Origin of the sequence: Mycolicibacterium llatzerense (assembly GCF_025331195.1) — a bacterium.
Taxonomy (GTDB): domain Bacteria; phylum Actinomycetota; class Actinomycetes; order Mycobacteriales; family Mycobacteriaceae; genus Mycobacterium; species Mycobacterium llatzerense.
Genome location: NZ_LXOV01000012.1, coordinates 911775 through 1025142, shown reverse-complemented (window position 1 = coordinate 1025142; position 113368 = coordinate 911775). Strand labels below are relative to the sequence as shown.

The following is a 113368-nucleotide window of genomic DNA, read 5'->3' as shown; positions in this document are numbered from 1 at the left end:
GGGCCAGCGCTTTCAGCAGGCCAGGCCCGGCTTGGAACGATGAGCTGGCCGCCGACAGAAGCAGCAGCGCGGTGACGAGCTGGAATGCCGCAAACACCGTACCCGGCGAGCAGTGGCGGGCAAGTTCAGCGATCTGGGTGCTGTCCTCGGGTGGGATGCCGATGTTGAGCAGACGCGCTTCGACGGTCAATCCCATGGTGAGCGTGCCAACGATGCCCAGGGTCAGCCACAGGGTGACCTTGCCGAATTGGTGGCGCCCGCGATCGTCAAGCTGGCCCAGCTGCGCGATCGCCGACGACGGAGCCTCGACGCCGGTCGCGAGCGCCATCGCTACAGGAAAGGCAAGCAGCACCGCGAGAACCGCACCGTGGCCGGCATTACCCGACACGGACAGAGATGTCCCCGCCTGCGGCTCGGCGGCTGTTCCGTACAGCAGAACGACTGTCGTGACGGCGATGAAGGCCATGGTCATGGCCGCGAACGCGATGCGACCGAGGTGACCGAACCACGTCGCCCCGCCGACAAGGATCGTCAACCCGGCTGCCAGAATGATCCGGTCCGGCGCCAACGCCGGCACGTAGGCGATGATCGCTGATGCGCCGGCCGCGACACTGATCGCGATAGTCAGGACAAAATCAACGATGAGGGCGCCAATCGGCAGGAACGCCCATCCCTCACCGAAGGCCTCGCCAGTGGCAGCTGACGCACCGCCGCCTCGCGGATATCGAGCAATCAGCTGCTGATAGTTCACCACCACCAGCGCAATGATCAGAACCACCGCAGACATCGCCGGAATCAACAAGGTCAGATCACCATCGAGCGCACGCAACGCGGCCTCGATCGCGTACGCAACCGATGACACGGGATCGGCCATAACCGCAAAGGCAAACGCGAGCAGCAGAATCGGACGCGAATGAAGAAATTTCAGCATCGGCATCCTCAATCTGGGCTCAGCAAAAGACACTGCCGACCAGACTTCCCGGCGCACCAAGATGGTGAGCTTAGCGCACCTTGGCCATCTCGGGGTGCCTCTAATCGCTGGTCACACTCCGCAATTTGCCATCAAACACCTGGTTGGCCAGGCTCCGCCTGGGCACCTTCGATTGCGGCGGCCGAGTCGAGCACGTAACACCGTATCGCTCAGCGTGGCTCGATGTCGCGACACCGCCAGACAGACAGATCGTTCAGCGCCTCAGCGTGATACGCGAGGCTGCTTTCGTCAGGCTTGACCGCTGTCCGACCCCACGAAACCGCGTATCGCAGGTCAATCGGACGCCACCGGGGAATGGGGGACAAACCGGACAAAGGGCATGTGTCGCCCGGCTTCGCGGAAGTCGGCTTCGGAGCCGTTGACTGCGAACCCCATCACGCGCGGAAGAACCAGCTTCGCCAACACGCGATGTCGCATCGCATAGCGGGCGAAGATGTCCGCCCCTTCGTCGGCATCCAGCGCTACCGCCGTCACTGGCAAGGTGCGGCGCCCCACATCAATGGTGACATTCGGTGTGTGAAGCACGTTTTGGTACCAGGCGGCGGTCGGCCCCCATCCTGAGGCGACAACGAAGCTGTCATTCGCGCGATCGTGGTCGGCGACCTCAAGGACCGCTTGGCGGGGCTGGCCGGACACTCGACCTATGTGATGGAGCAGCAATATTCGCTCCCCGAACACCCACCCGAGGTGAGCTCGATACGCGTAAATGGGCAGCCGATACAAGAACCGGTTCAATCCCGCCGGAGGTCTCACGCTCTTCACGATCTTCACAACTATTGTCCTCTCCGCACTTTGGATATGCCTCACGTACAAGCGCCGCATCGTGCGCGATGACAACCGGCCGATACGGGCCCCCGTCCACATAACCCTACTGCAACTATTGCATAGCGCAATAGTCTGTGAGGATACCTGGTGCGTCGTTGTTGCGATGCGCTCGACAATGCGGCGGCCACGGACCCAAAGCGGACGGTGTAGGTCGGCGGGTTGCTTTTGCGAGTTTGTCTAGCGCTGGTATTGCGCAGATGGTCGCATTCGCGTCAGGAGTGCTAATCCGAGCCGTCCTTCAGTTGTGGCTCGTCAGTTGCCAGATCAAGGCGGTTAGTCTGGGCAGACGTACCATTGCGCATGTCCCAGTGCAACAATTTAGACTAGCGATAGAACCTATGGCATCGACGGAGCGGCGCACCGCGCCGCACTGGCGTCGGACGGCGTCACCGTGGCGGTGTTGGCCGGTGGTGTCGATGTGCCGTACCCCTCCGGGCATTCCGCGCTGTTGCACCGGGTCGCCACGTCCGGGCTGCTGCTCAGTGAGTATCCGCCGGGGGAGCGACCGACGCGGTACCGGTTCCTGACCCGTAACCGGTTGGTGGCGGCCTTGTCCGGCGCGACAGTGGTCGTGGAGGCGGGTCTGCGCAGCGGCGCGGCCAACACGGCAGCCTGGGCGCGCGCGATGGGCCGCGAGGTGTGTGCGGTGCCGGGCCCGGTGACCTCGGCTGCCTCGGCGGGGTGTCACGTCCTGCTGCGTAGCGGTGCGACCTTGGTCGACCGGGCGGAGCAGATCGTCGAATTGATCGGCCGGATGGGCGAACTCGCCGACGAACCCGAGCATCCAGAGACGCCGCTGGACGATCTGACGCCTGACCAGCTTCAGGTTTACGAGGCGCTGCCGGCGCGCGGATTCCGCAGCCTGGAACAGATTTCGATTGGCGCGGCGCTGGCTCCCGAACGCGTGCTCGGGCCACTGGCACTGCTGGAGATCAGTGGTCTGGTCGAGAAGCAGGACGGGCGGTGGCGGATCAGGAGGGACACCGGTGGCAACGCCAAGACAGTCCGCTGACCCGGCTACGTGCGGCTAAGCGGCGATCAGCTTGAGAGGCAAGCGTTCGTGGCGGCGGATGATGTTGTTCACCGCCCACTCGGGCGTACCGGTCAGCTCTATCCGGTCCACGCGCTCGAGCAGCGCCTGCAACATCGCGGTTGTTTCCAAGCGCGCCAGGCCCTGTCCGGCGCAAGCGTGGGCACCGTGTCCGAAACCGATGTGACGGCCCGCGTCGCGTCGGATGTCGAAGACCGCTGGGTTCTCCCATTCGCGTTCGTCGCGGTTGGCCGAGGCATAGATCACCAAGACTCGTGCGCCCGAGGGGATTCGCACGCCAGCGATTTCGGTCTGCTGCGCCGCGCACCGCGCGAAGGCGCGCAGCGGTGGCTCATAGCGGACGATTTCATTGACGGCGTTTGCGATGAGGGCGGGTTCGTCCTTGAGCAGTTGCCACTGGTCGGGGTGGCCGGCGAAGAGACTCAACGCGTTGGAGATGGCACTCATGGTGGTATCGATCGACGGGGCGAGGTAATCGACGAGCAACGGCGGGCATTCGTGGTGCGCCAGTTTGCCTTCGTCTGCGGCCGCAAGTAGCTCATGAGCCATGCTGCCGTCGATGACGTTGCGCTCGCGAACCACACGCCGCGCGAAGCGCAGCATGAGCATGGTGTTGGGTACTGCTTTGATCGCCTGCCAGTTGAGCGGGCCGAGTACATCGAATGTTGCTCCGGCCCAAGCAATCAGGTGATCGCGTTGATCGCGCGGCCAACCGATGAGGTCGGGGACGACGGCCAACGGGAGCGCGGCCGCGAGGTCGTGGACACCATCGATCTCCCCCTTGTCGAGCGCAGTATCGACGACGCTGCGGGCCGCGTCATCGACGGTGTCACTGATGGCGCGCAGCGCACGCGGCAGCATGCGGTGGGCGACGCTCTTGCGGCGTCGTTCGTGCTCGACACCGTCGCTGTTGAGCGTGGTGCCGTGCGACATTCGGTTGGTGATCGGATTGAGTGCCACACCGTGACCCGACAGAAAGTTCTTGTCGTCGCGTAGCACCGCTTTGCACTCGGCGTACCGCGGCAGCGCATACGCCCGTTGCTTCGCCAGCCATACCACCGGACCGAGGTCACGCATCCTCTGGTAGTGGGGATAGGGGTCGGTGATGGCGTCGACAGAGTAGATGTCGGGCTCGTAGCTGGGTAGACCAGCGGGTCGGCGTTGCATTGATGGTCCTCTCATGCCTCAGGCGGTGGACGAAAGAGTGCGGGCGCGCTTCAGCTGGGCATTCCGGGATCGGCACCGCGAACCTGCAGTTCGGTGTCCGTGCGGGACGCGGGCGGGTGAGTGGTGCGCGCCCAAGCACGCTGACCGGACGCCGCCGAAAACCCCGGGATGGCCGCACACAGGTTCCAGACATCTCGCCCTGCACACATCACCGTGCGATCAGGACGGATGATGGCGACGGTCGCACGGCCGCGGCGTAGCCACCGCTCCAGTTCACCTCCGGGTTCGGCGACGTGTACGACAATGCCGTGCTCGTCGAGCGCCGCGAGCTGAAATGCCAGTGGACGCGTGGTGGTGACCAGACCGAAGCCATTGCCCAGCAAGGTGTCGAGGCGCCTGCCGTCGACGGCAACGGGGTTGGGGCACAGGGTCCCGGCGAGGTGCTGCGGCATCCGGCGTTTGATCACCAAGGCAGACTGATGCAACCGCGGGGTGGTGCCGTTGGCGATCTTGTCGCGAAGCCCCGGAATCCACCGCAGGCGAGGTGCGACGGCGCGCCGCACCAGGTTTCCGACCTGGCCGCCGGCCGTCATCGCCCATCCCATGCCCAACGCCAGGCCGATCATGGTGCGTGCGTGCGGCTTTCGTTCTTGTTCGTAGGTATCCAGCAGGGCGGCGGGCATGTCCGTATTGATGACGGCGGCGATTTTCCACGCGAGGTTCATCGCGTCGCGTAGGCCCGCTCCCATGCCTTGTCCGATGAAAGGCGGCGTGAGGTGCGCGGCGTCACCGAGAAGGAAGACGTGGCCGTCCCGCCATTTGTCGGCGAGCTGGGCGCGAAAGGTGTACTCGGTGACGCGTACCAGCTCGAGTCCGTCGTCAGCGACGTCGCCGATCCACGGAACGATCAGGGGCCGAAGGGTTTTCAACGTGCTGAAGTCGGCGGCGACTTCCGATGGCAGCAGACGGAATTCCCAGCGGTAGCGGTTGTGCCCGATCCGCATGTACGTCGCGGCCCGAATGGGATCGCACACCTGGTGCACGCCATCCCATTGATCGAGCTCGGCGTCGGTGACCACATCGGCCACCAGCCAACGCTGCTCGAACCGCAGGTCGTCCATCTCTGCGCCGATCGAGGCTCGCACGATGCTGTTGGCCCCGTCGCAGCCCAAGACATAGCTGGTTTCGATGGCGTGCTGTGTTCCGGCATCGCGGTCGGTGTAGGTGACCCGGACGCGGCCGGGCTCAAGCTGAGTGACGGCGGTGACGTCCACATTGCCGCGCAACTGCACATTCGGGCGCTTGGTCAGGTTCGCGCGCAGCAGCAATTCCAGCTCGGGTTGGTCGAACATGTTGGCCTGCGGGTACCCGTGCCTGCTGCGGGTGGGGTCGCGGTCGAACTGCGCCAGCGTGTGGTGGTTCTGGTCGAGCAGCCGCAAGCCGAGCGCCGGCCGCGAGATTGCGCGGAACTGCTCGGCCACGCCGATGCGGGCGAGGATGCGATGAATCTCGTCGTCGAGGTGGACTGCCCGTGGCTGGGGATAGACCGATTTCCATCGGTCGAGAACCAGCGTCGGCACGCCGTAGTCGGCCAGCAGGGTCGCCGCGGCGACGCCGGTCGGCCCCGCTCCGACGACGACAACGGGGACGGATGTTGTTACAGGGTAAGGAATTTGCGCCGACGACGTCGAGACGGGAGCAGTCACGATCGTTCCTCGATGCCCCAGGCGAGCGCATACCGTCCGAGGATCGCAGTGATCGTGTCGGTCTCGGTGTCGGTGCCGACAGTCACGACGATGGAGCCGTCGTCGACTGTGGCTTCGACATCCACGACGCCGGGCACGCCTGCCAGCGCGTCCATGATCGCGCGGCGGGCGGCGTCAGCGCGCAGCGCGGGCTTGTACGGTTTCCCGACGGCGGTGAGCGGGATCGCATCGATCACGGTCACCGATTTCGGCGCGGCGGCCGCCTCGGCTACCCGCTCAACAGCCCACTGGCGCAACGACTCCGGAGTGACTGCCGCCTCGGGACGCACCGTCACGTAGGCGACCGGCACCTCACCGGCATGGACATCGGGTCGGCCCACCGCGGCGACGCCGGTCACGTCGGGATGCGCCAGCAGGACGTCCTCGATCAGCACCGGGTCGATGTTGTGCCCGCCGCGGATGATCAAATCCTTGGCACGTCCGGACAGGTGCACGAAATCGTCGTCGCCGATCCAGGCGAGGTCCCCGGTGTCGAGCCAGCCGTCGACGAGTTTGCCGTTGCCGTCGAGCACGAAACCATCCGCGCTGCGGCCGGTGACGTAGCCCGGGAACACGGTGGGCCCGCCGATCGCCAAGGTTCCGATCTGCCCGGGCGGCAGGTCGTGCCAGGTCCCGTCGCCATCGATCCGGACAGCTTTGACCTGCTGATAGGGCAACCGCTGACCTACCGAGCCCGGGCGGGGGTGCTCGGGGAAGCAGCGGGCACTCGCGCACGTCGCCTCGGTCAACCCGTAGCCCTCCACGAGCGTGACGCCGGTGTGCGACTGGAAATCGCCGCGCACCGCGTCGGGGAGCGCGGAGGCGCCGACGATCGCCAACCGCATGCAGGAGATGTCGGCATCGATCGGGAGCTGGCTGAGCACGGAGTACACCGTGGGGACGGCGCTCATTGTGGAGACCTGGTAGCGCTCAACGATCTTCCAGAAGTTCCCGTACAGCCCCATGTCCCGGTAGCCGAGCGGCCCGGCCCACAACACCTGCTGCCCACGCAGCAGCGGGGCCAACGTGGTCACCACGAGAGCGTTCACATGGAACAGCGGCAAGGCCGCGAACAACACCGCAGTCTCATCGAGCACCGTGTTGGCGGCGATCATCCAGGCGTCGGTTACTTCATTGGCGTGGGTGTGCGCGGCCAGTTTGGGTGCGCCGGTGGTGCCGCCAGTGTGAAACAGTGCTGCCAGATCGCTGGATTGCGGTGCGTCGCCACTGAATTGCGCGCTGTCGTAGTCTGCGGCCAGCCGAGCCAGAGAGCCCACGTTCGCACCCGCGAGAGCGGGGACGGCGATCGAGCCAGCACCGGTGGGCCCGATCAGCAGGACGGTGTCGATGAGGCCGTCGGCAACGAGTCGTTCGGCAATCGCCCACGCGGATGCGTCGAGTTCGGGATTCGAGGAGATCAATACTCGGGCACCGGACCGCCGTACCAGTTCGCTGATGTGCCCGGGCGAGAGTGCGCCATTGACCGGCGCGGCGATACCGGCCAGCTGGGCCGCCAGCGTCGCGGTGATGAGCTCGTCGCAATTCGGTGCGATCAGCGCGACCGCGTCGCCGCGCCGAACACCCAAGTCGTACAACAGGTTGGCGGCTTGGTGCACGTCGTGCAACAGCTGTCCGAAGGTACGCTGAACCGGCTGCTCCCACCGCTGGCCATCGGGCAGGACACTGACCGCGACCCGGCCCGGCCACAACTGGGCGGCCCGGACCAGCATCGCGTACGTCGAGTCGGGCAGGCCGCGGTCGGACAGCGGCACCGACTCGATGTCGGCCAGGTCCGTTGGTTCAGAGTAACTGGGCCACAACAGGTTCGAGCTCACGCATACCTCACGGTGTTGTGTTGGGCGCCGAGGTCGATCGCGCCGTCGTCGGTGGCGACGGTCGCCTCGACGACGTCGCCGTCGTGCAGATACTTGGGGTTCTTCGCCTGGCTCTTGAAGAAGGCCTTCCACTTCACGGCCGGCGGCAGCAGTGACCCGATGAGTTGGATCGGTTTCGGCGGTGCGCTCAACGCGGTGCCGACGGGTGTTCCGGTCAGAATCAGGTCGCCGGCGCTGAGATCCTGGAAGCGGGTCAGTGACCGCAGGGCCTGCAGTGGCGGATAGATCATGTCGCCGGCGACGAGCATGTCTTGCCGCAGTTGGCCATTGACGCGCAGTTGCAGACGCAGGTCGCCGAAGCGCTTGAGTTCGGCGGCGGTCAGCAGCACCAGCGCCGGCCCGACGGGGGTGAAGGTGGGGTAGGACTTGGCTTCGTAGAACTGAGTCTGCGGCAGCTGGATATCGCGGGCGGACACGTCGTTGGTCACCACCAACCCGGCCACGTAGTCGGACAGGTTGGACTCGTCGATGGTGCTGCCCACCGGGATGTCGGTGCCGATGACCAGACCGATCTCCACTTCATAGTCCAGAAACCGCACGTGGCTGGGTTTGACGATCGCGTCCGCTGGGCCGGTGATCGACGCCGACGATTTGCGGAAGAAGGTCAACGGGATCGAGGCCGGTTCCATCCCGGCGTCCCTGACGTGCGAGGCGAAATTGGTCATCTGGGCCACGACGCGGCACGGTGCGGTCACCGGGGAGAGCAGATCGAGGCTGTCGACCGGCACCGTGCTGGGGTCGGAAGCGGCGGCCTCGATAGCGGCGCGGTCGGCCAGCAGCGCACCGGTGGTGGTCGCGTCGGTGGCGATCTTGGTTGCGCCGGTGGCGGTGTACACCCACCAGGCGTCGGCGGTGCGAAGAACGGAGATGGTCATGACTTGGCAGCTTTCAGTAGGCCGATGAGGCGGTTGACGTCGAATTCGTTGTTGCCGCGTAGCGCGGTGAGCAGTTCGCGCGCCTCGCTGCGCGCGTGCCTGGGACTGGTGCCGAGGAAGTCGGCGGTGGCGGGCGGTCCCCATTGCGCCAGGCCGGAGGCGGTGAACTCTGCCCATCCGGGTTCGAGCGTGCTGTCGAACATGTCGCCGTCGGTGAAGTGCTCGACCATGAACCCGTCGGGGTCGCGCCAGTAGTCGAAGATCTGGCTGCCCTGGATATGTCGCCCGATGCCCCAGGAGCGTTGGTAGCCATGGTCTTTGAGGTATTCACCGCCCGCGGCGAGGGCGTCGAGATCACTGACCTGGTAGGCCGAATGCACGTAGCGGTTTGCTGGCCCCAGCGCCAACGCCAGGGTGTGATGGTCGGTCGGGATCGACCCGCGGTCGCACCGGATGAAGCTCATGGCGGGCCCGCGTTCGCGCTGTCCCGGGAAGTACAGGAAGTCGCTGACGATCAAGCCGAGCGTGTCGAGGTACCAGTCCAATGCCGCACGGTATTTGGTGGTCTGTAGGACGACGTGGCCGAGTCGCTGCACCGTCGTCGGCACCCGTGGCGGCCGCTGCATCGCGTTGATCCGGGCGACGTCGTCGCCGAAGTTGAGGGTGTGAGGTACCTGCGATGGCAGCGGACTCAGCGGATGGGCGCCGGACACCACGCGTACCGGGATGCCGCTGGGGTCGGTCAATTGCACACCCAGTCCGCCGATCGATTCCGGTAGCGCGGTGGCCCGGGAGCCGGTCTTGTCGGCCAGTCGCACCAGGTCGGCGTCGTCCGCGGCGACGAAAGCCAGCCCGCGGAACCGGGTCTGCGGGCCACGCCGGATGAGGACGCACGGGGCGTCGGGCTCGCTACCGCGCAAGTGCAATTCGGTGTCGGTGCGGAGCGCGGTACCGAAGCCGAACGCATGGGCAAAGGCCTCGGCGCGCGCCAGATCGGGTTTGTCGAACTCCAGCCACGCGACGTCGACGACCTTGGTCAGCGGGTTGTGGGAGCGGCCCGGATGCTCGCCGCTGAGGGCTCCGTCTGCGCTGTGCAGACCGTTGTGGGCACCGATCGTGTTGTTGCTCATCGTGAGTACTCCTTTCGCGGAGTCAGAATCGAGGCGCCGACCGCGCCGCGGAGCCGGTCGATCACGGCCACCGCGTCGGTGGGGCCGCTGTTTCCGCGCCATGCCACGTGCTGATCGGGACGGATCAGCACCAGGTCACGCTCGTAGAGCTTCCGGGTATGCGTGTCGCGGACATCGACGACAGTCAGCGGGACGCCACGATCCTCTGCCGCAGCGACCAACTCCATGACGTCGACGTCGGTGAAGCGCAGCAGCGTGAATCCGGACCCGAACAGGTCGAACAGAGCCGTACCGTCCGGCAGGAAGACACTCGGTGGCCGGGCACCCGGCACGGTGCTCGGGAGGTATCGGTGCGAGGGATTGGCCGGGGGATTGCCGGGTTCTGCACAGACGACCGGCGAGTTGTCGTAGCGGTATCCGTGCTCGATTCCGTCGGCCTCATTTTCCAGGTTGCCGAGATCGAGAATCTCGCGGCCCAGGCGCGCGCGATCACGTTCACCCGCCCAGCCCTCCCTGGAAAGCGATGCGCGGTGTGCCATTTGGATGGCCAGGCGCACCAAAGTGTGCCGGGCGGAGGCATCCCGATTGGCGACCCCGACCGCGCGGCGTTCGGCCGCGTACGCACTGAGTAGGCGGGGACCGCCCCAGCCGTTGACGACAGCGGCCAGCGCCCAGCCCAACCCGACCGCGTCGCCGACGCCGGTGTTCATGCCGTAGCCGCCGTTGGGCACCACCTGGTGGGCCGAGTCGCCGGCCAGCCACACCCGCCCGTGCCCATACGAGTCGGCGAGTGAGAGCCGGGGGCGCCATTCGTTGGCAACGATGATGTCGCAATCGAATTCGACGCCCAGCCGAGCGAACAGGAACTGCTTCGGATCGATTTCCTCGGTCTTGACGCCCATGCCGATCGGGGTGTGCAGCGTCCAGGTGTCGCGATCGTTCTGCGAGATCAAGGTCCAGCCCTCGGGGGACTGGGTATGCCAGGTCGTGCCGAATCGTTCCAACACCTCGCGCGCGGGGGACGTGAAATGCACCATGTACACGCGGCCGTCCATCGGGGTCTGGTGCCGTTCCACGAATGCCCGCACCGTCCCCGCGAGCACCGTGCGCAACCCGATCTCACGTGCAGCCAGCCGCCGGATATCGATGTCGTGCAACGCAATTCCCAATTCGCGGCGCACGATGCTGCCGGCCCCGTCGCACCCGGCCAGGTAGTCCGCCCGCACTGTGCGGGTCTCGCCCGTCGCGCTGCAGTTGATCACCGCGTCGACGCCGTCGGCGTGCTGGCGGAAGGACCGCAGGGCCCACCCGTATCGGACGTCGATGCCCGTCCGCGTCTCCAGAATCGCCTTGAGTGCCGGTTCGAGAATCGCCTGGGAAACCCGCATCGGCGGTTCCAACGTCGTGGTGCCGTCGGTACACGCACGGATGGTTTGGCGGCGTTCGGCGACGCCGGGGTAGCGGAACCGAGCCAATTCCCAGCCGCTGACCTTGGTGACCCAGGCAACGTCGAACGGATGATCTTCCGGCACAGCCACTTTGCGCAATTCGTCAGCGATACCGAGCTGCCGGTACAGCTCCATGCTGCGGCCGTTGGTGATGTCCATCTTGGGGTGCGTGGTGGTCGACGGATTGCGTTCGACGAGCAGCGCCTGCACACCGTGTCGCGCCAAGGTGAGCGCCAGCGTAAGGCCGACCGGCCCACCGCCGGCGATCAGTACCGGGACCCGGTCAACCGGTGCATTCTCGATCATCGCTGATCCCTTCTGATGTCAACAACTATGTACTGAATTGAACAGATATGTTCAACACAAGTCAAGGGTGTTTCTTGAACAGGTTTGTTCAGAATTATCAGAGGCTGTACAAACGGGGCTGCTACTGTTGTGGATTGAACAGGTGATGCAGGATGGTTCGGAGGGGCGGCGCCATGACCACGACTGACGATCGGATTGTGGCCGCGGCGGTACGGCTCTTCGTCGAGAAGGGCACCACGCAGGTCAGCATCAGTGAGCTGGCTCAAGAGGCCAACGTGGCCCGCGGCACGCTGTACCGAAACGTCGGTTCGATGGACGATCTGTTCGATCGCGTAGTCGGTGAGATCACCGCGGATCTGCACCGGCGGGTGTCGGCATCTTTCGTGGCGATCGATGATTCGGCCGCCCGGTTGGCCACGGGAATTCGGATGTGGGTGCGCTACGCGCACGAAAACCCCATGCTGGGCCGGTTCGCTGTCAAGTTCGGCCTGAGCGAGGAGGCCTTGCGGACGTGGATGGCCGGCCCGCCGAGCAGTGACGTCGACGCCGGCCTGGCCGCGGGTCGGTACCAACTGGGGGATATCGGCGCCGACAGCGTGGCATCGCTGGTTTTGGGCGCCACGGTCAGTGCGATGTGGATGGTGCTGGAAGGGCATCAGACGTGGCGCGAGGCCGGCACGTCCACTGCAGAACTTGTCTTGCGCGCCTTGGGTATCGACGCCACCGAGGCGCACCGGATCGCGAACGAGCCGCTGCCCGCGCTACCGCCTTCGGCGTGACCTCCGCGGACTGACGGTCTGCCGGGATATCCGACGGCTAGGATTCACATAGTCAACTTTCCAAGGGAGTGCATGTCGTGCCGGGTTCCTCTCCACCCACCCGCCGGGTCGTCGAAATCGTCGAACTACTCGTCGAACGCGGTGACGTGCCTGCTCGGCTGAGCGACATCGTGAATGCACTGGGCCTCAATCAGGCGACCGCACACATGATCATGAAAGAGCTCGTCGCCGCCGGCTGGGTTACCCGGGACCCGGTGGACAAGACATTTTCGGTTGGTGGGGCACTCGCCCGGCTGGCCGAGCAGATCGATCATTCGCAGTCCGTCGTGCACGCTGCGCATGCCGTTGCTCAAGCCCTGGCGGATGAGTACGGATACGCCGTCTCAGTGTCTGAGCGAATGGGACATCAGCTTGCCATTACGGCCTTCATCGCTGCACCGACCGGGCATGACGACCAGTGGCACGCCGCGGTTGGCGATCGGCTGCCGTTTGCGGCGCCATTCGGGCCGGCCTACGCCGCCTGGGAACCTCGCGAGGAGCGGCTCGCCTGGATTGAGCGCAGTGGCGTGGCCAGTCGGGCGTTTCGCGTCCACCTCGAACAGTTCCTCGACGACACCGTGCGCCAGGGCTTCAGCGTAGAAAGCATGAGTCCCGAAATGGTCTCGGCAGTCCCGGTGATGACGAAGCTTCAGACCGAAGCGCTGTCGGATTCGATGCGCGACAATATTGACAGTGTGCTGCTCGAAATGACCGGTGCAGCAGCGAATCCGGCGAGACTGCGTGGTCAGCGCAATTATGTTGGTGCCATCTCCGTGCCGGTGTTCGACCACTCGGATCGGGTCACGCACAGCATCTCCGTGCACCCGTTCACCAATCTCACGTCGCGAAAGATTGAACAAGTAGGTCGCAGGATTTGCCGGGCTGCTGCGACTATCGGTGCACACACTGCATAAGTCCGAAATGAGTGGGCCCCACCCATGGCAGAAGCGCCAACGATCAGGCCGGGCCCACTCACCGAAGCAGTTGCTCGAAGCTATTGCCCCAGAGCCGATTTGACCAACGTCGCGACCTGGTCGAGTGGAGCATTTGCCTGGATCACGGTGCCGTCGGGCTTGATCAGATCGATGCGGGTGCGGGTCAGCTTGGAGTATGTTTCGACCCACTGGCCGTTGACCTTCTGGTACTTGTCGTTGTAGTGGCCGTATCCATGCACGCCCACTGTGTCGCTGAAGATCAACACATCCTGCAAAGTCCACAGGCCCTCGGCGGTCGTCGGGGAGGTCAGGTGGATGCTCGGTTCGGAACCTTGGTGGTGAGTCTTCGCGCCTCCCAGTGTGAGCTTCAGGAAAGAGATGAACGAGTCTCGGTCGATGAAGACCGGCCCGGCGCTGCACAGTGTGTCCACGGTGACGTTGGAAGCGAGCAGGTTACGCAAGGTATCCCAGTTCTTGGCGTCGATATTGGCGAAATAGTTTGTCTTGAGTTGCTTGATCGCATCGATCTCGGGGCCTGAGTCCGACTGGGGGGTCGAGTAGGTGCACAGACTCGGAAGCGGCAAGGGGTCGGCGTTGGCGTTCGTCATGTCGACACAGCACAACATCGTTGTCGCGGTTCCCAAACCCAGCGCTGCGCGCAAGACTCGGTGCCGCGCGGAACCGGGCGGGCTCCAACGGCAGGAAGCTACATACATGTTTTTCTCCTTTGTGGGTGGGATCGAACGCGCTTGACGGAAAATTGGACGGGCGTCGCCGGATTGGTTCGGCTGCTCAGCGTGCGCCGCGAAAGAAGCGGGCCGCCGCGGCAATGGACTCTTCGACTGGCCGTGGCGTCCAGCCGAGTTCACGCTCGGCCTTTTCGTGGTCCAGCGGCGACATGAATTCGGCCATCCGTATTCCGGCCACGGCGAAGGGAAGATCGCGTCGCAGCAGGTTCGCGGCGAGGTCGTTGGCGTGGGCGGCGGCGTACAGCAGGGGCAACGAGAGTTTGATGCGCGGGACCCTGGCGTTGACGGCCTCTGCGGCGATTCGATGGATATCGCGAGTGTGCAGGTAACGGTCGGAAACGATGTAGCGCTGGCCGACACGGCCATGGTCCGCGGCGAGCAGCATGGCGCGTGCCGCGTCCTCGATCCCGACCACCTCCGAGGCGAAGTCGAAGTAGAAAGGGAAAGCGCCCGCGGCAACCCGGGCGATCAATGAGCCATGTGGCGTGGGCTGCCAATCACCAGGTCCGTAGGTTGTGGAGATGCACATCGCTACGGCCGGCAGTCCTCTGTTTTTTGCGTAGTCGAAGACGAGTTGCTCGGCGGCCAGCCGTGATTCGAGATAGGCGCCGCCTGCGGTCCAGTTGTGCGGATCGTCCTCGGTAACCAGCGTATTCGAGCTGACCGCCAATGTTCCTGTGGTACTGGTGAATACGAACTTCCGCAACTCGGCTTCCGCGGCAGTGTCAAGGACGTGGCGGAGTCCGTCGACGTTGGTGCGATACAACGGCGCTGGATCGCGTAACCACATCCTGGCATCGACAACGCAGTAGTAGACGACGTCGCGGTCGGACATGGCGGCGCGTAGCGCGACATCGTCGAAGATGTCGCCATAACGACGTTCGACGTCGATGTCATCGATGCCACGGGTCAGGCTTGAAGGGCGCAGCATGACCCGCACGTCAGCTCCGCTGGCCGCCGCGGCCCTGGTGACGTGTGATCCGAGAAAACCACTGGCGCCGATAACCAGAACTTTCTGCGACGAGCCGCTGTTCACTTTTTATCGCTCGTCATCTGTCCGTAGGTGTTGGTGACGACGCCGGTGCGTGCTGGAATCGACGTCTCGCTCTTGGATTGCGCTGCGTGGCAACAAAATAGAGATGAGGCAATGTTGTTCATGCGCGCTCCCTGCGTTCGCCCAACTTATTGACCAGGCTCAAGATCATCGAATAGTCGGTGTCTTGAGGCCCGTATAATCAACACACTAAAGAGCGGGTGGTTCGCGGTCAAGCAACCTCCTTGACCGGTCGTGTCCCCGTGAGGGGCGGTTCGGCGGCCGTTGACGTCCACTGTCGATTCGCCTATATTTCGTATAATCAAACTCATTGGTCGAATAGTCGAATTGGTTTGGCATCTGGGATCGACCTGTCCTCGGCCGCAACTGCGCTGGGAAAGAACGAGTTTGGTTCAGCTGCGCAGACTTGAGTTGGTCCGGTCTCGGTTCGGTCGGTGAGTTTCTACCCACAAAGGAGAGCGAACGATGCGCGAAGACGAACAGGCCGGACGCTGCCGCACCATGGTGGGGGAACGGCGGATGTTGCGCGCCGCTATCGCGCTCGGAGCTGCCGTTGCACTCAGTGCTGCGGGCGCCCCGATTGCCCACGCCGCGTCAGCGGGTCCGGCGCCGTCATCCGCGTCGTCCGTATCGCCGCTCGCAGCCGTTACCGATCCGGCCGCTGAGACGGCAGCAGTGGAGTTGCTCAAGGCGACGTACTTCAATGATGTCGACACAAAGAACTGGGCTGCGCTGCGTCAACTCTTCGCCCCCGATGCGGTGGTGGACACCACTGGCTCGCTCGGGCCCTTGTTCCCCAATCGGGATTCGTTCATCGTCTTCACCGCACTCACGCTCAGTGCGATCAACACCCGCCACCAAGGTTATGACCCGCAGATCGACCTGACGTCCGATACAACTGCCAGTGCCGTCTGGACGATGCAGGACAGGCTGTCCATCGCCGGCCTTGTCACGATCCACGGTTACGGTCACTACGCCGACAACTATGAAAAAGTGAACGACCAGTGGCTGGTCACCCACTCCGTACTCACTCGCACAGGTTTCACACTGGAATTTCCTTTGATCCAACGCTTCGTGACGGGGCTATCCAACGCGTACCGGTCCGGAGGTCCGGTGGCCGCGCTTCGTTATGTCGTTCCAGGCCTGATCAACATCCCGGTCGGCGCCGTCAACAACCTGGTCGGTGCCATTGCAAGCAACTTCGGAGGACCGCCCGCAAAAGCCGATCCGATCAGCGTGCCGCCCGGGTCCAGTGGCGTGACCACCGAACCCCCGGGCATCACCTCCACGGCTGCTGTCGGCACAGCGCCGGTGAAGGCGGCTGCGCGTCTCGCACCGACGGCACCCAAGAAAGTATCGGCGTCCCGCGCAACACCTTTGGGTACAGTCACGGCCGGCGCCGCCAAAACACCCGCGCACCCGATCGAGCCGGACGCGGGGAAAGTCGCGGTCGACGGTTCTTCTCAAGTTGCCGCGGCCGGCCCGACGGCAGAATCGCCAAAGACCCTCGCCAACAACGCTTCACGGCCCGATGCCACGGTAAACGCCAAGTCGGCGACGTCCACTCATCGCGAGAACAGGATCAAGCCGACGACGGCTTCGGCTGACAAGACCGCCAAGGCCGATTCGACAAAGGTTGCTCACGGCCAGAGCTGATGACCGGCAGGGCGTGGTCGGGTGCCGCACATCGGCGGCATGAGGAATTTCGCCAGGTACGTTTGCTGTCATGGCCCGCCGTGTGACCAGCCGATTTCGTCGGCTCGCAGTTGTCTTCGGGCTGGCTGGTGCGCTGACGGCGGGCGGCTGTCTCTGGGTGCGTCCATCGCCGCAAGTGACGCCGGTGGCGCCGGAGGGCGGTTACGGTTTCAGCGTCGGCGCTCCTCAGTCCTGGATGAGCGACGCAGACGCCGACCGCGAACTCGACGCCGTGGCCCGCACCCGAGCGGAGTGGATGCGGGTGCTGATCGACTGGCACATCGTCGAGCCCGTCAAGGGTCAATACAACTGGCACTACGTCGATCACTGGGTGAACGGCTCCACGAAGCGGGGGCTGAAGGTACTCGGGCTGATCGCCTACAGTCCCACCTGGGCGCGGGCTCCGGGTTCGTATTTCAGTGCGCCACCGGTGAATCCGGCGGACTACGCCGCCTTCGTCACCGCCGTCGTGCAGCGCTACGGCGACCGGGTCGCCAACTGGGAGATCTGGAACGAGCCGAACCTGCCGCTGTTCTTCGGGTTCACCACCAACCGGGCCGCCGTCTACACCGAGTTGCTCAAGGCGGCCTATCCCGCCATCAAAGCTGCTCAACCTGACGCCACCGTCATCGCCGCCGGGCTGAGTCGCGCCACCGGCCCGGACGCACCGACGAAATTCCTCGCCGACATGTACGCCAGCGGCGCACGGAAGTTCTTCGATGCCACCGCGATGCATCCGTACGTCTTCCCGGGCGGCATCGCCGAGGACGGCGACAACGGTTGGTCGGATCTGGTGCGCGTGCACGACTTGATGACCGTCAACGGCGACGGCGACAAGAAGGTGTGGATGACCGAACTCGGCGCCTCCACGTGCGCACCGCAGGCCCGCGGCGTCAGCCAGGACGAACAGGCGCGTCAGATTCTGCAGGTGCTGGCCGGCGTGGCGGGCGCCGGTTGGAGCGGACCGGCGTTCATCTTCGCGGTGCGCGACACCGACACCACCAAGCGCGACGACCTCGAATCCAACTTCGGTGCGTTGCTGACCTCGGACTGGAAGCCCAAGTTCACCGCGGCGGTGCTGGCTCGGTAGCCCACCACTGCGGGCGCGCCGCTCGTATAGTCGAGGCGTGGCAGGCCGTCCGATTCATACGTTCGAAGTTCTCCGCACCCAGCGCCTGACCCCGCACATGATTCGTGTTGTGTTCGGCGGCAACGGGTTCGACACTTTCAGTCCGAAGGAATTCACCGATTCCTACGTCAAGTTCGCCATCGTGCCCGCGGGTGTACAGGTGGCTGGCCTGGCGCAGCCGCTGACCCTGGACAGCTTCGAGGAGCTGCCGGCGGACCAGCGCCCGACCGTGCGGACCTACACCGTGCGGCGCGTCGATGTGGAGCAGCGCGAACTCACCGTCGACTTCGTCGTGCACGGCGATACCGGAGTTGCCGGACCGTGGGCGGCGTCGTTGGCGCCCGGCGACCCGGCGTATCTCATGGGGCCCAACGGGGCCTACTCGCCGAACCCGGCCGCCGACTGGCACCTGCTGGCCGGCGACGAAGCCGGATTGCCGGCGCTGACCACCGCGTTGGAAGCGTTGCCGCCGAGCGCGATCGGCCAGGCCTTCATCGAGGTCGACGGACCCGACGACGAGCTCGATCTGACCGCGCCCGCGGGCGTAAAGATCCAGTGGATCCATCGCGGCGGCCGCGCCGATCTGGTGTCCGACGACCGGGCCGGCGACAACGCGCCACTCGTCGCAGCGGTGCGGGCGGCTGACTGGCTGCCCGGCCAGGTTCAGGTGTTCGTCCACGGCGAGGCGCAGGCCGTCATGCACAACCTGCGGCCGTACCTGCGCAAGGAGCGCGGCGTCGGCGCCGAATGGGCATCCATCTCCGGTTACTGGCGCCGGGGTCGCACCGAAGAGACGTTCCGGCAGTGGAAGGCTGAACTGGCCAAGGCCGAAGCCGAGGCATAGCCGAAAGCCGAGGCGCGGGCCGACGCTAATGTGCGATTCTCAGCCGAAGTTGCAACAGAAGGGCGGGCCCGATGGCGTTCGGTGACTACCAACTCGAGATCTACCTGCAAGGTCTGGGCGGTGTCGTCCCAACGCTGCCGATCTCGTTCGCGGAACTCGAGGAGCGCGCCAAGGCCGCGATGCCGCCGTCGATCTGGTCGTACGTGGCGGGCGGCGCCGGTGACGAGCGGACGCAGCGCGTCAACGTCAGCGCCTTCGACCGCTGGGGCCTCATGCCGCGCATGCTGGTCGGGGCCACCGAGCGCGACCTGACGGTCGATCTGTTCGGCCTGAAGCTGCCCTCGCCGCTGTTCCTCGCGCCGATCGGCGTCATGGGCATCTGTGCCCGCGACGGCCACGGTGACCTGCACGCCGCGCGTGCCGCCGCACAGACCGGAGTCCCGATGATGGTCTCGACGCTCACCAGCGATCCGTTGGAGGCCGTCGCCGCCGAATTCGGTGACACCCCAGGCTTTTTCCAGCTGTACACCCCGAAAGACCGGGACCTGGCGGCCAGCCTCATCAGCCGGGCCGAAGCAGCCGGCTACCAGGGCATCGTAGTGACCCTCGACACCTGGGTGCCCGGGTGGCGCCCCCGCGACCTGTCGACGGCCAACTTCCCGCAGCTGCGTGGCCACTGCCTGTCCAACTACACCAGCGACCCGGTCTTCCGGGCCAAGTTGCCCGCGCCGCCCGAGCAGAATCCGCAGGGCGTGGTGATGCAGTGGGTGCAGGATTTCGGCAACTCCCTGACCTGGGACGACCTGGCCTGGCTGCGGTCGCTGACGAAGCTTCCGCTGTTGGTCAAGGGCATCTGTCATCCCGACGATGCGCGGCGCGTGCGTGACGCCGGGGTCGACGGCATCTACTGCTCCAATCACGGCGGCCGGCAGGCCAACGGTGGGATTCCGGCCATCGACTGCCTGCCAGGCGTGGTCGCGGCCGCCGACGGCTTGCCCGTGTTGTTCGACTCCGGCGTCCGCAGCGGCGCCGACGTGGTCAAGGCGCTGGCGCTGGGGGCGACCGCCGTCGGCATCGGCCGGCCATACGCGTACGGCATGGCACTGGCCGGCACGGCCGGAGTCGTGCACGTGCTGCGGTCCTTGCTGGCCGAGACTGACCTGACCATGGCCATCGACGGCTACCGCTCACTGGCGGACTTGACCCCGGACGCGCTGCGCCGCGTCGACGTCTGAGGTCACAGCTCGGCCACTGAGGGGTGGCGCGACAGGCGCTGGGGTAGCGGTTCTGGGACCGTAGGGGAGTGCACCAGGCGGTCCTCTCGGAGTTCGATCAGTACCTCGAACTCGAATGCGGCCGTTCCGAGCACACCCGCCGCGCCTACCTCGGCGACCTGCGGTCACTGGGGGAATTCCTCGGCGACGACGCGGCCATCGGCGACCTGGACCTGATGACACTGCGGTCCTGGCTCGCCGAACAGGCCGGCAACGGCGCGGCCCGGACCACGCTGTCCCGTCGGACATCGGCGGTGAAGACCTTCACCGCCTGGGCGGTGCGACGCGGCCTGCTCGAGACCGACCCGGCGGTGCGGCTGCAAACCCCCAAGGCCCGTCGTTCCCTGCCCGCCGTCCTCCGTCAAGACCAGGCCGTCGACGCCATGTCCGCGGCGAGTTCCGGTGCGGAGCAAGGTGATCCGATGGCCCTGCGGGACCGGCTGATCGTCGAGATGCTGTACGCCACCGGTATCCGCGTCAGCGAGCTGTGCGGCCTGGACATCGACGACGTCGACCAGAGCCGCCGCGTGCTGCGCGTCCTGGGTAAAGGCGACAAGCAGCGCACCGTGCCTTTCGGTGAGCCGGCCTTTCATGCGCTGCGGGCCTGGCTGTCCGACGGTCGCCCGGCGCTGGCGGTCGCGACCTCCGGCCCGGCGCTGCTGCTCGGGGCGCGGGGGCGACGCCTCGACCCGCGCCAGGCGCGGACCGTCGTGCACCAGACGATCTCGGCAGTGGACGGTGCCCCCGACATCGGGCCGCACGGCCTCCGCCACAGCGCGGCCACCCATCTGCTCGAGGGCGGCGCCGACCTGCGCGTGGTCCAGGAGCTGCTGGGGCATTCTTCGCTCGCGACCACCCAGCTCTATACGCACGTGACAGTGGCCCGGCTGCGTGCCGTGCACGACCAGGCCCACCCCCGGGCGTAACTCCCCGCCGAAGCTGAGCTTGTATGCGAAATATTCGCGATTTTTGGCACACACGCTCACGTTCGCGGCGAGGTGAGGGGCTTCAGGCGGATCGGGGTGGTGGCGAGCAGGCCGAGGGGATCGACGTAGTCGGCATCGGACGACGCACCCCACATCGCGCCCCAGTGCAGGCAGCTGGCGCAGCCGGGATGCCCGGCCACCAGCGTGCCGAGGGCACTACCAGCGGCGACGACGGCGCCGGGACGTACCGCGGCACGCACCGGCTCATAGCTGGTGCGCAGCCCGCCGGGATGCGCGACCGACACCACCGGCCGGCCCGCGAGCTCCCCGGCGAACGCCACCGTGCCCGGAGCCGCCGCGTACACCGTCTGACCCGCCGAACCAGCCAGGTCGACGCCACGATGCCCGCGCTGCCAATTGGGTTGCGGTGCGTCGAACGTGCGCACGACGGCCGGCCGCGGCCGCAACGGCCAGTCCAATCGGCCGTCGGTGGCGCGCGCCACGCCGGTCGAGCAGACCGTGGCGATCCCGATCAGCAGGACGATGCGCATCACCCCAGTTCAGCGCCTCGGCGTCGGCTTCGGTAGCCCGAGAACCCGGATCTGTGGATAACCAGCGCTCTGTGGACAAGAGCACCCTGCAAAGCGTGTAAACTTCCCCCTGCAATCCGCATTCGTGGGTTGACTTCGCGCGCCTGCACAGCGGCTCGATCTCGGGTCGCAATCGCATGTCGGGCGGTCCCACCTCGGACAACCGAGTTGGGTCCGGCACGCAGCAGGCGTCAGGGTCCGGCATCACCCGATACCGGACGACAACCGAAACAAGTGAGGCACAACCATGGCCGTAGTGACCATGCGGCAGCTGCTGGATAGCGGCGCGCACTTCGGGCACCAGACCCGACGCTGGAACCCCAAGATGAAGCGGTTCATCTTCACCGACCGCAACGGCATCTACATCATCGACCTGCAGCAGACGCTGACCTACATCGACAAGGCGTACGAGTTCGTCAAGGAGACCGTTGCCCACGGCGGCACCGTGCTCTTCGTCGGTACCAAGAAGCAGGCCCAGGAGTCCATCGCTGACGAGGCCACCCGCGTCGGCATGCCCTACGTGAACCAGCGCTGGCTGGGCGGCATGCTCACCAACTTCTCGACCGTCCACAAGCGCCTGCAGCGCCTGAAGGAACTCGAGTCGATGGAGCAGACCGGTGGCTTCGAGGGTCGCACCAAGAAGGAAATCCTCATGCTGACGCGTGAGAAGAACAAGCTCGAGCGCAGCCTCGGCGGTATCCGGGACATGCAGAAGGTTCCGTCGGCCATCTGGGTCGTCGACACCAACAAGGAGCACCTGGCCGTTTCTGAGGCCATCAAGCTCGGTATCCCGGTCCTCGCGATCCTGGACACCAACTGCGACCCCGACCAGGTCAACTACCCGATCCCGGGTAACGACGATGCCATCCGCAGCGCCGCGCTGCTGACCAAGGTGATCGCTTCCGCGGTTGCCGAGGGTCTGCAGGCCCGCTCGGGTGCCAAGACCGAGGCCGAAGGCGCCGAGCCGCTCGCCGAGTGGGAGCAGGAACTGCTCGCCGGTGCGACCACCAGCACCGAGGCCGAAGCCGCCACCGAAACCACCACCACAGAAAGCTGAGATGGCTAACTACACCGCTGCTGACGTAAAGCGACTGCGGGAGCTCACCGGCTCCGGCATGCTCGACTGCAAGAACGCACTGGTTGAGACCGAGGGTGACTTCGACAAGGCCGTCGAGGTGCTGCGCATCAAGGGTGCCAAGGACGTCGGCAAGCGCGCTGAGCGCGCCACCGCCGAGGGCCTGGTCGCCGCCAAGGACGGCGCCCTGATCGAGCTGAACTCCGAGACTGACTTCGTCGCCAAGAACGCCGAATTCCAGGCTCTCGCGGACCAGATCCTCACCGCTGCTGTCGCGGCCAAGGCCAACGACGTGGAGACCCTCAAGGCCGCCACCGTCGACGGCACCACCGTCGAGCAGCTGGTCGCGGACCTGTCGGCGAAGATCGGCGAGAAGCTCGAACTGCGTCGTGCCGCCTACTTCGACGGCACCGTCGAGACCTACCTGCACAAGCGTGCCGCGGACCTGCCGCCGGCCGTGGGTGTGCTGGTCGAGTACAACGGTGCTTCGGAAGAGGCCGCTCACGCGGTCGCGCTGCAGATCGCCGCGCTGAAGGCCAAGTACCTCACTCGTGAGGACGTGCCCGCCGACCTGGTCGCCAACGAGCGTCGCATCGCCGAGGAGACCGCCAAGGAAGAGGGCAAGCCCGAGGCCGCGCTGTCGAAGATCGTCGAAGGCCGCGTCACCGGCTTCTACAAGGACGTCGTGCTGCTCGACCAGCCGTCGGTGTCCGACAACAAGAAGACCGTGAAGGCCCTGCTGGACGAGGCCGGCGTCACCGTGACCCGCTTCGTGCGGTTCGAGGTCGGCCAGCAGTAAAAACTTGAGCAGCCCACCCGCTGCTCACTGACAAAACCCCGCGCACAACCCCGGCGATCCCGGAGTGCGCGGGGTTTTGCTTTGTCCGGGTCAGGGCCGGGGGAGTTTGCGATGCAACGGATTCGCGGTCACCGGCGCGCGGCGGCGGCTCGCAGGCAGGCTCCCGACGACATCGGGGCGGTCGGCCGTGGCGCGGGTGGCGTCCTGGATCCGCATCCCCGGCGAGCTGCCGGCGCCTAGCGCCGGGGCTCCGATTCGGCGTTTGGCCTGGCTGCGGCAGCTCGGGCAGGGGACGTCATCGGGCACGACGGTCATCGAATGCTGTTCGGTGAAGTCCGGGCAACCCTGTCCACACCGGAATGAGTAGGTAGGCACAACGACACCATAAGCCCTCTGCGTCAACGTCATCCGGATGTAACTTGCCCGAACCGCAGACGAGACACCTTCACTATTGAATACTTCCATTCGGAAGCAAGTGTTCGTGTCGCTAGGAGGGTCACCGTGCCGGAACTGCTGTTCCCCTTGGATTCAACGAAGAAGTTCACCGACCAACAGCTCGTCGGCCACAACCGATGGCACCCGGACATCCCGCCGGCGGTCACCGTCAAGCCGGGAGACAGCTTCCGGGCGCATTGCCGGGAGTGGTTCGACGGCGCCATCCGCAATGACGACTCCGCCGAGGACATCCTCAACGCCCCGCTCAAGGGCGTGCACTGCCTGTCCGGACCGTTCGCGATCGAGGGGGCCGAACCGGGCGACCTGCTGATCGTCGACATCCTCGACGTCGGCCCGATTCCGCAGGAAGACTCGGGGCCGCTGGCGGGACAGGGCTGGGGATACACCGGCATCTTCGCCAAGCAGAACGGCGGCGGATTCCTCACCGACCAGTTCCCCGATGCCTACAAGGCGATTTGGGACTTCTCCGGCCAGACGGCGACCTCACGGCACGTGCCCCGGGTGAAGTACACCGGCATCGTGCATCCCGGCCTGATGGGCACCGCACCGTCGGCGGCCCTGCTGGCCAAGTGGAATGCCCGCGAGGGTGCGTTGATCGCCACCGATCCCAACCGCGTGCCGCCGCTGGCATTGCCACCCGAACCGCAGGACGCGATCCTCGGTTCGTTGCAGGGCGGCGCCTTCGCCAAAGCGGCCGCCGAGGCGGCCCGTACCGCGCCGCCGCGCGAGAACGGCGGCAACCAGGACATCAAGAACCTCACCAAGGGCAGCCGGGTGTTCTATCCGGTGTTCGTCCCCGGTGCGAACCTGTCGTTCGGCGATCTGCACTTCTCGCAAGGCGACGGCGAGATCACGTTCTGCGGGGCCATCGAGATGGGTGGATTCATGGACCTGCACGTGGATCTGATCAAGGGCGGCATGGACACCTACGGCGTGCATGAGAACGCCATATTCATGCCGGGCAACACCGACCCGCAGTACTCGGAATGGCTCGCCTTCTCGGGCACCTCGGTGACACTCGATGGTGAGCAGAAGTACCTCGACTCGGATCTGGCCTACCAGCGCGCATGTCTGCACGCGATCGACTACCTCACGAAATTCGGGTACAGCCCGGAGCAGGCCTACCTGCTGCTCGGGTCCGCACCCATCGAGGGGCGGCTCTCCGGAGTGGTGGACATCCCGAATTCCTGTGCGACGGTGTACATCCCGACGGCCATCTTCGACTTCCCGGTGGCGCCTTCGGCGTCCGGGCCGTACCAGATCGATCCCGGTATGGGCGCGCCGCACGCCAGTTTCTGATCCCGCAGCCAACAGCCAGTTCCTCGATTTCCTTGGGGGACTGGCTGTTTGGCGGGTTCAGTCAGCCGCGGAGATCCGCCGGGGTGGCCGGCACCTGTAGGGCGCTCAGTAGTTCGGTCAGCGTGTCTGCCGGTAGTGAGCTTGAACTGCACAGCGCGGTCAGCTGCTCGGACTTGCCCAGCCGCTCGCGGATCTGGCGGTACAACGAACCGCCCCGGCGGGTCTGGTAGACCAGCACCCGTCGGCGATCCACCACATCGGCCTTGCGCAGCACCAGATTGTCGTCGACCATCCCGTCGACGAGCCGCGTCAGACTGGGCCCGGGCAACAATGTCGCCTCGGCCAGCGCGGTCATCGGCTTTCCGACACCGCCCTCGAGCGCGGCCAGCACGTGCCACTGACGCACCGTCAAACCGGCCAGCTGCTCGGTCACGACGCGGTCGAGTTCGAAGGCGACCGACTTCACCAATCGAGCGAGTTCCTCGATGGTGTCGGCACGGCCGCCGGGCTTGATGTCCATGGTGGCGCCCAGCCTACCGTGATCGGAGCTGTCGTCTCGCCGTGAAACAGCGCTGATCGGCAGGTATGTTCAAGTGAATTCTGGTCACCCGGGCGATGGACGTAGTGGTCGTCGCGATCGGTGTGGCGTGGCTGGGTCGGTGCCCCGAGGTGAGGTGATGGTGGATCCGAGTTTTGCGACGATTCCCGTGCGCGCCGACCGGGATGTGGTCGATATCGCGCTCGTGGTGCCGTTGAGCGGACCCGCCGGGATGTTCGGGCCTTCGTGCGAGGCCAGCGCCGAGCTGGCCGCTGAGGACATCAACGCGGCCGGCGGCATCCTGGACCGGCCGGTCCGGATTCATCCGGTCGATGCCGGGGCGCCATTGAGTGATCTGGCCGACGAGCTGGGCCGCCTGGTTGCCCAGGACCGGATCGACGCCGTGGTGGGTTGGCACCTGTCGAATGCGCGGCGGGTCATCACTCCGCAGACGGCCGGACGGGTGCCCTATGTGTACACCACCTTCTACGAGGGCGGGGAGAGCACCGACGGCGTGTACATGGTGGGGGAAACCCCAGAGCAGCAACTGTTTCCGGCGTTGACGTGGTTGCGCGAGCACCTCGGGCTGAAACGCTGGTGCATCGTCGGAAACGACTACATCTGGCCGCGGCAGACAGCCCGAGTGACCAAGGAGTACATGTGGCGATCGGGCTTCGAATTCGTCGGTGAAGCCTTCGTTCCCTTGGGCGGGCGGGATTTTCGGCCGATGCTCGACGTCATCCGCCGCTCGGAGGCCGACGGTGTGTTGGTGTTGATGGTGGGTGCGGACAACGCGGCATTCAATCGCGCGTTCGCCAGAGCTGGTCTGGATCAGAGTGTCGTGCGCCTGTCGCTGATGATCGGTGAGGATGTGTTGTGCGCCAGCGGACGTGGGGCGACCACCGGCCTGTACACGGCATGCGGCTATTTCGAGAGCCTGCCCACCGAGGTGAACATGGGGTTCGGCTCGCACTATCAGCAGCGGTTCGGCGGCGCGGCCCCGGCGTTGAACAACATCGGTGAATCCTGTTATGAGGGACTGTTGTTGCTGACGGCGTTGGCGCAGACGGCCCGCAGCCTTGAGGTGGCCGCGATCGACCGGGCGCGCTCCAATGTCGCGTACCAGGGGCCGCGCGGTGAGGTGGTCATGCGTGGTGCTCATACCCGTCAACCGGTGTACCTCGCCAGCGCCGACGAACTCGAATTCAATGTGATCGTCGAGCTGACTCCATGACCGACGGTCATGACCCCGTCCGGCCAAGCGGGCGGGGTCATGACGGTTCATCAGCTCGACTGTGGTGTCGTCGCGGTTTTCAGTAGATCCACGCTCACCGAATCGTCGTATTCCTCCTTCTTGCACATGTCATGGCAGTCCTTGGTCAGGGTGCAGGTCAGCGAGGACACGGTGCCGTGATGAAAAGGGCAGTCGTGCACCATATCCGGCAGCTCGTACCGCTTCTGGTCGACCACGTCCAGCAGCGTCTGACCCGCCCACAGCGGCTCCTTCTCGATCTCCTCGCGCAGCGGATTGCGCCGCGCCAGGTAGTACTTGCCCTTGGTTGCGATGCAGATCAGCGGGGAGAGCACGAACGCCAACGTCAGCGCCAGGTACGGCGACCAGGCCGCGAGGAAATCGCCGAAAGCGTGATAGAAGGCCATGATCGAGAACGCCGAACCCACCAGCATGGAGACGAATCCGACCGGATTGATGCTGTAGAGATAGGCACGCTTGAATTCGACGTAGGACGGGCTGAGCTTGAGCAGCGGCTTGTTGATCACCAGGTCGGCGACGATCGCGCCGACCCAGGCGATCGCGACGTTGGAGTAGAACCCCAGGATGGTGTTGAGCACGGTGAACATGTCGCTGAGCATGAGCGCCAACGCGATGGCGATGTGCAGACCGAGGTACACCACCCGACCCGGGTGCACGTGCAGAACCCGGCTGAAGAAGTTCGACCACGACAACGAGCCCGAGTATGCGTTGGTGACATTGATCTTCACCTGGGACAGCAACACCATCAGCGTCGCCAGTGCGAGGGCGGCGACATCGCTGTGGATGACCGAACCGAACCCGCCGAGGAACTGCTCGATGGGTTCTGTCGCGGCGGCGAAACCGACCTTGCCCGCGACGTAGAAAGCCAGGAAGGCGCCGCAAATCTGTTTGGCCGCACCGAGGATCACCCAGCCGGGTCCGGCCGCGAGGACCGCGCCCCACCATCGCAGTGGCGGTGTTTCCGACTTCTCGGGCATGAAGCGCAGATAGTCGACCTGCTCGCCGATCTGGGCGATGAGCGACAGTGCCACGCCGGCACCTGCACCGACTCCGATAGCGGTCACCTGCTCACTACCGCCACTGCCTGCCCAGCTCAGGAACCCGTGGAAGCCCGCCGTATCCGCGGTCGCGATGAAGGCGATCGGAGCGACGAACAGGATCAGCCACAACGGCTGGGTCCAGACTTGAAACTTGGCCAGCGCTGTCATGCCGTAGAGCACGAGCGGAATGATGATCAGCGAGCCGATGATGTAGCCGGCCGCCAGTGGAAGGCCGAACGCCAATTTCATCGCCTGTGCCATGATCGCGCCCTCGAGCGCAAAGAAGATGAAGCAGAAGCTGGCGTAGATGAGGCTGGTCAGGGTCGAACCGAAGTACCCGAAACCGGCTCCGCGAGTGAGCAAATCCATGTCGATGTTGTATTTGGCGGCGTAGTAGGCGATCGGGATGCCGGTGAGAAAGATGGTGACGGCGGCGACCAGGATCGCGACGACTGCGTTGGCCGCACCGTGGGTGACGGCGATCGAGGCTCCGATGGAGTAGTCGGCGAGATAGGCGATGCCGCCCAAGGCGGCCACCGCACACGCCATCGGCGACCATTTGCGAAAAGACTTGGGCGCGTAGCGAAGTGAGAAGTCCTCGATGTTGTCTTGGCTTGCCCAGGCGGCGAAGCGGGACCACGGGCCGACGCGCGCCCCGGTGGTCGGATGGTCCTTAACCTCGTCTATGGATTGCTCGGTAGTCATGAAGCATGTCCTGTCGAATCCGTCGTAATCGCCAGTGCTGCAAGGCATCAGGCAAGCAGGTCGAATGCGGGCGCCGATGACCGGACCGGTCCGCGACCTGCAGCAGCCGGGTCGGACGAAAGCTAGCACCAATTACTTCCATATGGCACTAGTCCAAATGGAAAGTTACGCCGGGGAAACTAGGCGTTTACGCAGCGCGTTCAATGGTGCGCGAAGTCGGTGTCCGGACTCACAACGTGAAATCTGGGGGTAAGGCAGGCTGGTGGTACTGCTTGGTACCGTGGGTGCCATGACACGCATCAGCACATTCGGTGACGACGCCCTTGGTGACCTCGACGCGGTCGGTGTCGCCGACGCAATCCGCGGCGGTGCGGTGTCCGCGGTCGAGGTGGTGCAGGCAGCGATCGCCCGTACCGAGAAGGCGCAGCCCGAGCTGAATGGCATGTCGTACGAAGCATTCGAGCAGGCAGTCGAAAAGGCAAGCGCACCACGACCGTTCGGAGGCTTCTTCGACGGTGTGCCGACGTTCATCAAGGACAACGTCGCGGTCGCCGGCTGGCCGACCATGCAGGGCGCCGACGCGTGGGCGCCCAGGCCGATGCCGGCGGACGGAGAATGGGCGCGCCTGTACCTGTCGACAGGGCTGGTGGCGCTCGGTAAGTCGCAGTTGTCAGAGTTCGGCTTCAGCGCCTCGGCTGAGCATCCCCGTCTCGGCCCGGTGCGCAATCCGTGGGACACCACGGTGACCGCGGGCGCGTCGTCGTCCGGGTCGGGCGCCTTCGTCGCAGCCGGGGTGGTGCCCATCGCGCATGCGAACGACGGTGGCGGTTCCATCCGAATCCCGGCTTCCTGCAACGGGTTGGTCGGCCTCAAGCCCACGCGTGGCCGGCTGCCGTTGGACCGGGAGACCCGAATGCCGCTGCAGATCGTCGCCAATGGTGTCCTGACCCGCAGCGTCCGGGACACCGCGGCGTTCTACCGGGAGGCCGAGCGGGTCTACCGGAACCCGAAACTGCCGGCGATCGGCGACGTCACCGTGCCCGGGCAGCGCCGGCTGCGCATCGCGGTGTGCACCAGCTCGATCGGCCGCGACGCCAGCCCCGAGATTCGGGAGCTCACCATGCAGACGGCGGCCCGGTTGGAACAGCTCGGCCACCGGGTCACCGAGATCGGCAACCCGGCGCCGGAGCGGTTCCGCGACGACTTCCTGCTGTATTGGGCCTTCCTGGCCTTCGCTTTGGTCCGCGGCGGAAAACACACCTTCGGGCCCACTTTCGACCGCGCCAAGTTGGACAACCTGACCCTGGGGCTGGAACGACAGGCGGCCCGCAACCTGCATCGGGTGCCGGCCGCCATCGCTCGGCTGGCCGCGTCGCGGCGCATCCCGGCGCGTCTGGCTCGCGACTACGACGTGGTGCTGACCCCGACCCTCAGCGAGGTCACGCCGCCGATCGGACACCTGGAGCCGACCGCCGACTACGACCAGATCATCTCGCGGCTGATCGACTGGGTCGGCTTCACGCCATTGCAGAATGCCAGCGGGGCACCGGCGGTTTCGCTGCCACTGGCCCAGTCCGCCTCCGGCTTGCCGGTCGGCATGATGTTCGGTGCGGCAGCCGGGCAGGAGGCCACGCTGCTGGCCTTGGCTTTCGAGCTTGAGCGGGAAATCGGATGGCCCTCGCTCGCGGTGCGCTGACCTTGCGCGGCGGAGGGCGACTACTTTTGCACTACGGAAGCAGCGTCAACGGCCGCCTCGCCGGGCAGCCAGCCTTATGCTGTCTCACAGGTTGCGTCAATTGGGGGTGTGCATGACTGTCGGGCCCGAGGATGGGGCGCAGAGGCAGCCGTGGAAAGCGTCGGCGTCAGGTACTGGGCCCGACCCCGTCCCGGGGGCCGGACCGAGCGTGCCGCCGGTGCCCCCGGTGCCGCCGGTCAATCCCACTCCGAATCCGATTCCGGCATTTCAGCCGGGTCCGCCACCGGAAGATCCCCAGGGTTCGGTGCGCTGGCAGGACCCGGCCACCGCCAAGCCGCGTCAGCCGTCCGTCGGCGAGGCACGGGCCCGGGACAAGGCGCAGAAGGCGCGCGAAGCAGAAGAAGAGATCGAGCGGGTGAAGGCCGAGAAGGCCCGCAAGCGCGCGGCCACCGGCAAGAAAGTCTTGATCGGTTCGGCGGTCGGCGTCGGTGTGGTGGCGGTCGTCGCCGCCGGTTACGCGATCTTCCACCGTGACGAGCGGGTCAGCGCCTCGTGCGTCAAGGACGGCTCCAACGAAGTGGTGCCGGACAGTTACTGCAGCAGCGGCACCAGCCATGGCGGCAGCACGTTCTTGTATATGGGGTCGCCGTACCGCTATTACTACGGCGGTTCCAATGCCGGCGTCGGCAGCATCGCGCGCGGCGGCACCCTGACTTTGCCGAAAGGCACCACGGCGACAACGAAATCCGGGACCTCCATTTCCAAGTCGGGGTCGTCGGTGTCGCGCGGCGGCTTCGGCTCGTCGAGTAGCGGAAGCTCCGGTAGCTGATGCGCCGCGAACATCACGCCCCGCGGCCGGGGTGGCAGCAGATCATTGCCAGCCAGGGCATGTGCTTCGACACCCCTGCCGCCGATGCGCAGGGCAATGCCCGCCCGTATTGGGACGAGTCGGTGCACTATGTGTTCGAGATGGACGAGGTGCTCTCGATCGAGGCCTCGGTCGAGGTGCTGCACTCGATGTGCCTGGAAGCGGTCGAGAACGTGGTGCTGATGGAGCGCTACCGCGACTTCGGGCTGCCGGAGTGGAGCTGGCCGCATATCGAGAAGTCTTGGCGGCGTAGCGATCCGCACCTGTACGGCCGCTTCGATCTGCGCTACGACGGCAGCCGGCCGCCGGTGCTGCTGGAGTACAACGCCGACACCCCGACGTCGCTGCTCGAAGCCGCGATCCTGCAGTGGTACTGGAAGACCGACGTCTTTCCCGCCGACGACCAGTGGAACTCGCTGCACGAGAAACTGGTCGAACGATGGAAGGAAATCCAGGATCAGTTGCCCGGCAACGAAACCCACTTCACCTGGTCGTCGGCCGACACCAGCGGCGAGGACAATGTGACGCTGGCATACCTGCAGGAGTGCGCCGCCGAGGCCGGACTGCACACCGTGGGCCTGGCCATCGAGCAGCTGGGCTGGGACCGGGATCTGAATCGGTTCGTCGACCTGGAAGAGGCGCCGATCTCGACGCTGTTCAAGCTCTATCCCTGGGAATGGGTCCTCGATGACGAATTCGGCAAGTACGCAGCCGAATCCCTGCCCGAGACCATGTGGATCGAGCCGCTGTGGAAGTCGCTGCTGAGCAACAAGGCCATCCTGGCGGTGTTGTGGGAGATGTACCCGGGGCACCCGAATCTGTTGCCCGCGTACATCGATGACCCGCACGAGCTGACCGAATACGTCCGCAAGCCCAAGCTGGGGCGTGAGGGCGCGAACGTCACGATCGTCGGCGCCGGATACGAAACGCAGACCGGCGGCGTGTACGGCGAAGAGGGCTACGTCTACCAGTTGCTCGACCCACTACCGCAATTCGACGACATGCGCCCCGCGTTGGGCGCGTGGATCGTCGGCGACGAATCGGCTGGACTCGGTATCCGAGAGACCTCGGGTCTGGTCACCGACAACGGCGCAGCCTTTGTGCCCCATCGCATCCCGCAGTGACCGGAAGGAAACGAACTTCATGACCCTCACCGCACTTGGCAACGACTACTGGTCGATCGTCGGACATGGCGCATCGGCGATCGCGCTGTACGCGATCGTCGGCGGTGCGCTGATGATCCTCGGCTTCTTCGTGATCGACTGGACCACGCCGGGGCCGCTGCGTGAACTGGTGCGCACCGGCCGGCCCAACGCCGCGGCGGTGGCCGCCTCCGGCGTGGTGTCGATGGCCTTCATCGTGGTGCTCGCCATCTACAGCTCGTCGGGTGACCTGGCGAGCGGCCTGATCAAGACCGTGGTCTTCGGCCTCGTCGGCATTGCCGCGCAGGCACTTTCGGTGCGCCTGATCGGCGCCGTCAAGGGCCTCGACATCGGCGAGATGCTCGAGCAGGAGAAGTTCTCACCAATCGTGCTCGATGTGGCGGCCTCGTACCTGGCGTTCGGCCTGATCGTGGCTGCCGCGATTCTCTAGTCGCCTCTAATCGGGCGGCAGCAGGCTGGTCAGCGTTTCGCGGAACTCCCGGCGCTGGGCGGCGGTCAGGCCGGCCAGCAGAGCGTCGTCGGCGGCGCGGATGCCGGCGACGGTCTTGCTCAGGAGGGTGCGACCGGCCCGGGTCAGTTCGGTGGGCCGGGACCGTCCGGCGGCGACGGTCGACGGCCGGGTGATCAGTTCGCGGTCCTGAAGTGCGCGCACCACGATGTTCATCGCCTGTGGCGATACCCCGATGAATCGCGCCATCTCGGCATTCGACATGCCGGGCCGGTTGTCGACGATGCGCAGACAGACGAACTGTGGGAACGTCAGGTCCAGTGGCTCAAGGACATCGGCCGTGATGTTGGCGCGCAGCGCGGTGGCGATGCGGTTGAGCAGATAGCCCAGGGGAGCGTCTTCACCTTCGAACATGTCAACTATATTGACATATATCAACAGCGTTGATAGACCGGAGGTATGACCAGACCGACTGATGCCATGTTCGAAAGCGCGTACCGCGGCGAGGCTCCCGAGATGGGCGCCCGGCCACCATGGAGCATCGGAACGCCCCAACCCGAGATCGCCGCGCTGATCGAAGCGGGCAAGGTGCACGGCGAAGTGCTCGACGCCGGCTGCGGCGAGGCCGCCACCGCGATCTACCTGGCCGAGCGCGGCTTCACCACGGTCGGCCTGGACCAGTCGGCCACCGCCATCGAACTGGCCCGCGACGAAGCCGCCCGGCGCGGCGCGCACAGCGCCAGCTTCGAGGTCGCCGACATCAGTGACTTCACCGGATACGACGGCCGCTTCGGCACCATCATCGACAGCACGCTGTTCCACTCCATGCCCGTCGAGCTCCGCGACGGCTACCAGCGCTCGATCGTGCGGGCGGCCGCGCCTGGCGCCACCTACATCGTCCTCGTCTTCGACCGCGGCGGCATGCCCGCCGGCCCGGCCAACCCGGTGACCGAGGACGAGCTGCGCGATGTCGTCGGCAAGTACTGGGTGATCGACGACATCTCCCCGGCCCGTATTCACGGCAACATGCCGGCGGGCTTCACGGCGCCCGGCGCCGACTCGGCACCCGGCGCAGGCTTCGCCGCTCTCGACGTGAGGGACGAGCCGAGCGGACTCAAATCGGTTCGCGCGTGGTTGTTGCAGGCGCACCTGGGTTAGGCCGCACGCCGTCGGGTTCCACCCTCCTTGCCGCCGGACCGATCGTCATGAGGCAGGATGGAGCCGCTGCCGATCGCCGGGGCAGCTGTGACATGTGGGGACCGAAGGAGTCTGATGGCCGAGGCAGACAACGGTGGCCAGGGTTTGATCCGGCCGGCTTATAAGCGGGTGCTGCTCAAGCTCGGTGGCGAGATGTTCGGTGGCGGCGCGGTGGGTCTGGACCCCGATGTCGTCGCTCTGGTCGCCCGGCAGATCGCCGAGGTGGTGCGGGCCGGCGCCCAGGTTGCGGTCGTCATCGGTGGCGGCAACTTCTTCCGCGGTGCGCAGTTGCAGCAGCGCGGTATGGAGCGCACCCGCAGCGACTACATGGGCATGCTCGGCACCGTGATGAACAGCCTTGCGCTGCAAGACTTCCTGCAGAAGGAAGGCATCGACACCCGCGTGCAGACCGCCATCACCATGGGGCAGGTCGCCGAGCCGTACCTCCCGCTGCGCGCACGCCGGCACCTGGAGAAGGGCCGCGTGGTCATCTTCGGCGCCGGCATGGGCCTGCCGTACTTCTCCACCGACACCACCGCCGCGCAGCGCGCGCTGGAGATCGGTGCCGAGGTCGTCCTGATGGCCAAGGCCGTCGACGGTGTGTTCACCGCGGACCCGCGCCAGGTGCCCGACGCCCAGATGATCACCAGCATCACCCATCGCGAGGTGTTGGAACGCGACCTCAAGGTCGCCGATGCCACCGCGTTCAGCCTGTGCATGGACAATGGCATGCCGATGCTGGTCTTCAATCTGCTGACCGAAGGCAACATCGCGCGCGCGGTCGCGGGTGAGAAGATCGGAACGCTGGTCTCCAGCTAGAGCTGGGTGGCCGGGCGAGCGACGGGAGAATATGAAGTGATCGAGGAAACCCTCTTCGATGCCGAAGAGAAGATGGACAAGGCCGTCGCGGTGGCCCGTGATGACCTGGGGTCGATCCGCACCGGCCGGGCCAACCCCGGCATGTTCAACCGGATCAACATCGAGTACTACGGCTCGATGACGCCCATCACCCAGCTGGCGAGCATCAACGTCCCCGAGGCGCGCTTGGTGGTCATCAAGCCCTACGAGGCCAACCAGCTCAGGGCCATCGAGGACTCCATCCGGAACTCGGACCTCGGCGTCAACCCGAGCAACGACGGCACCGTCATCCGCATCTCCATCCCGCAGCTGACCGAGGAACGCCGCAAGGAACTCGTCAAGCAGGCCAAGGGCAAGGGCGAGGACGCCAAGGTGTCGGTGCGCAACATCCGTCGTAAGGCGATGGACGAGCTGTCCCGGATCAAGAAGGACGGCGAGGCCGGCGAGGACGAAGTCGCCCGCGCCGAAAAGGATCTGGACAAGACCACCGCCACCTACACGACTCAGATCGACGAGCTGGTCAAGCACAAGGAAGGCGAGCTGCTGGAGGTCTGACGACCTTCCAGCTGTCCGCATCCACACAGTCGTGGCCACCGAAACCGCCCCCACCGGGGAGCCCAAGAAGTCCTCGCGCGCCGGGCGCAACCTGCCCGCCGCCATCTCCGTCGGCGCCCTCCTGGGCGGCACCGTCATCGCCACCCTGCTGTTCGTCCCGCAGCTGTGGGTGGCACTGGTGGCGCTCGCCGTCGCCCTGGCCACCCACGAGGTGGTGCGCCGGCTGCGCGAAGGCGGTTACGCCGTCCCGGTGATTCCGCTGCTGATCGGTGGCCAGGCGATGATCTGGCTGACCGTGCCCTTCCGGGAAGCCGGAGCGCTGGGTGCGTTCGGCGCCACGGTCGCGCTGTGCCTGATCTGGCGGCTGCTGTCGGGCGGTCTGAAAGCCGCGCCGGTCAACTACACGCGCGACGTCTCGGTGACGATCTTCCTGGCCGCCTGGGTGCCGCTGTTCGGCGCCTTCACGGCTCTGCTCATCTACCCGCACCAGGGCGGCTACCACGAAGGTGCCATGCAGGTGTTCTGCATGATGCTGGGCGTCGTGGCCTCCGACATCGGCGGCTACACCGCGGGCGTGCTGTTCGGCAAGCATCCGATGGTGCCGGCGATCAGCCCGAAGAAGTCCTGGGAGGGCTTCAGCGGATCACTGCTGTTCAGCATCGTCGTCTCGGTGCTGTCGGTGCACTATCTGGCCGACCGGCCGCTGTGGGTCGGCGTGCCGCTCGGCATCATGCTCGTCATCACCGGCACCCTCGGCGACCTGGTCGAATCGCAGGTCAAACGGGACCTCGGGATCAAGGACATGGGCACTCTGCTGCCTGGTCACGGCGGTCTGATGGACCGGATCGACTCGATTCTGCCGTCTGCAGTGGCGGCGTGGCTGGTGCTGGAGTTGCTGGCCTGACAGTCCGCGCCACGGCGCGCGAATTGAGCCAGCAGGCCAGCGCGCCGAGCACCAGGCCGACCACCACACCGAGGTCGGGCCGTTGGCCCAGCAGCAGCCAGGACAGCACGCCGGCGATCGCCGGGATGACGGCGAACAGCATGGCCACCGCGGCGGCACCGTAGCGATCGATCGCCCGCACGTACAGCGTCATGCACAACGTGGCGTTGAACAGCACCACCGCGCCGACCGCGAGGACGGCGGTGTGCAGGTTGGTCACGGTCCACGGCATGACGGCGGCCAGGACCGCCACGGGAAGCAACGACGCCGCGTTCTGCAGCGCCGCGGTGGCGCGGAAATCCACGCCCCGGCAGAACCGCTGCTGATAGACGCCGCCCGCGGCCAGGGCCAGCAGCGAGACGACCAGCAGCACGATCACCGCGTCGACCCCGCCGACCATCAGCAGCCGCTGGGCACACGCGGCGAGCACCGCCAGCGCACCCAGGACCAGCGCGACGACGCGCATCGGCGTCAGCCGTTCGCCCAGGAACACGGCAGCGAGCAGGGCCGTGGCGACGGGGTTCATCGAGATGACCACGGCGCCCAGCACCGCGGGAGCGCCGTGCATCAGCGCCAGGTACAGGCAGATGAATTGCACGGCCTGGGTGAGCAGACCACTGATCACCACGTGCACCAGTCGGGTACCAGTGGGCCATTTCACACGCGCCGCCAGTGCCCACGTGGTCAGGATCGCGGCCGCCAGGCCGAACCGGAAGACCAGCGTCGCCATGGGCGTCAGGGCCGAAACAGCAAGGGCACCAATGGGATAACCCAATGCGTAGACGAAGGCCAGAAGCGACGCGGGGCGGGGTGGCATGGGGCCATGGTGAGTGGTCGGCGGCGCCAGGTCCAATGATTTTCGTCTGCAGGGGCGAGTCGGTGCGATACTGAAGCCCGTTATGGCCGTTTCCCTTCCTCTGGTTTTCGAAGCACCGCGCCGCGGCATGCCGCCGCGGCACCTTGCCGACCTCGACGCCGACGGCCGCGCCTCGGCCGTCGCCGAGCTGGGATTGCCGAAATTCCGGGCCAAGCAGCTGGCCAATCAGTACTACGGCCGGCTGATCGCCGACCCGCACGAGATGACCGATCTGCCCGCCTCGGTGCGCGATCAGGTGGCCTCGGCGCTGTTCCCCGACCTCATCTCGCCGGTGAAACAGATCCAGTGCGACGCAGGGGAGACGCGCAAGACCCTGTGGCGCGCCGTCGACGGCACGACGTTCGAGTCGGTCCTGATGCGCTACCCACAGCGCAACACCGTCTGCATCTCGTCGCAGGCCGGCTGTGGCATGGCCTGCCCGTTCTGCGCCACCGGACAGGGCGGTCTGCAGCGCAACCTGTCGACCGCCGAAATCCTGGAGCAGGTGCGCGCGGCGTCGGCCGCGATGCGTAACGAGCACGACGGCCGGCTGTCCAACATCGTCTTCATGGGCATGGGCGAGCCGCTGGCCAACTACAACCGGGTGGTGGCCGCCGTCCGCCGGATCACCGCGACACCGCCGGAGGGTTTCGGTATCAGTGCCCGCTCAGTGACGGTCTCGACCGTCGGGCTGGCGCCGGCGATCCGCAAACTGGCCGACGAGAAGCTCGGTGTGACGCTGGCGCTGTCACTACACACCCCCGACGACGAGTTGCGTGACACCCTCGTGCCGGTCAACAACCGGTGGAAGGTCTCCGAAGTCCTCGACGCCGCACGGTATTACGCCGACGTGACCGGTCGCCGGGTGTCGGTGGAGTACGCACTGATCCGCGATGTCAACGATCAGCCTTGGCGGGCAGACCTTTTGGGCAAGAAGCTGCGTAACAAGCTGGGCCCGTTGGTGCACGTGAACCTGATTCCCTTGAACCCGACCCCGGGCAGCGAGTGGGACGCGAGTCCGAAGCCCGTCGAGCGGGAGTTCGTGCGCCGGGTGCAGGCCGCCGGTGTGTCATGCACGGTGCGCGACACCCGCGGTCGTGAAATCGCCGCTGCGTGTGGGCAATTGGCGGCTGAAGGCTAGCTGCTCGGCTCGCGCAGGCCGACGGCATGGCGCAGTTGCGCCAGCAGCTGGTCGGTGTCGTCACTGCGGACCAGGTAATGCGATATCGCGATCCGGATGGCGGTGGCCGCCTTCAATTCGGCGTTCGGTCCGGAGAGCAGTTTCTGCAGGCGGTTCCGCATGATCGGGAGGACGTTCGGCAGCTGGGCGAGCACGACTTCGGGTTCGATGTCGATGACTCGCACACCGGAATAGGTCTTCTGGTACCGCACGATGAACTGCAGTGCGGCATCGAGCTTTTCGTTGCCCCGCAGCCCTTCGGTGGCCGCGCTCATGCCGTCGACGAACAATTCGCGTTCGTACCGCCCGAATGATTCGAGCAGCGCCTCTTTGGAAGCGAACCAGCGGTACAGCGTGGGGCGGGATACCCCCGCCTGCATCGCGACCTCGGACAGGCTGAGTTTGGCTTGTCCCTGACGGGCAAGCACTTCCGCGGTCGCCACCAGGATTCGGCTCGGAGTCGAGGCGTCCTCGACGGAGCTGCCCTCGGGGCTCGCGGTACTGTCCACGATACCGATGGTACTACCCGGTAACTTAGTCGACGGTTCCGGTGAGCCCGAGTTCGGCCAGCGCCTTGCGGGTGGAATCTGCCAGTGCCGCTTTGGTGTTCGTCTCGCCCGGTTCCCACGCGGTGACCGTCACGATCATCGACGTCGGGGTCTGGCACAACACCAGGAACAGGTGACCGTTGAGCCGTTCGAGATCCACCGGCGTCAGTCCCGGTTCGACCAGGCGGGCGTGGAAATTGTCGGCGTCGGTGCCGTCGGGCCGGTTGAACGCGGGGGGGAACAGGCCCAGGTTCGAGCAGCCGATGGGCTTGCCGACCTTGAGCACCATCTTCTCCAGCCGTCGCACCGCGAACTTCGGCACCAGGGGAGTGAGCGGAAGGGGCGTGAGCATCATCCGGGTCCACTCGTCGACACCGGCGAGTTCGTGCTTGATCTCGCCCCGGAGTTCGCTCAGGTCGGTGCTGACCTTCTCGGGGTCCGCCATCACGGTGATGGTGCTGAGCGCGTTGCCCCGGGTGTCGCCCTCGGTGCGGATGTTGACGGGGAACGAGAGCATGGCCCGGCCGTCGTCGCCCAGTCGTCCCACCACCTGCCCGACCCGGGCGCCGAGGGCGGCGAACAGCACATTGCTCGTCCCGCCAAGGGCTTTCGCGCGCTGGTGCCACTCGTCGATGTCGATGTGGATGGTGACGAACGGCGGCGTCACCGGCGTGGTGATCCCGCTGGACACCGCCGCCGTCGCCGATTTGGCCGACGCCGCCAGGTCGCCCTTCTGATCGCGGGCGATCTTGGCGGCCCCGACCATGGCCTTGAACCAACTGGGTACCGAGCGCATTGTCTGGCGGAGGTCTTCGCGCAGGGCCTCGCGCCGGGTCCGGGATGCGGGTATCGGGTAGCCGAGGTCGCGGGGTTCGCCGTTGACCGCGTCGGCGACCGCTTCGGCGATGGCCAGGCCATCTCCGACGGTGTGCGACACCACGAGTGACACGGCCGCGCCGCCGCCTTCGAACTGCTGCACGCCCAGGTGCCACGGCGGGCCATGCTCCGGGTCCACCGGAATGTAGCCGCGTTCGTTGACCCAGTCGTTCAACTCGGCGACGGGCCGCGTCCCGGTGCCGATGTCGAGGCCGAGCGGTCCGGTCGAGCGGACCCACCGGTGCCGGCCGAAGGGCAGTGGCGACCGTTCGATCCGGCGGCCCAGCAGGCCGCCGCTACCCAGATTGCGGTGCAGGCGGCGCAGGCCATCCAGGTCGACCGGATGTTCGTAGATCCAGGTGTACTGGATGAGCGGGCCACGGCCCAGCGCACGTAAGCCGGTGAAGGAGGCTTGGTCTCCCAGATCGATTGTGTTGTCGGCTACGGCCATGGCGCGAATGTTACCGAGCCCACAAACTTTCGCTTCGCGAGCCTGTGTGTTGTCTGGCAGAAGCGGATCTGGTGAATCTGTCGGGCGGGCCTCGCACGGTATGATGGATTGAGAATTTCCTCAATCCATCAATTAGGGGTGCGGCAGATGGTCGACAGCGTGCTCGATGGTCCCGAACGGCCGCTGTACGAGATCAAGGCGAACCTCTTCAAAGCGCTCGCGCATCCGGCCCGCATCAGGGTGTTGGAGATCCTGTCGACTTCAGCTGGCCCGACGCCGGTGAGCGACATCCTCGCGGCCAGCGATATCGAACCGACGCTGCTCTCGCAGCATCTGGCCGTGCTCAAACGGCATCACGTGGTCAGTGGGTATCGGGCCGGCAACGCGGTGTACTACACGTTGGCGCATCCGAAGATCGCCGAACTTCTGCTCATCGCACGGACGTTCCTCGCCGATACCCTTGCCGCGCAGCGCGATCAGCTCGATGCCGTCGGCTCACTGCCGCCGATCGGCACCAGCCGATGACCACGGTCGCCGGCGACCGCATCACCCGGTTGCTGCCGTCGCGCAAGGACTATGCCGGTCTGAGGCTCTCGTGGCGGCGTGACGTCCTCGCCGGGGTGACGGTCGGGGTGGTCGCGTTGCCGCTCGCGCTGGCGTTCGGAATCAGTTCGGGTGTCGGCGCGGCGGCCGGTCTGGTCACCGCAGTCGTGGCTGGGCTGGTGGCCGCGGTGTTCGGCGGATCGCATGTTCAGGTATCGGGGCCGACCGGGGCGATGACGGTGGTACTGGCGCCGATCGTGGCCCAGTACGGACTGGGCAGCGTCGCCGCGGTGACCATCCTGGCCGGGGTCATCGTCGTGGTGGCCGGCATCACCGGTGTGGGGCGCGCGGTGACCTTCATTCCGTGGCCGGTCATCGAAGGATTCACCCTCGGCATCGCCGTCATCATTTTTCTGCAGCAGGTGCCGGCCGCGCTCGGCCAGGCGGCACCCGCCGGGCGGCCCCCGCTGGTGGCCGCAGGCCTGGTCGTCTCGCACCTCGACTTGGGGGCGGCACGGCCGGCCCTGGTCGTCACGGCACTGGTGGCGGTGTTGATGATCGTGCTGCCCAGGCTGCACCCCGCGGTGCCGGCGTCGTTGGTGGCGGTTGTAGCGGCTACGGCCATGGTCGTGGGCACTGGATTGCCGGCGGCCCGGATCGGCGCGCTGCCTTCGCGATTGCCCACACCGGTATGGCCACACGCTGATCTGGCGGTGTTGCACTCTCTGTTCGGTGCGGCACTGGCGATCGCCGCACTGGCTGCGATCGAGTCACTGCTGTCGGCGCGGGTCGCGGCGACGATGTCCCCGACCGGGCCCTACGACCCGAACCGGGAACTGGTTGGGCAGGGACTGGCTTCGGTCGCCTCCGGGATGTTCGGCGGCATGCCGGCCACCGGGGCCATTGCCCGCACCGCGGTCAACGTACGCTCCGGTGCGCGGACCCGCGTCGCGGCGATCGTCCACTCGGTGGTGCTGCTGGCCGTGGTGTACCTGGTCAGCGGACTGGTCGGGACCATCCCGCTGGCGGCGCTCTCGGCGGTGCTGATGGTGACGGCGTTCCGGATGATTTCACCGCACACGGTCACGCGGATTCTGCGGTCCACGCGTTCGGACGCGGTGACTTTTCTGCTGACCGCAATTGTCACTGTCTGTTTCGACCTGATCCAGGCCGTCGAGATCGGTATCGCGGCAACGGCGTTGTTTGCGCTGCGCGCGCTGGCCCGGCGCAGCAGCGTCACACGCGAGGATCTGCCGGGGCCCTATGTGCCCGGCGACGAACGTATCGCCCTGCTGCGGCTCGACGGGGCGATGTTTTTCGGTGCGGCCGAACGGATTTCGACCGCGATCACCGATGGCCAACATCCCGAGACTGCGGTCGTCATCATCAGGCTGTCGCAGCTCGGCATGCTCGACGCCACGGGCGCGCACACGCTGACGCAAATCGTCGAAGACCTGGAGGAGCGGGGCATCACCGTGATCATCAAAGGTGTCCGGCCCGAGCACCGAGACCTACTCGCAGGTGTCGGCATCATCGAATCCCTGCGTCATGAGAACCATCTCATCGAGACGCTGGACGATGCCATCGCCCATGCCCGCAGCCACACCATCAAGTAGCGCTTCGAAAACCCAGACAGGCAAAGGAAACCCGATATGAATCTGGCCGATCACGCGCGCCTCGGCGACGACGTCACCGTCCACACCACCGCGATCCACCGCGTAATCGGCGAAGGTGCCACAGGGCATGCCGGGCACCAGAGGGTGTCCGAGGTACACCCGGGCTCGGGGGTCCTGGCGATCACCGGCGGCCCCGGTCCTGGCGGCCAGTTCCTGCTGGTCGACGATGTTGTCGCCGCCGGTCGGCACCCCGACAGTGCCGTGTTTCTCGACGACATCACCGTCAGTCGTCACCATGCTGAAATCCGTTGGCTCGATGGCGAATACTGGATCGTCGACGTCGGCAGCCTGAACGGCACGTCTGTGAACGGAGTCCAGGTCCCGTCGCTCCCACTCACCAGCGGTGACGAAATCCAGATCGGCAAGTTCCGGCTCAGCTTCATCTGCCGGCCGCAAGGCCGGTGACCGCGCCGGGACTGATCTGAGCCGTCCGTCGATCCGCGCCGTACATAATGTGCCGGTGGATCAGCAGTCACCCGACAGGGTTGTGAGCAAGGAAGACGCCATCGGACCGGAGGCGCGGTTGTCGTGGCTGCTGTCGTGGTTGGCCGGCATGATCGGTGCGGTCGCGTTCCTGCACAGTGCCGGATACTTCGTCACCTTCATGACGGGCAACACCGAACGGGCCGTGCTCGGGTGGTTCGATGTCGCGGAACGTCAGAAGGTGTCCGGGGCGGGGCCGCTGGCGGCGTTGTCGTTGATGGCCTGCTTCCTGGCGGGCGTCTTCGTGGCGTCGTTCCTGCGGCGCCGGTACTGGCAGAACCATCCGCACGGTGCCACCGCGCTGGTCACCATCGGCTTGTTGGTGGCGTCCGTGGTCGAGCTGTACGAGGACGGCTGGTACTACGAGGACGTCAACTTCACGGGCATCCTGATCATCTGTTTCTCGGTGGGCGCGCTGAACACCAGCTTCGTCAAGCGCGGCGAAGTGGCGGTGCCGCTCAGCTACGTCACCGGAACGGTCGTCAAGCTGGGACAGGGGCTGGAGCGCCACATCTGTGGCAGCGGCACTGTCTACGACTGGCTGGGTTACCTGGCCTTGTTGTCGTCGTTCATGATCGGCGCGGCCGTGGGTGGTGGGCTGGTCGACCGGATCACGGGTCCGCAGCTCATCGGCACGGTCGGCTTGATCTGCGGCGCAACGACACTCGTCACGTTCTTCCATTCGGACCGGCGGCACCGGGAGCCCACCGCCTGAAACCCGGCAACGACGAAGGCCACGAACTCGAAAGAGTTCGTGGCCTTCGTCGTAAGGACTGAGGTCAGCGGATCCAGCCGCGACGGCGCAGCCACCAGCCGCGGATCACGATGACGAACAGCAGGATGGAGAACCCGATCAGCCAGGCGTCCTCGACGTGGCCGACGTGGTTGCCGCGCAGCATCACCAGCAGGAAGAGGGCGGACAGGATGCCGCCGACCTGAATAACGCCGCGGTTCATCTTGGACCAGCCCCACTCGGCCGAGGGGACGTCCTCGACATCGACGCCGGTGCTTCGTTCGACCTCGGTGGTGGCCACGGCTACTCCTTAACGATCCGATGGATTGCGGTCATTCTTGCATACGACGCTCGGTCGTAGTCGCGCGACGGGCGGTAGGTGGCGCGTGGGCGACATGACGTGGCGTCATCTTGACGCTTGCAGTGACACCAAAGTGATGTCATAGTGGTGTCATGGACCTGCAACCCTACGTCGACGGAGTTCGGATCGAGCTGGAGATCGCCGCCGCGGCCGGTGGTGCCGAGGCGGCTGAACTCGCCGAACGGCTCAGCGCACCGCTCGATTCGGCGCTTCGCCTGGCGTTGCTCGAGTCGCTCTCCGAAGCGGCCGAACACATCACGCGTGAGTTGGCACCGGCGTCGGTCGACGTGCGATTGCGCGGTCGAGACCCGGAATTCGTCGTGACCGGGACCCCGGCCGACGCGGATCCCGAACCGCCGGTCGCCGCCGATGCGGACCTGGCCGACGGCGCCGTCAGCGCTCCGACCGGCGACGACGGCGGTACCTGGCGCGTGACCCTGCGGTTGCCCGAGGCGCTGCGCGGCGGTGTGGACGCCGCGGCGCGGCGCGACGGGCTGTCGGTCAACGCCTGGTTGGTTCGCGCCGTCGGTGCCGCGCTCGGCGGGCCGGCGCCACGCGATCGAAAACACGGCAACACCATCAGCGGCTGGGTCCGCTGACGAAGGCAGAAGACAAGAAACCCACCCACCGACAGGAGAGCACCATGCGAACGTTTCCGACGTCAGACCCCATCACCGCCACGATCGAACTCGCGGCCGGCGCTGTACGCATCGCCGCCGCCGACCGGACCGACACCGAGGTGCGTGTCACGCCACGTGACCCGTTGCGGGCCGCTGACGTCCGGGCGGCCGAGCAGGCAAACATCGATTTCTCGAACGGCGCGCTGACGGTGATCGTCGGCAGAAAGCTGCTGTCGCTGTCCCGCGGCGCCGTCAACGTCGACATCGCGTTGCCGGCACTGTCCAGGCTCTCGGTCTCGGTGGCGTCAGCTGATCTGCAGGTCGACGGCCCGGTCGCGGACTGCCGGTTCAACGCCGCCAGCGGCAGCGCTGTCCTCGACTCTGTACAGGGAAACATCAAGGCCGCCACGGCATCCGGCGACATCGCGGCCCGCCGGGTGCTAGGGCACGCCACGGTATCCACGGCCTCGGGGGATCTGTCGATCGACGATCTGGACGGCAACCTGAAGTTTCAGGCAGCCAGCGGCTCGGCCACCGTCGGGACATTGCGCGGAGCCGTGCACAGCCGGACCGCGTCCGGATCACTGACAGTGGCAGGCGCCGAGTCGGGATCGGTGTCGGTGGCCACTGCCAGTGGCTACGTCGAGGTCGGCGTCGCCGAGGGGACCGCGGCGAACCTCGATCTGGACAGCCGGTCCGGGAAGGTGCACAGCGATCTGACCCCCGCCGCCGGCCCCGAAGGCGACGACCGTCGGTTGGCCGTGCATGCCCGGACCGCCTCGGGCGACATCGCCATCCGGCGCGCCACAGCAGTGCCCGCCTGACGCGGATCGCCGGCTGGTTCCGTCGCCGCTGATCCCGATGTGCCACCACCGACGCCGAAGGCCGGGTGGGGCGGCACAATAGAGAGGTGAGTGAGCGGCTACGAGTCCTGGTGCTCGGCAGTACCGGGTCGATCGGTACCCAGGCCCTGGAGGTGATCGCCGCCAACCCCGACCGGTTCGAGATCGTCGGCCTGGCGGCCGGCGGCGGCAATGCCGAACTGCTGGCTCGGCAGCGCGCCGAGACGGGCGTCACCAATATCGCCGTGGCCGACGTCGCCGCAGCCGAGCGCATCGGCGACGTCACCTACGCGGGCGCCGACGCGGCCACCCGGCTCGTCGAGGACACCGAGGCCGACGTCGTCCTGAACTCGCTGGTCGGGGCGCTGGGTTTGAAGCCGACGCTGGCCGCGCTGCATTCGGGTGCCCGGCTCGCACTGGCGAACAAGGAGTCGCTGGTCGCCGGTGGACCGTTGGTGCTCAAGGCCGCACAGCCCGGGCAGATCGTGCCCGTCGACTCCGAGCATTCGGCGCTGGCCCAGTGCCTGCGGGGCGGCACGGGTGACGAAGTGGCCCGGCTGGTGCTCACCGCGTCCGGCGGCCCGTTCCGCGGTTGGGCGGCCAAGGACCTGGAGGACGTCACCCCCGAGCAGGCCGGGGCCCACCCGACCTGGTCGATGGGGCCGATGAACACCCTGAACTCGGCGTCGCTGGTCAACAAGGGGCTGGAACTCATCGAGACCCACCTGCTGTTCGGCATCGACTACGACCGCATCGACGTCGTGGTGCACCCGCAGTCCATCGTGCACTCGATGGTCACGTTCACCGACGGTTCGACGCTGGCGCAGGCCAGCCCGCCCGACATGAAACTGCCCATCGCGCTGGCCCTGGGGTGGCCGGCCCGCGTCCCGGGCGCCGCCCTGGCCTGCGACTGGACCAAGGCCTCGAACTGGGAGTTCGAGCCACTGGACGACGACGTCTTCCCGGCGGTCCGGCTGGCCCGCGAGGCCGGAACCCGCGGCGGTTGCCTGACCGCGGTGTACAACGCGGCCAACGAAGAGGCAGCGGCAGCGTTCCTCGACGGGCGCATCGGGTTCCCGGCAATCGTGCGGACCGTGTCCGACGTGCTGGGCGCTGCGGATCAATGGGCCGCCGAACCCGCTACCGTGGAAGACGTACTTGATGCGCAGGATTGGGCCCGGGACCGGGCGCGGCGCACCATCGCACAGGAGGTTGTGCCCGCCCGATGATGTTCGTGATCGGTATTGCGCTCTTCGCGCTGGCCATTCTGGTGTCGGTGGCCCTGCACGAGTGCGGCCACATGTGGGTGGCCCGGGCCACCGGGATGAAGGTGCGGCGGTACTTCGTCGGCTTCGGCCCGACGCTGTGGTCCACGCACCGGCCCAACCGGCTCGGCACCACCGAATACGGCCTCAAGGCCGTGCCGCTCGGCGGCTTCTGCGATATCGCGGGCATGACGTCGGTCGACGAGATCGCGCCCGCGGATGAGCCGTACGCGATGTACAAGCAGAAGGTGTGGAAGCGCGTCGCCGTGCTGTTCGCCGGACCTGCGATGAACTTCATCATCGGACTGGTGCTGATCTACGGCATCGCGGTGACGTGGGGCCTGCCGAATCTGCACCAGACGACGACCGCGGTGATCGGTGAGACCGCTTGTGTGGCACCGCAAATCGCCAAGACGGGCGACAACCCGTTCGGTCCGTGCCCGCATCCGGGAGCCGGTCCCGCCGCCGCGGCCGGCTTGAAGGCCGGGGACACCGTCGTCAAGGTCGGCGACAAATCGGTGAGCACGTTCGAGGAGATGGCGAAGGCCATCCGCGGTTTCAGCGGCACTGTGCCGGTCGTCTACCAACGCGGCGGCCAGACGTTCACCACCACCGTCAACGTCGAGCAGACCCAGCGATTCACGGTCAAGGACTCCGACACCGCGGCGACCATCGGCGCCATCGGCGTCACCGCGGCAGCGCAGCCCGGACCGACGCAGTACAACGCACTGACTGCCGTGCCCGCGACCTTCACCTTCACCGGTGACCTGGCCGTCGAACTGGGCAAGTCGCTGGCGAAGATCCCGACCAAGGTGGGGGCGCTGATCCACTCGATCGGCGGCGGCGAGCGCGACAAGGAAACCCCGATCAGCGTGGTCGGCGCGAGCATCATCGGCGGCGACACCGTCGACCACGGGTTGTGGGTGATGTTCTGGTTCTTCCTGGCGCAGCTGAACTTCGTCCTGGGCGCGGTGAACCTGCTGCCGCTGCTGCCGTTCGACGGCGGACACATCGCGGTCGCAGTCTTCGAGAAGCTGCGCAATATGATTCGCGCGTCCCGCGGCAAAGTCGCCGCGGCTCCGGTGAACTACCTCAAGCTGATGCCGGCCACCTATGTGGTCCTGGTGGTGATCGGCGGCTACATGCTGCTGACCGTCACGGCTGATCTTGTGAACCCCATTCGAATCTTCCAGTAGGAGACCGTGATGACCTCCATCGGTTTGGGCATGCCGGGCATCGGAGATGGCGCCAGCGAGGCGCCACCAGTCCCGACCCTGGCGCCGCGCCGTCAGACCCGACAGCTGATGGTGCGTGACGTAGGCGTCGGCAGCGATTTCCCCATCTCCGTGCAGTCGATGTGCACGACCAAGACGCACGACGTGAACTCCACGCTGCAGCAGATCGCCGAGCTGACGGCGTCGGGCTGCAACATCGTCCGCGTGGCCTGTCCGCGGCAGGAAGACGCCGACGCGCTGGCCGAGATCGCCCGGCACAGCCAGATCCCGGTGATCGCCGACATCCACTTCCAGCCCAAGTACATCTTCGCGGCCATCGACGCCGGCTGCGCCGCGGTACGCGTGAATCCGGGCAACATCAAGGAGTTCGACGGCCGGGTCAAGGAAGTCGCCAAGGCCGCCGGCGCCGCGGGCATCCCGATCCGCATCGGCGTCAACGCCGGTTCGCTCGACCCGCGACTGCTGGAGAAGTACGGCAAGGCCACCCCGGAGGCGCTCGTCGAGTCGGCGCTGTGGGAGGCCTCGCTGTTCGAGGAGCACGGCTTCGGCGACATCAAGATCAGCGTCAAGCACAACGACCCGGTGATCATGGTGGAGGCCTACCGCCAGCTCGCCGCCAAGTGCGACTACCCGCTGCACCTCGGCGTGACCGAGGCCGGTCCGGCGTTCCAGGGCACCATCAAGAGCGCCGTCGCGTTCGGCGCGCTGCTGAGCGAGGGCATCGGCGACACCATCCGGGTATCGCTGTCCGCACCGCCGGTCGAAGAGGTCAAGGTCGGCAACCAGATCCTGGAGTCGCTGAATCTGCGGCCCCGCGGCCTGGAGATCGTGTCGTGCCCGTCCTGCGGCCGCGCCCAGGTGGACGTCTACAAGCTGGCGAACGCGGTGTCGGCCGGGCTCGACGGGCTCGACGTGCCGCTGCGCGTCGCCGTCATGGGCTGTGTGGTGAACGGACCGGGTGAGGCGCGTGAGGCCGACCTCGGGGTGGCGTCGGGTAACGGCAAGGGCCAGATTTTCGTCCGCGGCCAGGTGATCAAGACGGTCCCCGAATCTCAGATCGTCGAGACCCTGATCGAAGAGGCGATGCGAATCGCGGCCGAGTCCGGCACCGATGCGAGCGGTTCGCCCGTCGTAACCGTAAGCTGAGCACAGCCTTGTGATAGCGGTCACGGGCAAGCCTCAACAGTAGATCAGGTCACACGCGCAAGAAGGTCGGTGAATGTCGGCACCTCCACTTTTCCGGATCGCAGATGCGCGCCGGATATCAGTGGTGCGCGAAGTCGCCCAGGTGCAGCAGGTCTTCGACGAGGATCCGGTGGGCACCTGCATGGTGGCCGCCCGGGTGGCTGACCACGGCCTCGATCCGGTGGCCATCGGCGGCGAGCTGTGGACCCGCAGCCAGGCCACCGAGTCGCTGTGCTTCGCCGGGGTGAATCTGATCCCGATGCGGGGGACCGCGGCCGACATGATGGTGTTCGCCGACAAGGTGATGAGTGCCCCGCGCCGGTGTTCGTCGTTGGTGGGCCGCGCGGAGTTGGTGCTGCCGATGTGGCAGCAACTGGCGCAGGTGTGGGGCCCGGCCCGCGAGGTCAGGGACTGCCAGCCGCTGCTGACGCTGTCCGATGCCCCGCAGTGCACGCTCGATCCCGCGGTGCGTCCGGTCCGGATGGACGAGTTGGACGCGTATGTCGTTGCGGCAGTGGACATGTTCATCGGCGAGGTCGGTGTGGACCCGCGTCTTGGCGACGGTGGCCGCGGCTATCGTCGCCGGCTGGCGGGGTTGATCGCCGCCGGCCGGGCGTGGGCGCGGATCGAGGACGGCCAGGTGGTGTTCAAGGCCGAGATCGGGGCGCAGACGTCGCGGGTCGGTCAGATCCAGGGCGTGTGGGTGCATCCGGAATGGCGTGGCCGTGGTCTGGGTGCTGCGGGCACCGCGACCTTGGCGTCTGCGGTGCTGCGCAGCGGCCGGACGGCCAGCCTCTACGTCAACGATTTCAACGGCCCGGCCCGCGCGATCTACCGGCGCATCGGGTTCACCCAGTTGGGTACCTACGCCACGGTCTTGCTCGACTGACCTCAGCCGGGTGGATAGCCCCACACGAGTGTTCGCGCATCCGCCTTCTCACAAAAACGTCACGGTTGCGTCTCGGTGTGCCTCCCCGAGACCGGCTTGTCACACTTCTAACATCAGTCCCAATGGCAACGCACACATCATCCGTTTCACGCTCGGCCGCGTTGTTGTCGGTCGTGGCGGTCGCAGGAGCGATGACGGCCTGCACCCCGAAGCCCAACGGCCCCGAGCCGACCGCGCAGGCGTTCTTCGCTGCCCTCGGCCGCGGGGACACCGGTGCCGCCGCCGACCTGTCCGACAAACCCAACGACGCACGGACCGCGATCAACCAGGCCTGGTCCGGTCTGCAGGCGACCAAGCTCGACGCGCAGGTGCTCGGCTCCAAGTACACCCAGGACACCGGCAAGATCACCTATCGGTACACCTGGCACCTGCCCAAGGACCGCACCTGGGCCTACACCGGGCAGCTCAACATGATTCGGCAGGACGGCCGTTGGCAAGTCCGCTGGGGCAGCACGGATTTGCATCCGAACCTGGGGGAGCACCAGAGCTTCCAGCTGCGCGCCGACCAGCCTGTCCGGGCCTCGGTCAACGAGCTCGGCGGCACGAACGTTCTGGTACCCGGGTACCACTACAACTACGCGCTCAATGCCCGTTCCGCCGCCGGTGACCTCATGCGGACCTCCCGCGTGGTCGCCGACGTGCTGCGGCAGTTCGACAACACCATGGACGCCCAGCGGCTCGCCGAACAGGCCAGCTCGTCCACCGGACCGCTGAACCTGATCACCCTGCGCCGCGAGGACAACGACAAGGTGTCGGGGGCCCTCGGCCATCTGCCCGGTGTGGTGATCACCCCGCAGCCGGAGATGGTGCCCACCGATCCCCGGTTCGCGCCGGCCATCGTCACCGAGGTCAAGAAGCAGGTGGCCGACCAGCTGATCGGCCAATCCGGCTGGCGCGTGGTCAGCGTCAACCAGAACGGCGCGGACATCGACATCCTCAACGAGGTTCAGGGCAAGCCGGCCCCGTCGATCACCATCAGCCTGGACCGCAACGTGCAGAACGCCGCCCAGGATGCGGTGAACATGGTGGGCCGCAAGGCGATGATCGTCGCGATCAAGCCGTCCACCGGGGAAATCCTGGCCGTGGCGCAGAACGCGGCCGCCGATACCGACGGCCCGACCGCCACCATGGGCCTGTACCCGCCGGGGTCGACCTTCAAGATGGTCACGGCAGGCGCCGCCATCGAATCGGACATGGCCGGACCCAACACGCTGCTGGGCTGCCCCGGCACCATCGACATCGGGCAGCGGACCATCCCGAACTACGACCGGTTCGATCTCGGCGTGGTCCCGATGTCCAGGGCCTTTGCGAACTCGTGCAACACCACCTTCGCCGAGCTCGCCAGCCGGATGGCGCCGCGCGCCCTCACCAACGCCGCGGCGCAGTACGGCATCGGCGCCGACTATCAGGTCGCCGGGATCGATACCGTCACCGGAAAGGTGCCGCCCACGGTGAACCTCGCCGAGCGCACCGAGGACGGCTTCGGCCAGGGCAAGGTCCTGGTCAGCCCGTTCGGGATGGCGCTGGCGGCGGCGACCGTCGCGGCCGGGAAGACCCCACTGCCGCAGCTGATCGAGGGCCGCCCGACCACGGTGTCGGGCAACAGCGGGGCGATCAGCCCGAAGATGCTCGACGGCCTGCGACCGATGATGCAGCTGGTGGTGACCAACGGCACCGCCAAGGATCTGCGGGGCAGCGGCGATGTGCGCGGGAAGACCGGCGAGGCCGAATTCTCCGGTGGCTCGCATGCCTGGTTCGCCGGCTACCGCGGTGACATGGCCTTCGCCGCCCTGATCGTCGGCGGCGGCGGGTCCGAGACCGCGGTCCGCATGTGCCGCGACATGTTCAAGGGCTTGCCGCCCGACTATCTGGCCTGACCCGGGTCGCTCCGCTCCTGCCCACCGAACCCGGCCTGAGTAGCCTGTTTGGATGACCAACGGCGACGAGATCGCGGTCCTGCGCGTCTCTGACGCGGACCGCAACGGCACGCTCCGGCGGCTGCACAACGCGGTGGCGCTCGGGCTCATCGACATGAACGAGTTCTCTGAGCGTTCCGCGCTGGTTGCGATGGCCCGGCAACAGGGCGAGCTGGCGGTGCTGGTCGGTGACCTGCCCGCGCCCAACGCCATCGTCACGGGCTCGGCGGATCGCGTCGAGCTGCGCGGGGTCATGGGGTCGCTGAAGCGGCAAGGCGAATGGGTCGTGCCGACCCGGCTGGCGCTGGTCCGCCGCGTCGGCTCGATCGACTTGGACCTGACCCGCGCCCGGTTCGGTGGGCCCATCGTGGTCATCGAGCTCGATCTCAAGTTCAGCTCCCTTGACCTCCGGCTGCCGGAGGGTGCCAGCGCGTCCATCGACGACGTCGAGGTGGCTGTGGGCAGCGCGACCGACCACCGCAAGGATGCGCCCGCCGACGGGACCCCGCACGTCATCCTGACCGGGCGAGTGGTCTTCGGGTCGGTCGATATCCGGGGGCCGCGCCGGACGTGGTTCGGGCGCGGCGACCGCTAGCTGCGACGATCAAGCAGCGAGGCACGAGCTGCGTTGAGGAGTGCGCCAAACGTGTGAGCTGGCCGCGCCCGCTACCCTGGGACGATGTCTGTTCGTACCGCGCTTCGCCCCGGCGAGGTGTCTCCGACCCTGCCGGTGCCCAAGTCGATCCCGCGTCCGGAGTACGCGTGGAAGCCGACGGTGCGCGAAGGCAGCGAGCCATGGGTGCAGACCCCTGAGGTGATCGAGAAGATGCGCGTCGCCGGCCGGATCGCGGCCCAGGCACTCGCCGAGGCCGGTAAGGCCGTCGCACCCGGGGTCACCACCGACCACCTCGACCGGGTGGCGCACGAGTACATGCTCGACCATGGCGCCTACCCGTCGACGCTGGGCTACAAGGGATTTCCCAAGTCCTGCTGCACCTCGCTGAACGAGATCATCTGCCACGGCATCCCCGACTCGACGGTGATCCAGGACGGTGACATCGTCAACATCGACGTCACCGCGTACATCGACGGCGTGCACGGCGACACCAACGCGACCTTCCTGGCCGGCGACGTGTCGGAGGAGCACCGGCTGCTGGTCGAGCGCACCCACGAAGCCACCATGCGGGCCATCAAGGCCGTCAAGCCGGGGCGGCAGCTGTCGGTGGTCGGCCGGGTCATCGAGTCGTACGCAAACCGGTTCGGCTACAACGTGGTTCGCGACTTCACCGGCCACGGCATCGGTGAGACGTTCCACAACGGGCTGATCGTGTTGCACTACGACAAGCCCGAGGTCGACACCGTGCTGGAGCCGGGCATGACCTTCACCATCGAGCCGATGATCAATCTCGGTTCGCTGGACTACGAGATCTGGGACGACGACTGGACCGTCGCGACCGTGGACAAGAAGTGGACGGCGCAGTTCGAGCACACCCTCGTGGTGACCGACGATGGCGCCGACATCCTGACCCTGCCGTAACGTGACCGGCGCACTGCTGGTTGCGGGCACCACGTCGGACGCCGGTAAGTCGATGGTGGCGGCCGGATTGTGCCGGCTGCTGGCGCGCAAGGGCGTGCGGGTAGCGCCGTTCAAGGCGCAGAACATGTCCAACAACTCGGCCGTCACCGTCGAAGGCGGTGAGATCGGCCGGGCCCAGGCGATGCAGGCGCGGGCGGCCGGGTTGGCGCCGAGTGTGCGGTTCAACCCCATTCTGCTCAAACCCGGTGGGGACCGGACCTCGCAGCTCGTGGTGCGCGGCGTCGTCGCCGGCACGGTGGCGGCGGGGGACTACTTCACCCGGCGGACCCAGCTGGCAGGCGTCGTGGCCGACGAATTGGCCTCATTGAGAAGCGAATTCGACGTGGTGATCTGTGAGGGCGCGGGCTCGCCCGCCGAGATCAACCTCCGCGCCACCGACGTGGCCAACATGGGCCTGGCACGGGCCGCGGAACTGCCGGTGGTCGTGGTCGGCGACATCGACCGGGGCGGGCTGCTGGCGCACCTGTACGGCACGGTGGCGGTGCTCGAGCCCGAGGATCAGAAACTGATCGCCGGATTCCTGGTCAACAAGTTCCGGGGCGACCCGGCACTGCTGGAACCCGGTCTGCGGCAACTGGAATCGCTGACCGGACGCCCGACCTACGGCGTGATTCCGTACTGCGACGGGCTGTGGCTCGATGCCGAGGACTCGCTGTCGGTGACGCCGCGCGGACAACTGGGCCGGCCCCTGGCGCCGCGGGGTGCTGAAGCACTGACCGTCGCCGCGATACGGCTGCCACGGATCTCGAACTCCACCGACGTCGAGGCCCTGGCGTGCGAGCCCGGCGTGCACGTGCGCTGGGTCGACACCGCCGCGGAGTTGGCCGGCGCCGACGTGGTTGTGCTGCCCGGCAGCAAGGCAACGGTCTCCGACCTGAACTGGCTACGCGACCGCGGCCTGGCGGAGGCCGTCGCGGCACATGCCCGGTCCGGCCGGGCTGTACTCGGCGTGTGTGGCGGATTCCAGATGCTGTGCACGGCGATCCACGACACCGTCGAATCAGGGGCGGGCCGGGTACCGGGGCTGGGCCTGCTCGACGCGGACATCGAGTTCGACGCCGACAAGACCCTGAAGCACTGGGATTCCCCGTTGTACGGCTACGAGATTCACCACGGTCGCGTCGCGCGTTGCGCGGAACCGGACTGGCTGGGCGTGGGCATCCGGCGGGGGCAGGTGTACGGCACCCATTGGCACGGGCTGCTGGACAACGACGCCGTGCGCCGGACCTGGCTCGCCGAGGTGGCGGCGGGCTGCGGCAGGGGTGGCTTCGTGGTGGCCGACGACGTGAACGTCGCTGCGCTGCGCGATGCTCAGCTCGACGTGATGGCCGATCTGCTTGCCGCACATGTGGATATCGACGCGGTGCTGAAGCTCGTCGAATCCGGTGCGCCGCGGCGGCCGATCATCGTCAACAGTCTGCTGCCGTGATCAGCCGGGTTCGGCCACGGGCTCTACTGACGCCACCGGCTCCTCAACCTGCTTGATGGGGCCGGTGAACCAGTTCTTCACCGACACGTGCCAGTAGATGTACAACAGCAGCAGGACGCCACCGACCAGCAACGGTGTGTAGTTGACGAACTTCCATTCGAAACTCGGGTCCCACGGCACCCCGCCCAGCGACGTCGGGAACATCGCGATGATCGAGGTGATCGTGATCTCGGCCAGTGCGACAGGTGCCATCCACCGGTGGTGGCCACGCAGATTCCAACTGCCCGTTTCGAATTCGTCGCCGGCACGCCAGCGGTAGTAGATCGGCACTGCAAAGCACAGGTACACCCCGACGACCCCGATGGAGACCACGGCGTAGAACGCCACCGGGGTGGGTGTGCCGTTGATGTCGACCTTGACCAGCGCCGGCAGGGTCAGTGCGGCGGCAACGACGGCGGTGATGGTGACGCTGTGCGTCGGCACCCGGTGCTTGTTGACCTCAGACCACCACCGATGGCCGGGTACCGCGCGGTCCCGGCTGAACGCGAACAACATCCGGGACGCGCTGGTCTGGCAGGCGACGGCGCAGAAGAACTGACCGGCCGTCGAGATGAACAGCACCACCACCGCCCACTTGGAACTCATCGCCTGGTTGAAGATGGCGGCCACGGCGCCGCCGCCCTTGGATACCGCGTCGGCATCCTGGACCGCAAACAGGAAGGCCAACAAGAGAATCCAGCCGCCGACGGCCGAGTAGAAGATGGACCGCCAGATACCCTTGGCGGCTGCGCCGGCCGCGCTCTTGGTCTCCTCTGACAGGTGTGCCGACGCGTCGTAGCCGGTGATGGTGTACTGCGTGAGGATCACCGAGATCGGCAGCACGACGAACAGCCAGCCGGCGCCCGAGGTGGCGCCGCCGAACATGCCGCTGTTGTTGATGGTCTTGGCGAAGACGTCCGAGAAACTCGCGTGGTGGCTCGGCACGAAGATCAGGATGCCGATGACGGCGGCCGCGCCGAAGACATGCCACCACACCGAGACGTTGTTGATGATCGCCAGCAGGTGGCTGGAGAAGATGTTGATCAGCGCCGAGATGCCCAGGATGCCCACGAAGATGACGAACGTCCGCGTGAGGCTGTACCCGGCCAACCAGTCGGCGCTGAGGGTGCCCAAGGTGAGGTCGATGAATGTCGCGCAGCCGTAGGCCACGGATGCCAGGATGGCCACCAGGCCGATCAGGTTGAGCCAGCCCGCATAGAAGCCGGCCTTCGCTCCGCCGAGTTTTGCTGCCCACCAATAGATTCCGCCGGAGGTCGGGAAGGCCGACACCAGTTCGGACATACAGAGGCCGATGACGAGGATGAAAGTCGCAACGATCGGCCAGCCCCAGGCGATGGCGGCGGGTCCGCCGTTGTTCCAGCCCAGGCCGAACGAGGTGAAGCATCCAGACAGGATGGAGATGATGGAGAACGAGATGGCGAAATTGCTGAAACCGGACCAGGAGCGCTGCAGCTCCTGGCTGTAGCCGAGCTTGGCCAGTAGCAGCTCGTCTTCGGTAAGTGCTTCGTGTCCTTCTGGCACTGCGGCCTCCTTAGGCGCCCCGGATGCTGAAGAACAATAGGTTGCCTCCGGGGTTCGCGCTGGCCAACTGGTGCGGTCGATTCGACGACGCAGCGGTGCGCGCTCAGCCGTGCAGGACGCGATATTCCTCGATGGCGCCGGGGTGCAGCGGGATTCGGCCGGTCTGGACCATCGACGGCGGTTGCAGGTACTGCAGGCCACGCACTTCGGGTGGCATGAGCTGCGTTGCATCCGTTGCCAATACGTCGACTGCGGCGGCCGCCAACGAGTTCGGCAGGTCGGGTCGGCACAGCAGCAGGTCGGGCGTGCCGATGGTGTTGACATCGGCCGGCACATACGCGCCGGCGGGCGCGCGCTGCAGCAGATACGGGTAGGACGCCATTTCCGACATCGCGGTGACCCACGGCGTCAGGTCGATGATGCGCAATGGCAGCGCGGCATTGAGTTCGGCGAGGGCCGGCGTGGGTATCCCACCCGACCAGACCATGGCGTCGATGCTGTGGTTGCGCAGTGCGGCGATGGCGTCGCCCAGTCGTAGATCGACCCGGAGGATCCGGTCGGTCAACTTCGCCGCGTCGAACAGCACCTTGGTCACGACCGCGACACCGGAACCTGACGGTCCTGTTGAAACCCGCAGTCCCGCAAGGTCGTTCAGCTGGCGAACGTGGCTGTCTGCGGGCACGACCAGCTGCACGTAGTTCTCGTAGACTCTGGCCACCGCGAGCGGCGCGCCGGCGGGGGGTTCGGCTCGCAGATATTGCTCGACGACGTCGGCCTGGGCCAGTCCCATGTCGGCCTCGCCCGACCTCAGTCGATTGATGTTGTCGACGCTGCCCGCGGTGGACTGCACCGTGACCGTGATGCCGGGATAGCGGACCCGCAGGCGCTGGGCGAACAACTCGCTGACCGCCAGATACAGCCCGCCCCGGTCGCCCGCGGCCAGCCGGATGGTGCCCTGCGTGCTGTTCGGCAGGCAGCCCGCCGCGACGGTCGCGGCCGCGGAGGCGAGGAATGCGCGTCGGGTCAGCATCATGATGCGCTCGCCGGCAGGTGGTAGTGGACCGCGAGGCCGCCGTCGGGGGACCGGGTGACCGACGCCAGTCCGCCGTGTGCGGCGGCGATCTCGGTGGCGATGGCCAGTCCCAATCCGGTGCCCTGACTGTCGGTGTGCCCGCGCCAGAACCGGGTGGCGGCGTTGGCGATGGTGTCGGCGGGCAGGCCCGGGCCGTCGTCGCTGACGGTGAGATCGATGCCGCTGTCGGTGGGGACCGTCGACACCGTGACGGTGGTGCCGGTACCGGAGTAGCGCAGCGCGTTGTCCAGCGCGATGTCCAGCAGTTGTTCGACATCGTGGCGCGGCATCTGCACCGCCAGATGCGGGTGGGCCGGGTCGAAGCGCAGCCGCTGATCGTTGCGGTCGGCGGTGGTCTGCCAGAAGTCCAGTCGCTGCTCGGCGACGCTGTCCAGATCCGTCGAATCATGAACTGCCGCAACCAGACCGGACTTGTGGCTGTGGCTGGCCTGCTCGGCGCGCGCCAGCCGGAGCAACTGCGCCAGCAGATTCTCGAGACGGTCCAGCTCGGCCGACAGCGAATCGTAGGTCGGTTGTCCGGATTCGGCGACGTGGTCTTCGAGGGTGTCGGCGCGCAGGCGGATGGCGGCCAGCGGGTTGCGCAACTGGTGGGAGGCGTCGGCGATGAGTCGGCGTTGGTGATCGAGGGAGGCGTGCACCGCCTGCGCCATCGCGTTGAACGCCGACGTGAACCGGCGCAGCTCAGGCGGTCCCGACACCTGAGCCGGTTGGCCGGCGATGCCGCCGGCCATGTCCTCGACGGCGCGCTCGAGCCCGACCAGCGGCCGCAGCACCCACCGGGTCAGGCTATGGGCGGCGACGGCCGCCAGTCCGAGCAGCACGATGCAGCCCGCCGCGATCCACAACCAGTCGGTGGTGATGTCGCGCGCGGCCACGGTCGGGTCGACGTTCAGCACCACGGCGCCGACCAGCTCGCCGTTGCGCCGAATTCCCTTGGCTTCCAACATCGACCGCCGGTCCCACGGCATGATCCGAGCCCGGGGCGCGTCGGGCGCGTCGGACAGCGCGCGCTCGGCGGCAGTCGTCACCCCCGGATCAGTGGCGGTCAGCCCGCTGGCAGCCATCGTGCGGCCGTCCGCGTCGACGATCAACGCGCCTTCGCCGTACACCTGGTGGTAGCGGTCGACCAGCTCCGTGTCGGGTGCGTCCGCGGTGGCGGCGATGTCGGCCAGCGTCGCCAGTTGTCGCTCGCGTTCGGTGTGCAGGACGTTGGTGCGGTGATCGGCCAGGCTCAGCGCCAGCGGGATCGCCAAGGCCGCCGTCGCGATGAGCAGCAGCGTCATCAGCAGCGCACGAACCCGCAGCCCCACGTCAGCGGTCCAACCGGTACCCGAAACCGCGCACGGTGTGCAGCGGTATCCCGGTCAACTTGGCCCGAATCTGGCCGACGAAGAAATCCAGCGACCGCGACCGGCCCACCACCGCGGTGCCCCAGCACTCGAGCATGACCTCTTCGCGGCTGACCGCCTCGCCCTGGCGGGCGGCCAGCGTGGCCAGAATCTGGTACTCGGTCTTGGTCAGAGGTTGCATCTGGCCCCCTACGGTGACCTCGTGGCGGTCGCGGTCGATCGTCACCGGCCCGGCAACGACGGACGGGTGGGCGACCGGACCGGCACCGCGCTGTACCCGCCGCATGACGGCCTCGATCCGCGCCAGGAGCACGGCCTTCCGCACCGGCTTGACCAGGTAGTCGTCGGCCCCGGCGCGCAGCCCCAGCACCACCGCGCCGTCGCTGTCGCGGGCCGTCATGATGATCACCGGCGCCGTCGACGCCCGGCGCAACGTGCGCAGCACGTCCAGGCCATCCATGTCGGGCAGGCCCAGATCCAGTAACACCAGGTCACAGCCCTTGACGCGATTGAGTGCGTCGTCGCCGCGCGTGGTGTGGGTGACGGTGAGTCCGGTCTGTTCCAGCAGCTCGACGAGCGCAGCCGCGACACCCTGGTCGTCCTCGACGAGCAGCACGCGCATGGGCCTGATGGTAGGTGGCCATGTCCGGGAACTGCCGATTTCGCCAGGAATCTGAGGATCGTGCGAGGAAAGACCTGGCGCGGGCCGCGCCCTATTCCGGTCCGCTCGGTGCAGGGAAAACATGTGCTCATCAACAGACATGAGGAGGTCACGATGTACCCGAACACCTATTTCGCCCGGGCGACGGTCTCAGTTTTGGCAGGCGCCGTGGTCGCTCTCAACTCTCTCGGGTCTTCCTGGAGCGCAACTGAATTCATACCTGCGTCGGACGCCGTGGCGACCGGCCATTCCTGCGACGTCGCCGTGATGGCGAGCACGCAGTGCCAGGACGGGCAGCACCGGCACGGGACAGCGCCGACGGTCGGCCGGGCGTACCGGGACCTGACCTCGCGGCCGACGGCCTGAGCGACGAGAGAACGGAGCAGATCATGAACGCTGTACTCGCGGTCAACGCGACCGCAATGGCGGCCAACGCCGGCGAGGAATCGTCCTGGATCCCGATGCTCGTGTGCTTCGGGGTCGTGGGGATCATCGTCGGGATGGCCATCCTGATGGGCCGGCGACAGCCCGCCCGTCGCGCGGGCACGCGGCGTCGAGCGGGGATGGCCGGTGGCGCGGGCTACGGCTACGCCGGCTCCGGTGACGGCGGCTGGGGCGCCGGTGGGTCCGGATGTTCGGACGGCGGCGGCTCCAGCGGCTGCGGCGGCGGTGGAGGTTGCGGCGGTGGCGGGGGCTGTGGCGGAGGCGGCTGCTGAATATCGGTACCTGCGGTCCCGCCGCGTTCGCTACGGTGGCGTCATGCCAATCATCCCGACCGTCGACGGCTTCGGCGCCACCGTCGACGTGTCCGGCCCCGACAACGCCACGACCGTCGTCATGCTCGTCACGAAGCAGGCAACGGCCGGCCACGGAGCCCTTTGCGAGTTGTTGCACACCGCGTCACTGCGCACCGTGGTGATCGAGGCCGACGACCGGCTCACCGTGAATTCGGTTGTCGGCATTCTGGATACGCTCGGGGTGAAGTGGGCCCTGCTGTTCGCCGCCGGCGGCGCGGGCGAGCTGGCCTGGCGGCTGGCAGCCACCCGACTGGACCGGTTCACCGCCCTGGTCGCGATCGACGGCAGCCATCCGCGAGCCACCGAGGAGACGGGCGACGTGTGCCCGCCGGTGGAGATCAACACCACCGTCGTGGTCACCAGTGCCGATGCCCGGGCGCGGGCACAGGCCGGACAGCGCTTCATCTACGGCGAATTCCGGCTGTCCGAGCTGGTGGGCCGACGCAGCGCCGACGAGTTCACGGCGCAGGTGGCCAACGAGATCGTGCTGCGCAGCAGCACCTGGTGAAGGGCCGCTCGGGGCGAGCGAAACGATGGGAGAGGCCCCTGTCGGTCCTGGCCGTTATCGTGACGAGATGGACGGCACGGACTCGACGGCCGGGCTAGCGCTCGCGCCACACGAGTTGCTTCGTGCGTTCAACGCACAGACGCTGGCCCGCGGCGAGACCTATGCGAACCAGGGGCGCGTCGTCACGGCCAGGTACGCCCCCCTCGATGGGACGCTCACCGGCTCCTGCTTGGGCTCGACATCCGAGTATTACGAGGTCGAAGTGGCGCTGTCCGGTGCCCGCACCAGCCTGGAGATCGAGTACGCGGTCTGCACCTGCCCGGTGGGGCGCTACTGCAAGCATGCCGTTGCCCTGTTGTTGGCGGCGATTCCGCGCGCACCCGACCGGGCGGCCCCGCAACGCTGGCAAGTGGTGCTGGGTTCGCTGCTGGACGAGATGACCGACACCGATACCGACACCACGGGCAATCCGTTGGCCCTGGAGTTCGGGATGCTGCCGGCCGGTCGATACCACACGACGCCCATCGCGACGCTGCGGCCGTTGACGGTCGGCAAGCGCGGCAACTGGATCAAGACCGGGATCACCTGGCGGCGCCTGTTCGATGCGGCTGACCCGGGCGAGTTCGACCGAGGGCAGTACAGCGCGCTGCGAGCGCTCGTCCTCGGCGTGCCCGGCTACTACCCCTACAGCAGTGACCAATTGGTGCTTTCCGGTGTGGGGCAAAGCTTTTGGGGTGACCTGGACCTGGCGGTGGCGGCCGGCCTCACGTTGCTGCCCGGCGCCGGGATCAGGGCCGTACAGATCGCCAAGGACGTCCAGTTGCGGCTGGACTTCACCGCCTCCGACACCGGTGGCGCGCAGATGTCGGCGGTGCTCGTCGTCGACGGCGAATCGCGGGCGGCCGACGGAGTCGGGCTGGTGGGCACACCCACACCGCATGGCATCCATCAGCTGGTGGACGGCATCCTGCATCTCGGGGCCTTCGCGCCGGTGCCCGGTCCCACCCTGCTCAAGCTGATCGCGAACGACGAGAAAGTGCAGATTCCGCCCGAGGCGCTGTCCGACTTCGCGGTGGACATGTTGCCGCGGCTGCGTCGGACCGTCGCCGTCGACATGGTGGAGGGACTTTTCGCGGAGCCGGACATCGTGGGGCCGATCCCGGTACTGACCATCACGGCCGATGAGATCGATGGCCTCGTGAAGTGGCGGACCCGGTACGAGGTCAACGGGCAGCGTCAGGAGTTCGACGCGGTGGGCGTCACACGCACGAGCGGTATCCGGGACACCGCCGCCGAGGATGCGATGTGGCGGGCGGTCGCGCCGGCGCTGGAAGCGGTGTCCGGATTGTCCGCAGCGGACGACCCGCTGGCCTCGCTGCTGCTGTCGCGCCGGCTGTCCCTGACCCAGATCGCGGTGCTGTGCCACGAGGTGCTGCCGCAGCTCGCTGATTACGAACAGCTGATCATCGAAATCGACGAGCGGGTCGCGACGTTCCGGCGCTCGGTTGCCGGAGCGCAACTGGGGTTCGGTACCGCGTCCTCCGACGAGGCGCCGGCGCAGGACTGGTTCGATCTGCACATCGCCATCGATGTCGACGGCTACCCGGTGGCGCTGTCTGCCGTCATCGCCGAATTGGCGTTGGGCGCAACACACATGCTGTTGTCGAACGGGGTGTACTTCCGGCTCGACACCCCCGAACTGCTGAAACTGCGGGCCCTGATCGAAGAAGCCCAGGCGCTGGGGGAGCTCGACGGCGACCGGGTGAACGCGTCGTCCATGAACGCGACGTTGTGGGACGAGCTGTTGGGCCTCGGCGTCGTCGACCGTGAACTCGCGCAGTGGCGGGACAACATGGCCCGGCTGGCTGCGGCGCAGCCGCCCGTTCCGGTACCCACGCCTGCCGGACTGCGGGCCGAGCTGCGCGACTACCAGCGCGACGGGCTCAATTGGCTGGCGTTCCTGTGGGACAACGGGATCGGCGGTGTGCTGGGTGACGACATGGGTCTGGGTAAGACGGTCCAGACCCTGGCTCTGATCAGCCGCGCGGTGGAGCAGGGCGCGGGCAAGTTCCTGGTGGTGGCGCCGACCAGTGTGGCCGGCAACTGGGCCGCCGAATGCGCGAAGTTCGCGCCCGGCCTCACCACCGTCGTGGTGTCGAGCACCGAGGCCCGCGGCGCGGTGCCCATCGCCGAGCAGGTCGCCGCGGCCGACATCGTCGTCACGACCTACACACTGCTGCGTATCGACAACGACCGATATCGGGAAATCGCCTGGGCCGGATTGATTCTCGATGAGGCACAGTTCGTCAAGAATCATCACAGCAAGACGCACCAGTGCGCGCGTCGCCTCGATGTGCCGTTCAAGCTCGCCATCACCGGCACCCCGATGGAGAACAATCTGATGGAACTGTGGTCGCTGTTGTCGATCACGGTGCCCGGTCTGTTCCCCAGCCCCAAGATTTTCGAGCGCTACTTCCGCAAGCCCATCGAGTCCGACGGCGAACCGGGACGCCTGGCGGTACTGCGACAGCGGATCAAGCCAGTGTTGTTGCGCCGCACCAAGGATCAGGTGGTCAAGGAGCTGCCGCCCAAGCAGGAACAGGTGCTGGCCATCGAACTGTCGGCCAAGCACCGGAAGATCTATGACACCCGGCTGGCGCGGGAGCGGCAGAAGGTGCTCGGGCTGCTGGGGGAGTGGGAGAAGAACCGCTTCCAGATCTTCCGGTCGCTCACCCTGCTGCGCCAGCTCAGCCTGCATCCCGGTTTGGTCGACCCCGACGCGATGGAGGCCGGTTCCACCAAGGTCGAGTTCCTCATCGAACAACTGGACCAGTTGGTCGCCGAGGACCACAGCGCGCTGGTGTTCAGTCAGTTCACCGGATTTCTGGCGGTGTTGCGCGACCGCCTGGATGCCGCCGGCATCGCGTACAGCTACCTGGACGGGTCGGTGGACGCGCGCAGGCGGGCGGAGGCCATCGACGACTTCAGCTCAGGCCGGACGCAGGTGTTCCTGATCAGCCTGAAAGCCGGCGGCTTCGGGCTGAACCTCACCGCCGCCGACTACTGCTTCCTGTGCGACCCGTGGTGGAGCCCGGCGGCCGAAGCGCAGGCCGTCGACCGCGCGCACCGCATCGGCCAGCAGCGCCCGGTGAACGTCTATCGGCTGGTGTCCGAGAACACCATCGAGGAGAAAGTGATCGCGCTGCAGGAGCGCAAACGCGCCCTGTTCGCGGCAGTGATCGACGACGGCGACATGTTCGGCACCGCCATCACCGCCTCCGACATTCGCGAACTGCTCGGCTGAGGGAGACTGAAACGCATGCGGCTTTCGTTGACCGGTCAGGATTGGGGGCGACTGGCGGCCATGTTCGGCGTCATCGCCGCATTGCACGTCATCGGCTGGGGCACGCTGATCCTGGTCGTCGTGCCGGAGCATCACACCGTCGGCGGGACGGCGCTCGGCATCGGGATCGGCCTCACCGCCTACACCCTGGGATTGCGGCACGCGTTCGACGCCGACCACATCGCCGCCATCGACAACACCACCCGAAAGCTCATGGCCGACAGCGCCGTCGCCGGGCACGGGCGCGGCAGCAACCGGCCGCTGAGCGTGGGATTCTTCTTCTCCCTTGGGCATTCGACCATCGTGTTCGGCCTGGCCCTGCTGCTGTCGCTGGGCATCACGTCGCTCGTCGGCCCGCTGCAGGACGATTCGTCGATGCTGCACCGGTACACCGGGCTGATCGGTGCAGGCGTCTCGGGCTTCTTCCTGTACCTGATCGCCGCCATCAATGTCGTTGTGCTGGTGGGGATCCTGCAGGTGTTCATGCGGATGCGCCGCGGCGAGTACGACGAGGCCGCACTCGAACATCAACTCAACAACCGCGGCTTCATGAACCGCATCCTGCGCCGGTTCACCCGCACCATCAGCAAGTCCTGGCAGATGTATCCGCTCGGCGCGCTGTTCGGCCTCGGCTTCGACACCGCGACCGAGGTGGCGCTGCTGGTGTTGGCCGGGACCGGCGCCTCGGCTGGATTGCCGTGGTACGCAATCCTTTGTCTGCCGGTGCTCTTCGCGGCCGGGATGAGCCTGCTGGACACGATCGACGGCGCGTTCATGAACGTCGCGTACGGGTGGGCGCTGGCCCGGCCGGTGCGCAAGGTCTACTACAACATCACCATCACCGGACTGTCCGTCATGGTGGCCCTGGTGATCGGCACCATCGAGCTGCTCGGCTTGCTGGCCGAGGAGTTCGGCTGGTCCGGCGGCGTCTGGGACTGGATCGGCGGAATCGACCTGAACACCGTCGGATTCGCGATCGTCGGACTGTTCGTCGTCACCTGGGTGGTGGCGCTGCTGGTGTGGCGGTGGGGCCGCATCGAGGAGAAGTGGTCGGCCCGGCTCAGCCCGGCCGACGGCTAAACCAGTCCCAGCAGCGCGTTTTCGATGACCTCGGACAGTGCCGGATGAATCCAGTACTGGCCGCGGGCCACGTCCTGCGCCGTCTGTCCGAACGACATGGCCTGGATCAGCGGCTGAATCAGGGACGAGGCCTGATAGCCCATGAGGTGCGCGCCGAGAATCTTGCCGGTGCCGCGCTCGCCGATGAGTTTGACCACGCCGGTGGTGTCTTCCATGGCCCAGCCGTAGGCGGTGTCGCCGTAGTCCTGCACCTTGACCACGACGTCGAAACCGGCTGCCCGCGCCTCGGCTTCGTTCAGGCCGACCATCGCGACCTGTGGATCGGTGAACACCGCGGCGGGGACGAACCGGTGGTCGCTGGCGACCAGCTCGCTGTTCCAGTCGCGTAGCAGGTTCTCTTTCACGGTGCGGGCCTCGTGGTTGGCCACGTGCTTGAGCTGATGGTGTGACGACACGTCACCGAGGGCGTAAATCCCACGGGCCGTGGTGCGTTGGTACTCGTCGACGACGACGTAGCCGTCGTCGTCCAGCTCCACACCGGCCAGCTGCACATCGAGCAGGTCGCCGTTCGGCACCCGGCCCGTCGCGACCAAGAGGGCGTCGGCCGTCAGGGTCTCGCCGTCGTCGAATTCCAGCACGACGACGTCGCCGTCCTGCCGTGCACCGACCACGTTCTCATGGGTGCGCACGTCCCATTTCTTGGAGACGACAGCGCCGAAGCGCCGGCAGATCTCCTCGTCACAACGCTTGAGCAGCCGGTCGCCGCGCAGCACGATGGTCACTTTCGACCCGAGCGCCGAGAACACATGCGCGAACTCCACGGAGATGAAGCCGCCGCCGATGATCACGAGATGTTCGGGCAGCGACGGGATTCGCATGATGTCGTCGCTGGTGAAGTAGGGGACGCCGGAGTCGGCGATGGCCGGGGGAATCGAGCTGCGCGAGCCCGCGGCGATGACCACCCGGTCGGACGTGAACTCGTCGCCGGCGGCGGTTCGCAGCGTGTACCGGCCGTCGGGCAGGGTCGGGCCGAAACGGGTGTGGCTGCCGTACACCGTGATGTTCGGCAGGCTGCGGCGATAGTCCTCGCCGCCCGACGCGATCGGATCGATCCGGCCGAAGACCCGCTTGACGATGTCCGGCCAGCGCACGCCGTCGATGTGGGAGTCGACGCCGTAAGTGGCGCTGTGCCGGATGGTCTGGGCCACGTCGGCGGCGTAGACGAACATCTTGGTGGGGATGCAGCCGACGTTCAGGCAGGTGCCGCCGAACGTGCCCTGCTCGCAGATCGCGACCTTGAGGTCGTCGTACCGCTCGTCGAGAACGCTGTTGCCCGAGCCGGTTCCGATGATGGTCAGGTCGTAATGCTGCATGACGTCAGGCCTGTTCATGTTGCGTGGTGGGGGAGACCGACCGGGTGAGGTACCCGTCCAGCCAGTGGTTCAGCTCATCGAACGCGACGGCGCGCGGCGCCGGCAGCGACAGGAAGACATCGTGTTTGGCGTCGGTGACCGGGACGATGGTGCTGCGGTTGCCGACGCAGCCGGCCCACCGGGCGATCTGCTCGACGTCCAGCACGGCGTCACCGCGGTCCATCCCGGCGCCGGTGGTGGTCTCGGCCACCGTGTGGTCCGACCGCAGGATCAGGTTCGGCACCCCGACGTCCAGCCCGCGGTGCAGCCGCAGCTGGCCCTGCCGTATGGCGTTGATCCAGCCGATGGTGACCGGGAAGCCGCCCAACGGTTTCCAGTCCAGGTTGTAGTCGAACTCCCCGCCGTGATCGCGGTGCAGGCTCGTGCCGTAGCCGCCCTCGGTCGGCTGCCGGATCACCGCCAACTTGCGATACCGGGCCAGCGCCCTCAGCGCGCCTGACACCGGCGCCGAACGCAGGACCGCCGGCCCGTGCAGATCGAAGAACGGGCTGTTGAGAACGAGGCCGGTGACATGGTGGGACGCCAGCGCGCCGGCGCTGCGCAGTTGGTCGGCGAACAACGTCGCGATCAGCCCGCCCGCGGAATGGCCGTACAGGCACACCCGGGCGCCGGCCGTGTCCGCGGCGATCAGCTGCAGGGCTCGACGAAGCTCCTCGTAGTACGACGCCAGATCCGTGGTGAAGTGCGGGGTCTGCCCGGGGCGCCGCGACCGTCCGCATTTGTGCAGGTCTATCGCGTAGAACGCGATACCGCGGGCAGCGAAATGGTCGGCGAGCTCGGTGTGGAAGAAGTAGTCGGTATAGCCATGAACGACCAAGACCGCGTGCGCGACCCGCCCGGGCTGCCCGCGCCGCACGACGGTGGCGACCAGGTCACCCTCTCCGTCGGGGTCGGGACCCAGTGCGATGGTCTGCTGCCAGTACCCGGGCAGCACGTCCGGCTGCCACTCGGGTTGTCCCTGTGGCTCCTGCGGCGTCACGTGCTCAACCCTAACTGCGACGAACATCATGGTCGATGGGAGGAGATACCGCGTCAGCGGCGAACTCGGTCGCGATAACCTTGAGCACCGAGCATCCGCCAATACCGGCGGGTAACCCGAGTGCGAAGGACGAGCGATCACGTGTCGAATGCAAACGTAGCTGGGAGCACACAGACCGACGTCGTCCTCGTGGGCGCGGGAATCATGAGCGCCACTCTCGGGGCCCTGATCCGCCTGCTGGAGCCGGAGTGGTCCATCACCATGATCGAGCGCCTCGACGGCGCCGCCGCCGAGAGCAGCGATCCGTGGAACAACGCGGGCACCGGCCACTCGGCGCTGTGTGAGCTCAACTACACGCCGCAGAACTCCGACGGCACCATCGACATCACCAAGGCCGTCCACGTCAACGAGCAGTTCCAGGTGACCCGGCAGTTCTGGGCGTACGCCGTGGAGAACGGGGTGCTGCCGGACGTCAAGAGCTTCCTGAACCCCATCCCGCACGTCAGCTTCGTGCACGGTGCCGACAGCCTCGACTACCTGCGCCAGCGTCGCGAGACGCTGGTCACCAACCCGCTGTTCTCCACCATGGAGTACATCGACGACAAGGACGAGTTCGCCCGTCGGCTGCCGTTCATGGCCGAGCAGCGCGACTTCGCCGAGCCGGTCGCACTGAACTGGACCACCGACGGCACCGACGTCGACTTCGGTTCGCTGTCCAAGCAGCTCATCGGGTTCGCCGCGCAGCGGGGCATGACCACGATGTTCGGGCACGAGGTGACCAACCTCAGCAAGCAGTCCGACGGCAGCTGGAAGCTCAACGTGGTCAACCGGCGCAGCGGCGACCGGCAGAAGATCAACGCCAAGTTCGTGTTCCTCGGCGCCGGTGGCGGCGCGCTGCACCTGCTGCAGAAGGCCGGCATCCCGGAGGCCAAGGGCTTCGGCGGGTTCCCGGTCGGCGGCGCCTTCCTGCGTACCGACAACCAGGATCTGACGGTGGCGCACCAGGCCAAGGTGTACGGCCAGGCGTCGGTCGGTGCCCCGCCGATGTCGGTGCCGCACTTGGACACTCGCATCATCAACGGCCAGTCGTGGCTGCTGTTCGGTCCGTTCGCCGGCTGGTCGCCGAAGTTCCTCAAGCAGGGCTCGATCACCGATCTGCCGCTGTCGGTCAAGCCCAACAACCTCGCGTCGATGCTCGGCGTCGGCGTTACCGAACTGGGCCTGGTGAAGTACCTGGTCGAGCAGCTGACCCTCAGCGAGGGCGAGCGGGTGGATTCGCTGCGCGAATTCGCCCCCAGTGCAGTCGATTCCGACTGGGAGCTGGACGTCGCCGGCCAGCGCGTGCAGGTGATCCGCCGCAAGGGTATCGGTGGTGTGCTGGAGTTCGGCACCACGGTCCTGACCGCGGAGGACGGGCGCATCGCCGGTCTGCTCGGTGCGTCGCCGGGTGCCTCCACCGCGGTGCCGGCCATGATCGAGGTGCTGGAGCGTTGCTTCGGTGACCGCTACCAGGCCTGGCTGCCCAAGCTCAAGGAGATGGTGCCCTCGTTGGGCGTCGACCTGTCCGGTGAACCCAAGCTGTACCGCGAGGTGTGGGACTGGGGAACCAAGGCACTCAAACTCGACCAGCCGGCCTGATCCGCAGGTGGTCGCGTGAGCGTCGCGCCGAGGCGCAGCTGGGCCAAGGATCTCGATGCCGCAACGCTTTACGAGCTACTGAAGTTGCGGGTCGAGGTCTTCGTGGTGGAGCAGGCCTGCCCGTACCCCGAACTCGACGGCCGCGACCTGCTGGCCGAGACCCGGCACTTTTGGCTGGAAAGCCCTGACGGGCAGGTCATTTCGACACTGCGCTTGATGGAAGAGCATCCCGGCGGGGAGAAGGTGTTCCGGATCGGCCGGGTGTGCACCAAACGCACCGCCCGCGGTCAGGGGCACACCACCAGGCTGATGCAGGCGGCTCTCGCCGAGGTTGGCAGCTACCCCTGCCGAATCGACGCCCAGACCTATCTCGAGGAGATGTACACCCGGCTCGGATTCGTCCGTGACGGTGAGGAATTCCTCGAAGACGGTATTCCCCATGTGCCGATGGTCCGGCACGGATCGGAGAGTCGGTGAGTGCCGTGACGGCGCCGTACCCGTTCAGTGCCCTCGTCGGGCAGGACCGGCTGCGGCTCGCGCTGGTGTTGTGCGCCGTGCGCCCCGACATCGGCGGTGTGCTGATCCGCGGCGAGAAGGGCACGGCCAAATCGACGGCGGTGCGCGGTCTCGCCGAGGTGCTGGCGGCTGTGGATGCCGATGCTCGCCTGGTGGAGTTGCCCATCGGTGCAACTGAGGACCGCGTGGTCGGCTCGATCGATCTGCAAAAGGTGTTGCGCGACGGCGAACATGCCTTCTCGCCGGGCCTGCTGGCCCGCGCGCACGGCGGCGTTCTCTACGTCGATGAGGTGAACCTGCTGCACGACCACCTGGTCGACGTGCTGCTCGATGCCGCCGCCATGGGCCGGGTCCACATCGAGCGCGACGGTGTTTCGCATTCGCACGAGGCCCGATTCATGTTGGTGGGCACCATGAATCCGGAAGAGGGCGAGCTGCGTCCGCAGTTGCTCGACCGGTTCGGCTTGACCGTTGACGTCTACGCCTCCCGGGACGTCGACGTCCGGGTCGAGGTGATCCGACGCCGGATGTCCTATGAAGCGGACCCTGCCGGGTTCAGCGAGCGGTACGCCGCCGACGATGTCGAGCTGGCCGGCCGGATCGCCAAAGCCCGTGCCGCGGTTGCCGCAGTGTTGTTGCCCGACAACGAGTTGCGCCGGATCGCGGCCTTGTGTGCGGCGTTCGACGTCGACGGCATGCGCGCCGATCTGGTGGTGGCCCGCACGGCCGTCGCACATGCCGCGTGGCGCGGTGCCGCCGAGGTGACCGAGGAAGACATTCGCGTCGCGGCCGAACTCGCGCTGCCGCACCGGCGCCGGCGCGATCCGTTCGACGACCCGGGCCTGGACCCGCAGCAGCTCGACGACGCGATGGCCCAGGCCGATGCGCAGGCGCAGACCGAACCCGAGCCCGAGCCCGATCCCGATCCGCCGGGTGGCGGGGTCTCCGCGGAGGGCTCGGAAGAGGCCGCACCGCAAGGAAACTCGGCCGGACCCGGCAGCGCGTCGCGGCCCAGCGCCCCGCCGTCGGCGACGTTCCGGACCCGGGCGCTCGTCGTGCCCGGCGTCGGGGAGGGCGCCCCGGGCCGTCGGTCCCGGGCCCGCAACCGCACGGGCACCCCGATCTCGGCCACCGACGATGCCCAGGCCGGGCACGGTGTCCACGTCTTCGGCACCCTGCTGGCCGCGGCGGACCGTCGTCCGCAGCCGGGCCGTCTGCAGGTGGCGCCGACCGATGTCCGGCACGCGATTCGCGAAGGGCGCGAAGGCAATCTGGTGATCTTCGTCGTCGATGCCTCAGGCTCGATGGCGGCGCGGGACCGCATGTCAGCGGTCAGCGGGGCGACGCTGTCGCTGCTGCGCGACGCCTATCAACGCCGCGACAAGGTCGCCGTCGTCACCTTCCGGGGGGCCGAGGCGGCGCTGCTGCTGCCGCCGACCTCGTCGGTGCACATCGCCAGCCGGCGCCTGGCCCGTTTCGACACCGGCGGGAAAACCCCACTGGCCCAAGGGCTGCTGGCCGCGCGCGACGTGGTGTTGCGGGAGAAGACCCGCGATCGTGCCCGTCGGCCGTTGGTGGTCGTGCTGACCGACGGCCGTGCGACGGGCGGACCCGATCCGCTGGGCCGGACCCGGACCGCTGCCGGACTCCTGGTCGCGGAGGGGGCGGCCGCCGTGGTCGTCGATTGCGAAACCTCTTATATTCGACTGGGATTGGCGCAGCAGCTGGCCGGTCAACTGGGTGCGCCCGCTGTGCAACTGGAGCAGTTGCGCGCCGACAGCCTGGCCCGAGTGGTCCGGGCCGGGCAAGCCGCGGCGTAAGAGAATTCGGCAGGAAGAAACGCTATGCCACAAGGACAACCGTCGGCCGTCCCCAACGACGGGCTGACCACCAAAGCGCGCCGCAACGCGCCGATCCTGGCGGTGCACACCGGCCCGGGCAAGGGGAAATCCACCGCGGCCTTCGGCATGGCGCTGCGCGCCTGGAACCAGGGCTTCGACGTCGCGGTGTTCCAGTTCGTCAAGAGCGCCAAGTGGAAGGTCGGGGAGGAAGCGGCGTTCCAGGCGCTCGGCCGGCTGCACGACGAGCAGGGCGTCGGGGGAGCAGTGCAGTGGCACAAGATGGGCTCGGGCTGGTCGTGGACCCGCAGGCAGGGTTCCGACGAGGACCACGCCGCCGCGGCCGTCGAAGGCTGGGCCGAGATCTCACGCCGGCTGGCAGCAGAGCAGCACGACTTCTATGTCCTCGACGAGTTCACCTACCCGCTCAAGTGGGGCTGGCTGGACATCGACGACGTGGTGTCGACGCTGACCTCCCGCCCCGGCACCCAGCATGTGGTGATCACCGGCCGCGACGCCCCGCCGCAGCTCCTCGACGCCGCCGACCTGGTGACCGAGATGACCAAGGTCAAGCACCCGATGGACGCCGGCCGCAAGGGCCAGCGCGGCATCGAGTGGTGATTTCGCTGCCGAGCAGACGTAAAACTGTCGTTTTTCGTCCGAAAACGACAGTTTTACGTCTGCTCGCGAGGAAAAAGTGACCACCTCTCCCACGCCCGCAGTGGTGATCGCGGCGCCCGCGTCGGGCAGCGGCAAGACGACTGTGGCCACCGGCCTGATGGGTGCGCTGCGCCGCGGCGGGCACCGGGTCAGCGCAGCCAAGGTCGGACCGGACTTCATCGACCCCGGCTACCACGCGCTGGCCACCGGCCGGCCCGGCCGCAACCTGGACCCGGTCCTCGTCGGTGACGACCTGATCGGGCCGCTCTACCGGCAAGGCAGCGCGGGCGCCGACATCGCCGTCATCGAGGGCGTCATGGGCCTGTTCGACGGGCGCATCACCGATCAGCCGATGTCCCCGGCGCCGGGATCGACGGCCCACGTCGCCGGTCTGCTCGGGGCGCCGGTGGTGCTGGTCGTCGACGCGCGTGGCCAGAGCCAGAGCATTGCTGCTCTGCTGCACGGCTTTTCGACGTTCGGCCAGGCCGGGGCGAGCGGAGCGACGGGGATAGCGCCGGTGCGGATCGCCGGGGTGATCCTCAACAAGGTGGGATCGCCGCGGCATGAACAGGTCCTGCGCCAGGCCTGTGAGCAGGCGGGTGTCCCGGTATTCGGCGCGATCCCGAGGGACAGCGGACTGGAGATTCCGTCCCGGCACCTCGGGCTGGTCACCGCTGTCGAGCATGGCCGCCGGGCGCACCAGGCCGTCGACGTCATGACCGAACTCGTCGCCCGCCACGTCGATATAGAAGCCATCGTCCGGTGCGCGGGGATCGGGGCGTTGGCGCCGGCATGGGTTCCTGAATTGGAGCCGGTGGCAAACATCACGGTGGCGCTGGCCGCGGGCAAGGCCTTCAGCTTCGGGTACGCCGAGCACGCCGAGCTGCTCGGCATGGCCGGTGCCGAGGTCGCGGCCTTCGACCCACTGACCGACCCGCTGCCGGACGGGACCCGGGCGCTAGTCATCCCCGGCGGTTTCCCCGAGCAGTTCACCGCCGAACTGTCCGCCAATGCCGTTGTCCGGGAACAGATTGCCGCGCTGGCCGCGACAGGCGCACCGGTCCACGCCGAATGCGCCGGGCTGACCTACCTGGTCGACGACCTCGACGGGCACCCCATGTGCGGCGTGCTGCCCGGCTCGGCGCGCTTCACCGAGCGGCTCACCCTGGGCTACCGGGACGCTGTCGCGACGGTGGACTCCAGCATGCACGCCGCTGGGGAACGCGTCACCGGCCATGAATTTCACCGCACCACAGTCGAATTCACCGACGAGCAGCCGCCGGCCTGGGTTTTCCGGGGCGCCGGACAGACCACCGTGCACGACGGGGCCGTCCGCGGCGGCGTGCACGCCGGCTACCTGCACACCCATCCGGCCGCGCACCCGCACTCGGTGCGTCGGTTCGTATCCGCGGCAACTAAACTCGCCGAGTGACTCAGAACGCCTACCTCGTCGGCCTGCGCCTCACCGGTAAGAAGGTCGTGGTCGTGGGCGCCGGCAGCGTCGCCCAGCGCCGCCTGCCGCTGCTGATCTCCAGTGGCGCCGACGTGCACGTTGTCGCGCCCGTCGCCACCCCGGTGGTCGAAGCGCTGGTCGACAACCCCGACGGCACCGGCATCACCCTCACGTCGCGGGAATTCCAGAACGACGACCTCGACGGTGCCTGGTACGTGCTCGCCGCGACCGACGACGAGGCCGTCAACGCCGCGGTGGCCGACGAGGCCGACCGGCGCCACATCTTCTGCGTCCGCGCCGACGCCGGCCTGGAAGGCTCGGCGGTGACCCCGGCGTCCTTCGAGTACGACGGCCTGACGGTCGGTGTGCTGGCCGGCGGCGAACACCGGCGCTCGGCGACGCTGCGCACCGCGATCCGCGAGGCCCTGCAGCGCGGCGCCATCGGCGACGCCACCGAACCCGACAGCTACCGCGGAGTGGCGCTGGTCGGCGGTGGGCCGGGGGACCCCGAGCTGATCACCGTCCGCGGCCGCCGTCTGCTGGCCCACGCCGACGTCGTGGTCGCCGACCGGCTGGCCCCGCAGGAGCTGCTCGCCGAACTCGGCCCGCACGTCGAGGTGATCGACGCCGCCAAGATTCCGTACGGCCGGGCGATGGCCCAGGACGCCATCAACGCCGTCCTGATCGACCGGGCCAGGGAAGGCAAATTCGTGGTCCGGCTCAAAGGCGGCGATCCGTTCGTCTTCGCGCGCGGTTATGAAGAGGTGCTGGCATGCGCCGATGCGGGCATTCCGGTGACCGTCGTACCCGGTGTGACCAGTGCCATAGCGGTTCCGGCCCTGGCCGGCGTTCCGGTCACCCACCGGGCGGTGACGCACGAATTCGTGGTGGTCAGCGGCCACGTCGCGCCGGGACACCCGGAATCGTTAGTGAATTGGGACGCACTGGCCGCGATGCGCGGCACCATCGTGCTGCTGATGGCCGTCGAGCGGATCGAACTTTTCGCCAAGGTGCTGCTGCAAGGTGGCCGACCTGCGGAAACACCGGTCCTGGTGGTCCAGCACGGGACGACGGCGGCGCAGCAGACGTTGCAGACCACGCTTGCCGACGCGCCGGAAGACATCCGTTCGGAGGGCATCCGACCTCCCGCAATCATCGTGATCGGGGACGTCGCGGCGTTCGCAGGGTTAAAGAAATCTTAAGATTACTGTAAGGTAGCTTTCCATGACGGCTCTCAACGACGCTGAGCGCACCGCCATGGCACACAGCCGCCGCGAGTCGCTCTCCATGCACGTGGGGCAAACCGACGACGAGCGAAAGAGCTGGTATCCAGCTTGGCTGCCGTCTCCCCGCTTCCTTTCCGCAGTCATTGCCATCGGTGGCATGCAGCTGCTGGCCACGATGGACAGCACTGTCGCCATCGTTGCTCTTCCTAAGATTCAGGACGAGCTCGGCCTCTCCGACGCGGGCCGCAGCTGGGTGATCACCGCTTACGTGCTGACCTTCGGTGGTCTGATGCTGCTCGGTGGGCGCCTCGGCGACACCATCGGCCGCAAGCGCACCTTCATCGTCGGTGTCGCGCTCTTCACCATCGCTTCCATCCTCTGCGGCGTCGCCTGGGACGAGACCACCCTGGTCACCGCCCGACTGCTGCAGGGTGTCGGTTCGGCCATCGCATCGCCGACCGGCCTGGCGCTCGTCGCCACCACGTTCCCGAAGGGCCCGGCCCGAAACGCCGCGACCGCGATCTTCGCGGCCATGACCGGCGTCGGCTCGGTGATGGGACTCGTGGTCGGCGGTGCCCTCACCGTCTTCTCCTGGCGCTACGCATTCCTGGTGAACGTGCCGATCGGCATCATCATGATCTACCTGGCTCGCACCACCCTGACCGAGACCAACCGTGAGCGCATGAAGCTGGACGCGGCCGGCGCCATCCTGGCGACCCTGGCCTGCACCGCGGCGGTGTTCGGCTTCTCGATGGGCCCGGAGAAGGGCTGGATGTCCCCGCTGACGCTGGGCTCCGGTGCCGCGGCTGCCGTGCTGTTCCTGGCCTTCCTGTTCGTGGAGCGTTCCGCCGAGCACCCGGTTGTTCCGTTCAACCTGTTCCGGGACCGCAACCGCGTGGCGACCTTCGCGGCCGTCTTCCTGGCCGGTGGCGTGATGTTCACGCTGACCGTGCTGATCGGCCTGTACGTGCAGGACATCATGGGTTACAGCGCGCTGAAGGCGGGCATCGGCTTCATCCCATTCGTCATCGCCCTCGGCGTCGGGCTGGGTCTGTCCTCGCAGCTGGTGGCGATGTTCTCGCCGCGAGTGCTGGTGATCGCCGGTGGCGTCATGGTGCTCGCCGCGATGATCTACGGCTCCACCCTCAACGGCGGCATCCCGTACTTCCCGAACCTGGTCATCCCGATCACCGTCGGTGGTTTCGGCATCGGCATGATCGTGGTGCCGCTGACCGTGTCGGCCATCGCCGGCGTGGCGCTCAGCGACATCGGCCCGCTCTCTGCCATCGCGCTGATGCTGCAGAACCTCGGTGGCCCGGTGGTGCTGGCCATCATCCAGGCCGTCATCACCTCGCGCACCCTGTACCTGGGCGGGACCACGGGTCCGGTCGCCAAGATGAATGAGGCGCAGCACACCGCCCTCGACCACGGTTACACCTACGGCCTGCTCTGGGTCGCCGCGGTGGCAGTGATCGTCGGTGTGGTGGCGCTGTTCATCACCTACACCGCCGACGAGGTCGCGGCGGCGCAGGACACCAAGGAAGCGCTGGACGCGGGAGAGCTCTAAGCCCGCGCAGTTTCTTCCTGGATAATTTCGGCGTGCCTTCGTTCGTCACCCATGCGTCGCTGACGCATGGGTGGCTGCCTTTCACCATCCAGCTGCTGACTTTCGCGGCACTGTGCTGCGCGGTCGGGCGACGGTCTCCGCAGTGGAGCGTCAGGCGGCTGCCCGTGGCCTCGGCCGTCGGCGCCGCGTCCGCCGGCGCCCTGTACTGGTACATCACCTCGCTCGGTATCGCCGGTGACCCGGCGCCGGTGGGGCTGTGGATCTGGACGGCGCTCGGCGGGTTCGCCGCCACGGTCCTGATCCTCGGCTGGCGCGGGTCCCACTGGCGGCGCCGCGGAATGGCCTTGGTGGCCGTGCCGCTGTGCGTCGTCTGCGCGCTGCTGATGCTGAATCTGTGGGTCGGCTACTTCCCGACGGCGTACGTGGCGTGGCACAAGTTCACCGTCGGCAAGGTGCCCGACGAGGTCGACCGCTGGACGGTGACGGCCATGCAGCTCAAGGGCATCCGGCCGCCGCGTGGGGTGGTGGTGCCGGTCTCGACCAGCTCGCAAGAATCGAATTTCACGCACCGCGCCGAACTCGTCTACCTGCCGCCCGCGTGGTTCGCCAGCAATCCGCCTCCGCCGCTGCCGACGGTCATGATGATCGGCTCGCAGCTGAACACCCCGGCGGATTGGATCTGGGCGGGCAACGCCAAGGCGACGATCGACAACTACGCGGCGGCGCACGGCGGTGAGGCGCCGGTGTTCGTCTTCGCCGACGCCACAGGTTCGTTCAACAACGACACCGAATGCGTCAACGGCAGCCACGGCAACTCGTCGGTCCACCTGACCAAAGAGGTGGTGCCGTACCTGATCTCGAACTTCGGCGTCAGCCCCAAGCCCGAGCACTGGGGCATCGTCGGCTGGTCGATGGGCGGCACCTGCGCGGTGCAGCTGACTACGCGCCATCCCAACCTTTTCAGCGCGTTCGTCGACATCGCCGGCGATCTGAGCCCGAACATCGGCACCAAGGACCAGACCATCGCGCGGCTCTATGGCGGTGACGCAGCCAAATGGGCTGAGTTCGATCCGAGCACCGTGATGCGACAGTACGGCCGCTACCACGGCATCTCTGGCCTGTTCGAGATTCCTGGCACCGCCGCCGCGTGCAATGCACCCGGCCCCGGCGTCCCGCGTGATGCCCGCGCGAACCCGGAGGGCCAGGACATCGCCGCGGGTACTCTCTGCGAGATTGCCCAGCAGCACGGGATCAACGCCGAGGTCCGGGCACTCCTCGGTCTGCACGACTGGGGCTTCGCCAACGAGTCATTCGCTGATTCGCTGCCGTGGATCGCGGGGAAGATCGGGACGCCGAAGGCTGGGAGTGCGCCCGGCACGCCGACGAGGCCCGGCACCCCGGGCCCGACGACTGCGGCCGGCCCGCACGCCGCTCCGACGCTCTAGCCGGTCGTCATCGTCGCCCGGTGGTCGGGGCTCCAGGTTCCGCTGCTACACATGGCGTATGACGGCTACTGGCGCTCGGACGATGCTCATCGCGACCGTGCTGGCCGCCACCGTGGTCACCGGCTGCCAGCGTCCACCGGCTCCCGGCCCACAGGCCGGTGCGCTGTCGGGGGCCCCGATGCTCAATACCGTCACCGCTGCGGAAGTGGTGAAGGACATGGGCGCGGCGGGCCTGGCCGTGTCGAACCCGCGGGACGTGGCCAAGCAGAAATGCCCGGACATCAGATGCATCGAGGCCATCGAGACGGACACGGTCACGGTGCTGGTGTTCTCCACCACGGGCGCCGCCGCGAGCTACTCCGGCGCCACGCCGAGCACCTTCGAGGCGATGAACATCGTGGTGCAGTTCGGCCCGTCGGTCACCGCGGCGGACAAGAGTGCCTACGAGCGCGTGGTGAACCAGGCGCTGCTCTGAGGGTGGCCTTCGACAGCGCGAGCATCTGACCGGCACCCGGCACCGCAGTGCTATGCAGGAGGCATGACTGCCAAGGGGTGCGACGTGGTCGCGGGGACCGAATCATGATGCTGCGCCAAGAGATTTCCGATGTGGTGAGTCCGCTGGGCTGGTGTTTGGTGCTGGGTGCGGTGTACGCCGAGGTGCTGACGTCCGGCCTGGCAGCTGCCGCGGCGCTGGCGGCCGCGGTGGTCGAGGAAACCGGCTCAGAGTCGCAGGGGCACTTGGCCATCGATATACGTGCCGACCGCGTCGTGTTGCGAGTGCGCTCGGACGAGGGCGTCACGGAGCACGACATCGCGCTGGCGCGGCGCATCTCGGAGTGCCTTGCCGCGCGCGGCGCAACGACCACGCCGGGCGGGGTATCGGTGCAGGCCCTCGAGATCGCGATCGATGCCCTCGACATCCCTGCGGTCCGCCCGTTCTGGCGGGCCGTCACCGGCTATGTGGACGAAGCGGGTCCGTCGGATCTGAGCGGGGGACTCGTCGACCCGACCGGTCGCGGCCCGGCCCTGTGGTTCCAGCAGATGGACGTCCCGCGGCCGCAGCGCAACCGGATCCATCTCGACGTCGATGTCCCACACGACGAGGCCCCGGCACGGATCGAGGCGGCGCTGGCCGCGGGCGGTGTGCTGCTCAGTGACGGGGCAGCCCCCGCATTCTGGGTGCTCGCCGACGCCGAAGGCAATGAGGTGTGTGTCTGTACCTGGCAGGGCCGCGACTAGGCTGGCCTCCCGTGATCACCCGCATGTCCGAGCTGTTCCTGCGCACCCTGCGCGACGACCCCGCCGACGCCGAAGTGCCGAGCCACAAGCTGCTGATCCGGGCCGGCTACGTCCGCCCGATCGCGCCCGGCCTGTACAGCTGGCTGCCGCTCGGCCTGAAGGTGCTGCGCAAGATCGAGGCCGTCGTCCGCAGTGAGATGAACGCCATCGGCGCCCAGGAGATCCTGTTCCCGGCGCTGCTGCCGCGCGCGCCCTACGAGACCACGGATCGGTGGACCGAGTACGGCGACAACCTGTTCCGTCTGCAGGACCGCCGCAAGAACGACTACCTGCTGGGACCCACCCACGAGGAGATGTTCACCCTGACGGTCAAGGGGGAGTACTCGTCGTACAAGGACTTCCCGCTGCGGCTGTACCAAATCCAGACCAAGTACCGCGACGAGGCGCGTCCCCGCGCCGGCATCCTGCGCGGCCGCGAGTTCATCATGAAGGACTCGTACTCGTTCGACATCGACGACAGTGGACTCAAGGACGCCTACGAGGCGCACCGCGAGGCCTACCAGCGCATCTTCGACCGGCTGGCGGTCAAGTACGTCATCGTGTCCGCGGTGTCGGGCGCCATGGGTGGCAGTGCCTCCGAGGAGTTCCTGGCCGAGAGCGAGGTCGGCGAGGACACCTTCGTGCGTTGCGTGCAGTCCGGCTACGCGGCCAACGTCGAAGCTGTCGTCACCGCGGTGCCTGAGTCGCTGCCGATCGACGGCCAGCCCGCGGCCGTCGTGCACGACACTCCCGACGCCCCGACCATCGCCACCCTGGTGGACTGGGCCAACACGGCCGGTCTGGGCCGCGAGATCACCGCCGCCGACACCTTGAAGAACGTGCTGCTGAAGGTGCGTCAGCCGGGTGGCGAGTGGGAACTGCTCGGCATCGGTGTGCCGGGTGACCGCGAGATCGACGAGAAGCGACTCGGCGCGGCGCTCGAGCCCGCGGAGTACGCGCTGCTCGATGACGCCGATTTCGCCGCCAACCCGTTCCTGGTGAAGGGCTATGTTGGTCCGAAAGCCTTGTTGGACAATGGTATTCGCTTCCTGGTCGACCCGCGGATCGTCGACGGCTCGTCCTGGATCACCGGTGCCGACGCGCCGAACAAGCACATCGTCGGGATGGTCGCGGGCCGTGACTTCGTGGCCGACGGCACCATCGAGGCCGCCGACGTCCGCGACGGCGACCCGTCACCCGACGGTGCCGGGCCGCTGGTGTCGGCCCGCGGCATCGAGATCGGGCACGTCTTCCAGCTGGGCCGCAAGTACACCGACGCCTTCAGCGCCGATGTGCTCGGCGAGAACGGCAAGCCGGTGCGGCTGACCATGGGCTCCTACGGCATCGGGGTGTCGCGGATGGTTGCGGTGATCGCCGAACAGCACCACGACGAGCTCGGGCTGCGCTGGCCGAGCTCCGTCGCGCCCTTTGACGTGCACGTGGTCATCGCGAACAAGGACGCCGAAGCCCGCACCGGCGCGACCGAGCTGGCCGGCCAACTCGACCGGCTCGGCCTCGACGTGCTGTTCGACGACCGCACCGCCTCGCCGGGCGTGAAGTTCAAGGACGCCGAGCTGCTGGGTGTGCCGTGGATCGTCGTGGTCGGACGCGGCTGGGCCGACGGCACCGTCGAGCTGCGCAACCGGCACACCGGTGAGAAGACCGAGGTTCCGGCAGACGGCGCCGCGGCCGCGATCACGGCAGCACTGGCCGGATAGCCCGATCGCCGAACGGCCAGTTGTTGCACGCGTTTGCGGAAAAACCGTGCGATAACTGGCCACTCGGCGCAGTGAGTGGACTACTCGGTGCCGCCGGGGAATGCCACGACGGCCGGCGTCACCCCGAGCACCGCGCGCCACCGTGCGGCCAGCACCGCGCTGTCGGTGAGGGCCTTGACGGCCAGGGTCCGGTCTTCGGTGGTGGTGGCCTGCTCGGCGACCGCGCGCCAGGCGACGGCGGTCTCCTCTTCCATCTGCAGGGCCAGCTTGGCCGCGTCGCCGGGGTTGTTGGCGTCGATCGGGAGCTGATAGCCCGCGGCCGGCAGCGGCGCGGGCACCGATCGTCCCGCCAGTGCGGTGATGGCGGCTTCGCGGTTCGTCCGATGCTGGGCCATGGCCTGGGCGACCAGATCATTGACGTCGGGTGTGGTGTGCGCCGACACCAGGCCGTAGCCGTAGATGGTGCCGTGCTCGGCAGCAACCGCGTCGTACAGCGCGGCGTCGGCGGGGCTGCCCGGCCGAGTGGGGGTGGGTTGCGGGCTGGTCATGGTGCCTGCCCGGCGAGCGTGACGGTGTGTGCCGCGGTGCAGGCGGCGGAGATCGACGCCAGCAGCCCGGCGCGGTAACCGGATTGACCGGCTGCGGCACGGCCCGTGCTGTCAGCCGCCTGTTCCAGCGCCGCAACGACTTCCTGAGGTGTCGGGGGCGCCGGTGGAGGCGTGGTGCCGGTGGTCGCGGCCGGGGTCGCCGACGTCTCGGTGGTGGACGACGGTGCGGCCGGCGGCGGGCTGCCCATCCGGGTGAGTTCGTCGGCCAGTGCCCGGGCGTGCGCGTCGCGCAGTGCCGCGACGGCCGTCAGCGCCGCCGCCACCTGGGGCGGCACGCCGGTGGTGGCGGAAGTGGCCAGCTGACTGTCCTTGCGGGCCCGGTCGAGCTCGGCGTTCAGGATGTCGAGGGCGGGATCGCGCTGCGGTGCCGATCCGCAAGCCGACACCGCGCCGCCGAGCAGCGCCAGTGCGGCCGTGCCCAGCAGGACACGCCGTCGGCTGACGGTGGTTTCGGTGTGCGGCACAGCCACATCCTGCCATTGCCGATACCGGCTGCCCGGCACCGTCCGGCCGGATGTTCTCCGGCGCCGCAGCCGCGATTGCCATTCGGCCATGCGCTGCTGGCGTATCGTTGGTACCGGGTTCACCCTTCTGGGGGCCCTGTCCGCACAACTCAAGATGAGGAGCTCGCCGTGGCCCGGGACACGCCGGAACAACCGCTGCTACCCAGTCGGTTACCGACCACAGGCCAGGTGCTTGAGCTGCTCAGCAGTGCTTTCGCGGACGCCGGATACGACATCGAGGACGTGCGGGTGGACGCCGCCGCACGCCCCCCGCGGATCGTCGTGGTGGCCGACGGTGACTCGGGTCTGGACCTGGATGCGGTCGCCGACCTGTCGCGCGTCGCAGCCGAGCTGCTGGACCAGGTGACCGCCGATTCCGAGCCCTATGTGCTGGAGGTCACCTCGCCCGGTGTGGAGCGTCCGCTGACCGCGGAGCGGCACTACCGCCGCGCCCGCGGTCGCAAGGTCGAGCTGACCCTGGCCGACGGCAAGTCGCTGACGGGCCGGCTGGGCGAGCACGACGGCAGCGCGATCCAACTGGTCGTCGCCAACCGGGGCGTGCTGTCGGTGACCACCGTCGCGCTCACGGATATTTCGAAAGCTGTTGTACAGGTTGAATTTTCACCACCCAATCGCCGGGAACTGGAGCTGGCGGGTATGACCGGAGAGGGGGCCGAGGGATGAACATCGACATGGCGGCACTACATGCCATCGAGGCGGACAAGGGAATCACGGTCGACGTCGTCGTCGACACCATCAAGACGGCGCTGCTGACTGCCTACCGCCACACCGAAGGGCACGAGCCCGACGCGTACATCGACATCGACCGCAAGTCGGGCATCGTGCGGGTGATCGCGCGTCAGACCGACACCGACGGGACCGTCATCCACGAGTGGGACGACACCCCAGAGGGATTCGGCCGGATCGCGGCGACCACCGCGCGGCAGGTCATCCTGCAGCGGCTGCGCGACGCCGAGAACGAGAAGAACTACGGCGAGTTCTCGGCCCGCGAGGGCGACATCGTCGCCGGCGTGATCCAGCGCGACGCCCGGGCCAACGCCCGCGGCCTCGTGGTGGTCCGGGTCGGCACCGAGGCCAAGGGCTCCGAGGGCGTGATCCCGGCCGCCGAGCAGGTGCCGGGGGAGACCTACGTCCACGGCGACCGGGTGCGCTGCTACGTCGTCGGGGTGGCCCGCGGCGCCCGCGAACCCGTCATCACGCTGTCGCGGACCCACCCGAACCTGGTGCGCAAGCTCTTCTCGCTGGAGGTCCCCGAGATTGCCGACGAGTCGGTGGAGATCGTCGCCGTCGCACGTGAGGCCGGACACCGGTCCAAGATCGCCGTCGCGTCGCGGGTGCCGGGGCTGAACGCCAAGGGCGCCTGCATCGGACCGATGGGTCAGCGCGTGCGCAACGTGATGAGCGAGCTCTCGGGCGAGAAGATCGACATCATCGACTACGACGAGGACCCGGCGAAGTTCGTCGCCAACGCCCTGTCGCCGGCCAAGGTCGTGTCGGTGACGGTGATCGACGAGTTGCAGCGCGCGGCGCGGGTCGTGGTGCCCGATTTCCAGCTGTCGCTGGCGATCGGCAAGGAGGGCCAGAACGCGCGTCTGGCGGCGCGGCTCACCGGTTGGCGTATCGACATCCGCAGCGACGCCGACGGTGCGGGTGCGCCGGCGGGGGGTCGGGAGGCGGACGCCGGCGGCCGGTCGGCAGGCCATGGTGGTGGCCGCGACCGCTGAGGCGAAAACCCGCAGTTACCGGCGGCGTGTCGGGGCCGCGACCGCGATTGAAGTTCAAGGGCCCCGAGACGGTAGACTGCACTGTGATCCAGCGCGAGACTCCGACAGCCCCGGTGCGTACCTGCATCGGCTGCCGGAAACGAGAGCTGGCCGTCGACTTGCTTCGAGTGGCAGCTGTACGCGACGGGGACGGTAAATGCGCCGTCTCGGTCGATTCAGCGGGTAACCTGCCGGGTCGGGGTGCGTGGTTGCACCCCGTTCAGCAGTGCCTCGACGCGGCAGTTCGGCGGCGAGCATTCGCCCGAGCGTTGCGCATCACCGGTTCGCCGGACACCTCTGCGGTCGAAGAGTTCTTCAGTGCCATACCGGACTGATGGGCCCTGAACACCACAGCAACCAGAACAGGTAGCGAAGAACATGAGCACACCGTGAAGTCCCGATGACCATGCGTCATAGCTAAACCGAGGCGCGGCCTACTACCGCTGACGCCTCACGATGAGGAGAGAAGTGGCAGCAGGTAAGGCACGCGTACACGAGTTGGCCAAAGAACTCGGTGTGACCAGCAAGGAAGTACTCGCTCGGCTGAGCGAACAGGGCGAATTCGTCAAATCTGCGTCCTCCACTGTGGAGGCGCCCGTCGCACGCCGGTTGCGTGAGGCGTTCGGCGGCGGCAAGCCCGCCAAGTCCGAGGCGCCGGCCGCGCCCGCGGCCGCCCGGCCGTCGGGTGGCCCGAAGCCCGGCGCACCCAAGCCGGCACCCGTCGCGGCTCCCGTCGCACCTGCACCGGCAGCGCCGGCCGCAGCTCCGGCAGCAGAGGTAGTCGCACCGTCGGCACCCGCCGCCGGTGGACCCAAGCCCGGTGCGCCCAAGCCTGCTGTTCCGCAGCCCCAGGCACCGGCTGCGCCGGAGCCGGCAGCGCCCGCCGCTTCGGCGGCTCCGGCCCAGCCGCGTCCGGCCACCCCGGGTGCTACTCCGGGTCCGCGACCCGGCGCACCCAAGCCGGCCCCGCGGGCTCCGCGCGTCGGCAACAACCCCTTCTCTTCCCAGCAGCCGGTCGACCGGCCGGCACCGCGTCCGCAGGCCGGTCCCGGTGGACCGCGTCCGGGTCCCGGCGCCGGTGGCCCCCGTCCGGGTGGCGGCCCGCGTCCCGGTGTCACGCCGGGCAACATGCCTCCGCGTCCGCCGGGTGCCCGTCCGGGTGCCGTCGGTCGTCCGGGCGGTCCGCGCCCCGGTGGCGGTCCCCGTCCGGGTGGCGGCGCAGGCGGCCCTCGTCCCGGCGGTGCCGGTGGCGGCGGTAACTACCGCGGCGGTGGCGCCGGCGGTGGTGCTGGTGCCGGCGCAGGTGCTGCTGGTGGCTTCCGTGGTCGTCCCGGTGGCGGCGGCGCTCCCGGTGGCGGTGGCCCCGGTGGTGGCGGCGGTCGTCCCGGTCAGCGCGGCGGTGCCGCGGGTGCCTTCGGGCGTCCCGGTGGCGCGCCTCGTCGTGGCCGTAAGTCGAAGCGCGCGAAACGCGCCGAATACGAGAACATGCAGGCCCCGATCGTCGGTGGCGTGCGGTTGCCGCACGGCAACGGCGAGGTCATCCGCCTCGCTCGCGGCGCGTCGCTGAGCGACTTCGCCGAGAAGATCAACGCCAACCCGGCTTCGCTGGTGCAGGCGCTGTTCAACCTGGGCGAGATGGTCACCGCCACCCAGTCGGTGGGCGATGAGACCCTCGAGCTGCTGGGCGGCGAGATGAACTACGTCGTGCAGGTCGTGTCCCCGGAGGACGAGGATCGCGAGCTGCTCGAGTCGTTCGACCTCACCTACGGCGAGGACGCCGGCGACGAGGACGACCTGGCCAGCAGGCCGCCTGTGGTCACCGTCATGGGCCACGTCGACCACGGTAAGACCCGACTGCTGGACACCATCCGTAAGGCGAACGTCCGCGAGGGCGAAGCCGGCGGTATCACCCAGCACATCGGCGCCTACCAGGTGCTGACCGAGCTGGATGGCAACGAGCGTCTGGTGACGTTCATCGACACCCCGGGTCACGAGGCGTTCACCGCCATGCGTGCCCGTGGTGCCAAGGCCACCGACATCGCGATCCTGGTGGTCGCCGCCGACGACGGCGTCATGCCGCAGACGGTGGAGGCCATCAACCACGCTCAGGCCGCTGATGTGCCGATCGTGGTGGCGGTCAACAAGATCGACAAGGAAGGCGCGGATCCGCAGAAGATCCGGGCGCAGCTGACCGAGTACAACCTGGTGGCCGAGGAGTACGGCGGCGACACCATGTTCGTGGACATCTCGGCCAAGCAGGGCACCAACATCGACGGTCTGCTCGAAGCAGTGCTGCTGACCGCGGATGCCTCGCTTGACCTGCGGGCCAACCCCGACATGGAAGCTCAGGGTGTGGCGATCGAGGCGCACCTGGACCGCGGTCGCGGTCCGGTCGCCACGGTGCTGATCCAGCGCGGCACGCTGCGGGTCGGTGACTCGATCGTCGCCGGTGACGCCTACGGCCGCGTCCGTCGCATGGTCGACGAGCACGGAGAGGACGTCCACGAGGCGCTGCCGTCACGTCCGGTCCAGGTGATCGGCTTCACCTCGGTGCCCGGCGCCGGCGACAACCTGCTGGTCGTCGACGAGGACCGCATCGCCCGCCAGATCGCCGACCGGCGCAGCGCGCGCAAGCGCAACGCGCTGGCCGCACGTTCGCGCAAGCGCATCAGCCTGGAAGACCTGGATTCGGCGCTGAAGGAAACCAGCCAGCTGAACCTGATCCTCAAGGGCGACAACTCGGGCACCGTCGAGGCGCTCGAGGAGGCCTTGATGGGCATCCAGATCGACGACGAGGTGGAACTGCGCGTCATCGACCGTGGTGTCGGTGGCGTGACCGAGACGAACGTCAACCTGGCTTCGGCCTCGGACGCGATCATCATCGGCTTCAACGTCCGTGCCGAAGGCAAGGCGACCGAGCTGGCGAACCGCGAGGGTGTCGAGATTCGGTACTACTCGGTGATCTACCAGGCCATCGACGAGATCGAGAGCGCGCTCAAGGGCATGCTCAAGCCGGTCTACGAGGAGAAGGAGCTCGGCCGCGCCGAGATCCGCGCCATCTTCCGGTCGTCGAAGATCGGCAACATCGCTGGTTGCCTCGTGCAGTCGGGCCTCATGCGGCGTAACGCCAAGGCCCGTCTGCTGCGCGACAACATCGTCATCGCCGAGAACCTCACGGTGTCCTCGCTCAAGCGTGAGAAGGATGACGCCACCGAGGTGCGCGAAGGTTACGAATGCGGTCTGACGCTGACCTACAACGACATCAAGGAAGGCGACGTCATCGAGACGTACGAACTCGTCGAGAAGGCTCGTACGTAAGCGATGGCAGATCCAGCACGCGCCAAGCGATTGGCCAAGCGCATCTCGACGATCGTCGCTTCGGCGATCGAGTACGAGATCAAGGATCCGCGGCTCGACGGCGTGACGATCACCGATGCCAAGATGACCGGTGATCTGCACGACGCCACGCTGTACTACACCGTCATCGGGACCAGCCTCGACGAGGAGCCGGACTACGCCGGCGTCGCGGCTGCCCTGGAGAAGGCCAAGGGTGCGTTGCGCACGAGGGTCGGTGCGGGGACCGGAGTTCGCTTCACCCCGACACTGACTTTCGAGCGCGACACCGTGCCCGATGCGGCTCTGAAAATGGAGGAGCTGCTGGCCCGGGCCCGCGCCGCCGACGAGGATGTGGCGCGGATCCGCGAGGGTGCCACGCACGCCGGTGACGCCGATCCGTACCGTGTGGTGGGGGAGAGCGATTCCGAGGGCCTCAGGGATCAGGGTGACGGCGATCGAACCGACGACTGAGATTCGGCCGCAGGGCGCGCGGGTTGACGCGCGCGGTGCGGCCGATCTACTCGGTGCGGTCGACAGCGTCAGCGTCGTCGCCCACGTGTACCCCGACGCCGACACCATCGGGGCGGGCCTCGCGCTCGCATTGGTCCTCAACGAATTTGGCAAGGACGTGCAGGTTGGCTTTGCCGCGCCCGCGACCGTGCCGCACTCGCTGCAGACCCTGCCCGGTGGGCACCTGCTGGTGCCTCCGGACCAGATGCGCACCGATGCCGACCTGGTGGTCACCGTCGACATCCCGAGCGTGAACCGGCTCGGCTCGTTGGCCAAGCTGGCTGATCCGGGACGGGAGGTGCTGGTGATCGATCACCACGCCTCGAACCGGCTGTTCGGTACCGCGAATTACGTTGACCCGTCGGCAGATTCGACCACCATGCTGGTGGCCGAGCTGCTCGATGCCTGGGGCAAGCCGATCGAGCTGCCGGTGGCGCACTGCCTGTACGCGGGGCTGACCACCGACACCGGTTCGTTCCGCTGGGCCAGTGCCCGCGCGTACCGGCTGGCGGCGCGACTGCTGGACATCGGGGTGGACAACGCCGCGGTCAGCCGCGCGCTGTTCGACACTCACCCGTATTCATGGCTGCCCATGCTGTCCCGGGTGCTGTCGTCGGCGTGCCTCGTCCCTGATGCCGCTGGCGGCAAGGGCCTGGTGTATGCCGTTGTGCCACACCAGGAGTACGCGGGTGCGCGGTCGGAAGAGGTCGAGAGCATCGTCGACATCGTGCGGACCACATCCGAGGCCGAGGTGGCCGCGGTGCTCAAAGAGATCGAGCCCGGCGGCTGGTCGGTGTCCCTGCGCGCCAAGACCGAGGTCGATGTGTCGGTGCTGGCCAGTTCGTTCGGCGGCGGCGGCCACCGATTCGCGGCAGGCTACTCGCCGACCGGTAGCGCCGACGACGTCGTCGCGGCCCTCATCGCCGCGCTGAGTTAGTGCTTTCCCCCTCCCCGCGAGCGGCCGTGTTTGTACGGCGACATGCCGTGTTTGGCGTGCACTTATGTGCCGCTCGCGGCCGACGGGTGTGCGCGTCATGACCACCGGGGTCACCGGTCGGCGCATCGCAGGGCTGGCCTTTCCCGCGCTCGGGGTGCTTGCCGCCGAGCCGATCTATCTCCTGCTGGACACCGCCGTGGTGGGCCGGTTGGGCGCGCTGCCGCTGGCCGGCCTGGCGGTGGGCGGGCTGATCCTGAGCCTGGTCGGTTCGCAGCTGACATTCCTGTCGTACGGCACGACGTCGCGTTCGGCCCGCAGCTTCGGTGCGGGTGACCGCGCCGGTGCGGTCGGGGAGGGTGTTCAGGCCACGTGGCTGGCACTGGCCCTCGGCGTGCTCATCGTGGTTGTGGTGGAGGCGCTGGCGCCGGTATTGCTGACGGCCATTGCCGGCTCTGGTGGTGGCATCGCCGAAACGGCTCTGCCGTGGTTGCGCATCGCGATCCTGGCCGTACCGGCCATCCTCATTTCCTTGGCCGGCAACGGCTGGCTGCGCGGCGTGCAGGACACGGTCCGGCCACTGCGGTATGTGCTTGTCGGCGTGGGTATTTCAGCGGTGCTCTGTCCGCTGCTGGTCTTCGGATGGCTCGGGTTTCCGCGGCTCGGCCTGACGGGCTCGGCGGTGGCGAACCTGATCGGGCAGTGGATCGCCGCGGCGTTGTTCGGGTATGCGCTGCTGTCCGAACGGGTTTCGCTGCGGCTACGGCCTGACGTGCTGCGCGCTCAACTGACCTTGGGTCGCGATCTCGTGCTGCGGTCCCTGGCCTTCCAGGTGTGCTTCCTGTCCGCGGGTGCGGTTGCGGCCCGGTTCGGTGCGGCTGCCGTCGCCGCTCATCAGGTGGTGCTGCAGCTGTGGAATTTCCTTGCGCTGGTATTGGATTCGTTGGCGATCGCGGCACAGTCGCTGGTCGGCGCGGCTCTCGGGGCGGGGGAGCCGGGTCACGCCAAGACGGTGGCGTGGCGCGTGACGGTGTATTCGGCTGCCGCCGCGGCGGTGCTGGCTGCGGTGTTCGCGCTGGGCTCCGGCGTGCTGCCCGCAGTGTTCACCGCCGACCACGCCGTGCGGGCTCAGATCGGCGTTCCGTGGTGGTTCATGGTGGCCCAATTGCCCATCGCCGGCATCGTTTTCGCGCTCGACGGGGTGCTGCTGGGCGCCGGCGACGCGAAGTTCATGCGCAACGCCACGCTGATCAGCGGGCTCGTCGGCTTCCTGCCACTGATCTGGTTGTCGCTGGCCTTCGGCTGGGGCCTGGCCGGCATCTGGTCCGGGCTGAGCACCTTCCTGGTGCTGCGGCTGGTGTTCGTCGGCTGGCGTGCCCTGTCCGGCCGTTGGCTGTACGAGTCCAGCCCATCGTGAAGTAGATCGCGAGGATCTAGAGATTCTTCGCGATCTACTCCACGTTCGGCGGTTCAGACCTGGGTGCGGCCGCGCTGCATGACGGCGTCGCGGTTGGCGGCGATGTCGTTGCCGCTGGAGGAGTCCATCCACTTGCGGGCCGATGCGGCTTCGATCCACAGCCCGGCGTCGGTCTGCGAGCCGTCGATGCGGTGGTACGAATCCAGCAGCGCGCGCACAGCGTTCTGGTTGTTGCCGACGATCGAGGCCGCGACACGGCGCGCGGTCGGGAGCAGCTCGTCGTGCGGCACCACCTCGGTGACCAGCCCGGCCCGCAGCGCCTCGCCGGCCGACAGGTAGTCGCCGGTCAGGCTCATCCGGCGGGCCAGTCCGATGCCGGCCTTCTGGGGCAGTCGCACACTCAGACCCCAGGTCGGCAGCAGGCCGACCCGCGCGTGGGTATCGGCGAATTTGGCGTTCTCCGAGGCGATCAGGATGTCGCAGTACAGGGCCAGTTCCAGGCCACCGGTGACCGCGGCGCCGTTGATGGCGCCGATCACGGGCTTGGTCATGTTCGGCCACTTCGGCGAGATGTCCGGCAGGTCCGCGCCCTCGCCGAGCTCCTTGAGGTCGAGGCCGGCACAGAACACCGGGTCGGCGCCGGTCAGGATCACCACGTCGACATCGGGATCGGCCTCGGCCTGGCGCAGAGCGCCGTAGAAGGCATCGCGAAGCTCGTACGACAGCGCGTTCCGGGACTTGGGCCGGTTCAGCGTCAGGGTGCGTACCCGGTCGGTGGTGTCGTTGAGTAGAACGTCGGTCACGTTGGCTCCTTGCTTGGCGGTCACCCACCGACACCGTAACTTGCGGCCCGAACCGGCCTATCGTGGAGGCCATGTGCCGCAACATCACCGAACTGCGTGGCCTGGAACCGGCCGCCACGGCCGAGGAGATCGAGGCCGCCGCGCGTCAGTACATCCGCAAGGTCAGCGGGATCACCCGACCCACCGCCGCCAATGTCGACGCCTTCGAAGTGGCGGTCGCCGAGGTCACGGCCGTCACCGAGAGACTGCTGAGCCAGCTGCCGGCCCGTCGACAGCCACCGAAGACGGTGCCGCCGCTGCGGCGGCCCGAGGTGCAAGCGAGGTTGGCCGCCAAGTGAATTCGCCCGCGCTCAAGGAGTGGGGCGCGGCGGTGCAGGCCCTGCTCGACGGCCGTCAGACGGTACTGCTGCGCAAGGGCGGCATCGGGGAGAAACGATTCGAGGTATCGGCGCCGGAGTTCGTGTTCTTCCCGACGGTCGAGCACAGCCACGCGGCACGGGTCCGGCCCGAGTTCAGCGACCTGCTGGACCGGGCGGCGGGGGACAGCACCGATACCGACATACTGCTGAGCGGCGGCGCGAAAGTCGTTGCCGCCGTGGCAGTAGAGCACCCGGAGCACCTGGACGCCATCGCCGATCTGCACATCTGGACTGCTGAATCCGTGCAGAACGACCGGCTGGATTTCCGGCCCCGGCACCGGCTGACGGTGCTGGTGGTGCAGGCGAAACCCCTTGTGGCGCCGATTCGGTTGCCCCGCACTCCCGACTACGCGGGCTGCCGCAGCTGGGTGGACGTGCCCGTCACTCCCGAGTGGGGCCCGCCGGTGTACGACGACGCGGCGCTGGCCGCCATCGCGCAACGGGTGCGGGACTCAGTCGGCTGACAGCGCCACCTTCGGCAGCAGCAGCCGGGACACTCCGCCTGCGCCGTGATGCACCGTGTGCGTCGCCGGGACCATGTGCTCACCGGAGACGACTGGCTCGCCGGTGCCGAGGTTGCGGTCGTACCGGGGGTGGCAACCGCCCGCGACCACCACCCGCAGCCGGGACCCGGCCGGGATCCGGTGCGCGACGGCGTCGAGCTCGAGTCGCAGTGTCTCAGGTTCGCCCAAAGGTGTTGCGAGCCTGTGGAATCCGTCGCTGACGTTGCGGGACTTGCCTTGCGCGTCGACCTCACTGAGCCGGACGAAGATATCCCGGTTCGGGTTGTCGCACGACAGCGCCAGTTCGATCACCGGGTTGCCGATCAGGTACAGATCCTCGGCCAGTGGTTCGCCGGTGAAATCGACGACGTCGGGCCGCCGGCTCAGCGCGGAATCCTCCTGATAGCCCGCGGCCGACGACAGCAGCCGGCCGCCGAGCGTGGGGGTCGGCGCGGCGGGATCGAACGTGAATCGCGACGGCGGCGCGGTGTCGGCGGGCGCGGTGGCACCGAGGCGATGCGCGGGCTGCAGGTACAACTCGAGTTCGGTGGCGACCGGTGGCCAGTCCGGCATGGCCAGCCAGCCCTGCCCGTTGACCTCGACCCGCACCGCGGGGCGTTCAGGGGCGGCGGTTTTCTCGGCCAGATGGGTGTCGAGCCAGGCCAGTGATTCGCGCAGCACCATGGCACCGCCGCGGGTCATCACCTGGCTGTGGGTCCACGACCCGATGGTGACCGCGGTGGGCACGCCACGCTGGTGCAGGTGCTGAAACTGGGCCAGGGTCTGCTCGAGGAACAGGTCCTGCCAGCCGCCGATCAGCAGCACCGGCACGTCGACCTTGTCGAGGGTGTCGGCGAGGGCCATGTTCTCCCAGAACGGATCGGTGCCGTCGGGGTGGCTCAGCCACGATTCGTACCAGGCCGCTCCGGAACCCAGCAGCTGACGTCCGGCGGCGCCGGCCGGCGCCTGGCCGTGGGTGCGGGCGACCAAGCGCGGTGCCCGGAATTGCCGGACCCCGACGGCCAGCCGCGCGTCTTCCTGGTGGGCCATCATGTCGCTCCAGCCCAGGAAGTTGTCGAGCGTGAATGCGCCTGTGCCCCAGGTTGACTCGGCGAAGTCATGGGGGCCGACGGTGATGATCGCGGCCTTCAGCTCAGGCGGGGGATCGGTGAGCAGCGCCCACTGGGTGAAGCCCAGGTACGACAACCCCATCGTCGCGAACGACCCGGTGAACCACGGCTGGTCCCGCAACCAGGCGGCGGTGTCCACGGCGTCGGCGATCTCATTGACCATGGGTTCGAAGTCGCCGCCGGAGCCGAACGTGCCGCGCACGCTCTGCAGCAGTACGTGGTAGCCGCGGCGGGCGTACGTCGCGCCGAATACCGGGCCGAACGGGAAGCCGCGGCCGTAGGGGCACCGCACCAGCAGGGTGCCCTTGGCGACACCGGTGGGGGCGAAGTGGCTGCCGACGAGGTCGACGCCGTCACGCATCGGGGTGATGACTCGGCTGACGGTGTAGTCCGTCGTCGGAGGCGGGACGTCGAGGACGCGGCTCAGCAACCGGGAGCCAAGACGGGCGATTCGGGAGCTCACGTTTTCGAAGGGTACCGACTTGCTGGGGACCGTGACGGCCGCGATGGTGTCCGACTCTGGCGGCGCGCACCGAAAAATCTGTCAGACCCTCGGAGTAGACCGGACGCAACTGGTGCGGCACATGTCCGCACCCAACGAGCTGGGGGTTGTTCGATGGGCAATCGAGCGAACATTGTTGTCGTGAAAGATCAAGAGTGGCAGTACGTTTACTCGCATTGCGAGGGCTGCCGCATGGTGGACCTACTAATCGGCGGGCCGGACCTGGCCTTGCAATTCCTGGAATCGCTGGGGCGGCGGCAGTCCCACGACTGGTGGACTGATCCGCTGTGGTGCGACGGTGGTGCGGTCTTCGACTTCGATCGGCGGCGGGTTGTCTTCTTCGGTGACAACCTCATGGTGGACATGCCGTTCCGGCGCACCATCCTGGCGGCGCTCGCCGAGCTGTGGCCGGGCTATGAGATCCGCTACGCCTATGACGGCACCGCCGAAATTGGCGGCTACGTCGGGAAGAAGTTTGACCTGCCGCCACTAGATGTCCTCTCTGCGCCAAAGCTGGCGAGATCGCGAAACGCCTTGTGTCACTTGGTTTCCGTCGTTGATGAGGTGGGGGTATTGCGGATGTGGCCGTTGTGGTGGGGCGACAGCAAGGCATGGCACGGGCCGGCACTGCTCGACAAGTTGCCTGGCGAAGGCGTCCAGCAACTGCGCCTCGACAAGATCCCCGAAGGGGGAGTGCACATCGATGTGCCGCGAAATGCGGTCGGGGTATGGAACACCGCCGACGTCATGGGTGTGTTCCGGGCACTGCCGAAATTGTGGAGCGGTTGGCGGACCGAATGCTGGGAGGATCGCTACGAGGAGCAACTCGCCGCGTGTGGGGGCATGCTGCGACTCCCTGCACTGGAGGACGCAGATTTCGACGAAGTCCTGAATTGGTTGCACCAGAGGGCGTGTGGCACGGACCGCAGCTACGCTGCTGTCCCTCCGAGCGGGGGGCAATGGGCTCGGTTTGCGGCAGCGTACGACCGGGCGCGGCCGCGCCGGGCGAATACGGCATGACCGTCGTATTGGCTCATTGGTACCATCGAAGAGGTAGAAAGGTACCAATCATGGCCCTGAACATCAAAGACCCGGCCGTCCATGAGGCGGTGAAGGAGATCGCGAGGATCACCGGCGAGTCGCAGGCGCAGGCCGTCGCGGCAGCGGTGAACGACCGACTCCGACGACTGCAAGCCGATGATCTAGCCGAACGCTTGCTGGCGATCGGCCGGGAGGCGGCCAGTCGAATGAGTCAGGAAACAATGCTCATCGACCACGGGGAGTTGTTGTATGACGAACTGGGACTTCCCAGATGATCATCGATACGTCATCAATCATCGCCATCCTGCGCGACGAGAACGACGCGGCCGTGTACTCGCGTGCGATCGTGGCCGGTGCGCCCCGAAGGCTCTCGGCCGGAAATTACGTTGAATGCGGCATCATCGTGGACCGGGACCGAGACCCTGCGCTGAGTTCCAAGCTGGACGAGCTGCTGGGCACCGCAGGGGTCATCATCGAGCCGGTCACGGAGCGTCAGGCGCTTTTGGCCCGCCAGGCCTATCGCGACTTCGGGAAAGGCAGTGGCCACCCCGCGGGCCTCAACTTCGGTGACTGCTTCGCTTATGCGCTGGCGATCGACCGTCGCGAGCCATTGTTGTGGAAGGGCGATGACTTCGGGCACACGGGTGTCCGATCAGCACTCGAGTCCAGCTAGGTGTGGCTACACACGGCCCGACGTCTCGCGATCAGAACTTGTAGAACGGCACCAGCTGGTTGGCGCGCTGCAGGTTGGTCTGCAGGCAGTCCGGCCGGTCGGGCGACTCGATCGGCGAGTAGAACATCGACTGGTTGATCAGGCCGTAGCTGGTCTTGAAGGTGATCATGCAGGTCACCCACCAGCGGTCATTCCAGTCGGTGGGCTTCATGATCCAGTACTGCGCGGCACGATGTCCGCCGATGTTCAGCTCGACGGCGTCGGCCGGCAGCGTCTGCTCGTACGTCCGCCAGACAATGGGCTCGACTGCCATCTGGTAGTTACCGGCGTCGTAGTGGCAACGCAGGCCGTCTTCATGGTCGGGCGGGGTGAAGCCCAGGCCCATGGCGTTGATGGCGTCGAGCGGGATCTGATCGCACGGATCGAACGGGCTCGGGTTCGTGGTGGAGATGATGGGCGATTTGATGCTGCTGGTCACGCTCATCGGGGCGGAGGTGGAGCGCAGCTCGACGGCGTCGCCGCCGGTGGGCGTCACGGGGTTGGTCTGTGTGACCACCACGCCTGCTGTCGCGAGCGCACACAGCGCTGACACCAGACGCAGTTTTCTGGCCATCGCTGCCATGACACCCCTCTTAACTCCGAGCAATACTGCGGGGAGTCTACAAGTCGCCTGGGTCACACCGGACAGGATGGGAGAACCTGTTCTAGTTTCTCCCACTGCGCGGGACGGTTGGCACGACAGCGGGGGTTGCTACCACCCAAGTACCCTGGATTTTTGTGTCGACCCAGCCGACCCTTTGGGCAATCAGTGACCTGCACATCGGGCACACCGGAAACAAGCCGGTCACCGAATCGCTGCACCCGGCGTCGCCGGACGATTGGCTGATCGTCGCCGGCGACGTCGCCGAGCGCACAGACGACATCCGGTGGTCGCTGGACCTGCTGCGCAAGCGCTTCGCCAAGGTCATCTGGGTGCCGGGCAACCACGAACTGTGGACCACCGCCAGGGACCCGATGCAGATCTTCGGGAAGTCCCGTTACGACTACCTGGTCGACATGTGTGACCAGATGGGCATCGTCACCCCCGAGCATCCGTTCCCGGTGTGGACCGGCCCGGGCGGCGCGGCGACGATCGTGCCGATGTTCCTGCTGTACGACTACAGCTTCCTGCCGGCCGGCACCGCGACCAAGGCCGAGGGCCTGGCGCTGGCCAAGGAACGCAACGTCGTCGGCACTGACGAGTTCCTGCTCTCGAGCGAGCCCTACGCCACTCGGGATGCGTGGTGCCGGGACCGGCTGAACATCACTCGTAAGAAGCTCGACGACCTGGATTGGATGGAGTCGACGGTTCTGGTCAACCACTTCCCGCTGGTGCGGGAACCTTGCGACGCCATGTTCTATCCGGAGTTCTCGCTGTGGTGCGGTACCACCGCGACCAAGGACTGGCATACCCGCTACAACGCCATCTGCTCGGTGTACGGCCACCTGCATATCCCGCGCACCACCTACTACGACGGGGTGCGGTTCGAGGAAGTCTCCGTCGGTTACCCGCGAGAGTGGCGGCGCCGCAAGCCCTACCGGTGGATGCGCCAAATCCTGCCGGACCCCCAGTACCCAGCTGGCTACCTCAACGACTTCGGTGGCCACTTCGAGATCACCCAGGAAATGCGGGAGCACGCGCAGAAGATGCAGGACCGAATCAATTCGAGGCGACTGTGATGAGCGCTTGCGCGAAGAACGAGGCGGCACTGTGAGCGACGCGCTGCTGACTCAGGTGCTGCCCGACGTGGTGGCCACTGCCGAGAGGTATTTCGACGCAGTCGATCTCGTACCGCTGCCCGAGGAAGAGCCGCTGATCGCCCGGTCGGTGGCCAAGCGCCGCAACGAGTTCATCACCGTCCGGCAGTGCGCCCGTGAGGCATTGGGCAAGCTCGATGTGGGCCCGGTCCCGATCCTCAAGGGCGAGAAGGGCGAACCCTGCTGGCCCGACGGGATCGTCGGCAGCCTGACGCACTGCGAGGGCTTCCGCGGCGCGGTGGTGGCGCGGTCCACGCAGGTGCGGTCGGTCGGTATCGACGCGGAACCGCACGGGGTGCTGCCCAAGGGCGTGCTCGGCGCTGTGGCACTGCCGGAAGAGCAGAGCGCCATCGGGACGCTGGAGGGTGACCTGCACTGGGACCGAATCCTGTTCTGCGCCAAGGAAGCGACGTACAAGGCGTGGTTCCCGCTGACGCAGCGGTGGCTGGGATTCGAGGATGCACACATCACGTTCGAGCTGGATGCCACGGGCAGTTCGGGCACGTTCCTGTCGAGGATCTTGATCGACCCGGCAGCCGAATCCGGGCCACCGCTGATCGAACTGCCGGGGCGTTTCACCGTGTCGAACGGGCTTGTGCTGACGGCGATCTCGCTGTGAAGGCGTCGAAGCCCGCCCCACCACCCGGTCTGGTGATCGTCGATAAGCCCGCCGGCATGACGAGCCACGACGTCGTCGGCCGGTGCCGGCGGCTGTTCGGCACCCGCAAGGTCGGGCACGCCGGCACACTCGATCCCATGGCCACCGGTGTGCTGGTGGTGGGCATCGAGCGGGCCACCAAGATCCTGGGCCTGCTGACGGCCACCGACAAGACGTACATCGCGACCATCCGGCTCGGTCAGACCACGTCGACCGAGGACGCCGAAGGTGAAGTGCTGCAGACGGTTTCCGCTGCCCAGGTGACCGATGAGCAGATCGAGGACGCGGTGGCGGCGTTGCGTGGCGAGATCGATCAGGTGCCGTCGGCGGTCAGTGCCATCAAGGTCGACGGCGAGCGGGCGTACAAGCTGGTGCGTGAAGGCAAGGCGCCGGAACTGGCGGCGCGCCGGGTGCGGATCTCTCGGTTCACTGTTGATGCGGTGCGGCGCGTCGAGGAATTCGTCGATGTGGACGTGACCGTGGACTGCTCGTCGGGCACCTACATCCGGGCGCTGGCCCGTGACGTCGGTGCGACGCTCGGTGTCGGTGGGCATCTGACGGCATTGCGGCGCACCAAGGTTGGTCGCTACGGCTTGGACGAGGCGCGAACGTTGGAGCAGCTGACCGACGCCGCCGAATTGAGCTACTCGCTGGATGCGGCTTGCCTGCTGGGGTTCCCGCGTAGGGACCTGACCGACGCCGAGGCCGAGGACACGCGCCATGGCCGGGCCCTCGCGCCGGCCGGCATCGAGGGCACCTACGCCGCGACCGCTGCCGATGGCCGCGTGATCGCGCTGTTGGAGGACGGGCCCAAACGCACCAGCAGCGTCGTGGTGCTGCGTCCGGCGACGCTGTAACGGCGCATGGCCACCCGCGAGCGCGAGATCACCGAGCCCGTCGACCTGTGCTCGCCGTCAGGCCGGCTCAATCTGGATGCCGTGGGTTGGACTCGAACGCCGTTGCACCGCTGCAACTTACGCGGTTGGGGCCGCACCAAGCGGTGGGAGTACTGGTGCGTCACGACGCCGACGCATCTGGTTGCGGTGACCGTCTCCAGCCTCGACTACCTCGGTGTCAACAACATCTACTTTCTCGAATACGGTGGGCGCGAGATCAACCGCAACAGCGTGCTGCCGCTGGCTCGCGGGGTGACATTGCCGACGAGTCTCGGCGACGGCCCGAGCGGCGCCCGTGGTGCGGTGGCCATCAACCTCGAAGAAGGCCCCGACGGCACCCGAATCCAGTTCTCCTGCAACACCGCTGATGGCCCGCTGGCTGGCGACTTGATGGTGGCTCTGGCGCCGGGGCACGAGACGCTCGGGGTCGTGGTGCCGTGGAGCGACCGCAAGTTCCAGTACACCGCCAAGCACACCGCGCGACCGGCGACGGGCACGGTGCGCCTCGGGGAACAGAACTACGACTTCACGGGCGGCTGGGGTGTCCTCGACCACGGCCGGGGCCGCTGGCCGGCGCTGGTCCGATGGAACTGGGGCGCGGCGTCCGGTCACACCGACGGCCACGTCGTTGGCCTGCAACTGGGCGGCAAGTGGACGGTCGGCACGGGCATGACCGAGAACGCCCTCTGCGTCGACGGCCGGCTCACCAAGATCGGCACGGAGCTGGACTGGACCTACGGCGACTACCTCGCGCCGTGGTCGATTCGCACACCCGGCTCTGATGAGGTGGACCTGGTCTTCACGCCGTTCCACGATCGGAATCCGTCACCCGGCACCCATCAGTGCTTCGGCCACTACGACGGACGCATTCGCACCGACGATGGACGGACCGTGGCGGTCGAGCACCTACTGGGCTGGGCCGAGCAGGTCAGCCTGGTGTGGTGAGGCGCTGCCTTCGACGCCTACGCCGGTGAGCGATTGGCCACCGCGTTGAGCACCCGGCGCGCGATCGGCATCGCGGGACGGACAAGGTCGAAGTAGTGCACCGGCAGCACAGTGGCCAGCGTGTTCATCAGGTGGGCGTCGGGCCCGATCAGGATGCGTGCGCGGCCACGTTCGATACCCCGCTGGATGGTCGCGGCCGCCTGTTCCGGTGAGGTGCGGGCGAGCGTGGTGAAGTTGCGGTGGAACAGCTCCGGGTCGGTGTTGCCGAGGGCATCCACGCGTACCCGCCCGGCCCTGGTGATCGGGGTGTCGATCCCGCCGGGGTGCACGGTCACCGCATGCACCCCGGTTCGGTGCAGCTCGTGCCGCAGTGCTTCGGTGTAGCCGCGGACCGCGAATTTGGATGCGCAATAAGCGGTTTGGGTGGGGAAGGCGAGCAATCCGAGAATGCTCGACAGGTTGACGACGACGCCGGACCCCTGGTCGATCAGGTGCGGCAGGAACGCGCGGCACCCGTGCACGACGCCCCAGAAGTTGATGTCCATGAGCCAGGCGTCGTCGTCGTAGACCGCGTCGGCGGCGAACTGGGAGACCACGACACCCGCATTGTTGACGACGACACCCACTGGTGCCGGTGCCCATGCCATCACCTTCTGTGCCCAGGCCAGCTGCGCGTCACGGTCCCGCACGTCCAACACTTGGGTCACGCAGGGTCCGGGCAGTTGAGCCTGCGTCTCGGTGAGGCCGTCGGGATTCCAATCCGTCAGTGCCACTGGGCATCCCGCACGCGACAGCCGGATGGCCAACGCCCGGCCGATACCCGAACCGGCGCCGCTGATCACCGCCGTGCGTCCGGTCACCGCGATGCGCGTCATGCGGTTGCCCCCGCCGCCACGTCCGTGCGGCGCCGAATCACCATGGGCAGACCGCCCTTTGGGCGCAGTGTGGTGAATCCCTCCTCAACGACTCGGTGGCCCGGCAGTGTGTCCAGAACGAACCGCTGACTGGTCCGGGCGGCGATCAAGGTGCCCTCCATCATCGCGAACTGCGAGCCTATGCAGATGCGCCGGCCACCACCGAACGGCACATAGGCGGCTTTCGGCCGGTCGGTCCCGGCGCCCGGCAGGAATCGGGTGGGGTCGAACCGCTTGGGCTCGGGCCAGACGTCCGGATTGCGGTGTAGCCGGTGGGTCAGCACGATGAGGATGGTGCCCTTCTTGATGTAGTAGCCGTTCAGATCGTCGTCGGCAGTGGCCCTGATGCGCGGGCGCGGCGGCCACATCGTCAACGTCGCCTCGCTGGCCGGAGTGAGCGCGTTTCCCGGTCTCGCCACGTACTGCGCCACCAAGCACGCCGTGGTCGGATTCACCGAGGCCCTGCATCTCGAACTCGCCGATGACGGCATCGCGGTCACCGCGGTGCTCCCGGGCGTCGTGCACACCGAACTCTCGGCGGGTCACAGCGCACCGCGCTGGATTCAGCCCATCAGCGAAGTGGAACCCGACGACGTCGCCGCGGCCATCGTCGACGCTGTCGTCCGTGGCAGAGCGAAAGTGGCCGTGCCGCGACCGCTCGGCGCCATGATCAAGATCATGGGCGCGCTTCCGGACGGTGCCCGGCATTGGATCTCGCACGCGGCCCACTTCGACACCACGTTCACTCACACCGACGCGGCGGTGCGTGCGGCGTACCACAGCAGACTCGCGAACTGATTGCTGCCCATCGGCCAGTTATTGCACGCAAATCACGAAAAAGCGTGCGACAACTGGCCGCTCGGCGTGAGTTAGGCGACGACCCAGATCGCTTCGGCCGCGGGGTTCCCGAGGTCGACGGTGGTGGCATCCGCGTCGCCATCCGCAGCGTCCGCGGCGCTGACTGCCACCGAGATCATCCCGGCGAAATCCCGCCGGGCCACCACGCGCAGGTGGGAATCGAGCGTGATCCCGACGCTGTCGAAGTACCGCAGCATCTCGGGGTCGTGATCGGAAATCCGGGCCACCGTGCCGGCGTCGCCGTCCGCGCAGGCCGACAGCTGCCGGGCCGGGGGAGTCGGCACCCGGCCGTCGGCCGCCGGGATCGGATCGCCGTGCGGGTCCCGGGTCGGGAAGCCGAGCTTGGCGTCGATGCGGTCGAGCATCCGGTCCGACACGGCGTGCTCCAGCACCTCGGCTTCGTCGTGCACCTCGTCCCAGCCGTAGCCGAGCTCGCGCACCAGGAACGTCTCCATCAACCGGTGCCGCCGGACCATGGCCAGCGCCGCGCTGCGCCCGGTGTCGGTCAGCGTCACGGCGCCGTACTTCTCGTGGTGCACCAGGCCTTGGTCGGCGAGCTTGCGGATCGATTCGGACGCCGTCGACGCCGACACCCCGATGCGTTCTGCCAGCATCTTTGTGCTGACTTTCTCCCGCGACCACTCCTGCGCGGTCCAGATGACCTTGAGGTAGTCCTGGGCGACCGGGGATAGATCTGGCGGATTGCCAGCGTCTTCTGCAGGACTCACAGCACAAAGTTTAGGCAATCGTCACCTGATCCGGGGATCTCACGGTGCCTGCCGCAGCGGCGCGCCGTAGGCTTGCGGGCGTGCAGCGCTGGCGTGGGCAGGACGAGATCCCCACGGACTGGGGCCGATGTGTGGTCACCATCGGGGTGTTCGATGGCGTACATCGTGGACATGCGGAGCTGATCAGCCATGCCGTCAAGGCCGGCCGATCCCGCGGCGTGCCCACGGTGCTGATGACGTTCGATCCGCATCCGATGGAAGTGGTCCTACCGGGCAGCCATCCCGCGCAGCTGACGACGCTGACGCGCCGGGCCGAGCTGGTCGAGGAACTCGGCGTCGATGTGTTCCTGGTGATGCCGTTCACCACCGACTTCATGAAGCTGACTCCCGAGCGCTACGTGCATGAGCTCCTCGTCGAGCGCTTGCACGTCCTCGAGGTCGTGGTCGGCGAGAACTTCACCTTCGGCAAGAAGGCCGGCGGCAACGTGCCGCTGCTGCGCAAGGCCGGGGAACGGTTCGGTTTCGCCGTCGAGGGCATCTCGCTGGTGGCCGAGCATCACCGCGCCGAGACCGTCACGTTCTCGTCCACCTACATCCGGTCCTGCGTGGACGCCGGCGACATGGTGGCCGCGACCGAAGCGCTGGGGCGCCCGCACCGCGTGGAAGGCGTCGTCGTCCGCGGCGACGGCCGGGGCCGCGGCCTGGGTTTCCCGACCGCCAACGTTGCCCCGCCGATGCACTCGGCGATCCCGGCCGACGGCGTCTACGCCGCGTGGTTCACCGTGCTCGGGCACGGCCCCTCGGTCGGCACCGTGACACCGGGGGAGCGTTACCAGGCCGCGGTATCGGTGGGCACCAATCCGACGTTCTCCGGGCGCACCCGCACCGTCGAGGCCTTCGTGCTCGACACCGAGGCCGACCTGTACGGCCAGCACGTGGCGGTCGATTTCGTCTCGCGCATCCGCGGCCAGGAGAAGTTCGATTCGGTGGATGACCTGGTCGTGGCCATGGATCGCGATACGCAGCGAGCTCGCACGATTCTGGCTGCGCACTAGCTCCCTGCTAAACTTCCCGACGCGTGTGCTGCAGTTCGCGGCGGCCGCGCTCTTGATTGTTCTTCGCGGACCGAATTGATGGAGTTGTTTTCGTGGCACTCACCACCGAGCAGAAAAAAGAGATCCTGGGCCAGTACGGCCTGCATGAGACCGACACCGGTTCGCCGGAGGCTCAGGTCGCCCTGCTGACCAAGCGCATCTCGGACCTGACCGAGCACCTCAAGCAGCACAAGCATGACCACCACAGCCGGCGTGGCCTGCTGCTGCTGGTCGGCCGTCGCCGTCGGTTGCTCAAGTACGTCGCCCAGGTCGACGTCGCGCGGTACCGCTCGCTGATCGAGCGTCTGGGTCTGCGTCGCTGACGCACCACTGATTCATCACCATCGCCAGGTCTGCTCCTGCAGGCCTGGCGATGGCCATTGGTACGGGTAGTAACATGAATTTGTTTTGGGCCCGAGTGCTCAAAACATCGGAACGTCACACCAGCGTCCGCCTGAACCTCGTGGGGCGGTCTTCGGTAGTGGCTGCCGGGGCATGACCCCGGCCGCTTCGATCGACGGCCGTCAGCAGTTTGCGGGATGGTTTTCGGGTTTTCTGGATGCTCGCGTGTGACGATGCGACAGCTGTAACAAAGAGGATCCAGAAAAACGGAACCCGCATAGGGCGGGCCCCAGAGAGGTTATTGCGACATCCATGTCTGCAGTTGAAATTGAAGACGGCGTATTCGAATCGACCGCCGTTATCGACAACGGGAGCTTCGGCACCCGCACCATCCGCTTCGAGACCGGCCGGCTCGCTCGCCAGGCCGCCGGCTCCGTCGTCGCCTACCTGGACGACGAGACCATGCTGCTGAGCGCCACCACCGCCAGCAAGAACCCCAAAGACCACTTCGACTTCTTCCCGTTGACCATCGACGTCGAAGAGCGCATGTACGCCGCGGGCCGCATTCCCGGCTCGTTCTTCCGCCGCGAGGGCCGGCCCTCCACCGACGCGATCCTGACCTGCCGTTTGATCGACCGGCCGCTGCGCCCGTCGTTCGTCTCCGGCCTGCGTAACGAGATCCAGGTCGTCGTCACCGTCCTGAGCCTGGACCCCAAGGATCTGTACGACGTGCTGGCGATCAACGCCGCATCGGCGTCGACCCAGATCTCGGGCCTGCCGTTCTCCGGTCCCGTGGGTGGCGTCCGCGTCGCCCTCATCGAGGGCCAGTGGGTTGCCTTCCCGACCGTCGAGCAGCTGGAGACCGCTGTCTTCGACATGGTTGTCGCCGGCCGCGTGGTCGACGGCGATGTCGCGATCATGATGGTCGAGGCCGAGGCCACCGACAACGTCATCGACCTGATCGCCGGCGGCGCGGGTGCGCCGACCGAGGCCGTGGTGGCCGAGGGCCTGGAGGCTGCGAAGCCCTTCATCGCCGCACTGTGCAAGGCGCAGCAGGAGCTGCACGACGCCGCCGGTAAGGAGACCGCCGAGTACCCGGTGTTCCCCGACTACGCCGACGACGCCTTCCAGGCTGTGGCCGCCGTGGCCAGCGATGCGCTGGCTCAGGCGCTGACCATCGCCGGCAAGCAGGAGCGCGACGATCGCACCGACGAGATCAAGGTGGAAGTTCTGCAGCGCCTCACTGTGGACTCGGAGACCTACGCCGGCCGCGAGAAGGAGATCGGCGCGGCGTTCCGCTCGCTGACCAAGAAGCTGGTTCGCCAGCGCATCCTGACCGACCACTTCCGCATCGATGGCCGTGGCATCACCGACATCCGGGCCCTGTCGGCCGAGGTCGCCGTGATCCCGCGGGCACACGGCAGCGCGCTGTTCGAGCGCGGCGAGACCCAGATCATGGGTGTCACCACGCTGGACATGGTCAAGATGGCTCAGCAGATCGACTCGCTGGGACCCGAGACCAGCAAGCGCTACATGCACCACTACAACTTCCCGCCGTTCTCGACCGGTGAGACCGGTCGCGTCGGTTCGCCGAAGCGCCGCGAAATCGGCCACGGCGCGCTGGCCGAGCGGGCCCTGATGCCGGTGCTGCCGAGCATCGAGGAGTTCCCGTACGCCATCCGCCAGGTCTCGGAAGCGTTGGGCTCCAACGGTTCCACCTCGATGGGTTCGGTCTGTGCCTCCACCCTGGCCCTGTTGAACGCCGGTGTGCCGCTGAAGGCCCCGGTCGCCGGTATCGCCATGGGTCTGGTCTCCGACGAGGTCGACGGCGAGACCCGCTACGTCGCGCTGACCGACATCCTGGGCGCCGAAGATGCCTTCGGCGACATGGACTTCAAGGTCGCCGGCACCAAGGAGTTCGTCACCGCCCTGCAGCTGGACACCAAGCTGGACGGCATCCCGTCCAAGGTGCTGGCCGGCGCCCTGGCCCAGGCCAAGGACGCGCGTCTGACCATCCTCGAGGTGATGGCCGAGGCCATCGACGAGCCGGACGAGATGAGCCCGTACGCGCCGCGCATCACCACCATCAAGGTGCCGATCGACAAGATCGGCGAGGTGATCGGGCCCAAGGGCAAGGTGATCAACCAGATCACCGAGGAGACCGGTGCGAGCATCTCCATCGAGGACGACGGCACCGTGTTCGTCGGCGCCTCGAACGGCGAGGCGGCGCAGGCGGCGATCGACAAGATCAACGCCATCGCCAACCCGCAGCTGCCCAAGATCGGTGAGCGGTTCCTCGGCACCGTGGTGAAGACGACGGACTTCGGTGCGTTCGTCTCGCTGCTGCCGGGCCGTGACGGTCTGGTGCACATCTCCAAGCTCGGCAAGGGCAAGCGCGTCGCGAAGGTCGAGGACGTCGTGAACGTCGGCGACAAGCTGCGCGTGGAGATCGCGGACATCTCCGCGGACAACCGTGGCAAGGGTCAGAAGATTTCGCTGATCCTGGTGGATGAAGACGGTGCAGCGGCGGCTGAGGCTCCCGCTGAAGCTGGATCCGATTCGGAGACTGCGCCGGCAGATGCCGCGACTGCAAACTCCTAAATCGACACTGCGTAACGGCCGGGGTTCTTCAGCGACATCGCTGGAGGCCCCGGCCGCTGTGCGCAAGACCAATCTCCCCGGCGGGCTGCGGGTCGTCACCGAACACCTGCCGCACGTCCATTCGGCATCCATCGGGGTGTGGGTCAACGTCGGCTCGCGCGACGAAGGGCCGAGCGTGGCCGGCGCGGCGCATTTCCTGGAACACCTGCTGTTCAAGTCGACCCCGACGCGCACCGCCGTCGAGATCGCGCAGGCCATGGATGCCGTCGGTGGTGAACTGAACGCCTTCACCGCGCGTGAGCACACCTGCTACTACGCGCATGTGCTGGACAGCGACCTCGAACTGGCCATCGACCTGGTGTCCGACGTCGTGCTCAACGGCCGTTGTGCCGCAGCGGATGTCGAGCTGGAGCGCGACGTGGTGCTCGAAGAGATCGCCATGCGTGACGACGACCCCGAGGACACCCTCGCGGATGTCTTCCTCGGGTCGATGTTCGGCTCGCATCCCGTGGGCCGGCCGGTGATCGGCAGTGTCGAATCGATCGCGTCGATGACCCGGAACCAGCTGCACTCGTTCCACGTCCGCCGGTACACGCCGGACCGGATGGTGGTCGCGGTCGCCGGAAACATCGACCACGACCAGGTGGTGTCGTTGGTGCGCAGGCACTTTCGGCCGCACCTCGTGCGTGGCCGCAAGCCGGTGCCGCCGCGCAAGGGTGCCGGCCGCGTGCCCGGCACGCCGACGCTGCAGTTCGTCAAGCGTGACTCCGAACAGGCGCACATGTACCTGGGTGTACGTACGCCGGGCCGCAACTGGGAGCACCGGTGGGCGCTGTCGGTGCTCAACACCGCGCTCGGTGGCGGGCTGAGTTCCCGGCTGTTCCAACAGATCCGGGAGAACCGCGGGCTGGCCTACTCGGTGTACTCCACGATCGACACGTTCTCCGATGCCGGTGCGCTGTCGGTGTATTCGGCCTGCCTGCCCGACCGCTTCGAGGAGGTGGTCCGCGTGACCACCGACGTGCTGGAAGACGTTGCGCGCGACGGCATCACCGCCGACGAGTTGCGCATCGCCAAGGGCTCGATGCGCGGCGGTCTGGTGCTGGGCCTGGAGGATTCCGGCTCCCGGATGCACCGCATCGGGCGTGCCGAGCTGAACTACGGCAACCACAAGTCGATCTCGGACACCCTCGCGTCGATCGAAGCGGTGACGCTCGAAGAGGTCAATACCGTTGCGCGCGAACTACTGACGCGGCCCTTCGGTGCCGCGGTGCTGGGTCCGCACCGGTCGAAGCGCTCACTGCCGAAGCAGCTGCGCTCCATCGGCTAGCGACTTGTGCACGTTTCGTATCGCCGGCCGATACGAAACGTGCACAAGTCACCTTTCCCGGCGCAGCACGAAGAAGTACGGCTGTGATTCGCCGCGGAAGTCCATGGCCCCCAATACCGCGTCGTCGGACAGCTTGCGGAACACATCGTTGATCGGCAGCTGGTCGTAGACCATTGTCGCGGTGTCGACTCCGCGGTACCGCGTGGTGCGCAGCCGCGCCTTGGCCGAGCGGGCCTGCAGCACGGGACGCAGGGTCGCGATGGGTTTGGCGGCCGGAATTCGTTGTAGCAGTGGCACCTTGGTCACCAGGCCGAGGCCGGCGAAGGCCAGCGCAGGGTTGAGTGGCCACAACGTTTGACCTGAGGCGTCCGGGAACAGCAGCGGATGCACGGTCTCGGCGTCGACGAACTGCTTGCCCCACCAGCCGCTGGTTTCCAGCAGCCCGTCCATCGGGTGCCCGGTGGGCACTTCCGCGCCGTGCCAGATGCCGATCATGAAGTCGGGTTCGACGGCCGGCGCGGCGTCGAAGATCTCGAGGGCCGCGTCCGTCGTCGTCGGCGGAGTGGGTAGTAGTTCCTGCAAGAGCATGCCCACGACGATACTTGACACGTGTCAAAAATTCAGTGCCGGTTCGGGTGAAAGTCATCGCCCGGCCGGCGCGACGGCGCGCCGGTCGGGCGATGGGTATCGAGATTCGGGTGTCAGGGCGTCAGAGCACGACGTCGCCCAGCGGCAGACCCAGGTCCGCGGCGACCTGGCCGCACAGCAGCTGACCGTCGTGCGTCGACAGGCCCTTGGCCAGCGCGGCGTCGCCACGGCACGCCGCCTGCCAACCCTGATCGGCGAGCTTGAGCACGTACGGCAGGGTCGCGTTGGTCAGTGCATAGGTCGACGTGCGCGGCACTGCGCCGGGCATGTTGGCCACGCAGTAGAAGACCGAGTCGTGCACGGCGAAGGTCGGGTCGTCGTGGGTGGTGGGCTTCGAGTCCTCGAAGCAGCCGCCCTGATCGATCGCGATGTCGACCAGCACGGAGCCCGACTTCATGTGGGCCACAGTCGAATTGGTGACGAGCTTCGGGGCCTTGGCACCCGGGATCAGCACCGCGCCGATGACCAGGTCGGCCTGCTTGACGGCGTCTTCCAAGTCCAGGCTCGAGGAGTACCGGGTGTGGATTCGCCCGTTGAACTCGGCATCGATCCGGCGCAGGGTGTCCAGGTTGACGTCGAAGACCGTGACGTGTGCGCCCATGCCGCTGGCGATCTGTGCGGCGTGGAAGCCCGCGGTGCCGCCGCCGATGACGACGACGTTGGCGGGGGCAACGCCCGGCACGCCGCCCATCAGGACGCCGCGGCCGCCGTGGCTGCGCATCAGGTGGTAGGCGCCGACCTGGGCCGACAGCCTGCCTGCCACCTCGCTCATCGGGGCGAGCAGGGGCAGGCGGCCGTCGGCTGTCTGGACGGTTTCGTAGGCGATCGAGGTGGTGCCGGACGCCAGCAGGGCGTCGGTGCATTCGCGCGAGGCGGCCAGGTGCAGGTAGGTGAACAGGGTCTGGCCCTTGCGCATGCGGTGGTACTCGGCGGCGATGGGCTCCTTGACCTTGAGGAGCAGATCGGACTCGGCCCAGACCTGGTCTGCGGTGGTGACGATCTGTGCGCCAGCGGCCTTGAAGTCGTTGTCCGCGATCGCCGAGCCTTCGCCGGCTCCTGCCTGGATCAGCACCTCGTGGCCGTGCTTGACCAGTTCGGCGACGCCGGCCGGGGTGATGGCCACCCGGTACTCGTTGTTCTTGATTTCGGTCGGGATACCGACGTGCATCTGGGGTTCTCCTCAGGGCGGATCAGGTGATGTCCTAAGTGTGAATAAACGTCGGCTGACCTGCAATATCTGTGACTATAATTCTCAACATGGCGCCTACTTCTGAACGATCTTCGAAATCGGAGGTTCGAGCGGCCTCCCAGCCGAAGGATGTTCAGCCCGTCGAACTCGATGACGTGGACCGCCAGATCGTGACCGCTCTGCACGCCGATGCGCGCATGCCCAACAGCGCACTTGCCGAGTTGGTCGGGATCGCCGCATCGACCTGTCACGGCCGGGTGCGGCGGTTGCAGGAGCTCGGGGTGATCCGCGGGTTCCACGCCGACATCGACCCCGCCGCCCTCGGGTTGGGCTTGCAGGCGATGATCTCGGTGAGCCTGCAATCAGGTGCCCGGTCGCGTATTCGCGACTTCATCGCCCACATGTGCAGGTTGCCGCAGGTGATGGACGTCTACTTCCTGGCCGGCGCCGACGACTTCATCCTGCACGTCGCGGCCCGCGACACCGCGCACCTGCGCGCGTTCGTGGTGGAGCACCTCAACGCCGACGCCGACGTGGCAGGCACCCAGACCTCGCTGATCTTCGAGCACCTGCGCGGCGCCTCGCCGCTGTGACTAGCGGCTGACCAGTTCCGGGTGGAACTTGGTCACCAGTCGGCGGATGCCGTGGCGCCAGTCCACCGAGGTGCCGCCGATCAGTTCGTGCATGCGCGTGGTGTCCGTCGGGCCGCCGCGCAGCGCATTCGGGTCTTCGGTGAACACCGGTTCGCGGCCGACGAGTTCGCCGATGTAGGCACACCATTCCTGCAGGCTCACGGTCTGATCGCCGCACCAGTTCACCGTGGTGGCGGGCACCGACGCCGCGTCCAGCAGCTTGGGCAGCGTGGCCAGGATGTCGTCTTCGTGGATCGGGTTGTAGCGGGCCGGGCCGCCCGGCGGTACCTGGATCGGGATGCCCGCCAGGATCATCTCCATCTGGTAGTACGGCCAGCCACCGTTGTCGCCGTAGGGAACGTTGAACCGGGCGATCACCGCGGGCAGGCCGAGGGCGCGGGACATGGTGCGCACGACCGTCTCGCCCGCGATCTTGGAGATCGAGTAGGTGGGGAACAGGTGCTTGTGGTTGTCGCCCAGCGCGGCTGACTCGGTGCGCGGCTCGTCGTCGGGCGGGTCGTACACCGCGGCCGACGACGTGTGCAGGAACGCTTTCGCCTTGCGGCAGTGCGCCATCAGCAGGCCGACGGACTCTGCGTTGGCGGCCAGGTCCTTGTCCCATCGGCCGGTCTTGGCCACCGCCAGGTTGATCACGTAATCGAAATCGGATGGCAGCGCGCTGAAGTCACCGACTGCGAGGTTGACCGCCGCACAGCGGACCCCGGCGTGTTCCAGGGCCCCTCGGGAGCGTGGGTCGTTGAACCGGGCGACACCCCACACCTCGTTGTCGACCGCCAGGGCTGTGGCGATCGGGGTGGCCACTTGGCCGGTGACTCCGGTGATGAGGATCTTGGCGCCGCGCATGGGGCCGATAGTAGGGCGGCCGCTAGGGTTGACCTCATGCGAGTCGGAGTTCTGGGTGCCAAGGGCAAAGTCGGTGCAACCATCGTCGAGGGCGTGGAAGCCGCCGATGACCTGACATTCACCGTCGGCGTCGATGCCGGTGACGAGTTGAGCCTGTTCACCGACAGCGGCACCGAGGTCGTCGTCGACTTCACCCACCCGGACGTCGTGATGGGCAACCTGAAGTTCCTCATCGACAACGGCATTCACGCTGTCGTCGGCACCACGGGCTTCACCGAGGAGCGCCTCGCCCAGGTTCGCGAGTGGGTTGCCGCCAAGCCCGGCGTCGCGGTGCTGATCGCCCCGAACTTCGCCATCGGCGCGGTGCTGTCCATGCACTTCGCCAAGCAGGCCGCCCCGTTCTTCGAGTCGGTCGAGGTCGTCGAGCTGCACCACCCCTACAAGGCCGACGCCCCGTCGGGCACCGCCACCCGCACCGCGCAGCTGATCGCTGAGGCGCGAAAGGGCTTGCCGCCCAACCCCGATGCCACCAGCACCGGCCTGGAGGGCGCACGTGGCGCTGACGTCGACGGCATCCCCGTGCACTCGGTGCGGCTGCGTGGCCTGGTGGCGCACCAGGAAGTGCTGTTCGGCACCCAGGGAGAAACGCTGACCATCCGGCACGACAGCATCGACCGCACGTCGTTCGTGCCCGGTGTGCTGCTCGGTGTCCGCGAGGTCGCCAAGTACCCGGGGCTGACCATCGGCATCGAAACCCTGATGGGGCTGTGACGGGCCGGTGATGACCAAACCGAGCTCGCAGGTAATCCGCATCCAGCTGGTAGTCGCATTCCTGTGCGTGGCGCTGGTGGTCTACTTCGTGATGCTCGGACGCTCCGGCGTCATCCTCATGCAGTCGGGCGAGGCCGCGGCGATCGGGCTCGGCATCGGCATCTTCGTGCTGCCGCTGATCGGCCTGTGGGCCATGGTCGCCACCTTGCGGGCCGGTTTCGCACACCAGCGGCTGGCGCGGCTGGCCCACGACGAAGGCGTCGAGCTCGACATCAGTGACCTGCCCAAACGCCCGTCGGGTCGCATCGAGCGCGACGCCGCCGACGCGCTGTTCGAGTCGGTGCGCGACGAGGTCGAGGCCGCGCCTGATGATTGGCGCGGCTGGTACCGGCTGGCCCGCGCCTACGACTACGCGGGGGACCGGACCCGGGCCCGCGAGACCATCCGCAAGGCCGTCCGACTGGAACAAGCCTCACGATGAAACTCCTTGTCGTGCACCACACTCCGTCTCCGAACTGCCAGGAGATGTTCGAGGCGGTGCTCGCCGGAGCGACCGATCCCGAGATCGAGGGCGTCGACGTGGTGCGCCGTCCGGCGCTGACGCTGTCGGCTGCCGACGTGCTGGCAGCCGACGGCTACCTGCTGGGCTCGCCCGCGAATCTGGGCTACATGTCGGGCGCTTTGAAGCACGCGTTCGACCAGATCTACTACCCGTGCCTGGACGCGACGCGCGGCCGGCCGTTCGGCCTCTGGCTGCACGGCAACGAGGGCACCGAAGGCGCGGAGAAGGCCGTCACATCGATCACCACCGGGTTGGGCTGGGTGAAAGCGGCTGAGTACGTGGTGGTTTCGGGTAAGCCGAGCAAGGCCGACCTGGAGGCGTGCTGGAACCTAGGAGCGACGGTCGCGGCGACGTTGATGGCGTGACCGCTGGTGCATTTGACCGATGGGCACGCGTTGTCGAGCGATCGCGGCAGCCTTCTAGGCGTTCTCGTGGCGCGCCGTCGTCAACCGGTCGAACAGGGTCTGCATCCGCGAAACTCGATTGAGGACCTCGATGGGCAGTTTGCCGCCCGTCGAACACATTATTGAGAAACGCTCGCGTTGATAACGCCCGTCGACCCTGACGCGGGTTGCTCTGGTGCTGATCGTTCGAATTCGGGATTGCGTTTTCGAGAGTGCATATTTCAGCAATCGTTCGCCATGCAATTTGTTTCCGGCTTCGCAGAAGTTCATTGCCTCTTCGATGCGGAATCCATAGGGGCGGAACGAATCGGATCCGCAGATCGCAAATCGGTCGTTGACGCCGTTCCACCACTGCCAGGAGGGAACGTGTACCGTTCGTTGCCACTCGTTCGACTGGCCGAACGGGTACTGAGGCAGCGGACGGTGGTAGTAGAGATCGGGTCGTGCGAAGACGACAAAATCGGGCTCGAATGCCTCGATCAGTCCGGTGACCTGGTGCAATGAGTTGAGTTGGTGAACAAGGTTGCATAGCGAAGAGAAGCCGTCGTCCCAGGCATCACCGTACTTCTTGAGGGTGTGGAAGCCCCACCTGTCCAAGCATTCGTCACGTTGCTCCAGAATTCCTGTCATGTTGTCGACGAATGGCGAATAGTTGGATACGTTCAGCGCGTGGGACTCGCCCGACCGCTGATTGACGACCGCAT

The 113368-nt window shown here is 67.2% G+C and carries 112 protein-coding genes and 1 pseudogene (2 of these 113 only partly in view); 75 read left to right on the top strand and 38 right to left on the bottom strand.

What is annotated here, in order from left to right; genetic code table 11:
- Window positions 1–937, bottom strand: partial view of an amino acid permease gene (locus A7G45_RS19850; protein ID WP_260939665.1) — the 5' portion only. The gene continues 446 nt to the left of window position 1, outside the view; the window shows 937 of its 1383 coding nt (coding positions 1–937); the start codon lies at window positions 935–937; its stop codon lies off the left edge, out of view.
- A 327-nt stretch (window positions 938–1264) separates the two neighbouring features.
- Window positions 1265–1762 (bottom strand): nitroreductase family deazaflavin-dependent oxidoreductase, encoded by a 498-nt coding sequence (locus tag A7G45_RS19845; RefSeq protein ID WP_260939664.1) that lies wholly within the window; start codon window positions 1760–1762, stop codon window positions 1265–1267.
- A 379-nt stretch (window positions 1763–2141) separates the two neighbouring features.
- Here A7G45_RS19845 and A7G45_RS19840 point away from each other — a divergent pair.
- Window positions 2142–2828: pseudogene (locus A7G45_RS19840) on the top strand (DNA-processing protein DprA); the annotation flags it as partial.
- 15 nt (window positions 2829–2843) lie between these two features.
- Here A7G45_RS19840 and A7G45_RS19835 read toward each other — a convergent pair.
- Genes A7G45_RS19835 through A7G45_RS19810 form a run of 6 tightly spaced genes read right to left on the bottom strand, consistent with a single transcriptional unit; the run spans window position 2844 to window position 11433 of the window.
- The gene (locus A7G45_RS19835; protein ID WP_260939663.1) at window positions 2844–4034 is read right to left on the bottom strand and encodes a cytochrome P450; all 1191 of its coding nucleotides are present in this window, start codon (window positions 4032–4034) and stop codon (window positions 2844–2846) included.
- A gap of 50 nt (window positions 4035–4084) precedes the next feature.
- Window positions 4085–5740: a bifunctional 3-(3-hydroxy-phenyl)propionate/3-hydroxycinnamic acid hydroxylase MhpA gene (gene mhpA, locus A7G45_RS19830; protein ID WP_260939661.1), complete on the bottom strand. Its 1656-nt coding sequence runs from the start codon at window positions 5738–5740 to the stop codon at window positions 4085–4087.
- Complete coding sequence (locus A7G45_RS19825; protein WP_260939659.1) at window positions 5737–7614, bottom strand: acyl-CoA synthetase; 1878 nt, start codon at window positions 7612–7614, stop codon at window positions 5737–5739. The genes mhpA and A7G45_RS19825 overlap by 4 nt, the downstream gene beginning before the upstream one ends.
- Complete coding sequence (locus A7G45_RS19820) at window positions 7611–8549, bottom strand: fumarylacetoacetate hydrolase family protein (protein WP_260939657.1); 939 nt, start codon at window positions 8547–8549, stop codon at window positions 7611–7613. The genes A7G45_RS19825 and A7G45_RS19820 overlap by 4 nt, the downstream gene beginning before the upstream one ends.
- A complete protein-coding gene (locus tag A7G45_RS19815) occupies window positions 8546–9679 on the bottom strand; it encodes a VOC family protein (protein ID WP_260939656.1) in 1134 nt (377 codons plus the stop codon). Before A7G45_RS19815 ends, A7G45_RS19820 begins: the two co-directional genes overlap by 4 nt.
- Window positions 9676–11433, bottom strand: coding sequence for an FAD-dependent monooxygenase (locus tag A7G45_RS19810; RefSeq protein ID WP_260939655.1), 1758 nt, complete (start codon window positions 11431–11433; stop codon window positions 9676–9678). Before A7G45_RS19810 ends, A7G45_RS19815 begins: the two co-directional genes overlap by 4 nt.
- 173 nt (window positions 11434–11606) lie before the next feature.
- Between A7G45_RS19810 and A7G45_RS19805 the strand changes: the two genes are divergently transcribed.
- Both A7G45_RS19805 and A7G45_RS19800 read left to right on the top strand, forming a co-directional pair.
- Window positions 11607–12212 (top strand): TetR/AcrR family transcriptional regulator, encoded by a 606-nt coding sequence (locus tag A7G45_RS19805; RefSeq protein WP_260939654.1) that lies wholly within the window; start codon window positions 11607–11609, stop codon window positions 12210–12212.
- 77 nt (window positions 12213–12289) lie between these two features.
- On the top strand, window positions 12290–13165 hold the full coding sequence (locus A7G45_RS19800) for a helix-turn-helix domain-containing protein (protein ID WP_260939653.1): 876 nt from the start codon (window positions 12290–12292) through the stop codon (window positions 13163–13165).
- A gap of 80 nt (window positions 13166–13245) precedes the next feature.
- Here the strand turns inward: A7G45_RS19800 and A7G45_RS19795 are convergent, their stop codons facing one another.
- The 3 genes from A7G45_RS19795 to A7G45_RS19785 form a co-directional block, all read right to left on the bottom strand.
- Entirely contained in the window at window positions 13246–13794 is a 549-nt protein-coding gene (locus A7G45_RS19795) for a nuclear transport factor 2 family protein (RefSeq protein WP_051954737.1), read from the bottom strand.
- A gap of 184 nt (window positions 13795–13978) precedes the next feature.
- Entirely contained in the window at window positions 13979–14971 is a 993-nt protein-coding gene (locus A7G45_RS19790) for an NAD-dependent epimerase/dehydratase family protein (protein WP_260939652.1), read from the bottom strand.
- Complete coding sequence (locus A7G45_RS19785; RefSeq protein WP_260939651.1) at window positions 14968–15093, bottom strand: hypothetical protein; 126 nt, start codon at window positions 15091–15093, stop codon at window positions 14968–14970. Before A7G45_RS19785 ends, A7G45_RS19790 begins: the two co-directional genes overlap by 4 nt.
- A 361-nt stretch (window positions 15094–15454) precedes the next feature.
- Here A7G45_RS19785 and A7G45_RS19780 point away from each other — a divergent pair, with 361 nt between their 5' ends.
- From A7G45_RS19780 to A7G45_RS19760, 5 genes are all read left to right on the top strand, one after another.
- Window positions 15455–16645 carry a nuclear transport factor 2 family protein gene (locus A7G45_RS19780; protein WP_260939649.1) on the top strand — a complete coding sequence of 397 codons (1191 nt, stop codon included), beginning with the start codon at window positions 15455–15457 and terminating at the stop codon, window positions 16643–16645.
- A 70-nt stretch (window positions 16646–16715) separates the two neighbouring features.
- Window positions 16716–17774 (top strand): glycoside hydrolase 5 family protein, encoded by a 1059-nt coding sequence (locus A7G45_RS19775; protein WP_260939647.1) that lies wholly within the window; start codon window positions 16716–16718, stop codon window positions 17772–17774.
- A gap of 37 nt (window positions 17775–17811) precedes the next feature.
- A complete protein-coding gene (locus A7G45_RS19770) occupies window positions 17812–18657 on the top strand; it encodes a siderophore-interacting protein (protein ID WP_043988358.1) in 846 nt (281 codons plus the stop codon).
- A gap of 71 nt (window positions 18658–18728) precedes the next feature.
- Window positions 18729–19892, top strand: coding sequence for a lactate 2-monooxygenase (locus A7G45_RS19765; RefSeq protein ID WP_043988357.1), 1164 nt, complete (start codon window positions 18729–18731; stop codon window positions 19890–19892).
- Between the two features lie 68 nt (window positions 19893–19960).
- Window positions 19961–20857 (top strand): tyrosine recombinase XerC, encoded by an 897-nt coding sequence (locus tag A7G45_RS19760; RefSeq protein ID WP_260939641.1) that lies wholly within the window; start codon window positions 19961–19963, stop codon window positions 20855–20857.
- 56 nt (window positions 20858–20913) lie between these two features.
- Here A7G45_RS19760 and A7G45_RS19755 read toward each other — a convergent pair whose 3' ends face one another.
- Complete coding sequence (locus A7G45_RS19755) at window positions 20914–21408, bottom strand: M23 family metallopeptidase (protein ID WP_260939640.1); 495 nt, start codon at window positions 21406–21408, stop codon at window positions 20914–20916.
- 286 nt (window positions 21409–21694) lie between these two features.
- Between A7G45_RS19755 and rpsB the strand changes: the two genes are divergently transcribed.
- Both rpsB and tsf read left to right on the top strand, forming a co-directional pair.
- Entirely contained in the window at window positions 21695–22504 is an 810-nt protein-coding gene (gene rpsB, locus A7G45_RS19750; RefSeq protein ID WP_043393605.1) for a 30S ribosomal protein S2, read from the top strand.
- Between the two features lies 1 nt (window position 22505).
- Window positions 22506–23321 (top strand): translation elongation factor Ts, encoded by an 816-nt coding sequence (gene tsf, locus A7G45_RS19745; RefSeq protein ID WP_043393608.1) that lies wholly within the window; start codon window positions 22506–22508, stop codon window positions 23319–23321.
- A 90-nt stretch (window positions 23322–23411) separates the two neighbouring features.
- Here the strand turns inward: tsf and A7G45_RS19740 are convergent, their stop codons facing one another.
- Complete coding sequence (locus A7G45_RS19740) at window positions 23412–23696, bottom strand: FmdB family zinc ribbon protein (RefSeq protein ID WP_231575530.1); 285 nt, start codon at window positions 23694–23696, stop codon at window positions 23412–23414.
- A 126-nt stretch (window positions 23697–23822) separates the two neighbouring features.
- On the opposite strand from A7G45_RS19740, the gene fmdA reads away from it, so the two are divergent.
- Window positions 23823–25076, top strand: coding sequence for a formamidase (fmdA, locus tag A7G45_RS19735; protein ID WP_071287716.1), 1254 nt, complete (start codon window positions 23823–23825; stop codon window positions 25074–25076).
- 61 nt (window positions 25077–25137) lie between these two features.
- Here fmdA and A7G45_RS19730 read toward each other — a convergent pair whose 3' ends face one another.
- Entirely contained in the window at window positions 25138–25596 is a 459-nt protein-coding gene (locus tag A7G45_RS19730; RefSeq protein WP_043393613.1) for a MarR family winged helix-turn-helix transcriptional regulator, read from the bottom strand.
- 157 nt (window positions 25597–25753) lie between these two features.
- Between A7G45_RS19730 and A7G45_RS19725 the strand changes: the two genes are divergently transcribed.
- Window positions 25754–26848, top strand: a complete 1095-nt coding sequence (locus A7G45_RS19725; RefSeq protein WP_071287743.1) for a substrate-binding domain-containing protein — start codon at window positions 25754–25756, stop codon at window positions 26846–26848.
- 50 nt (window positions 26849–26898) lie between these two features.
- Here the strand turns inward: A7G45_RS19725 and A7G45_RS19720 are convergent, their stop codons facing one another.
- A complete protein-coding gene (locus tag A7G45_RS19720; RefSeq protein ID WP_260939636.1) occupies window positions 26899–28632 on the bottom strand; it encodes a purine-cytosine permease family protein in 1734 nt (577 codons plus the stop codon).
- A gap of 289 nt (window positions 28633–28921) precedes the next feature.
- Here A7G45_RS19720 and A7G45_RS19715 point away from each other — a divergent pair, with 289 nt between their 5' ends.
- From A7G45_RS19715 to A7G45_RS19700, 4 genes are all read left to right on the top strand, one after another.
- Window positions 28922–30328, top strand: coding sequence for an amidase (locus tag A7G45_RS19715; protein ID WP_260939635.1), 1407 nt, complete (start codon window positions 28922–28924; stop codon window positions 30326–30328).
- A gap of 304 nt (window positions 30329–30632) precedes the next feature.
- Entirely contained in the window at window positions 30633–31157 is a 525-nt protein-coding gene (locus A7G45_RS19710; protein ID WP_308204142.1) for a hypothetical protein, read from the top strand.
- A complete protein-coding gene (locus A7G45_RS19705; RefSeq protein WP_260939633.1) occupies window positions 31157–32320 on the top strand; it encodes a glutathionylspermidine synthase family protein in 1164 nt (387 codons plus the stop codon). The genes A7G45_RS19710 and A7G45_RS19705 overlap by 1 nt, the downstream gene beginning before the upstream one ends.
- Before the next feature lie 19 nt (window positions 32321–32339).
- Complete coding sequence (locus A7G45_RS19700; protein ID WP_043393626.1) at window positions 32340–32789, top strand: DUF350 domain-containing protein; 450 nt, start codon at window positions 32340–32342, stop codon at window positions 32787–32789.
- A gap of 6 nt (window positions 32790–32795) precedes the next feature.
- On the opposite strand, the gene A7G45_RS19695 is transcribed toward A7G45_RS19700, so the two are convergent.
- A complete protein-coding gene (locus A7G45_RS19695) occupies window positions 32796–33221 on the bottom strand; it encodes a MarR family winged helix-turn-helix transcriptional regulator (protein ID WP_260939632.1) in 426 nt (141 codons plus the stop codon).
- 45 nt (window positions 33222–33266) lie between these two features.
- Between A7G45_RS19695 and A7G45_RS19690 the strand changes: the two genes are divergently transcribed.
- The 4 genes from A7G45_RS19690 to A7G45_RS19675 all read left to right on the top strand — a co-directional run bounded on the left by A7G45_RS19690 (window position 33267) and on the right by A7G45_RS19675 (window position 36321).
- Entirely contained in the window at window positions 33267–33965 is a 699-nt protein-coding gene (locus A7G45_RS19690; protein ID WP_260939631.1) for a class I SAM-dependent methyltransferase, read from the top strand.
- Window positions 33966–34079: 114 nt separating this feature from the next.
- On the top strand, window positions 34080–34823 hold the full coding sequence (gene pyrH / locus A7G45_RS19685; RefSeq protein ID WP_260939629.1) for a UMP kinase: 744 nt from the start codon (window positions 34080–34082) through the stop codon (window positions 34821–34823).
- A 36-nt stretch (window positions 34824–34859) separates the two neighbouring features.
- The gene (gene frr, locus A7G45_RS19680) at window positions 34860–35417 is read left to right on the top strand and encodes a ribosome recycling factor (RefSeq protein ID WP_260939628.1); all 558 of its coding nucleotides are present in this window, start codon (window positions 34860–34862) and stop codon (window positions 35415–35417) included.
- Window positions 35418–35448: 31 nt separating this feature from the next.
- A complete protein-coding gene (locus A7G45_RS19675) occupies window positions 35449–36321 on the top strand; it encodes a phosphatidate cytidylyltransferase (RefSeq protein ID WP_260939627.1) in 873 nt (290 codons plus the stop codon).
- Here the strand turns inward: A7G45_RS19675 and A7G45_RS19670 are convergent.
- Entirely contained in the window at window positions 36212–37177 is a 966-nt protein-coding gene (locus tag A7G45_RS19670; RefSeq protein ID WP_260939626.1) for a DMT family transporter, read from the bottom strand. The genes A7G45_RS19675 and A7G45_RS19670 overlap by 110 nt on opposite strands.
- 82 nt (window positions 37178–37259) lie before the next feature.
- On the opposite strand from A7G45_RS19670, the gene rlmN reads away from it, so the two are divergent.
- On the top strand, window positions 37260–38357 hold the full coding sequence (gene rlmN / locus A7G45_RS19665; protein WP_260939625.1) for a dual-specificity RNA methyltransferase RlmN: 1098 nt from the start codon (window positions 37260–37262) through the stop codon (window positions 38355–38357).
- On the opposite strand, the gene A7G45_RS19660 is transcribed toward rlmN, so the two are convergent.
- Window positions 38354–38905, bottom strand: coding sequence for a TetR/AcrR family transcriptional regulator (locus tag A7G45_RS19660; RefSeq protein ID WP_043393646.1), 552 nt, complete (start codon window positions 38903–38905; stop codon window positions 38354–38356). The genes rlmN and A7G45_RS19660 overlap by 4 nt on opposite strands.
- A gap of 25 nt (window positions 38906–38930) precedes the next feature.
- The gene (locus tag A7G45_RS19655) at window positions 38931–40271 is read right to left on the bottom strand and encodes a condensation domain-containing protein (RefSeq protein ID WP_260939624.1); all 1341 of its coding nucleotides are present in this window, start codon (window positions 40269–40271) and stop codon (window positions 38931–38933) included.
- Window positions 40272–40418: 147 nt separating this feature from the next.
- Here A7G45_RS19655 and A7G45_RS19650 point away from each other — a divergent pair, with 147 nt between their 5' ends.
- From A7G45_RS19650 to A7G45_RS19635, 4 genes are read left to right on the top strand one after another with little or no spacing between them, the layout of a single operon-like run.
- The gene (locus tag A7G45_RS19650; RefSeq protein ID WP_260939623.1) at window positions 40419–40796 is read left to right on the top strand and encodes an ArsR/SmtB family transcription factor; all 378 of its coding nucleotides are present in this window, start codon (window positions 40419–40421) and stop codon (window positions 40794–40796) included.
- Window positions 40793–42430, top strand: coding sequence for a SulP family inorganic anion transporter (locus A7G45_RS19645; RefSeq protein WP_260939622.1), 1638 nt, complete (start codon window positions 40793–40795; stop codon window positions 42428–42430). Before A7G45_RS19650 ends, A7G45_RS19645 begins: the two co-directional genes overlap by 4 nt.
- Before the next feature lie 36 nt (window positions 42431–42466).
- Window positions 42467–42895 (top strand): FHA domain-containing protein, encoded by a 429-nt coding sequence (locus tag A7G45_RS19640; RefSeq protein WP_260939619.1) that lies wholly within the window; start codon window positions 42467–42469, stop codon window positions 42893–42895.
- Between the two features lie 55 nt (window positions 42896–42950).
- Entirely contained in the window at window positions 42951–43688 is a 738-nt protein-coding gene (locus tag A7G45_RS19635) for a YoaK family protein (protein WP_260939618.1), read from the top strand.
- A 64-nt stretch (window positions 43689–43752) separates the two neighbouring features.
- Here the strand turns inward: A7G45_RS19635 and A7G45_RS19630 are convergent, their stop codons facing one another.
- Entirely contained in the window at window positions 43753–44007 is a 255-nt protein-coding gene (locus tag A7G45_RS19630; protein ID WP_260939617.1) for a DUF2631 domain-containing protein, read from the bottom strand.
- Window positions 44008–44159: 152 nt separating this feature from the next.
- On the opposite strand from A7G45_RS19630, the gene A7G45_RS19625 reads away from it, so the two are divergent.
- The 10 genes from A7G45_RS19625 to A7G45_RS19580 all read left to right on the top strand — a co-directional run bounded on the left by A7G45_RS19625 (window position 44160) and on the right by A7G45_RS19580 (window position 55105).
- The gene (locus A7G45_RS19625; protein ID WP_260939616.1) at window positions 44160–44666 is read left to right on the top strand and encodes a histidine kinase; all 507 of its coding nucleotides are present in this window, start codon (window positions 44160–44162) and stop codon (window positions 44664–44666) included.
- Between the two features lie 44 nt (window positions 44667–44710).
- Complete coding sequence (locus A7G45_RS19620) at window positions 44711–45511, top strand: DUF4097 family beta strand repeat-containing protein (protein ID WP_260939615.1); 801 nt, start codon at window positions 44711–44713, stop codon at window positions 45509–45511.
- Window positions 45512–45597: 86 nt separating this feature from the next.
- Entirely contained in the window at window positions 45598–46758 is a 1161-nt protein-coding gene (gene dxr / locus A7G45_RS19615) for a 1-deoxy-D-xylulose-5-phosphate reductoisomerase (RefSeq protein WP_260939614.1), read from the top strand.
- Complete coding sequence (locus A7G45_RS19610) at window positions 46755–47990, top strand: M50 family metallopeptidase (protein WP_260939613.1); 1236 nt, start codon at window positions 46755–46757, stop codon at window positions 47988–47990. Before dxr ends, A7G45_RS19610 begins: the two co-directional genes overlap by 4 nt.
- 9 nt (window positions 47991–47999) lie before the next feature.
- A complete protein-coding gene (gene ispG / locus A7G45_RS19605; protein ID WP_377042148.1) occupies window positions 48000–49175 on the top strand; it encodes a flavodoxin-dependent (E)-4-hydroxy-3-methylbut-2-enyl-diphosphate synthase in 1176 nt (391 codons plus the stop codon).
- Window positions 49176–49248: 73 nt separating this feature from the next.
- Window positions 49249–50103, top strand: coding sequence for a GNAT family N-acetyltransferase (locus A7G45_RS19600; RefSeq protein WP_260939611.1), 855 nt, complete (start codon window positions 49249–49251; stop codon window positions 50101–50103).
- A gap of 122 nt (window positions 50104–50225) precedes the next feature.
- The gene (locus A7G45_RS19595) at window positions 50226–52040 is read left to right on the top strand and encodes a penicillin-binding transpeptidase domain-containing protein (RefSeq protein ID WP_043986188.1); all 1815 of its coding nucleotides are present in this window, start codon (window positions 50226–50228) and stop codon (window positions 52038–52040) included.
- A 52-nt stretch (window positions 52041–52092) separates the two neighbouring features.
- Window positions 52093–52674 (top strand): DUF1707 SHOCT-like domain-containing protein, encoded by a 582-nt coding sequence (locus tag A7G45_RS19590; RefSeq protein ID WP_043986187.1) that lies wholly within the window; start codon window positions 52093–52095, stop codon window positions 52672–52674.
- An 84-nt stretch (window positions 52675–52758) separates the two neighbouring features.
- On the top strand, window positions 52759–53616 hold the full coding sequence (gene map, locus A7G45_RS19585) for a type I methionyl aminopeptidase (protein WP_260939606.1): 858 nt from the start codon (window positions 52759–52761) through the stop codon (window positions 53614–53616).
- Window position 53617: 1 nt separating this feature from the next.
- Window positions 53618–55105, top strand: a complete 1488-nt coding sequence (locus A7G45_RS19580) for a cobyric acid synthase (RefSeq protein WP_260939603.1) — start codon at window positions 53618–53620, stop codon at window positions 55103–55105.
- Here the strand turns inward: A7G45_RS19580 and A7G45_RS19575 are convergent, their stop codons facing one another.
- The 4 genes from A7G45_RS19575 to A7G45_RS19560 all read right to left on the bottom strand — a co-directional run bounded on the left by A7G45_RS19575 (window position 55106) and on the right by A7G45_RS19560 (window position 59750).
- Window positions 55106–56686, bottom strand: a complete 1581-nt coding sequence (locus tag A7G45_RS19575) for an amino acid permease (protein ID WP_043393683.1) — start codon at window positions 56684–56686, stop codon at window positions 55106–55108. It lies immediately after the preceding gene.
- Window positions 56687–56789: 103 nt separating this feature from the next.
- Window positions 56790–57719: a TAXI family TRAP transporter solute-binding subunit gene (locus A7G45_RS19570; RefSeq protein WP_260939600.1), complete on the bottom strand. Its 930-nt coding sequence runs from the start codon at window positions 57717–57719 to the stop codon at window positions 56790–56792.
- On the bottom strand, window positions 57716–59089 hold the full coding sequence (locus tag A7G45_RS19565) for a sensor histidine kinase (RefSeq protein ID WP_260939598.1): 1374 nt from the start codon (window positions 59087–59089) through the stop codon (window positions 57716–57718). The genes A7G45_RS19570 and A7G45_RS19565 overlap by 4 nt, the downstream gene beginning before the upstream one ends.
- A 1-nt stretch (window position 59090) precedes the next feature.
- A complete protein-coding gene (locus A7G45_RS19560; protein WP_260939596.1) occupies window positions 59091–59750 on the bottom strand; it encodes a response regulator transcription factor in 660 nt (219 codons plus the stop codon).
- A gap of 428 nt (window positions 59751–60178) precedes the next feature.
- Here A7G45_RS19560 and A7G45_RS19555 point away from each other — a divergent pair, with 428 nt between their 5' ends.
- From A7G45_RS19555 to nicT, 4 genes are all read left to right on the top strand, one after another.
- Window positions 60179–60505 (top strand): hypothetical protein, encoded by a 327-nt coding sequence (locus A7G45_RS19555; RefSeq protein ID WP_260939594.1) that lies wholly within the window; start codon window positions 60179–60181, stop codon window positions 60503–60505.
- A gap of 43 nt (window positions 60506–60548) precedes the next feature.
- Window positions 60549–61094 (top strand): alpha/beta hydrolase, encoded by a 546-nt coding sequence (locus A7G45_RS19550; protein WP_043393970.1) that lies wholly within the window; start codon window positions 60549–60551, stop codon window positions 61092–61094.
- Between the two features lie 67 nt (window positions 61095–61161).
- The gene (locus A7G45_RS19545) at window positions 61162–64398 is read left to right on the top strand and encodes a DEAD/DEAH box helicase (RefSeq protein ID WP_260939591.1); all 3237 of its coding nucleotides are present in this window, start codon (window positions 61162–61164) and stop codon (window positions 64396–64398) included.
- Window positions 64399–64413: 15 nt separating this feature from the next.
- A complete protein-coding gene (nicT, locus tag A7G45_RS19540) occupies window positions 64414–65517 on the top strand; it encodes a Nickel transporter NicT (protein ID WP_260939589.1) in 1104 nt (367 codons plus the stop codon).
- Here the strand turns inward: nicT and mtr are convergent.
- Together mtr and A7G45_RS19530 are read right to left on the bottom strand one after the other, a co-directional pair.
- Window positions 65514–66890 carry a mycothione reductase gene (gene mtr / locus A7G45_RS19535; RefSeq protein WP_260939587.1) on the bottom strand — a complete coding sequence of 459 codons (1377 nt, stop codon included), beginning with the start codon at window positions 66888–66890 and terminating at the stop codon, window positions 65514–65516. The two genes, nicT and mtr, sit on opposite strands and share 4 nt — an antisense overlap.
- A gap of 4 nt (window positions 66891–66894) precedes the next feature.
- Window positions 66895–67956, bottom strand: coding sequence for an alpha/beta hydrolase (locus A7G45_RS19530; protein ID WP_260939584.1), 1062 nt, complete (start codon window positions 67954–67956; stop codon window positions 66895–66897).
- Between the two features lie 114 nt (window positions 67957–68070).
- Here A7G45_RS19530 and mqo point away from each other — a divergent pair, with 114 nt between their 5' ends.
- The 11 genes from mqo to A7G45_RS19475 all read left to right on the top strand — a co-directional run bounded on the left by mqo (window position 68071) and on the right by A7G45_RS19475 (window position 81268).
- On the top strand, window positions 68071–69567 hold the full coding sequence (mqo, locus tag A7G45_RS19525) for a malate dehydrogenase (quinone) (protein WP_260939582.1): 1497 nt from the start codon (window positions 68071–68073) through the stop codon (window positions 69565–69567).
- A 15-nt stretch (window positions 69568–69582) separates the two neighbouring features.
- Window positions 69583–70044: a GNAT family N-acetyltransferase gene (locus tag A7G45_RS19520; protein ID WP_043393698.1), complete on the top strand. Its 462-nt coding sequence runs from the start codon at window positions 69583–69585 to the stop codon at window positions 70042–70044.
- A gap of 5 nt (window positions 70045–70049) precedes the next feature.
- Window positions 70050–71903, top strand: a complete 1854-nt coding sequence (locus A7G45_RS19515) for a magnesium chelatase subunit D family protein (RefSeq protein WP_377042152.1) — start codon at window positions 70050–70052, stop codon at window positions 71901–71903.
- A 24-nt stretch (window positions 71904–71927) separates the two neighbouring features.
- Complete coding sequence (gene cobO, locus A7G45_RS19510; protein ID WP_260939576.1) at window positions 71928–72542, top strand: cob(I)yrinic acid a,c-diamide adenosyltransferase; 615 nt, start codon at window positions 71928–71930, stop codon at window positions 72540–72542.
- Between the two features lie 76 nt (window positions 72543–72618).
- Window positions 72619–74013 carry a cobyrinic acid a,c-diamide synthase CobB gene (locus A7G45_RS19505; protein WP_260939574.1) on the top strand — a complete coding sequence of 465 codons (1395 nt, stop codon included), beginning with the start codon at window positions 72619–72621 and terminating at the stop codon, window positions 74011–74013.
- Complete coding sequence (cobA, locus tag A7G45_RS19500; RefSeq protein ID WP_260939572.1) at window positions 74010–75236, top strand: uroporphyrinogen-III C-methyltransferase; 1227 nt, start codon at window positions 74010–74012, stop codon at window positions 75234–75236. The genes A7G45_RS19505 and cobA overlap by 4 nt, the downstream gene beginning before the upstream one ends.
- A gap of 55 nt (window positions 75237–75291) precedes the next feature.
- The gene (locus A7G45_RS19495; protein WP_260939811.1) at window positions 75292–76827 is read left to right on the top strand and encodes an MFS transporter; all 1536 of its coding nucleotides are present in this window, start codon (window positions 75292–75294) and stop codon (window positions 76825–76827) included.
- 32 nt (window positions 76828–76859) lie between these two features.
- Window positions 76860–78272 (top strand): alpha/beta hydrolase, encoded by a 1413-nt coding sequence (locus A7G45_RS19490; protein ID WP_260939570.1) that lies wholly within the window; start codon window positions 76860–76862, stop codon window positions 78270–78272.
- Window positions 78273–78330: 58 nt separating this feature from the next.
- Window positions 78331–78747: a hypothetical protein gene (locus tag A7G45_RS19485; protein WP_131630744.1), complete on the top strand. Its 417-nt coding sequence runs from the start codon at window positions 78331–78333 to the stop codon at window positions 78745–78747.
- 107 nt (window positions 78748–78854) lie between these two features.
- A complete protein-coding gene (locus A7G45_RS19480) occupies window positions 78855–79511 on the top strand; it encodes a 4a-hydroxytetrahydrobiopterin dehydratase family protein (protein ID WP_260939810.1) in 657 nt (218 codons plus the stop codon).
- 11 nt (window positions 79512–79522) lie between these two features.
- A complete protein-coding gene (locus A7G45_RS19475) occupies window positions 79523–81268 on the top strand; it encodes a proline--tRNA ligase (RefSeq protein WP_043393715.1) in 1746 nt (581 codons plus the stop codon).
- A gap of 80 nt (window positions 81269–81348) precedes the next feature.
- On the opposite strand, the gene A7G45_RS19470 is transcribed toward A7G45_RS19475, so the two are convergent.
- Together A7G45_RS19470 and A7G45_RS19465 are read right to left on the bottom strand one after the other, a co-directional pair.
- Window positions 81349–81816 carry a ferritin-like domain-containing protein gene (locus A7G45_RS19470; RefSeq protein WP_260939562.1) on the bottom strand — a complete coding sequence of 156 codons (468 nt, stop codon included), beginning with the start codon at window positions 81814–81816 and terminating at the stop codon, window positions 81349–81351.
- Complete coding sequence (locus A7G45_RS19465; protein ID WP_260939560.1) at window positions 81813–82340, bottom strand: hypothetical protein; 528 nt, start codon at window positions 82338–82340, stop codon at window positions 81813–81815. The genes A7G45_RS19470 and A7G45_RS19465 overlap by 4 nt, the downstream gene beginning before the upstream one ends.
- A gap of 168 nt (window positions 82341–82508) precedes the next feature.
- On the opposite strand from A7G45_RS19465, the gene rimP reads away from it, so the two are divergent.
- From rimP to A7G45_RS19430, 7 genes are all read left to right on the top strand, one after another.
- Window positions 82509–83063 carry a ribosome maturation factor RimP gene (rimP, locus tag A7G45_RS19460; protein WP_260939558.1) on the top strand — a complete coding sequence of 185 codons (555 nt, stop codon included), beginning with the start codon at window positions 82509–82511 and terminating at the stop codon, window positions 83061–83063.
- Window positions 83060–84124 (top strand): transcription termination factor NusA, encoded by a 1065-nt coding sequence (gene nusA / locus A7G45_RS19455; protein WP_260939556.1) that lies wholly within the window; start codon window positions 83060–83062, stop codon window positions 84122–84124. The genes rimP and nusA overlap by 4 nt, the downstream gene beginning before the upstream one ends.
- Window positions 84125–84150: 26 nt before the next feature.
- Entirely contained in the window at window positions 84151–84498 is a 348-nt protein-coding gene (locus A7G45_RS19450) for a YlxR family protein (protein ID WP_308204139.1), read from the top strand.
- A gap of 133 nt (window positions 84499–84631) precedes the next feature.
- On the top strand, window positions 84632–87481 hold the full coding sequence (infB, locus tag A7G45_RS19445) for a translation initiation factor IF-2 (protein ID WP_260939554.1): 2850 nt from the start codon (window positions 84632–84634) through the stop codon (window positions 87479–87481).
- A 3-nt stretch (window positions 87482–87484) separates the two neighbouring features.
- Window positions 87485–87970, top strand: coding sequence for a 30S ribosome-binding factor RbfA (gene rbfA / locus A7G45_RS19440; RefSeq protein WP_260939553.1), 486 nt, complete (start codon window positions 87485–87487; stop codon window positions 87968–87970).
- The gene (locus tag A7G45_RS19435; RefSeq protein WP_260939551.1) at window positions 87945–88946 is read left to right on the top strand and encodes a DHH family phosphoesterase; all 1002 of its coding nucleotides are present in this window, start codon (window positions 87945–87947) and stop codon (window positions 88944–88946) included. The genes rbfA and A7G45_RS19435 overlap by 26 nt, the downstream gene beginning before the upstream one ends.
- A 97-nt stretch (window positions 88947–89043) precedes the next feature.
- Window positions 89044–90360: an MATE family efflux transporter gene (locus A7G45_RS19430; RefSeq protein WP_276555283.1), complete on the top strand. Its 1317-nt coding sequence runs from the start codon at window positions 89044–89046 to the stop codon at window positions 90358–90360.
- Between the two features lie 53 nt (window positions 90361–90413).
- On the opposite strand, the gene A7G45_RS19425 is transcribed toward A7G45_RS19430, so the two are convergent.
- Window positions 90414–91163 carry an enoyl-CoA hydratase gene (locus A7G45_RS19425; protein WP_260939547.1) on the bottom strand — a complete coding sequence of 250 codons (750 nt, stop codon included), beginning with the start codon at window positions 91161–91163 and terminating at the stop codon, window positions 90414–90416.
- 71 nt (window positions 91164–91234) lie between these two features.
- Here A7G45_RS19425 and A7G45_RS19420 point away from each other — a divergent pair, with 71 nt between their 5' ends.
- Window positions 91235–91501 carry a DUF2277 domain-containing protein gene (locus A7G45_RS19420; protein WP_071285369.1) on the top strand — a complete coding sequence of 89 codons (267 nt, stop codon included), beginning with the start codon at window positions 91235–91237 and terminating at the stop codon, window positions 91499–91501.
- Window positions 91498–92046, top strand: a complete 549-nt coding sequence (locus tag A7G45_RS19415) for a DUF1802 family protein (RefSeq protein ID WP_071285196.1) — start codon at window positions 91498–91500, stop codon at window positions 92044–92046. Before A7G45_RS19420 ends, A7G45_RS19415 begins: the two co-directional genes overlap by 4 nt.
- Here the strand turns inward: A7G45_RS19415 and A7G45_RS19410 are convergent.
- A complete protein-coding gene (locus A7G45_RS19410) occupies window positions 92035–93678 on the bottom strand; it encodes a CocE/NonD family hydrolase (RefSeq protein WP_236737182.1) in 1644 nt (547 codons plus the stop codon). The genes A7G45_RS19415 and A7G45_RS19410 overlap by 12 nt on opposite strands.
- Before the next feature lie 153 nt (window positions 93679–93831).
- Between A7G45_RS19410 and A7G45_RS19405 the strand changes: the two genes are divergently transcribed.
- Genes A7G45_RS19405 through A7G45_RS19395 form a run of 3 tightly spaced genes read left to right on the top strand, consistent with a single transcriptional unit; the run spans window position 93832 to window position 95431 of the window.
- On the top strand, window positions 93832–94737 hold the full coding sequence (locus A7G45_RS19405) for a hypothetical protein (protein ID WP_236737183.1): 906 nt from the start codon (window positions 93832–93834) through the stop codon (window positions 94735–94737).
- Window positions 94738–94787: 50 nt separating this feature from the next.
- Window positions 94788–95033: a type II toxin-antitoxin system VapB family antitoxin gene (locus A7G45_RS19400; protein WP_071285200.1), complete on the top strand. Its 246-nt coding sequence runs from the start codon at window positions 94788–94790 to the stop codon at window positions 95031–95033.
- Entirely contained in the window at window positions 95030–95431 is a 402-nt protein-coding gene (locus A7G45_RS19395) for a type II toxin-antitoxin system VapC family toxin (RefSeq protein WP_071285202.1), read from the top strand. The genes A7G45_RS19400 and A7G45_RS19395 overlap by 4 nt, the downstream gene beginning before the upstream one ends.
- Window positions 95432–95462: 31 nt before the next feature.
- On the opposite strand, the gene A7G45_RS19390 is transcribed toward A7G45_RS19395, so the two are convergent.
- Window positions 95463–96044 carry a DUF3558 domain-containing protein gene (locus tag A7G45_RS19390; protein WP_043986208.1) on the bottom strand — a complete coding sequence of 194 codons (582 nt, stop codon included), beginning with the start codon at window positions 96042–96044 and terminating at the stop codon, window positions 95463–95465.
- A 164-nt stretch (window positions 96045–96208) separates the two neighbouring features.
- Between A7G45_RS19390 and A7G45_RS19385 the strand changes: the two genes are divergently transcribed.
- From A7G45_RS19385 to A7G45_RS19370, 4 genes are read left to right on the top strand one after another with little or no spacing between them, the layout of a single operon-like run.
- Window positions 96209–97150 (top strand): ACP phosphodiesterase PptH, encoded by a 942-nt coding sequence (locus tag A7G45_RS19385; protein WP_071285203.1) that lies wholly within the window; start codon window positions 96209–96211, stop codon window positions 97148–97150.
- 31 nt (window positions 97151–97181) lie between these two features.
- Window positions 97182–97847, top strand: coding sequence for a 4'-phosphopantetheinyl transferase PptT (gene pptT / locus A7G45_RS19380; protein WP_071285205.1), 666 nt, complete (start codon window positions 97182–97184; stop codon window positions 97845–97847).
- Window positions 97844–98743, top strand: a complete 900-nt coding sequence (truB, locus tag A7G45_RS19375) for a tRNA pseudouridine(55) synthase TruB (RefSeq protein WP_083420206.1) — start codon at window positions 97844–97846, stop codon at window positions 98741–98743. The genes pptT and truB overlap by 4 nt, the downstream gene beginning before the upstream one ends.
- A gap of 6 nt (window positions 98744–98749) precedes the next feature.
- On the top strand, window positions 98750–99727 hold the full coding sequence (locus A7G45_RS19370) for a DUF2804 domain-containing protein (RefSeq protein WP_260939536.1): 978 nt from the start codon (window positions 98750–98752) through the stop codon (window positions 99725–99727).
- Window positions 99728–99744: 17 nt separating this feature from the next.
- On the opposite strand, the gene A7G45_RS19365 is transcribed toward A7G45_RS19370, so the two are convergent.
- Entirely contained in the window at window positions 99745–100602 is an 858-nt protein-coding gene (locus A7G45_RS19365) for an SDR family NAD(P)-dependent oxidoreductase (RefSeq protein WP_260939530.1), read from the bottom strand.
- Window positions 100599–101060, bottom strand: a complete 462-nt coding sequence (locus A7G45_RS19360; protein WP_260939528.1) for a cytochrome P450 — start codon at window positions 101058–101060, stop codon at window positions 100599–100601. Before A7G45_RS19360 ends, A7G45_RS19365 begins: the two co-directional genes overlap by 4 nt.
- Here A7G45_RS19360 and A7G45_RS19355 point away from each other — a divergent pair.
- Complete coding sequence (locus A7G45_RS19355) at window positions 100987–101439, top strand: SDR family NAD(P)-dependent oxidoreductase (protein WP_236737184.1); 453 nt, start codon at window positions 100987–100989, stop codon at window positions 101437–101439. The genes A7G45_RS19360 and A7G45_RS19355 overlap by 74 nt on opposite strands.
- 71 nt (window positions 101440–101510) lie before the next feature.
- Here the strand turns inward: A7G45_RS19355 and mntR are convergent, their stop codons facing one another.
- Window positions 101511–102227: a manganese-binding transcriptional regulator MntR gene (gene mntR / locus A7G45_RS19350; protein WP_071285211.1), complete on the bottom strand. Its 717-nt coding sequence runs from the start codon at window positions 102225–102227 to the stop codon at window positions 101511–101513.
- Between the two features lie 80 nt (window positions 102228–102307).
- Between mntR and A7G45_RS19345 the strand changes: the two genes are divergently transcribed.
- The 4 genes from A7G45_RS19345 (at window position 102308) to A7G45_RS19330 (ending at window position 107594) form a co-directional block, all read left to right on the top strand.
- Window positions 102308–103282 carry a bifunctional riboflavin kinase/FAD synthetase gene (locus A7G45_RS19345; protein ID WP_043393752.1) on the top strand — a complete coding sequence of 325 codons (975 nt, stop codon included), beginning with the start codon at window positions 102308–102310 and terminating at the stop codon, window positions 103280–103282.
- A 92-nt stretch (window positions 103283–103374) separates the two neighbouring features.
- The gene (gene rpsO, locus A7G45_RS19340) at window positions 103375–103644 is read left to right on the top strand and encodes a 30S ribosomal protein S15 (protein WP_043393753.1); all 270 of its coding nucleotides are present in this window, start codon (window positions 103375–103377) and stop codon (window positions 103642–103644) included.
- 331 nt (window positions 103645–103975) lie between these two features.
- Complete coding sequence (locus tag A7G45_RS19335; RefSeq protein WP_260939493.1) at window positions 103976–106264, top strand: polyribonucleotide nucleotidyltransferase; 2289 nt, start codon at window positions 103976–103978, stop codon at window positions 106262–106264.
- Window positions 106242–107594, top strand: a complete 1353-nt coding sequence (locus A7G45_RS19330; protein ID WP_260939490.1) for a M16 family metallopeptidase — start codon at window positions 106242–106244, stop codon at window positions 107592–107594. The genes A7G45_RS19335 and A7G45_RS19330 overlap by 23 nt, the downstream gene beginning before the upstream one ends.
- Before the next feature lie 48 nt (window positions 107595–107642).
- On the opposite strand, the gene A7G45_RS19325 is transcribed toward A7G45_RS19330, so the two are convergent.
- Both A7G45_RS19325 and ald read right to left on the bottom strand, forming a co-directional pair.
- Window positions 107643–108182 carry a DUF4334 domain-containing protein gene (locus A7G45_RS19325; protein WP_260939487.1) on the bottom strand — a complete coding sequence of 180 codons (540 nt, stop codon included), beginning with the start codon at window positions 108180–108182 and terminating at the stop codon, window positions 107643–107645.
- 121 nt (window positions 108183–108303) lie between these two features.
- Window positions 108304–109410 (bottom strand): alanine dehydrogenase, encoded by a 1107-nt coding sequence (gene ald / locus A7G45_RS19320; RefSeq protein WP_260939485.1) that lies wholly within the window; start codon window positions 109408–109410, stop codon window positions 108304–108306.
- A gap of 89 nt (window positions 109411–109499) precedes the next feature.
- On the opposite strand from ald, the gene A7G45_RS19315 reads away from it, so the two are divergent.
- Complete coding sequence (locus A7G45_RS19315; RefSeq protein WP_260939479.1) at window positions 109500–110024, top strand: HTH-type transcriptional regulator AldR; 525 nt, start codon at window positions 109500–109502, stop codon at window positions 110022–110024.
- Here the strand turns inward: A7G45_RS19315 and A7G45_RS19310 are convergent, their stop codons facing one another.
- Window positions 110025–110927: an NAD-dependent epimerase/dehydratase family protein gene (locus A7G45_RS19310; protein WP_260939477.1), complete on the bottom strand. Its 903-nt coding sequence runs from the start codon at window positions 110925–110927 to the stop codon at window positions 110025–110027.
- A 36-nt stretch (window positions 110928–110963) separates the two neighbouring features.
- Here A7G45_RS19310 and dapB point away from each other — a divergent pair, with 36 nt between their 5' ends.
- The 3 genes from dapB to A7G45_RS19295 are packed head-to-tail and all read left to right on the top strand — an operon-like array spanning window position 110964 to window position 112625.
- Window positions 110964–111698: a 4-hydroxy-tetrahydrodipicolinate reductase gene (gene dapB / locus A7G45_RS19305; protein WP_071285226.1), complete on the top strand. Its 735-nt coding sequence runs from the start codon at window positions 110964–110966 to the stop codon at window positions 111696–111698.
- 10 nt (window positions 111699–111708) lie between these two features.
- Complete coding sequence (locus A7G45_RS19300; RefSeq protein ID WP_260939474.1) at window positions 111709–112179, top strand: tetratricopeptide repeat protein; 471 nt, start codon at window positions 111709–111711, stop codon at window positions 112177–112179.
- The gene (locus A7G45_RS19295) at window positions 112176–112625 is read left to right on the top strand and encodes a flavodoxin family protein (protein WP_260939472.1); all 450 of its coding nucleotides are present in this window, start codon (window positions 112176–112178) and stop codon (window positions 112623–112625) included. The genes A7G45_RS19300 and A7G45_RS19295 overlap by 4 nt, the downstream gene beginning before the upstream one ends.
- 54 nt (window positions 112626–112679) lie before the next feature.
- Here A7G45_RS19295 and A7G45_RS19290 read toward each other — a convergent pair whose 3' ends face one another.
- A protein-coding gene (locus A7G45_RS19290; RefSeq protein WP_260939468.1) for a hypothetical protein crosses the window boundary here: on the bottom strand, window positions 112680–113368 show its 3' portion. 133 nt of this gene lie beyond the right edge of the window; the window shows 689 of its 822 coding nt (coding positions 134–822); the start codon falls outside the window, past its right edge — the gene reads right to left on this strand; its stop codon occupies window positions 112680–112682.

What these genes read in the sequence shown, in the direction of transcription:
- A7G45_RS19835 (WP_260939663.1), bottom strand. Translation starts at nt 4,034, where the DNA reads ATGCAACGCCGACCCGCTGGTCTACCCAGCTACGAGCCCGACATCTAC.
- A7G45_RS19820 (WP_260939657.1), bottom strand. Translation starts at nt 8,549, where the DNA reads ATGACCATCTCCGTTCTTCGCACCGCCGACGCCTGGTGGGTGTACACC.
- A7G45_RS19815 (WP_260939656.1), bottom strand. Translation starts at nt 9,679, where the DNA reads ATGAGCAACAACACGATCGGTGCCCACAACGGTCTGCACAGCGCAGAC.
- A7G45_RS19810 (WP_260939655.1), bottom strand. Translation starts at nt 11,433, where the DNA reads ATGATCGAGAATGCACCGGTTGACCGGGTCCCGGTACTGATCGCCGGC.
- A7G45_RS19805 (WP_260939654.1), top strand. Translation starts at nt 11,607, where the DNA reads ATGACCACGACTGACGATCGGATTGTGGCCGCGGCGGTACGGCTCTTC.
- A7G45_RS19795 (WP_051954737.1), bottom strand. Translation starts at nt 13,794, where the DNA reads ATGACGAACGCCAACGCCGACCCCTTGCCGCTTCCGAGTCTGTGCACC.
- A7G45_RS19785 (WP_260939651.1), bottom strand. Translation starts at nt 15,093, where the DNA reads ATGAACAACATTGCCTCATCTCTATTTTGTTGCCACGCAGCGCAATCC.
- A7G45_RS19780 (WP_260939649.1), top strand. Translation starts at nt 15,455, where the DNA reads ATGCGCGAAGACGAACAGGCCGGACGCTGCCGCACCATGGTGGGGGAA.
- A7G45_RS19775 (WP_260939647.1), top strand. Translation starts at nt 16,716, where the DNA reads ATGGCCCGCCGTGTGACCAGCCGATTTCGTCGGCTCGCAGTTGTCTTC.
- A7G45_RS19765 (WP_043988357.1), top strand. Translation starts at nt 18,729, where the DNA reads ATGGCGTTCGGTGACTACCAACTCGAGATCTACCTGCAAGGTCTGGGC.
- A7G45_RS19755 (WP_260939640.1), bottom strand. Translation starts at nt 21,408, where the DNA reads ATGCGCATCGTCCTGCTGATCGGGATCGCCACGGTCTGCTCGACCGGC.
- rpsB (WP_043393605.1), top strand. Translation starts at nt 21,695, where the DNA reads ATGGCCGTAGTGACCATGCGGCAGCTGCTGGATAGCGGCGCGCACTTC.
- tsf (WP_043393608.1), top strand. Translation starts at nt 22,506, where the DNA reads ATGGCTAACTACACCGCTGCTGACGTAAAGCGACTGCGGGAGCTCACC.
- A7G45_RS19730 (WP_043393613.1), bottom strand. Translation starts at nt 25,596, where the DNA reads ATGGACATCAAGCCCGGCGGCCGTGCCGACACCATCGAGGAACTCGCT.
- A7G45_RS19725 (WP_071287743.1), top strand. Translation starts at nt 25,754, where the DNA reads ATGGTGGATCCGAGTTTTGCGACGATTCCCGTGCGCGCCGACCGGGAT.
- A7G45_RS19720 (WP_260939636.1), bottom strand. Translation starts at nt 28,632, where the DNA reads ATGACTACCGAGCAATCCATAGACGAGGTTAAGGACCATCCGACCACC.
- A7G45_RS19715 (WP_260939635.1), top strand. Translation starts at nt 28,922, where the DNA reads ATGACACGCATCAGCACATTCGGTGACGACGCCCTTGGTGACCTCGAC.
- A7G45_RS19705 (WP_260939633.1), top strand. Translation starts at nt 31,157, where the DNA reads ATGCGCCGCGAACATCACGCCCCGCGGCCGGGGTGGCAGCAGATCATT.
- A7G45_RS19700 (WP_043393626.1), top strand. Translation starts at nt 32,340, where the DNA reads ATGACCCTCACCGCACTTGGCAACGACTACTGGTCGATCGTCGGACAT.
- A7G45_RS19695 (WP_260939632.1), bottom strand. Translation starts at nt 33,221, where the DNA reads ATGTTCGAAGGTGAAGACGCTCCCCTGGGCTATCTGCTCAACCGCATC.
- A7G45_RS19690 (WP_260939631.1), top strand. Translation starts at nt 33,267, where the DNA reads ATGACCAGACCGACTGATGCCATGTTCGAAAGCGCGTACCGCGGCGAG.
- pyrH (WP_260939629.1), top strand. Translation starts at nt 34,080, where the DNA reads ATGGCCGAGGCAGACAACGGTGGCCAGGGTTTGATCCGGCCGGCTTAT.
- A7G45_RS19670 (WP_260939626.1), bottom strand. Translation starts at nt 37,177, where the DNA reads ATGCCACCCCGCCCCGCGTCGCTTCTGGCCTTCGTCTACGCATTGGGT.
- rlmN (WP_260939625.1), top strand. Translation starts at nt 37,260, where the DNA reads ATGGCCGTTTCCCTTCCTCTGGTTTTCGAAGCACCGCGCCGCGGCATG.
- A7G45_RS19655 (WP_260939624.1), bottom strand. Translation starts at nt 40,271, where the DNA reads ATGGCCGTAGCCGACAACACAATCGATCTGGGAGACCAAGCCTCCTTC.
- A7G45_RS19650 (WP_260939623.1), top strand. Translation starts at nt 40,419, where the DNA reads ATGGTCGACAGCGTGCTCGATGGTCCCGAACGGCCGCTGTACGAGATC.
- A7G45_RS19645 (WP_260939622.1), top strand. Translation starts at nt 40,793, where the DNA reads ATGACCACGGTCGCCGGCGACCGCATCACCCGGTTGCTGCCGTCGCGC.
- A7G45_RS19640 (WP_260939619.1), top strand. Translation starts at nt 42,467, where the DNA reads ATGAATCTGGCCGATCACGCGCGCCTCGGCGACGACGTCACCGTCCAC.
- A7G45_RS19625 (WP_260939616.1), top strand. Translation starts at nt 44,160, where the DNA reads ATGGACCTGCAACCCTACGTCGACGGAGTTCGGATCGAGCTGGAGATC.
- A7G45_RS19620 (WP_260939615.1), top strand. Translation starts at nt 44,711, where the DNA reads ATGCGAACGTTTCCGACGTCAGACCCCATCACCGCCACGATCGAACTC.
- A7G45_RS19610 (WP_260939613.1), top strand. Translation starts at nt 46,755, where the DNA reads ATGATGTTCGTGATCGGTATTGCGCTCTTCGCGCTGGCCATTCTGGTG.
- ispG (WP_377042148.1), top strand. Translation starts at nt 48,000, where the DNA reads ATGACCTCCATCGGTTTGGGCATGCCGGGCATCGGAGATGGCGCCAGC.
- A7G45_RS19600 (WP_260939611.1), top strand. Translation starts at nt 49,249, where the DNA reads ATGTCGGCACCTCCACTTTTCCGGATCGCAGATGCGCGCCGGATATCA.
- A7G45_RS19595 (WP_043986188.1), top strand. Translation starts at nt 50,226, where the DNA reads ATGGCAACGCACACATCATCCGTTTCACGCTCGGCCGCGTTGTTGTCG.
- A7G45_RS19590 (WP_043986187.1), top strand. Translation starts at nt 52,093, where the DNA reads ATGACCAACGGCGACGAGATCGCGGTCCTGCGCGTCTCTGACGCGGAC.
- map (WP_260939606.1), top strand. Translation starts at nt 52,759, where the DNA reads ATGTCTGTTCGTACCGCGCTTCGCCCCGGCGAGGTGTCTCCGACCCTG.
- A7G45_RS19570 (WP_260939600.1), bottom strand. Translation starts at nt 57,719, where the DNA reads ATGATGCTGACCCGACGCGCATTCCTCGCCTCCGCGGCCGCGACCGTC.
- A7G45_RS19560 (WP_260939596.1), bottom strand. Translation starts at nt 59,750, where the DNA reads ATGCGCGTGCTGCTCGTCGAGGACGACCAGGGTGTCGCGGCTGCGCTC.
- A7G45_RS19555 (WP_260939594.1), top strand. Translation starts at nt 60,179, where the DNA reads ATGAACGCTGTACTCGCGGTCAACGCGACCGCAATGGCGGCCAACGCC.
- A7G45_RS19550 (WP_043393970.1), top strand. Translation starts at nt 60,549, where the DNA reads ATGCCAATCATCCCGACCGTCGACGGCTTCGGCGCCACCGTCGACGTG.
- A7G45_RS19545 (WP_260939591.1), top strand. Translation starts at nt 61,162, where the DNA reads ATGGACGGCACGGACTCGACGGCCGGGCTAGCGCTCGCGCCACACGAG.
- nicT (WP_260939589.1), top strand. Translation starts at nt 64,414, where the DNA reads ATGCGGCTTTCGTTGACCGGTCAGGATTGGGGGCGACTGGCGGCCATG.
- mtr (WP_260939587.1), bottom strand. Translation starts at nt 66,890, where the DNA reads ATGCAGCATTACGACCTGACCATCATCGGAACCGGCTCGGGCAACAGC.
- A7G45_RS19530 (WP_260939584.1), bottom strand. Translation starts at nt 67,956, where the DNA reads ATGTTCGTCGCAGTTAGGGTTGAGCACGTGACGCCGCAGGAGCCACAG.
- cobO (WP_260939576.1), top strand. Translation starts at nt 71,928, where the DNA reads ATGCCACAAGGACAACCGTCGGCCGTCCCCAACGACGGGCTGACCACC.
- A7G45_RS19495 (WP_260939811.1), top strand. Translation starts at nt 75,292, where the DNA reads ATGGCACACAGCCGCCGCGAGTCGCTCTCCATGCACGTGGGGCAAACC.
- A7G45_RS19485 (WP_131630744.1), top strand. Translation starts at nt 78,331, where the DNA reads ATGACGGCTACTGGCGCTCGGACGATGCTCATCGCGACCGTGCTGGCC.
- A7G45_RS19480 (WP_260939810.1), top strand. Translation starts at nt 78,855, where the DNA reads ATGCTGCGCCAAGAGATTTCCGATGTGGTGAGTCCGCTGGGCTGGTGT.
- A7G45_RS19470 (WP_260939562.1), bottom strand. Translation starts at nt 81,816, where the DNA reads ATGACCAGCCCGCAACCCACCCCCACTCGGCCGGGCAGCCCCGCCGAC.
- nusA (WP_260939556.1), top strand. Translation starts at nt 83,060, where the DNA reads ATGAACATCGACATGGCGGCACTACATGCCATCGAGGCGGACAAGGGA.
- rbfA (WP_260939553.1), top strand. Translation starts at nt 87,485, where the DNA reads ATGGCAGATCCAGCACGCGCCAAGCGATTGGCCAAGCGCATCTCGACG.
- A7G45_RS19430 (WP_276555283.1), top strand. Translation starts at nt 89,044, where the DNA reads ATGACCACCGGGGTCACCGGTCGGCGCATCGCAGGGCTGGCCTTTCCC.
- A7G45_RS19420 (WP_071285369.1), top strand. Translation starts at nt 91,235, where the DNA reads ATGTGCCGCAACATCACCGAACTGCGTGGCCTGGAACCGGCCGCCACG.
- A7G45_RS19405 (WP_236737183.1), top strand. Translation starts at nt 93,832, where the DNA reads ATGGGCAATCGAGCGAACATTGTTGTCGTGAAAGATCAAGAGTGGCAG.
- A7G45_RS19400 (WP_071285200.1), top strand. Translation starts at nt 94,788, where the DNA reads ATGGCCCTGAACATCAAAGACCCGGCCGTCCATGAGGCGGTGAAGGAG.
- A7G45_RS19395 (WP_071285202.1), top strand. Translation starts at nt 95,030, where the DNA reads ATGATCATCGATACGTCATCAATCATCGCCATCCTGCGCGACGAGAAC.
- A7G45_RS19390 (WP_043986208.1), bottom strand. Translation starts at nt 96,044, where the DNA reads ATGGCCAGAAAACTGCGTCTGGTGTCAGCGCTGTGTGCGCTCGCGACA.
- A7G45_RS19370 (WP_260939536.1), top strand. Translation starts at nt 98,750, where the DNA reads ATGGCCACCCGCGAGCGCGAGATCACCGAGCCCGTCGACCTGTGCTCG.
- A7G45_RS19365 (WP_260939530.1), bottom strand. Translation starts at nt 100,602, where the DNA reads ATGACGCGCATCGCGGTGACCGGACGCACGGCGGTGATCAGCGGCGCC.
- A7G45_RS19355 (WP_236737184.1), top strand. Translation starts at nt 100,987, where the DNA reads ATGCGCGGGCGCGGCGGCCACATCGTCAACGTCGCCTCGCTGGCCGGA.
- A7G45_RS19335 (WP_260939493.1), top strand. Translation starts at nt 103,976, where the DNA reads ATGTCTGCAGTTGAAATTGAAGACGGCGTATTCGAATCGACCGCCGTT.
- A7G45_RS19330 (WP_260939490.1), top strand. Translation starts at nt 106,242, where the DNA reads ATGCCGCGACTGCAAACTCCTAAATCGACACTGCGTAACGGCCGGGGT.
- A7G45_RS19325 (WP_260939487.1), bottom strand. Translation starts at nt 108,182, where the DNA reads ATGCTCTTGCAGGAACTACTACCCACTCCGCCGACGACGACGGACGCG.
- ald (WP_260939485.1), bottom strand. Translation starts at nt 109,410, where the DNA reads ATGCACGTCGGTATCCCGACCGAAATCAAGAACAACGAGTACCGGGTG.
- A7G45_RS19315 (WP_260939479.1), top strand. Translation starts at nt 109,500, where the DNA reads ATGGCGCCTACTTCTGAACGATCTTCGAAATCGGAGGTTCGAGCGGCC.
- A7G45_RS19310 (WP_260939477.1), bottom strand. Translation starts at nt 110,927, where the DNA reads ATGCGCGGCGCCAAGATCCTCATCACCGGAGTCACCGGCCAAGTGGCC.
- dapB (WP_071285226.1), top strand. Translation starts at nt 110,964, where the DNA reads ATGCGAGTCGGAGTTCTGGGTGCCAAGGGCAAAGTCGGTGCAACCATC.
- A7G45_RS19300 (WP_260939474.1), top strand. Translation starts at nt 111,709, where the DNA reads ATGACCAAACCGAGCTCGCAGGTAATCCGCATCCAGCTGGTAGTCGCA.
- A7G45_RS19295 (WP_260939472.1), top strand. Translation starts at nt 112,176, where the DNA reads ATGAAACTCCTTGTCGTGCACCACACTCCGTCTCCGAACTGCCAGGAG.